110 protein-coding genes, 1 pseudogene and 2 riboswitches (1 of these 113 cut by a window edge) are annotated in these 111,952 nt (G+C 55.2%); of the genes and pseudogenes, 42 read left to right on the forward strand and 69 right to left on the reverse strand.

What is annotated here, in order from left to right:
• The 3 genes and pseudogenes from PCH01S_RS29395 to PCH01S_RS22455 all read right to left on the reverse strand — a co-directional run.
• A pseudogene (locus PCH01S_RS29395) lies at window positions 1–4,117 on the reverse strand (hypothetical protein); the annotation flags it as partial.
• A gap of 121 nt (window positions 4,118–4,238) precedes the next feature.
• Window positions 4,239–5,393: a glycosyltransferase family 4 protein gene (locus PCH01S_RS22450; protein WP_042233311.1), complete on the reverse strand. Its 1,155-nt coding sequence runs from the start codon at window positions 5,391–5,393 to the stop codon at window positions 4,239–4,241.
• A gap of 13 nt (window positions 5,394–5,406) precedes the next feature.
• The gene (locus tag PCH01S_RS22455; RefSeq protein WP_042233314.1) at window positions 5,407–5,742 is read right to left on the reverse strand and encodes a L,D-transpeptidase; all 336 of its coding nucleotides are present in this window, start codon (window positions 5,740–5,742) and stop codon (window positions 5,407–5,409) included.
• A gap of 289 nt (window positions 5,743–6,031) precedes the next feature.
• Here PCH01S_RS22455 and PCH01S_RS22460 point away from each other — a divergent pair, with 289 nt between their 5' ends.
• Window positions 6,032–6,412, forward strand: a complete 381-nt coding sequence (locus tag PCH01S_RS22460) for a VOC family protein (RefSeq protein ID WP_042233316.1) — start codon at window positions 6,032–6,034, stop codon at window positions 6,410–6,412.
• A 100-nt stretch (window positions 6,413–6,512) separates the two neighbouring features.
• On the opposite strand, the gene PCH01S_RS22465 is transcribed toward PCH01S_RS22460, so the two are convergent.
• The 5 genes from PCH01S_RS22465 to PCH01S_RS22485 form a co-directional block, all read right to left on the reverse strand.
• Window positions 6,513–7,421, reverse strand: a complete 909-nt coding sequence (locus PCH01S_RS22465) for a carbohydrate ABC transporter permease (RefSeq protein ID WP_042233319.1) — start codon at window positions 7,419–7,421, stop codon at window positions 6,513–6,515.
• 29 nt (window positions 7,422–7,450) lie between these two features.
• Entirely contained in the window at window positions 7,451–8,341 is an 891-nt protein-coding gene (locus PCH01S_RS22470) for a carbohydrate ABC transporter permease (RefSeq protein ID WP_042233321.1), read from the reverse strand.
• 90 nt (window positions 8,342–8,431) lie between these two features.
• Window positions 8,432–9,751, reverse strand: a complete 1,320-nt coding sequence (locus PCH01S_RS22475; RefSeq protein WP_042233323.1) for an ABC transporter substrate-binding protein — start codon at window positions 9,749–9,751, stop codon at window positions 8,432–8,434.
• Between the two features lie 93 nt (window positions 9,752–9,844).
• Window positions 9,845–10,672: an HAD-IIA family hydrolase gene (locus tag PCH01S_RS22480; RefSeq protein ID WP_042233326.1), complete on the reverse strand. Its 828-nt coding sequence runs from the start codon at window positions 10,670–10,672 to the stop codon at window positions 9,845–9,847.
• A gap of 311 nt (window positions 10,673–10,983) precedes the next feature.
• Window positions 10,984–11,586 carry a glycerol-3-phosphate responsive antiterminator gene (locus tag PCH01S_RS22485; RefSeq protein ID WP_042233328.1) on the reverse strand — a complete coding sequence of 201 codons (603 nt, stop codon included), beginning with the start codon at window positions 11,584–11,586 and terminating at the stop codon, window positions 10,984–10,986.
• 204 nt (window positions 11,587–11,790) lie between these two features.
• Window positions 11,791–11,980, forward strand: a riboswitch (Lysine riboswitch).
• A gap of 121 nt (window positions 11,981–12,101) precedes the next feature.
• Here PCH01S_RS22485 and PCH01S_RS22490 point away from each other — a divergent pair.
• Window positions 12,102–13,556, forward strand: a complete 1,455-nt coding sequence (locus tag PCH01S_RS22490; RefSeq protein WP_042233331.1) for an amino acid permease — start codon at window positions 12,102–12,104, stop codon at window positions 13,554–13,556.
• Between the two features lie 85 nt (window positions 13,557–13,641).
• Here the strand turns inward: PCH01S_RS22490 and PCH01S_RS22495 are convergent, their stop codons facing one another.
• From PCH01S_RS22495 to PCH01S_RS22505, 3 genes are all read right to left on the reverse strand, one after another.
• Complete coding sequence (locus PCH01S_RS22495) at window positions 13,642–15,177, reverse strand: solute symporter family protein (RefSeq protein WP_042233333.1); 1,536 nt, start codon at window positions 15,175–15,177, stop codon at window positions 13,642–13,644.
• Between the two features lie 31 nt (window positions 15,178–15,208).
• Window positions 15,209–15,520 (reverse strand): DUF485 domain-containing protein, encoded by a 312-nt coding sequence (locus PCH01S_RS22500; protein WP_042233335.1) that lies wholly within the window; start codon window positions 15,518–15,520, stop codon window positions 15,209–15,211.
• A gap of 116 nt (window positions 15,521–15,636) precedes the next feature.
• Window positions 15,637–15,939: a hypothetical protein gene (locus PCH01S_RS22505; RefSeq protein ID WP_042233337.1), complete on the reverse strand. Its 303-nt coding sequence runs from the start codon at window positions 15,937–15,939 to the stop codon at window positions 15,637–15,639.
• A 212-nt stretch (window positions 15,940–16,151) separates the two neighbouring features.
• Between PCH01S_RS22505 and asd the strand changes: the two genes are divergently transcribed.
• Both asd and PCH01S_RS22515 read left to right on the forward strand, forming a co-directional pair.
• A complete protein-coding gene (asd, locus tag PCH01S_RS22510) occupies window positions 16,152–16,943 on the forward strand; it encodes an archaetidylserine decarboxylase (RefSeq protein ID WP_042233339.1) in 792 nt (263 codons plus the stop codon).
• Between the two features lie 24 nt (window positions 16,944–16,967).
• On the forward strand, window positions 16,968–18,221 hold the full coding sequence (locus PCH01S_RS22515) for an MFS transporter (protein WP_042233341.1): 1,254 nt from the start codon (window positions 16,968–16,970) through the stop codon (window positions 18,219–18,221).
• A 130-nt stretch (window positions 18,222–18,351) separates the two neighbouring features.
• Here PCH01S_RS22515 and PCH01S_RS22520 read toward each other — a convergent pair whose 3' ends face one another.
• Entirely contained in the window at window positions 18,352–19,809 is a 1,458-nt protein-coding gene (locus tag PCH01S_RS22520) for a hypothetical protein (protein WP_042233343.1), read from the reverse strand.
• The gene (locus tag PCH01S_RS22525; RefSeq protein ID WP_042233345.1) at window positions 19,806–20,375 is read right to left on the reverse strand and encodes a sigma-70 family RNA polymerase sigma factor; all 570 of its coding nucleotides are present in this window, start codon (window positions 20,373–20,375) and stop codon (window positions 19,806–19,808) included. The genes PCH01S_RS22520 and PCH01S_RS22525 overlap by 4 nt, the downstream gene beginning before the upstream one ends.
• Before the next feature lie 237 nt (window positions 20,376–20,612).
• On the opposite strand from PCH01S_RS22525, the gene PCH01S_RS22530 reads away from it, so the two are divergent.
• On the forward strand, window positions 20,613–21,428 hold the full coding sequence (locus tag PCH01S_RS22530) for an alpha/beta fold hydrolase (RefSeq protein ID WP_042233347.1): 816 nt from the start codon (window positions 20,613–20,615) through the stop codon (window positions 21,426–21,428).
• 156 nt (window positions 21,429–21,584) lie between these two features.
• Window positions 21,585–22,256, forward strand: coding sequence for a hypothetical protein (locus tag PCH01S_RS22535; RefSeq protein WP_042233350.1), 672 nt, complete (start codon window positions 21,585–21,587; stop codon window positions 22,254–22,256).
• Window positions 22,257–22,282: 26 nt separating this feature from the next.
• Here the strand turns inward: PCH01S_RS22535 and PCH01S_RS22540 are convergent, their stop codons facing one another.
• Complete coding sequence (locus tag PCH01S_RS22540; protein WP_042233352.1) at window positions 22,283–23,548, reverse strand: enolase C-terminal domain-like protein; 1,266 nt, start codon at window positions 23,546–23,548, stop codon at window positions 22,283–22,285.
• 196 nt (window positions 23,549–23,744) lie between these two features.
• Between PCH01S_RS22540 and PCH01S_RS22545 the strand changes: the two genes are divergently transcribed.
• Window positions 23,745–24,002, forward strand: a complete 258-nt coding sequence (locus PCH01S_RS22545) for a hypothetical protein (protein ID WP_042233658.1) — start codon at window positions 23,745–23,747, stop codon at window positions 24,000–24,002.
• A 99-nt stretch (window positions 24,003–24,101) separates the two neighbouring features.
• Here the strand turns inward: PCH01S_RS22545 and PCH01S_RS22550 are convergent, their stop codons facing one another.
• The 4 genes from PCH01S_RS22550 to PCH01S_RS22565 all read right to left on the reverse strand — a co-directional run bounded on the left by PCH01S_RS22550 (window position 24,102) and on the right by PCH01S_RS22565 (window position 28,746).
• The gene (locus tag PCH01S_RS22550; protein ID WP_042233354.1) at window positions 24,102–24,503 is read right to left on the reverse strand and encodes a hypothetical protein; all 402 of its coding nucleotides are present in this window, start codon (window positions 24,501–24,503) and stop codon (window positions 24,102–24,104) included.
• Window positions 24,504–24,768: 265 nt separating this feature from the next.
• Window positions 24,769–25,248, reverse strand: a complete 480-nt coding sequence (locus tag PCH01S_RS22555) for a GAF domain-containing protein (RefSeq protein ID WP_042233356.1) — start codon at window positions 25,246–25,248, stop codon at window positions 24,769–24,771.
• A 42-nt stretch (window positions 25,249–25,290) separates the two neighbouring features.
• On the reverse strand, window positions 25,291–26,751 hold the full coding sequence (locus PCH01S_RS22560) for an NAD-dependent malic enzyme (protein ID WP_042233358.1): 1,461 nt from the start codon (window positions 26,749–26,751) through the stop codon (window positions 25,291–25,293).
• A gap of 108 nt (window positions 26,752–26,859) precedes the next feature.
• A complete protein-coding gene (locus PCH01S_RS22565; protein ID WP_042233361.1) occupies window positions 26,860–28,746 on the reverse strand; it encodes an aminotransferase-like domain-containing protein in 1,887 nt (628 codons plus the stop codon).
• A gap of 377 nt (window positions 28,747–29,123) precedes the next feature.
• On the opposite strand from PCH01S_RS22565, the gene PCH01S_RS22570 reads away from it, so the two are divergent.
• From PCH01S_RS22570 to PCH01S_RS22585, 3 genes are all read left to right on the forward strand, one after another.
• Window positions 29,124–31,385: a PrsW family glutamic-type intramembrane protease gene (locus PCH01S_RS22570; protein WP_042233364.1), complete on the forward strand. Its 2,262-nt coding sequence runs from the start codon at window positions 29,124–29,126 to the stop codon at window positions 31,383–31,385.
• Window positions 31,386–31,472: 87 nt separating this feature from the next.
• A complete protein-coding gene (locus PCH01S_RS22575; RefSeq protein WP_042233366.1) occupies window positions 31,473–31,799 on the forward strand; it encodes a hypothetical protein in 327 nt (108 codons plus the stop codon).
• A 282-nt stretch (window positions 31,800–32,081) separates the two neighbouring features.
• On the forward strand, window positions 32,082–33,389 hold the full coding sequence (locus tag PCH01S_RS22585; RefSeq protein WP_042233370.1) for an aminotransferase class I/II-fold pyridoxal phosphate-dependent enzyme: 1,308 nt from the start codon (window positions 32,082–32,084) through the stop codon (window positions 33,387–33,389).
• A gap of 171 nt (window positions 33,390–33,560) precedes the next feature.
• On the opposite strand, the gene PCH01S_RS30960 is transcribed toward PCH01S_RS22585, so the two are convergent.
• Window positions 33,561–33,743, reverse strand: coding sequence for a hypothetical protein (locus PCH01S_RS30960; RefSeq protein WP_129112536.1), 183 nt, complete (start codon window positions 33,741–33,743; stop codon window positions 33,561–33,563).
• A gap of 146 nt (window positions 33,744–33,889) precedes the next feature.
• Complete coding sequence (locus PCH01S_RS22595) at window positions 33,890–34,699, reverse strand: metallophosphoesterase (RefSeq protein WP_241688734.1); 810 nt, start codon at window positions 34,697–34,699, stop codon at window positions 33,890–33,892.
• Window positions 34,700–35,019: 320 nt separating this feature from the next.
• Between PCH01S_RS22595 and PCH01S_RS22600 the strand changes: the two genes are divergently transcribed.
• The 3 genes from PCH01S_RS22600 to PCH01S_RS22610 all read left to right on the forward strand — a co-directional run bounded on the left by PCH01S_RS22600 (window position 35,020) and on the right by PCH01S_RS22610 (window position 38,824).
• Window positions 35,020–35,538 (forward strand): DUF5317 domain-containing protein, encoded by a 519-nt coding sequence (locus PCH01S_RS22600; RefSeq protein ID WP_042233375.1) that lies wholly within the window; start codon window positions 35,020–35,022, stop codon window positions 35,536–35,538.
• Window positions 35,525–37,537, forward strand: coding sequence for a putative bifunctional diguanylate cyclase/phosphodiesterase (locus PCH01S_RS22605; protein WP_042233377.1), 2,013 nt, complete (start codon window positions 35,525–35,527; stop codon window positions 37,535–37,537). The genes PCH01S_RS22600 and PCH01S_RS22605 overlap by 14 nt, the downstream gene beginning before the upstream one ends.
• Before the next feature lie 273 nt (window positions 37,538–37,810).
• Entirely contained in the window at window positions 37,811–38,824 is a 1,014-nt protein-coding gene (locus tag PCH01S_RS22610) for an LLM class flavin-dependent oxidoreductase (protein ID WP_042233379.1), read from the forward strand.
• 291 nt (window positions 38,825–39,115) lie between these two features.
• Here the strand turns inward: PCH01S_RS22610 and PCH01S_RS22615 are convergent, their stop codons facing one another.
• The 5 genes from PCH01S_RS22615 to PCH01S_RS22635 form a co-directional block, all read right to left on the reverse strand.
• Window positions 39,116–40,321, reverse strand: coding sequence for an S-layer homology domain-containing protein (locus PCH01S_RS22615; protein WP_042233382.1), 1,206 nt, complete (start codon window positions 40,319–40,321; stop codon window positions 39,116–39,118).
• A gap of 170 nt (window positions 40,322–40,491) precedes the next feature.
• The gene (locus PCH01S_RS22620; RefSeq protein WP_042233384.1) at window positions 40,492–41,040 is read right to left on the reverse strand and encodes a hypothetical protein; all 549 of its coding nucleotides are present in this window, start codon (window positions 41,038–41,040) and stop codon (window positions 40,492–40,494) included.
• A 118-nt stretch (window positions 41,041–41,158) separates the two neighbouring features.
• Window positions 41,159–42,682 carry a DEAD/DEAH box helicase gene (locus PCH01S_RS22625; RefSeq protein WP_042233387.1) on the reverse strand — a complete coding sequence of 508 codons (1,524 nt, stop codon included), beginning with the start codon at window positions 42,680–42,682 and terminating at the stop codon, window positions 41,159–41,161.
• 152 nt (window positions 42,683–42,834) lie between these two features.
• Complete coding sequence (locus tag PCH01S_RS22630) at window positions 42,835–43,416, reverse strand: RNA polymerase sigma factor (RefSeq protein WP_009676277.1); 582 nt, start codon at window positions 43,414–43,416, stop codon at window positions 42,835–42,837.
• A 232-nt stretch (window positions 43,417–43,648) separates the two neighbouring features.
• Complete coding sequence (locus tag PCH01S_RS22635; protein WP_042233389.1) at window positions 43,649–44,557, reverse strand: alpha/beta hydrolase family protein; 909 nt, start codon at window positions 44,555–44,557, stop codon at window positions 43,649–43,651.
• Between the two features lie 139 nt (window positions 44,558–44,696).
• Between PCH01S_RS22635 and PCH01S_RS22640 the strand changes: the two genes are divergently transcribed.
• Both PCH01S_RS22640 and PCH01S_RS22645 read left to right on the forward strand, forming a co-directional pair.
• A complete protein-coding gene (locus PCH01S_RS22640) occupies window positions 44,697–44,954 on the forward strand; it encodes a DUF2573 family protein (RefSeq protein ID WP_042233391.1) in 258 nt (85 codons plus the stop codon).
• 57 nt (window positions 44,955–45,011) lie between these two features.
• Window positions 45,012–45,260 carry a YkuS family protein gene (locus PCH01S_RS22645; protein ID WP_042233393.1) on the forward strand — a complete coding sequence of 83 codons (249 nt, stop codon included), beginning with the start codon at window positions 45,012–45,014 and terminating at the stop codon, window positions 45,258–45,260.
• 107 nt (window positions 45,261–45,367) lie between these two features.
• Here PCH01S_RS22645 and PCH01S_RS22650 read toward each other — a convergent pair whose 3' ends face one another.
• Both PCH01S_RS22650 and PCH01S_RS22655 read right to left on the reverse strand, forming a co-directional pair.
• Window positions 45,368–46,141 (reverse strand): SDR family NAD(P)-dependent oxidoreductase, encoded by a 774-nt coding sequence (locus PCH01S_RS22650; RefSeq protein ID WP_042233394.1) that lies wholly within the window; start codon window positions 46,139–46,141, stop codon window positions 45,368–45,370.
• 183 nt (window positions 46,142–46,324) lie between these two features.
• Window positions 46,325–46,780: a chemotaxis protein CheX gene (locus tag PCH01S_RS22655; RefSeq protein ID WP_042233396.1), complete on the reverse strand. Its 456-nt coding sequence runs from the start codon at window positions 46,778–46,780 to the stop codon at window positions 46,325–46,327.
• A gap of 406 nt (window positions 46,781–47,186) precedes the next feature.
• On the opposite strand from PCH01S_RS22655, the gene PCH01S_RS22660 reads away from it, so the two are divergent.
• The 5 genes from PCH01S_RS22660 to PCH01S_RS22680 all read left to right on the forward strand — a co-directional run bounded on the left by PCH01S_RS22660 (window position 47,187) and on the right by PCH01S_RS22680 (window position 52,671).
• Window positions 47,187–47,966: a TIGR01457 family HAD-type hydrolase gene (locus tag PCH01S_RS22660; RefSeq protein WP_241688735.1), complete on the forward strand. Its 780-nt coding sequence runs from the start codon at window positions 47,187–47,189 to the stop codon at window positions 47,964–47,966.
• A gap of 247 nt (window positions 47,967–48,213) precedes the next feature.
• On the forward strand, window positions 48,214–49,116 hold the full coding sequence (locus PCH01S_RS22665) for a LysR family transcriptional regulator (RefSeq protein WP_042233400.1): 903 nt from the start codon (window positions 48,214–48,216) through the stop codon (window positions 49,114–49,116).
• Between the two features lie 11 nt (window positions 49,117–49,127).
• Window positions 49,128–49,934 carry a histidinol-phosphatase gene (locus PCH01S_RS22670; protein WP_042233402.1) on the forward strand — a complete coding sequence of 269 codons (807 nt, stop codon included), beginning with the start codon at window positions 49,128–49,130 and terminating at the stop codon, window positions 49,932–49,934.
• Between the two features lie 614 nt (window positions 49,935–50,548).
• Window positions 50,549–51,529: a cation diffusion facilitator family transporter gene (locus PCH01S_RS22675; protein WP_042233404.1), complete on the forward strand. Its 981-nt coding sequence runs from the start codon at window positions 50,549–50,551 to the stop codon at window positions 51,527–51,529.
• A 143-nt stretch (window positions 51,530–51,672) separates the two neighbouring features.
• Window positions 51,673–52,671: a zinc-dependent alcohol dehydrogenase family protein gene (locus PCH01S_RS22680; RefSeq protein WP_042233406.1), complete on the forward strand. Its 999-nt coding sequence runs from the start codon at window positions 51,673–51,675 to the stop codon at window positions 52,669–52,671.
• A gap of 222 nt (window positions 52,672–52,893) precedes the next feature.
• Here the strand turns inward: PCH01S_RS22680 and PCH01S_RS22685 are convergent, their stop codons facing one another.
• The 4 genes from PCH01S_RS22685 to PCH01S_RS22700 form a co-directional block, all read right to left on the reverse strand.
• Window positions 52,894–53,778 carry an EamA family transporter gene (locus PCH01S_RS22685; protein WP_042233409.1) on the reverse strand — a complete coding sequence of 295 codons (885 nt, stop codon included), beginning with the start codon at window positions 53,776–53,778 and terminating at the stop codon, window positions 52,894–52,896.
• Between the two features lie 153 nt (window positions 53,779–53,931).
• On the reverse strand, window positions 53,932–54,702 hold the full coding sequence (gene sdhB / locus PCH01S_RS22690; RefSeq protein ID WP_042233411.1) for a succinate dehydrogenase iron-sulfur subunit: 771 nt from the start codon (window positions 54,700–54,702) through the stop codon (window positions 53,932–53,934).
• A 2-nt stretch (window positions 54,703–54,704) separates the two neighbouring features.
• Window positions 54,705–56,477: a succinate dehydrogenase flavoprotein subunit gene (sdhA, locus tag PCH01S_RS22695; protein WP_042233413.1), complete on the reverse strand. Its 1,773-nt coding sequence runs from the start codon at window positions 56,475–56,477 to the stop codon at window positions 54,705–54,707.
• Window positions 56,470–57,147: a succinate dehydrogenase cytochrome b558 subunit gene (locus PCH01S_RS22700; RefSeq protein ID WP_042233415.1), complete on the reverse strand. Its 678-nt coding sequence runs from the start codon at window positions 57,145–57,147 to the stop codon at window positions 56,470–56,472. Before PCH01S_RS22700 ends, sdhA begins: the two co-directional genes overlap by 8 nt.
• Before the next feature lie 292 nt (window positions 57,148–57,439).
• Between PCH01S_RS22700 and PCH01S_RS22705 the strand changes: the two genes are divergently transcribed.
• On the forward strand, window positions 57,440–58,339 hold the full coding sequence (locus tag PCH01S_RS22705) for a LysR family transcriptional regulator (RefSeq protein WP_042233417.1): 900 nt from the start codon (window positions 57,440–57,442) through the stop codon (window positions 58,337–58,339).
• A gap of 54 nt (window positions 58,340–58,393) precedes the next feature.
• Here PCH01S_RS22705 and PCH01S_RS30650 read toward each other — a convergent pair whose 3' ends face one another.
• The 4 genes from PCH01S_RS30650 to PCH01S_RS22720 form a co-directional block, all read right to left on the reverse strand.
• A complete protein-coding gene (locus PCH01S_RS30650) occupies window positions 58,394–58,540 on the reverse strand; it encodes a hypothetical protein (RefSeq protein WP_156972861.1) in 147 nt (48 codons plus the stop codon).
• A gap of 67 nt (window positions 58,541–58,607) precedes the next feature.
• The gene (locus PCH01S_RS22710; protein WP_042233662.1) at window positions 58,608–59,885 is read right to left on the reverse strand and encodes a cation:proton antiporter; all 1,278 of its coding nucleotides are present in this window, start codon (window positions 59,883–59,885) and stop codon (window positions 58,608–58,610) included.
• A gap of 24 nt (window positions 59,886–59,909) precedes the next feature.
• The gene (locus PCH01S_RS22715) at window positions 59,910–60,572 is read right to left on the reverse strand and encodes a potassium channel family protein (RefSeq protein ID WP_009676247.1); all 663 of its coding nucleotides are present in this window, start codon (window positions 60,570–60,572) and stop codon (window positions 59,910–59,912) included.
• A 14-nt stretch (window positions 60,573–60,586) separates the two neighbouring features.
• Window positions 60,587–61,930 (reverse strand): TrkH family potassium uptake protein, encoded by a 1,344-nt coding sequence (locus PCH01S_RS22720; protein WP_042233420.1) that lies wholly within the window; start codon window positions 61,928–61,930, stop codon window positions 60,587–60,589.
• A 59-nt stretch (window positions 61,931–61,989) separates the two neighbouring features.
• A riboswitch (cyclic di-AMP (ydaO/yuaA leader) is annotated at window positions 61,990–62,139 on the reverse strand.
• Between the two features lie 179 nt (window positions 62,140–62,318).
• Here PCH01S_RS22720 and PCH01S_RS22725 point away from each other — a divergent pair.
• Entirely contained in the window at window positions 62,319–63,977 is a 1,659-nt protein-coding gene (locus tag PCH01S_RS22725; protein ID WP_042233422.1) for a CPBP family intramembrane glutamic endopeptidase, read from the forward strand.
• A gap of 247 nt (window positions 63,978–64,224) precedes the next feature.
• Here the strand turns inward: PCH01S_RS22725 and uvrC are convergent, their stop codons facing one another.
• Window positions 64,225–66,246 carry an excinuclease ABC subunit UvrC gene (uvrC, locus tag PCH01S_RS22735; RefSeq protein WP_174446844.1) on the reverse strand — a complete coding sequence of 674 codons (2,022 nt, stop codon included), beginning with the start codon at window positions 66,244–66,246 and terminating at the stop codon, window positions 64,225–64,227.
• A 163-nt stretch (window positions 66,247–66,409) separates the two neighbouring features.
• Entirely contained in the window at window positions 66,410–66,724 is a 315-nt protein-coding gene (trxA, locus tag PCH01S_RS22740) for a thioredoxin (RefSeq protein ID WP_009676258.1), read from the reverse strand.
• A 259-nt stretch (window positions 66,725–66,983) separates the two neighbouring features.
• Between trxA and PCH01S_RS29955 the strand changes: the two genes are divergently transcribed.
• Both PCH01S_RS29955 and PCH01S_RS22745 read left to right on the forward strand, forming a co-directional pair.
• On the forward strand, window positions 66,984–67,130 hold the full coding sequence (locus PCH01S_RS29955) for a YqzM family protein (RefSeq protein ID WP_009676287.1): 147 nt from the start codon (window positions 66,984–66,986) through the stop codon (window positions 67,128–67,130).
• A gap of 185 nt (window positions 67,131–67,315) precedes the next feature.
• Window positions 67,316–68,332: a globin-coupled sensor protein gene (locus PCH01S_RS22745; RefSeq protein ID WP_322786834.1), complete on the forward strand. Its 1,017-nt coding sequence runs from the start codon at window positions 67,316–67,318 to the stop codon at window positions 68,330–68,332.
• A gap of 129 nt (window positions 68,333–68,461) precedes the next feature.
• Here PCH01S_RS22745 and dnaI read toward each other — a convergent pair whose 3' ends face one another.
• The gene (gene dnaI, locus PCH01S_RS22750; protein WP_042233428.1) at window positions 68,462–69,412 is read right to left on the reverse strand and encodes a primosomal protein DnaI; all 951 of its coding nucleotides are present in this window, start codon (window positions 69,410–69,412) and stop codon (window positions 68,462–68,464) included.
• Between the two features lie 33 nt (window positions 69,413–69,445).
• Window positions 69,446–70,954 carry a replication initiation and membrane attachment family protein gene (locus PCH01S_RS22755; RefSeq protein WP_042233430.1) on the reverse strand — a complete coding sequence of 503 codons (1,509 nt, stop codon included), beginning with the start codon at window positions 70,952–70,954 and terminating at the stop codon, window positions 69,446–69,448.
• Window positions 70,955–71,217: 263 nt separating this feature from the next.
• On the opposite strand from PCH01S_RS22755, the gene PCH01S_RS22760 reads away from it, so the two are divergent.
• Window positions 71,218–71,445 (forward strand): PspC domain-containing protein, encoded by a 228-nt coding sequence (locus PCH01S_RS22760; RefSeq protein WP_372008416.1) that lies wholly within the window; start codon window positions 71,218–71,220, stop codon window positions 71,443–71,445.
• A 94-nt stretch (window positions 71,446–71,539) separates the two neighbouring features.
• On the opposite strand, the gene PCH01S_RS22765 is transcribed toward PCH01S_RS22760, so the two are convergent.
• Window positions 71,540–71,803: a YuiB family protein gene (locus tag PCH01S_RS22765; RefSeq protein ID WP_042233432.1), complete on the reverse strand. Its 264-nt coding sequence runs from the start codon at window positions 71,801–71,803 to the stop codon at window positions 71,540–71,542.
• Between the two features lie 193 nt (window positions 71,804–71,996).
• Here PCH01S_RS22765 and hemQ point away from each other — a divergent pair, with 193 nt between their 5' ends.
• Window positions 71,997–72,743, forward strand: a complete 747-nt coding sequence (hemQ, locus tag PCH01S_RS22770) for a hydrogen peroxide-dependent heme synthase (RefSeq protein ID WP_042233434.1) — start codon at window positions 71,997–71,999, stop codon at window positions 72,741–72,743.
• A 249-nt stretch (window positions 72,744–72,992) separates the two neighbouring features.
• Here the strand turns inward: hemQ and PCH01S_RS22775 are convergent, their stop codons facing one another.
• Entirely contained in the window at window positions 72,993–73,271 is a 279-nt protein-coding gene (locus PCH01S_RS22775) for a hypothetical protein (protein ID WP_042233436.1), read from the reverse strand.
• A 122-nt stretch (window positions 73,272–73,393) separates the two neighbouring features.
• Entirely contained in the window at window positions 73,394–74,587 is a 1,194-nt protein-coding gene (locus PCH01S_RS22780) for an NAD(P)/FAD-dependent oxidoreductase (protein WP_042233438.1), read from the reverse strand.
• A 398-nt stretch (window positions 74,588–74,985) separates the two neighbouring features.
• On the opposite strand from PCH01S_RS22780, the gene PCH01S_RS22785 reads away from it, so the two are divergent.
• Both PCH01S_RS22785 and PCH01S_RS22790 read left to right on the forward strand, forming a co-directional pair.
• On the forward strand, window positions 74,986–75,990 hold the full coding sequence (locus tag PCH01S_RS22785; protein ID WP_042233440.1) for an NAD(P)/FAD-dependent oxidoreductase: 1,005 nt from the start codon (window positions 74,986–74,988) through the stop codon (window positions 75,988–75,990).
• Between the two features lie 101 nt (window positions 75,991–76,091).
• On the forward strand, window positions 76,092–76,346 hold the full coding sequence (locus PCH01S_RS22790) for a hypothetical protein (protein WP_042233442.1): 255 nt from the start codon (window positions 76,092–76,094) through the stop codon (window positions 76,344–76,346).
• A 40-nt stretch (window positions 76,347–76,386) separates the two neighbouring features.
• On the opposite strand, the gene sda is transcribed toward PCH01S_RS22790, so the two are convergent.
• The gene (gene sda, locus PCH01S_RS22795; RefSeq protein WP_009676266.1) at window positions 76,387–76,542 is read right to left on the reverse strand and encodes a sporulation histidine kinase inhibitor Sda; all 156 of its coding nucleotides are present in this window, start codon (window positions 76,540–76,542) and stop codon (window positions 76,387–76,389) included.
• A gap of 441 nt (window positions 76,543–76,983) precedes the next feature.
• Here sda and PCH01S_RS22800 point away from each other — a divergent pair, with 441 nt between their 5' ends.
• Entirely contained in the window at window positions 76,984–77,145 is a 162-nt protein-coding gene (locus PCH01S_RS22800; protein WP_009676280.1) for a hypothetical protein, read from the forward strand.
• Window positions 77,146–77,238: 93 nt separating this feature from the next.
• Window positions 77,239–77,664 (forward strand): large-conductance mechanosensitive channel protein MscL, encoded by a 426-nt coding sequence (mscL, locus tag PCH01S_RS22805; RefSeq protein WP_129112578.1) that lies wholly within the window; start codon window positions 77,239–77,241, stop codon window positions 77,662–77,664.
• 181 nt (window positions 77,665–77,845) lie between these two features.
• Here the strand turns inward: mscL and erpA are convergent, their stop codons facing one another.
• Both erpA and PCH01S_RS22815 read right to left on the reverse strand, forming a co-directional pair.
• On the reverse strand, window positions 77,846–78,205 hold the full coding sequence (gene erpA, locus PCH01S_RS22810; RefSeq protein WP_170318715.1) for an iron-sulfur cluster insertion protein ErpA: 360 nt from the start codon (window positions 78,203–78,205) through the stop codon (window positions 77,846–77,848).
• 102 nt (window positions 78,206–78,307) lie between these two features.
• Window positions 78,308–78,511: an aspartyl-phosphate phosphatase Spo0E family protein gene (locus PCH01S_RS22815; RefSeq protein WP_016423556.1), complete on the reverse strand. Its 204-nt coding sequence runs from the start codon at window positions 78,509–78,511 to the stop codon at window positions 78,308–78,310.
• A gap of 374 nt (window positions 78,512–78,885) precedes the next feature.
• Here PCH01S_RS22815 and mqnE point away from each other — a divergent pair, with 374 nt between their 5' ends.
• Window positions 78,886–79,989 (forward strand): aminofutalosine synthase MqnE, encoded by a 1,104-nt coding sequence (gene mqnE, locus PCH01S_RS22820; protein WP_009673165.1) that lies wholly within the window; start codon window positions 78,886–78,888, stop codon window positions 79,987–79,989.
• 79 nt (window positions 79,990–80,068) lie between these two features.
• A complete protein-coding gene (locus PCH01S_RS22825; protein ID WP_009673186.1) occupies window positions 80,069–81,133 on the forward strand; it encodes an NAD(P)/FAD-dependent oxidoreductase in 1,065 nt (354 codons plus the stop codon).
• A gap of 55 nt (window positions 81,134–81,188) precedes the next feature.
• Here the strand turns inward: PCH01S_RS22825 and PCH01S_RS22830 are convergent, their stop codons facing one another.
• The gene (locus PCH01S_RS22830; RefSeq protein ID WP_042233448.1) at window positions 81,189–81,443 is read right to left on the reverse strand and encodes a YuzB family protein; all 255 of its coding nucleotides are present in this window, start codon (window positions 81,441–81,443) and stop codon (window positions 81,189–81,191) included.
• 95 nt (window positions 81,444–81,538) lie between these two features.
• Window positions 81,539–81,784 carry a hypothetical protein gene (locus PCH01S_RS22835; protein WP_241688736.1) on the reverse strand — a complete coding sequence of 82 codons (246 nt, stop codon included), beginning with the start codon at window positions 81,782–81,784 and terminating at the stop codon, window positions 81,539–81,541.
• A gap of 204 nt (window positions 81,785–81,988) precedes the next feature.
• Here PCH01S_RS22835 and PCH01S_RS22840 point away from each other — a divergent pair, with 204 nt between their 5' ends.
• Complete coding sequence (locus PCH01S_RS22840) at window positions 81,989–82,237, forward strand: NifU family protein (protein WP_009673094.1); 249 nt, start codon at window positions 81,989–81,991, stop codon at window positions 82,235–82,237.
• Window positions 82,238–82,292: 55 nt separating this feature from the next.
• Here the strand turns inward: PCH01S_RS22840 and PCH01S_RS22845 are convergent, their stop codons facing one another.
• The 4 genes from PCH01S_RS22845 to PCH01S_RS22860 all read right to left on the reverse strand — a co-directional run bounded on the left by PCH01S_RS22845 (window position 82,293) and on the right by PCH01S_RS22860 (window position 85,939).
• Complete coding sequence (locus PCH01S_RS22845) at window positions 82,293–83,081, reverse strand: SDR family oxidoreductase (RefSeq protein WP_042233450.1); 789 nt, start codon at window positions 83,079–83,081, stop codon at window positions 82,293–82,295.
• Complete coding sequence (locus PCH01S_RS22850) at window positions 82,990–83,811, reverse strand: Cthe_2314 family HEPN domain-containing protein (RefSeq protein ID WP_053228776.1); 822 nt, start codon at window positions 83,809–83,811, stop codon at window positions 82,990–82,992. The genes PCH01S_RS22845 and PCH01S_RS22850 overlap by 92 nt, the downstream gene beginning before the upstream one ends.
• A 454-nt stretch (window positions 83,812–84,265) precedes the next feature.
• Window positions 84,266–85,297 carry a COX15/CtaA family protein gene (locus PCH01S_RS22855; RefSeq protein WP_042233451.1) on the reverse strand — a complete coding sequence of 344 codons (1,032 nt, stop codon included), beginning with the start codon at window positions 85,295–85,297 and terminating at the stop codon, window positions 84,266–84,268.
• 297 nt (window positions 85,298–85,594) lie between these two features.
• Entirely contained in the window at window positions 85,595–85,939 is a 345-nt protein-coding gene (locus tag PCH01S_RS22860) for a thioredoxin family protein (RefSeq protein WP_174446842.1), read from the reverse strand.
• A 216-nt stretch (window positions 85,940–86,155) separates the two neighbouring features.
• On the opposite strand from PCH01S_RS22860, the gene PCH01S_RS22865 reads away from it, so the two are divergent.
• Both PCH01S_RS22865 and PCH01S_RS22870 read left to right on the forward strand, forming a co-directional pair.
• Window positions 86,156–86,998, forward strand: a complete 843-nt coding sequence (locus PCH01S_RS22865) for an SPFH domain-containing protein (protein WP_042233455.1) — start codon at window positions 86,156–86,158, stop codon at window positions 86,996–86,998.
• A gap of 8 nt (window positions 86,999–87,006) precedes the next feature.
• Window positions 87,007–87,201 (forward strand): type II toxin-antitoxin system antitoxin, encoded by a 195-nt coding sequence (locus tag PCH01S_RS22870; protein ID WP_042233457.1) that lies wholly within the window; start codon window positions 87,007–87,009, stop codon window positions 87,199–87,201.
• A gap of 113 nt (window positions 87,202–87,314) precedes the next feature.
• On the opposite strand, the gene PCH01S_RS22875 is transcribed toward PCH01S_RS22870, so the two are convergent.
• Both PCH01S_RS22875 and PCH01S_RS22880 read right to left on the reverse strand, forming a co-directional pair.
• On the reverse strand, window positions 87,315–87,797 hold the full coding sequence (locus PCH01S_RS22875; RefSeq protein ID WP_042233460.1) for a GNAT family N-acetyltransferase: 483 nt from the start codon (window positions 87,795–87,797) through the stop codon (window positions 87,315–87,317).
• Between the two features lie 144 nt (window positions 87,798–87,941).
• Window positions 87,942–89,516: a copper amine oxidase N-terminal domain-containing protein gene (locus tag PCH01S_RS22880; protein WP_042233462.1), complete on the reverse strand. Its 1,575-nt coding sequence runs from the start codon at window positions 89,514–89,516 to the stop codon at window positions 87,942–87,944.
• 221 nt (window positions 89,517–89,737) lie between these two features.
• Between PCH01S_RS22880 and PCH01S_RS22885 the strand changes: the two genes are divergently transcribed.
• Window positions 89,738–91,045 carry a DUF2515 family protein gene (locus tag PCH01S_RS22885; RefSeq protein ID WP_042233465.1) on the forward strand — a complete coding sequence of 436 codons (1,308 nt, stop codon included), beginning with the start codon at window positions 89,738–89,740 and terminating at the stop codon, window positions 91,043–91,045.
• 99 nt (window positions 91,046–91,144) lie between these two features.
• Here the strand turns inward: PCH01S_RS22885 and PCH01S_RS22890 are convergent, their stop codons facing one another.
• From PCH01S_RS22890 to PCH01S_RS30965, 9 genes are all read right to left on the reverse strand, one after another.
• Window positions 91,145–92,806, reverse strand: a complete 1,662-nt coding sequence (locus tag PCH01S_RS22890) for a putative polysaccharide biosynthesis protein (protein ID WP_042233467.1) — start codon at window positions 92,804–92,806, stop codon at window positions 91,145–91,147.
• A gap of 75 nt (window positions 92,807–92,881) precedes the next feature.
• On the reverse strand, window positions 92,882–93,604 hold the full coding sequence (locus tag PCH01S_RS22895; protein WP_042233469.1) for a ThuA domain-containing protein: 723 nt from the start codon (window positions 93,602–93,604) through the stop codon (window positions 92,882–92,884).
• Window positions 93,605–93,690: 86 nt separating this feature from the next.
• The gene (locus PCH01S_RS22900; RefSeq protein WP_042233471.1) at window positions 93,691–94,167 is read right to left on the reverse strand and encodes a DUF456 domain-containing protein; all 477 of its coding nucleotides are present in this window, start codon (window positions 94,165–94,167) and stop codon (window positions 93,691–93,693) included.
• Window positions 94,168–94,209: 42 nt separating this feature from the next.
• Window positions 94,210–94,962 carry a Cof-type HAD-IIB family hydrolase gene (locus PCH01S_RS22905; RefSeq protein WP_042233473.1) on the reverse strand — a complete coding sequence of 251 codons (753 nt, stop codon included), beginning with the start codon at window positions 94,960–94,962 and terminating at the stop codon, window positions 94,210–94,212.
• 98 nt (window positions 94,963–95,060) lie between these two features.
• Entirely contained in the window at window positions 95,061–96,935 is a 1,875-nt protein-coding gene (gene asnB, locus PCH01S_RS22910) for an asparagine synthase (glutamine-hydrolyzing) (RefSeq protein WP_042233475.1), read from the reverse strand.
• 647 nt (window positions 96,936–97,582) lie between these two features.
• Complete coding sequence (locus PCH01S_RS22915) at window positions 97,583–99,628, reverse strand: peptidoglycan D,D-transpeptidase FtsI family protein (protein WP_042233477.1); 2,046 nt, start codon at window positions 99,626–99,628, stop codon at window positions 97,583–97,585.
• 150 nt (window positions 99,629–99,778) lie between these two features.
• Window positions 99,779–100,924, reverse strand: a complete 1,146-nt coding sequence (locus PCH01S_RS22920) for a transglutaminase-like domain-containing protein (protein WP_042233481.1) — start codon at window positions 100,922–100,924, stop codon at window positions 99,779–99,781.
• 44 nt (window positions 100,925–100,968) lie between these two features.
• Window positions 100,969–101,391, reverse strand: coding sequence for a hypothetical protein (locus tag PCH01S_RS22925; RefSeq protein ID WP_042233484.1), 423 nt, complete (start codon window positions 101,389–101,391; stop codon window positions 100,969–100,971).
• 57 nt (window positions 101,392–101,448) lie between these two features.
• Window positions 101,449–101,604 (reverse strand): hypothetical protein, encoded by a 156-nt coding sequence (locus tag PCH01S_RS30965; protein ID WP_164977155.1) that lies wholly within the window; start codon window positions 101,602–101,604, stop codon window positions 101,449–101,451.
• A 141-nt stretch (window positions 101,605–101,745) separates the two neighbouring features.
• Between PCH01S_RS30965 and PCH01S_RS22930 the strand changes: the two genes are divergently transcribed.
• Both PCH01S_RS22930 and PCH01S_RS22935 read left to right on the forward strand, forming a co-directional pair.
• Window positions 101,746–103,026: an MFS transporter gene (locus tag PCH01S_RS22930; protein WP_042233485.1), complete on the forward strand. Its 1,281-nt coding sequence runs from the start codon at window positions 101,746–101,748 to the stop codon at window positions 103,024–103,026.
• Between the two features lie 229 nt (window positions 103,027–103,255).
• Window positions 103,256–103,603, forward strand: coding sequence for a toprim domain-containing protein (locus tag PCH01S_RS22935; RefSeq protein WP_042233487.1), 348 nt, complete (start codon window positions 103,256–103,258; stop codon window positions 103,601–103,603).
• A 9-nt stretch (window positions 103,604–103,612) separates the two neighbouring features.
• Here the strand turns inward: PCH01S_RS22935 and PCH01S_RS22940 are convergent, their stop codons facing one another.
• Window positions 103,613–104,245 carry an SCO family protein gene (locus PCH01S_RS22940; protein WP_042233489.1) on the reverse strand — a complete coding sequence of 211 codons (633 nt, stop codon included), beginning with the start codon at window positions 104,243–104,245 and terminating at the stop codon, window positions 103,613–103,615.
• 84 nt (window positions 104,246–104,329) lie between these two features.
• A complete protein-coding gene (gene cyoE, locus PCH01S_RS22945) occupies window positions 104,330–105,319 on the reverse strand; it encodes a heme o synthase (protein ID WP_042233491.1) in 990 nt (329 codons plus the stop codon).
• A gap of 306 nt (window positions 105,320–105,625) precedes the next feature.
• Between cyoE and PCH01S_RS22950 the strand changes: the two genes are divergently transcribed.
• Together PCH01S_RS22950 and gerQ are read left to right on the forward strand one after the other, a co-directional pair.
• Entirely contained in the window at window positions 105,626–106,321 is a 696-nt protein-coding gene (locus PCH01S_RS22950) for a response regulator transcription factor (RefSeq protein ID WP_042233494.1), read from the forward strand.
• Window positions 106,322–106,483: 162 nt separating this feature from the next.
• Entirely contained in the window at window positions 106,484–106,981 is a 498-nt protein-coding gene (gene gerQ, locus PCH01S_RS22955) for a spore coat protein GerQ (RefSeq protein ID WP_042233497.1), read from the forward strand.
• Window positions 106,982–107,115: 134 nt separating this feature from the next.
• Here the strand turns inward: gerQ and PCH01S_RS22960 are convergent, their stop codons facing one another.
• Window positions 107,116–107,409 carry a hypothetical protein gene (locus tag PCH01S_RS22960; RefSeq protein WP_042233499.1) on the reverse strand — a complete coding sequence of 98 codons (294 nt, stop codon included), beginning with the start codon at window positions 107,407–107,409 and terminating at the stop codon, window positions 107,116–107,118.
• 88 nt (window positions 107,410–107,497) lie between these two features.
• On the opposite strand from PCH01S_RS22960, the gene PCH01S_RS22965 reads away from it, so the two are divergent.
• Window positions 107,498–108,481: a metal-dependent hydrolase gene (locus PCH01S_RS22965; RefSeq protein WP_042233501.1), complete on the forward strand. Its 984-nt coding sequence runs from the start codon at window positions 107,498–107,500 to the stop codon at window positions 108,479–108,481.
• 163 nt (window positions 108,482–108,644) lie between these two features.
• On the opposite strand, the gene PCH01S_RS22970 is transcribed toward PCH01S_RS22965, so the two are convergent.
• Window positions 108,645–108,869: an alpha/beta-type small acid-soluble spore protein gene (locus tag PCH01S_RS22970; RefSeq protein WP_042233503.1), complete on the reverse strand. Its 225-nt coding sequence runs from the start codon at window positions 108,867–108,869 to the stop codon at window positions 108,645–108,647.
• 128 nt (window positions 108,870–108,997) lie between these two features.
• Here PCH01S_RS22970 and PCH01S_RS22975 point away from each other — a divergent pair, with 128 nt between their 5' ends.
• Window positions 108,998–109,189 carry a DUF5325 family protein gene (locus PCH01S_RS22975; protein ID WP_009673090.1) on the forward strand — a complete coding sequence of 64 codons (192 nt, stop codon included), beginning with the start codon at window positions 108,998–109,000 and terminating at the stop codon, window positions 109,187–109,189.
• A 65-nt stretch (window positions 109,190–109,254) separates the two neighbouring features.
• Here the strand turns inward: PCH01S_RS22975 and trpS are convergent, their stop codons facing one another.
• The 3 genes from trpS to PCH01S_RS22990 all read right to left on the reverse strand — a co-directional run.
• Complete coding sequence (trpS, locus tag PCH01S_RS22980; protein ID WP_042233505.1) at window positions 109,255–110,238, reverse strand: tryptophan--tRNA ligase; 984 nt, start codon at window positions 110,236–110,238, stop codon at window positions 109,255–109,257.
• A 431-nt stretch (window positions 110,239–110,669) separates the two neighbouring features.
• Window positions 110,670–111,242 carry a nitroreductase family protein gene (locus PCH01S_RS22985; RefSeq protein WP_042233509.1) on the reverse strand — a complete coding sequence of 191 codons (573 nt, stop codon included), beginning with the start codon at window positions 111,240–111,242 and terminating at the stop codon, window positions 110,670–110,672.
• A gap of 152 nt (window positions 111,243–111,394) precedes the next feature.
• Window positions 111,395–111,952, reverse strand: partial view of a cobyrinate a,c-diamide synthase gene (locus PCH01S_RS22990; RefSeq protein WP_042233512.1) — the 3' portion only. 1,023 nt of this gene lie beyond the right edge of the window; the window shows 558 of its 1,581 coding nt (coding positions 1,024–1,581); its start codon lies beyond the right edge, outside the window; the stop codon is at window positions 111,395–111,397.

A 111,952-nucleotide genomic window follows, 5' to 3' on the forward strand; every position in this document is an offset into this window, starting at 1 on the left:
ATCCTTCGGCCAGCGCCTCACTCGTTACCGACCCGATCGCCAGCGCTTCGCTCGTCACCGCTCCGCTCGTCAGCGCCTCGCTCGTCACCGCGCCTGCCGCCAGCGCTTCACTGGTCACCGACCCATTCGCCAGCGCTTCGCTTGTCACCGATCCGCTGGCCAGCGTCTCGCTCGTCACGGCGCCTGCCGCCAGTGCTTCGCTTGTCACCGATCCGTTCGCCAGTGCCTCACTTGTCACGGCTCCACTCGCCAGTACTCCACTCGTCACGGCACCTGCCGCCAGTGCTTCGCTCGTCACGGCTCCATCCGCTAACGCTTCGCTCGTCACCGCCCCGTTTGCCAGCGCTCCGCTCGTCACCGCGCCTGCCGCCAGTGTTTCGCTCGTCACCGCTCCGACCGCTAGCGCTTCATTCGTCACCGACCCGTTCGCCAGCGCTTCGCTCGTCACCGACCCTGCCGACAGCGCTTCGCTCGTTACGGCTCCATCCGACAGCGCTTCGCTCGTTACCGCTCCGTACGCCAGCGCTTCGCTCGTCACTGCGCCTGCCGCCAGTGCCTCGCTCGTTACGGCTCCATCCGCCAGCGCTTCGCTCGTCACCACGCGTGCCGCCAGTGCCTCGCTCGTCACCGCTCCATCCGCCAGCGCCTCGCTCGTTACGGCTCCATCCGCCAGCGCCTCGCTCGTCACCGATCCGCTCGCCAGAGCTTCGCTCGTCACCGCTCCGCTCGCCAGCGCTTTACTCGTCACCGATCCGCTCGCCAGTCCTTTACTCGTCACCGATCCGTACGCCAGCGCTTTACTCGTCACCGCTCCATACGCGAGCGCTTCACTCGTCACGGCTCCACTCGCCAATGCTTCGCTCGTCACCGCTCCGTCCGCCAGCGCTTCGCTGGTCACCGATCCGTCCGCCAGCGCTTTGCTTGTCACCGCGCCTGCCGCCAGCGTTTCACTCGTCACCGATCCGTACGCCAGCGCTTCATTTGTCACCGATCCGTCCGCCAGCGCTTCGCTCGTTACCGCTCCGTTCGCCAGCTCCTCACTCGTCACCGCGCGCGCCGCCAGCGCTTCGCTGGTCACCGATCCGTACGCCAGCGCTTTACTCGTCACCGCTCCGTACGCCAGCGCTTCGCTTGTCACAGCGCCTGCCGCCAGCGCTTCGCTTGTCACCGCACCTTCCGCCAGCGCTTTACTCGTCACCGCTCCGTACGCCAGCGCTTCGCTTGTCACCGCTCCGTACGCCAAGGCTTCGCTTGTCACCGCACCTTCTGCCAGCGCCTCACTCGTCACAGCGCCTGCCGCCAGCGCTTCACTGGTCACCGCGCCTTCCGCCAGCGCTTCGCTCGTTACCGCTCCGTACGCCAGCTCATCGCTTGTCACCGCACCCGCCGCCAGCGCTTCGCTGGTCACTGCGCCTTCCGCCAGCGCTTCGCTCGTTACCGCTCCGTACGCCAGCTCATCGCTCGTCACCGCGCCCGCCGCCAGCGCTTCGCTGGTCACCGCTCCGTACGCCAGCGCTTCACTCGTTACAGCTCCTTCCCCTAGCGCTCCACTCGTTACGGCGCCATATGCCAGCGCTCTACTCGTCACGGCGCCGCTTGCCAGCGCTACGCTCGTTACGGCGTCTTCCGCTATCGCTTCGCTCGTCACTGACCCATTCGCCAGCGCATCCCTCGTCACGGCGCCGCTCGCCAAAACACCCCTCGTCACGGCGCCTTCCGCCAGCGCCTCTCTCGTTATCGCGCCTGCCGTCAACGCTTCCCTCGTCACCGAACCTGCCGCTATCGCTTCGCTCGTCACCGAGCCTGGCGCCAGCGCTTCGCTCGTCACCGCTCCGTACGCCAGCGCTTTACTCGTCACCGAGTCTGACGCTAACTTTTCGCTCGTCACCGAACCTGCCGCCAGCGTTTCTCTCGTTACCGCCCCGTTCGCCAGCGCTTCACTCGTCACGGCTCCGCTCGCCAGCGCCTTGCTCGTCACGGCTCCGCTCGCCAATGCTTCGCTCGTCACGGCGCCTTCCGCCAGCGTTTCCTTGGTCACAGCCCCCTCCGACAATGCATCGCCGGTCACGGCTCCGCTCGCCAGCGTCTCGCTCGTCACCACGCCTTTCGCCAAATGCTGCTGTTTAACAGAACCCGCCGCCAAATGACGTCCTTCCACAGCGTTTGAGCCGAGATGAATACCGCTAACCGCTCCTTCCTTCAAGTGGCTTCCGTTAACGCTCTGCTCGGATATTTTAGCCGCCGTAATCGCGTTGTTCGCAATATGAACGGACTGTACGCTGAACGGCTGCATATGCTCGCTTTCTACGGCTCCGCGGGCCAGCTTTTTGCTCGTTACGCTGCTGTCGTTCAGTTTGGCTGTACTGACCGCATAATCCGTCAGTTTATCCGTCGAAACCGATTCCGTCGCAAGTTTGGATGTGGTGACGGACTGATTCGCCAAGTTAGAAGTCAAAACTGCATTTTCGTCGATATGACGGCTTTCGACAGCTCTCCGGCCGATTTTCAGTGATTTTATAGCTCCGTTCTCAATCAGCTCCTCTGTAATTTGAGCCGAGCCGATATGGGTAGAACGGATTTCTCCCTCCGCGATATGAACCGAGAGAACGGAACCGTCCGCCAAATGTTCGGGACGAACCGATTTTCTCGCAAGCTCTCGGAAGCCTACCGCTTCATCCGCCAGTTGGGCGGAATCGACGGCGCCGGGGGTCAGAGTTTCCCGTGTCACGGAACCCGGTTTCAAATGCTCGCTCCCGATCACTCCGGCTCCGATATGTTGGTCCCCCACCGAACCTTTCGCCAAGTGGACGGCATTCACCGCGCCGGAGGAAAGTTTGTCGCCCGATATCGTTCCCGGCATCAAATGGGAAGCCGAAATGCTGCCCGGCGCTATTTTTTCCCCGGTTACCGCTTCATGCCTGAGTTTCTCGGTAGTGATCGCATCTTCGGCAAGCTTCGCCGAATTAATGACATAGTTGCCCAGATGACGGGACTGGACGGCACCGCTTTTGATTTTATCCGAAGTCACGGCCTGATCTTCAAGCAGTTCAGGGGTTATGCTGGCTTCGGCCAAATGATGGGACTGGATCGAATAAGGAGCTAACTTGGCCGCATCAATCGTCCCGTCGGCAAGCTTCTCGACCGTGATGCTTTTATCCGCAATCTTATCACTGGTGATCGAGCGGATCTGGATATGATCGCCGTTCACGATGCCATAAGCCAGATGCTCGCGGAGCACGGCACCGGTAGCGAGTTTCTCGCTGGTTACACTGCCGTCGGCCAGTTTCGAGCGCTCAACCGAAAAGTCCTGAAGGGAGCGTGTGCCGATACTGTTCGGTTTCATTTTCGACTCGTCGATGGCGCGGCTGGCTATTTTCTCCCCCGTAACGGCGGCTTCCACGATATCATCGGTATATACGACGCCCTCGCTGCCGCGTTCTTCTTTGCGCTCCGACAAAAGCAGCAGCGGCGAACCATTTCTGCCGGTTTTGACGGTGTCCGGCTGGGCTTGACGGTTTGAATTACCGTAATCCTCCGGAACTTCCTGAGCTTTTTGTTTTTCTGAAACATTTGGTATTTCCGATGTTTTCGGTACTTCCGGAGCCTTTGGAGCTCTCGGAGCTCTCGGAGCTTCCGGGACTGCCGGAACTTCTATAGCTTTCGGAACATCGGAAGCCACGACTACCTCATCGTCGTCCTCTTCACTTATCGAGCGTTCTTCGACCGTATCGTACACTAACAATGATTCTTCGAAATCCTCCGGCATTTCTTCGCCGGCATAGAGATCTTCGTCCCGCTGAGACTCGGCGGCAACCGACTTGATCTCGCTTTTTTCTCGAGCGGGGGATGCGGACGCCTTCGCAAAGCCTTTTACATTCGATTCCGTCTGTTTTCCTCCGCCGGCAGCCCCTTCGGCTTTCGCCCTAAGGAGGCCCTGAGGCTTCGGCCGCTCGGCTTTACGGACCGCTTCGGCTTCCGCTTTGGATACGGCGGCATCGGCACGCTCTTTCTTCTTCTTCGGCTCCTCATCCAGCCAACGCAACTCATTCATGCTCGCATTGTATTTACTGGGGGCCGGACGCTGTGGGCCGGACGCCGGGTTTTTCTTTTTTTTCATTCCCATCTCCCTTTCCGGTTCTTCTCCCTCCTGTATTCTATGCAGCGTTCCGCTCCGGTGTTTATGCCTATTTATGAAAAAAAGGGCGCGGATACGCTCCGGCCCCGATCACATATTTTTTTCAGGGCAGCAGATCGTAAAAAGTCCGCTGTCTCTGCGCCATCTTCTCCCACGTGTACAGCTCCGCCACCCGCTCCAGGGAGCGCTGGCCCATCTGCCGCCTCAGCTCGTCGTCGGCCAGAAGCCGGGAGATGGCCTGCGCCAGCTCCGCTTCCACCGATTGAAGGGGCACCAGCAGCCCCGTTGCTTCGTGGAGAACAATCTCGGGAATCCCCCCGACACGTGTGGCGACGACCGGAACTCCCGAGGACATGGCCTCCACGTTGACGAGGCCGAACGCTTCGATCCGCAGCGAAGGAACGGCGACGACATCGGCGAGACGGAACCAGGCCGGGATCGAATCGTGCGACACGTAAGGAATGAAGCGGATGTGGCCCGGATACCGGGCCGCCAGCCTTTTCAGCTTCCTGACGTATGCGGTCTGTTTCGTGCTGCCGTAGCCCGCCCCGCCGATGACGAGCAGCACCGCATCCGGGTGAGCGGCAAACACGGCGGGCATCGCGTGCAGAAGCTGCTCGACGCCCTTCATCGGCCTAAGCCGTCCGGCGAAGACAATCACTTTGCGTCCCGACAGCCCCAGGGACGCCAGCATTTCCTGCCGGGCTTCCTCGTGAAACATCCGGGGAGCGAAAATGGACGGGTCCGCTCCCAGCGGATTCACCACAACCTTATTTGCGACAGAAGGCGCGCGCCGGATAACCTCCTGGCGCAAATAATCGCTGTTGACGAAAATAAGGTCGGCGCAGCGGAGGCATTCGGCGACCTCTTTGCGCCCGATGTGAGGCTTCGAGATGAACGTGATCGAATGCAGCCCGAGGCAAATGGTCGCCCGGTTCATCCGCTTCCGTAAATAACGGACGAACCGGGGACGATTCTCCACCTGAATAAGATCGGGGTTCATCGGTTTCAGCTCCCGGTAAACGGCCTCGATATACGGAAGGCCGCTCTTGTAGCTCGGCCGCACATAAGTGACCCCTCCGATCTGTTCTCTTGCCGGTCTGCGTCTCGTTCTTCTGCCCAATACGGTGACTTGCGCCGCCGCCTCACTGAGCCGATCCGCCAGCCGCTCCACCACATGCTCGACCGAACTGCTGGTACCGGAAGGAACGGCGAACGATCCCGGCGACACAATAGCGATGGATGAGATGTTCATCATTCACCTTCCTCTCTTATGGGTGAATCCTCACGACAGTACCTATCGGAACGACGCGGGACAGCGCCAGCACATCCTTGTTTTGCATTCTTATGCAGCCGTGGGACGAACGCTTGCCTATGGAAGAAGGATCGTTGGTTCCATGGATGCCGTAATGCTTCTTCGATAATCCCATCCAGAGAACCCCGAAGGGTCCGCCGGGATTCGGCTCCTTGTTGACGATGGTGAACGTCCCTGCCGGAGTACTCGTTCCCACCTTCCCTACACCGACCGGATAAGTATTCACTGTTTTACCGTCATCAGATAACGTCAGGACAAACGTCGAGGTATTGATATCTATGGAATATGCCATCTTATGACCTCCTTAGGTACTGCATCCGGATCTTCTAACCTCTGAAAAACGCTCCTTCTATATAATATGACGGGCGGACTCGCCTTGGTTGGGTAAAATGTCAATAGAAAAACAACCACTGTCGGGTCTTGCCTGAAATCCGAGGCCGGATGCCCGGCGGCGCTTCCTTTTTAAGACCGCATTAAATGCGATAAAAATAAGTTCTATTTATTTTGTACAGGAAGCGGCGCCTTCCCTTATGCTAAGCTGACGTTAACGAATCCATTTTAATAGGAAAGGAAGATAAACAATGACGAAGGGATTCACTTCCTGTCTGCAAATTTTTCCGGTCCCCCGTCCGGGCGAAACGGCGGTTTTTTACGAGCGCCTGGGCTTCAGGGCCGTCTATTATCTCGAAGCCTCAGAGCCTCACGTCTGCCTCTACAAAGACGCCGTCGAAATCGTGCTGACGAAGTCCAAGCTGGACGAGGTCGTGCCGAACCGGGTCGTTCACGGCTACGGATACGACGCGTACTTGATCACGGACTCCCAGGAGGAAATCGAAGCCGAGCTCGTCCGGTTGGGCGTCAAAATCGTCCGCCCCCTGTCCGTAACGGACTACGACAACCGCGAGCTGGTCTTCGAAGATATCGACGGACGCTGGATCGCGGTGGGCAAAAAACAAAATTAAAAAACAGGACCGCCCATTAATAGGCGGTCCTGTTTTATTCGCGAGGCATTCCGGCGGTACGGTCGTGTTCACCACAATCCGGCGCTGTACGCATGTTATCTTATTTGATGCCCGACTGCATAAAGCTGTTCATAAACTGGCGCTGGAACAGCAGGAAGCCCGCCAGAAGCGGCGCAATCACGATCAGCGTCGCCGCGCTCACCTCGGCCCACTGGGCTCCGGTCTCGAACGATTGGGCGAAAATAGCCAGCCCGACCGTCAAAGGACGATTTTCTACCGAGTTCGTTACGATAAGCGGCCAGAGGAAGTTGTTCCAGTGATAGCTGACCGATACGAGGGCAAAGGCCACGTAAGACGGCCGGGCAAGGGGCACATAGATGCGCCACAGAATCTGCCACTTCGTGCAGCCCTCCATCACGGCGGCTTCATCCAGCTCGGGAGGAATCGTCTTGAACATCTGCCTCAGCAGAAAAATACCGAAAGCCGAAGCGAAATACGGAAGCATGATCCCGAGCTTCGTGTCGAGCAGGCTCAGCTCCTTGAGCACGTTATAGTTCGGGAAAACGAGCACGTCGGCCGGAATCATGATCTGCACGAGAAACAGCATGAAGACAAACTCTTTGCCCTTGAAATTCAGCCGGGCGAACGCGAAGGCCGCCATCGTAACGGTGAGCAGCTGAACGACCAGAATGCCCCCGGTAATGAGCAGCGTGTTGCCGTAGTACAGCCCGAACGGAGCGGCCGACCAGACATGCTGGAAATGCTCCAGCGTAAAATCCCACGACAGTGTGGGATTGATCACGGAATCTTTGGGCCGGAATGCGGTCCACAGCATCCAGACCAGTGGTACGATCCAGACGAGCGCGACGAGAAACATCAGCGCATTCAGCCAGAAATCGAGGGTCAGCGGTCCGCGTGCGAGCAGCCTGCGTCTGGCGGATGCGGGTCTCTCCGTCCCGCCCCGGCGCGAAGCTTCGGGTGCCGCTGTCCCGGCGGTTGTGGAAGTCATGAGTTCCACCCTCCTTTTTTAGCGCAAAATTAACGGTAGTGAATGTTCTTGTCCAGTCCGAAATACTGGAGCGCCGCAAGCGCCATCAGCAGAACGATCATCACCATGGTTAAAGCCGAGGCCAGCCCCTGATCCCAGAAGCTGAAAGCCGTATCGTAAATATAGAAAAGAAGAAGGTTGCTCGCGTTGTCGGGTCCGCCCTTCGTCATGATGAACAGGTGATCGACCAGCTTGAACGAATTCGTCAAAGCCACGATCATGACAAACAGCGTCGTCGGCATAAGCAGCGGAAACGTAATTTTACGAAAAACGGTCCAGCGTCCGACCCCGTCCATTTCGGCGGATTCGTACAAGTCCTTCGGAATATTCTGCAGGCCGGCGAGATAAAAAATCATCAGATATCCCGCTTCTTTCCAGACGATCATCGCAATCATCGCCCACATGACCGTGTCCTGGCTTCCCAGAATGTTGGCCGCCTGGGATTGCCCCAGCCAGCCCATCCCTCTGCTGAGCAGCCCGTACTGCGGCGTATAAATGAACAGCCACACGTTGGCGATGGCGATCATCGGAATCATGTTCGGGTAAAAGAAAGCCGTACGGACGAAACCTTTCGCCCGGAGCGCTTTATTGGCGAACGCCGCCATGACCAGCGCGAGCGCAATGGCCGTCGGCACCGTACCCAGCGCAAACCAGACGTTGTTGCGGAGTACTTTCCAGAAGACGGCATCCTCCGCCATGTTCTTGTAATTGTCGAGACCCGTGAAAATCGGCTGAGGCGTAGCCAGATCAGCCTGATAGAAGCTTAAGATCAGTGTCTTGAGCATCGGATAAAACGTAAAAAGAATAAGAAACACCAGCGACGGCAGCAGAAGCAGCCATGCAAACCCGTTTTCTTTCCAAACCGCGACTTTCCCGGTCATTGTCTTCCCTCCCTGCGGTTTCCGGCCGGTTGAATAAAGAATCGGCAGAGCCAAGGAGACCCTGCCGACCGCATTTCCGATCCGGCCCGCTTACTTGTTGAACGGCGCCAGCGCCTTGTCCGCTTCTTCCTGAGCTTTTTTCAGCGCAGCCGCCGGTTCCGCCGTACCGGTAAGCACCGCCTGAAGCTGATCGCTCAGCGCCTTGGACACTTTGCCGTTATTGTGCGTGGACAGCTCGGCTGCCGCATGCTGGAGCTGATCGCGGGCGACAAGCGCCGGCGGGAACTCCGCTACGTACTTTTTCATCACGTCGGTTTCATAAGCGGACTTGCGCACGCCCACGTAGCCGGTCTCGATGCTCCATTTAGCCGCACGCTCGGGCTCCGTCATAAACTTGACGAATTTCCAGGCCGCTTCCTGCTTTTTCTTGTCGATGTCTTTGAAAATGTAGAAGTTGCCGCCGCCCGTCGGGCTGCCGTACGATTTCTTCTGCGGCAGGAACGTCACGCCGAAATCGAACTTCGCGTTTTTCTTCACATTCGTCAGGTTGCCTGTCGTGTGGTACATCATCGCGGTTTTACCGGCGATAAAGTCGGACGGCACCGTTGCCCACTCCGTTACGCCTTCCGGCATAATTTTGTCCTTGCGGGCCATGTCGGACCAGAATTGAAGCCCTTCGGCGTTTTCTTTTGTATCGAAAAAGACTTTCTTGCCGTCTTCGCTCATCAGGTTCTTGCCGTTTTGCAGGGAGAACGTCTGCATCATCCAGTAAGCGAAACCGGATACCGGAATTTCAAGCCCCCAGCGGCCTTCTTTTTTCAGCTTCTTGCCGTATTCGGCCATCTCTTCCCATGTTGTCGGCGGCTTGTTGGGATCAAGACCCGCTTCTTTGAACATGTCCTTGTTGTAGTAAAGGACGATCGTGCTGCGCTGGAACGGAATGCTGTACATTTTGCCGCCCGTCTGAGAGTTGGCCAGGAAAGCCGGGTAGAAATCCGACAGCCAGTTCTTGTCTTCTTTGGCGATAAATTCGTCCAGCGGAATGATCGCATTCATATCCAGCAGGCTGTAAAGCTCCGTCGACAGGTTAACCGCCACGTCCGGAGGCGTTTTGCCTTGAACACCCGCCTGGGTCTTCACGGTCGTGTCCGCATAGCTTCCGGTGTACACCGGCTTTACGGTGATGTCCGGATTTTCTTTCGTAAAATCGGCCGCCATCGCTTCGATTGTTGCCGTCAGAGGACCGCCAACGGCGATCGGGTAATAGAACGTCAGCTCGGTTTTCTCTTTCGCTTTTTCCGTTCCCGCCCCCGGGGTGCTTGCGCTCGTTTCCGTTTGAGGCTTGGCGCAGCCCGCCATCAAACTTGCCGTAAGCAATGTCAACACACTCATTTTCGCGATTGTCCGCATTGGATAGTCTCCCCCAAATAAAATGATTTCGGTTTTTGCAGTTCGCCGTGCTTGTCCCCAATGTAACACTCCATTTCCACCGCTGCGTTAACGTTATGTAATGGGGATGTTAAATATTTCTTCGTCGGAAAGTTTCGTGAACGCCTCCAGTGTCGGTACGATCCAGTCCGGCATGACCGTTCCCGCTCTCACCTCCTCCAAAGTCGCCGCGCCCGTCAGCACGAGCGCGGTGCGCATGCCGCTGGCAAGACCCAGCCGGATGTCCGTCTCCAGACGGTCGCCGACCATGACGCACCGGTCTGCGGTCTTGCCGGACCTGCGGAGAGCAACCTGCGCGTAGTGCAGCGACGGCTTGCCCGCGACGACCGATGCGCGGACGCCCGAGGCCGCTTCAATCGCGGCCGTCATGGCCCCGGTGTCGGGCAGCTCGTCGCCTTCCACCGGACAGAACGTGTCCGGGTTGCAGGCGATGAGCTCCGCCCCGGACCGCAGCGCCCTGGACGCGGCATGAAGCTTCGCATAGTCGAAGCGCCGGTCCATGCCGACGACCACGTGCGTCGCCTCCAGCGGCGTCCGCACGACGCGGATACGCTGCGCGTCCAGCTCCGCGATCAGCGCTTCCTCGCCGACGGCGAGCACCCGGGCCTGCGGGGCTTGTTCCGCCAGGTAGGCGGCGGCAGCGGCAGCGGCCGTCACGACCTGTTCGTCGCGGACGGCAAGGCCCAGCCCCCGCAGGCGGCGGCCGCAGTCCGCGGCCGTCTGCGTCGTCGTGTTGGTCAGGAAGCCGACCGTCTTGCCGGCTTCCTCCAGCGAGCGGATTAGCTCCGCCGCTCCGGGAAGAAGGCGTCCTCCGAGGAAGATCGTCCCGTCGAGATCAAAAAAATAAGCTTCTGCTTCGTTCCATTCTGTCAGGCCCCGCAAACGTTTTTCCTCCTTGAACACCTCACCGACCGGGAAGAAGACAACCCAAAAAACCCTTCATCCAATACGCGCCCGGAACAGGAAACAACCGCACAACCGGAGCCCGTTAGTTAACGGAACTTCCGCCGTGCCATGCCCTGCGGCGAATATTGCATAAAGGGTTTTCTCCTCATCTCAACCCTTGCCGATTCAATTGGTTCTCTCTATGCTTCTACTTTATCCGCGAAGTGTTAGCGCTGTATGAACGCGATTTTAAAGATTTGTAAAGATAGCAATTGCCGCCCGCAAGGCTTGCAGGACCTTCTGCGGATTTACCGGACAACCGCCTCATCCGCACGCGGCCGCTTCGCTTCCTTCACCCACAGAGCCCGGCTGCCCATGGAAACCGCCGCAGCCCCCGCCTGTAAAGCCGTTTCAATCTCTTCATGGTGGTGGATCAACCCTCCCGCTATGACCGGCACGCTCAGCCTTTCGCTGACTTCCGTAATAACGCGCGGAATCAGCCCCGGCATAATCTCCACGGCATCCGGCCCGCTCTGCTGGACGTTGGCGATCCCGTTCTCCAGAGCCGCCGAATCGATGAGGAACAAGCGCTGAACGGCTGCCAGGCCGTTCTTTTTCGCGTGCTTGATCAGATGCGTTTTCGTGGAAATAATACCGGTCGGCCTGACCTTCTCGGCCAAATATTTAATAATGATGGGATCGCTTCCGAGCCCGGCTATAAAATCAACGTGCAAAAACACCTTTTTGCCGCTGTCGATCACCTGCTTCACATAATCCTGAACGGTGAACAAATCACCGACCAGCAAAAAAACAACCGGCAGGTCGCTTGCGCACGCCAGTTTCAAATCCTCTGAATGCCGGACGGCCGCGATGATGCGTCTCGGTCCCAGATTGCCGATTCCCTTATTCATAGTCACCCTTCTTTCTTCAGTCCCCTTTATCGTATCCCCGCCCTGTTTCGCCAGTATTAACGGCATGTTTTTCCCTTGTAAAATCAATTGGAAATTTATTTGTATCCGTTTCCAGTTTCTCCTATTGCCACTGTTCCTCTTTTTATCTATACTGAACGATGTACCATTTTACAAAAACTTAATAGCAAGTTCCTCATCCATTTTCGATGAGGTAGAGGTTGCGGGTGCTAGGAGTATTCCGGGGGAGACGAGAGAGACGTCAGCGAAGCCGGGAGAAAGGAGCAGCCGCCGAAATTCGGGCCGTTTCTCTTGCGCCCGGATTGGGTCCGTTCCCGAACAGGGGCGGAACTGTCACTGCTGCCCTTCCAAGCAACAGTGTTGCGCTATCTTCATGGAAAGGCGAGATAGAAGCAGCAGCCGCGAAAACTCCTTTTCGGGGCTCTTTGTGTTTTTCTCTTATTAACCGGCGGTTAGCGAAGCGGCAAGAAACAAATTTATTCACAGAGGTGTTCCTTATGAAACAACCGAACTCCGGTTCCGAAACTACGGAACTTAAGCGCGGCCTTAAAGCCAGACATTTGACCATGATCTCGCTTGGCGGTTCCATCGGAACCGGACTCTTCCTCGCCAGCGGCGGAGCGATTCATTCCGCAGGTCCCGGCGGCGCTTTAATCGCTTACGCGGCCATCGGCATCATGGTTTACTTTCTCATGACCAGCCTCGGGGAACTGTCGGCCTATATGCCGGTATCCGGCTCCTTCTCCACTTACGCTTCCCGGTTCGTCGATCCGGCGCTGGGATTCGCACTCGGCTGGAACTACTGGTTCAACTGGGCCATTACGATTGCCGCCGAACTTTCCGCGGCCACGCTCATTATGAAATTCTGGCTGCCCGACAGTCCCTCCATTCTATGGAGCCTGCTGTTCCTGGTGCTGATGTTCTCCCTGAACTACTTGTCCGTCCGCGGATACGGGGAGTCCGAATACTGGTTTGCCCTGATCAAAATCGTGACCGTCATCGTATTCATCATCGTCGGGATTCTAATGATTTTCGGCATTATCGGCGGCGAGTCCGTCGGGTTCAGCAACTTTACGCTGGGTGACGCCCCCGTCAGCGGCGGATTTATGGCCGTGCTCGGCGTATTCATGGCCGCGGGCTTCTCTTTCCAGGGGACAGAGCTTGTCGGCGTGGCAGCCGGTGAAAGCGAGAACCCGCGCGAGAACGTGCCCAAAGCGATCCGTACCATTTTCTGGCGCATCCTGTTGTTCTATATTCTCGCCATCTTCATCATCGGCTTGCTCATTCCTTACACGAGCGACAACCTGATCAGCGGCGACGTCGAAAATATCGCGATCAGCCCGTTCACCCTCGTGTTCGAGAAAGCCGGTCTGGCGTTCGCCGCCTCCGTCATGAACGCCGTCATCCTGACGTCCGTTCTGTCCGCAGGCAACTCCGGCATGTACGCGTCCACGCGCATGATCTGGACGCTTGCCCGCGAAGGCAAAGCGCCGCGCTTCCTCGGGAGGCTCGACAAGCGCGGCGTGCCGGTGGTCGCTCTGATCGCGACGGCAGCCGTGGGTATGTTCGCTTTCCTCGCCTCCATGTTCGGCGACGGGGTCGTGTACATCTGGCTGCTCAACGCCTCCGGCATGTGCGGGTTCATCGCCTGGCTCGGCATCGCCGTCAGCCACTACCGCTTCCGGCGCGCCTATAAGGCGCAAGGCCGTGACCTGCGCGATCTGCCGTACCTGGCGAAATGGTTCCCGTTCGGCCCCATCTTCGCCCTGACCGTCTGTATCGTCGTGATCCTCGGCCAGAACTACTCCGCCATCACGGAAAGCGGCGTCGACTGGGCCGGTCTGATCGCTTCCTATATCGGGATTCCGCTGTTCCTGATCGTCTGGATCGCTTACAAAGTGAAGAAGAAAACGAAAGTCCTCCGCCTCGAAGAATGCCGTTTCGACGATTAAGCGCGGCGATGCGCATAGATAAAGAACCTCCCCGTCCGTACAGGACCGGGAGGTTCTTTGTTGTGTCAGGTGTTCCGTCGCCCGCTTACATGTTGATGTTGCCGACGTTGGCTTTAACGACAATCTCGTCGAATTTGGCGTCGGACGATTTTTTCTTCGATAGGACCGTACCGAGGATTGCACCCAGGAATCCGAGGGGAATGGAGATGATACCCGGGTTCGTCAGCGGGAACAGCGGCGTACCCACGAAGATGGCTTTGCCCGCTTCCGGACTCCATACGCTCGGGCTCAGGGCCACAAGCACGAGGGAAGAGATCAGGCCGACAAGCATGCCCGTTACCGCGCCCGCCGTGTTAAAACGCCGCCAGAAGACAGTGAACAGAATGACCGGCAGATTGGAACTGGCCGCGATAGCGAAGGCGACGGACACGAGGAACGCGACGTTCAGCTTGGATGCGGCCAGCGACAAGATGATCGACAGGATGGAGACGCCGACGGACGCCCAGCGGGCTACCTTCATCTGCTCGGACTCCGTAGCTTTTCCCTTGCGCACGATATGGCTGTAGAAGTCATGCGCGAACGCGGAAGCCGCTGAGAGGACGAGACCGGTGACCACGGCCAGAATCGTCGCGAACGCGACGGCCGCGATAAAGGCGAAGAAGAAGTCGCCGCCGAGCGCTTTGGCCAGGAGAGGCGCCGCCATGTTGCCGCCCTTGTCTTCCGCGACGATATTGTCGTATCCGACGAACGCGGCCGCGCCGAAGCCCAGGAACAGCGTCAGCACGTAGAAGATGCCGATGATCCAGGTCGCGTACACGACGGAGCTGCGCGCGGTCGGCGCGTCCTTCACCGTGAAGAAGCGGATCAGAATGTGCGGCAGCCCGGCCGTTCCCAGCACGAGCGCCAAGTTAAGCGAGAGCGTGTCGAGCGGGATTTTATACTTGTTGCCGGGGTCCAAGAACTTTTCTTTGAGCGGAGTGGCCGCTTTGAGCTGATCGAACATTTCCGTCACGCTGAAATTGAATTTCGAGAACACGACAAGCGAAAGAATAAACGTGCCGCCCATCAGCAGCACCGCTTTGACGATCTGCACCCACGATGTGGCCGTCATCCCGCCGAATACGACGTAAACGGTCATCAGCAGGCCCACAATCAGCACGGACGTCGTGAAATCGAGTCCCAACAGCAGCTTGATGAGCGCCCCCGCGCCCACGAGCTGTGCGATCATATAGAAGGTAGAGATCGTAATCGTATTCAAGGCCGCCACACCGCGGATTCTCTTTTCGTTGAAACGTGCCGCAATCATATCCGCCACCGTATATTTCCCGAGATTGCGGAGGGGCTCCGCTACGAGGTAGAGAACGACCAGATACGCGACCAGAAACCCGATGCTGTAAAAGAACCCGTCAAAACCGGCCAGCGCGATTGTGCCCGCGATTCCGAGGAAGGAAGCGGCGGACATATAATCCCCGGCGATAGCCAGCCCGTTCTGCCAGCCCGTCAGACCCCCGCCCGCTGTATAGAACTCATCGGTGGAGTTGGTCTTTTTGGCCGCAAAATAGGTAATCAGAAGCGTGATCGCCACGATGCCCAGAAATAACCAGAATGCCGTCAAATTCACTTGACTTCCCTCCCGTGTATGAGAAATGAGATCAGCCTTTCATTTGCTGCCGGATTTGCTGCACCAGTACATCGAATTTAGCGGCCCGGCGCGAGTAAAGAATGCACAGCACCCAGGTCATGATAAACTGCGCGAAGGCGAATACCCACGCCCAGGAAACGGAACCGAATGCCGGGGTGTTAAGCACGGTGGTGTAAGAGGTGAGAATTGGGAGCGTAAAATAAAAGGCAAAGAAAAACAGGGAAAGCGGTAAAATGAATTGTCTTTTGTGTTTCAACAAAGCTTGGAACTGGCTGGACTGCGCAATCTCCGTGTAATTGAGCTCCTTGACTCGCTTTTTCATTAGCTTCCTCCTCCTAATTTGTTTCCTTTATGTCGGTAAGCGCTTTCATTAAACCTAACCTCATTATATATAAAATCTACATTTTGTACCAGTTATTTTCGGATCAAAATTTCAGCTCATCGCTTCTTTATTCTCCCGGAAAAAATTCCTTCTACTATAAGGCGCTGCAGGGCGTACAGACCGAGCCACCCTCCGCTGACCAGAAAAACCGGGTTCAGGAACACCTTATGCACGTTTGTCATAAAAACCGTGTTGTTTACGAGAATCTCCCCCACGGTTATCCCCGCAATACCGGAAAAAAGCACAAGTGCCGCGTAAGCCGCGGCATCTAGAACAAATTTGGCCCCGGACACTTTATTTTGAAGCCAAACGAGCAGCCACGGAACGACAACCACCGTTCCCCACACTAAACCGGACATAGGTCTTCCTCCTTTTTTAACCAGCTTGCGCAGCCTTGATCCAAATCATACCTGTCTGCCCGAGGATAATGGCACGGTCCCGGCGAAAAGCCGCGTTTTCAGCTGTTGAGCGCCCGAAAACGCCGGGTCGCGGCAATTGTCAAAACGTTCATTCTATGGCAAGATAAAACGAAGACTATAGTCAACGTACAGATAGGAGCATTGAACTACGCATGAAACCATTGTTTCGACTTATGACGGAACTCTCATCCCGCAAATGGATTTCCCGGATGACCGGTTCGTTTTCCAAATCTCCGCTCAGCCGCTCCCTTATTCCGTGGTTCGCCAAGTCTTACGGCATCCCGGTAGAAGATGCGGAGAAGGCAATCGGGGAATACGCCACACTCAACGAGTTCTTCACCCGCCGCCTGAAGCCCGGACTCCGTCCGGTCGATACGGACCCGGCCGCGCTTGTCAGCCCGGTGGACGCCGTTATTACCGGCTACGGTCCCGTAGAGGCGGGCCGCATGCTCAGCGTCAAGGGGCAGGATTACACCGTTGAGGAACTGCTCAACCGCTCCCCGCGTACGATCAATTACGAGAAGGGCTTTTTTATGGTGCTTTATTTAAGCCCGACGGACTATCACCGTATCCACTCTCCGGTTACCGGCGAGATATTGGAGAAAGAACATGTTCCGGGCAAGGTTTATCCCGTGAACGAATTCGGCCTGCGCCACATGACACGCGTGCTCAGCCGCAACGAGCGTCTCATCACCGTGATGGAGCATGAAGCCGGGGAGATTGCCGTCGTCAAAGTCGGCGCGCTCAACGTCAGCTCCATTCAGTATGTGGCAGGCCTTCCGTCTCACCTGCAGGCGGGCGACGACCTCGCTTATTTCGAATTCGGATCGACCGTTGTGCTCGTCACTGAGAACGGCATCCTGACACCGCGCTCCGATCTCCAAGTGGGCAGCAAAGTCCGCATGGGCGAACGGATCGGTACGCTTAAGCAATCTACACACTAGCTTCACGAAAGGAGTGCGTGCCCTATGGCGTCGCAGGCGACAGTCAATGCCGGCACCGCACGACCCTCGGCAGGAATCCCTACGTCGAAACCGACGGTTTATAAGGTTCTCCTTGCCATCAGTCTCGTGCATCTGTTTAATGATTCGATTCAATCGGTTATCCCGGCTATCTATCCGATTTTAAAAGACAGCATGACGCTTTCGTACGCCCAGATCGGATGGATCTCGTTCTATTTCAATCTGACTGCTTCCATCATGCAGCCGGTCATCGGCATGTATACCGACCGGAAGCCTAAGCCCTACATGCTGCCGCTCGGCATGGCCTCCACCTTCCTCGGCATGCTCCTGCTCGCGTTCGCGCCTTCGTACGCGTTCGTGCTGCTGGCCGTATCGCTGGTGGGCCTGGGATCGGCGGCTTTCCATCCGCAGGGCTCCAAGGTCGCCCACCTGGCCGCAGGCTCCCGCAAGGGACTGGCCCAGTCGATCTTCCAGGTCGGCGGCAACGCGGGTCAATCGCTGGCTCCGCTGCTGACGAAATGGATCTTCATTCCGCTGGGCCAGTTCGGCTCGATCTGGTTCACCCTCGTGGCGGGCGCCGCCATGCTCGTGCAAACTTTTATCGCCCGCTGGTACAAGGGTGTGATCGAAGCCGGGGCCGTGACGGCGAAGAAGACCGTGCAGCGCGCGATGGATCCCGCCAAGCGCAATAAGATCGCCGGCGCGATCGTCGTGCTGGTGTTCCTGGTCTTTATCCGCTCGTGGTACGCGGCGGCCATGACGAGCTATTACGCCTTCTATTTGCGCGATGTCGTCGGCACGACCATCGACCAGGCGCAAATCTATATTTTCCTGTTCCTGGCCGCAGGCGCGCTCGGAACGTTCTTCGGCGGGCCTCTCGCCGACCGGTTCGGACAGAGAACCGTCATCTTCGTCTCTATGTGCGGCGCGGCTCCGCTGGCCGCTCTCATCCCCTACGTCAATCTGGGATGGGCAACCGTGCTGCTCGTGCTGACCGGATTCATCGTGTTCTCCAGCTTCTCCGTCACCGTCGTGTATGCGCAGACGCTGATTCCGGGGAAAGTCGGCATGGTATCCGGCCTAATTACGGGCTTCGCGTTCGGCATGGGCGGAATAGGAGCGCTCGTTCTAGGCAACCTGATCGACGCGCACGGGATCAGCCTCATCATGAAGCTGTCCAGCCTTCTGCCGATTCTCGGCATCTTGACGCTCTTTCTTCCGTCAGACCGCAAGCTGCGCGAGTGGTCTTCAGAAGTATAAGCATAAGACAAACCGGTATTCCCCTCTGGGAATACCGGTTTTTTTAGGTCGTGTCCGCAACTGCTTTATAAGCGGTCATTTCTCAACCAACGTTTCATACTCCTTCACCAGGCTGCAGTGACGGCCTCGACTAAGGTTGATCCACCGAAAATTCCCACGGGCCTTTTACCCGCGTATGAAGGGATGACACCTTCAACTCGTACTCCTTCTGACCGGGCTGAACCGACAGAAGCATCCATTCCAGCTTGTCGGTTTGCTCATTACGGTGCCAGACCGCGCCGCCATTTAACAGACTTGGGGGAAATTCGTACAAGGTCTCGGCCGCCTGCTCGTCGCCATGAAGTTCGAACCAGATGCGGATACTGTCTTCCCCGGCTTCGCCTTCTCCGTCAATTTTCGCTCCCTTGAGAATTCTCTCCACCCGGCCCACACTGACCGGAAAACCGAACAGATCGAACGTCCGGTTAACTTCCACACTGCCCTTCTCGGGAACAAGGAGACGGATTACAGCCGGCTGGTCATAGCTTCTCGTCAGATCAAGCGCGGGGATGACCAGCTTGGCTCCCCCCACTGCCTCCTTGCCTCGCTCCCAGTAAATTTCACTCGAATTAGGGAACGTCTCGTCCTGCGTGTAGGGAATTTCTTCACCCGTGCCGGGGTTAAAGAGCTTAGCGGACGGAACCTCCTTATAAAAAGAATTAAACCCGTACGAATTGATTTTCACTTCACCCGGCAGTTGAGGAAGAATCGTCAGTTTCATCTTCCCTTCATCCGCCGCTGCGCTCACCGCGGTCAACCGGATCCCGCTATGCTCAGCCGTAGGACCGAGATCCGCTACTTGCTCCACTTCCCGGGGAGCGACAAGCTTCAAGGGGAGTTCCTGCCCCTCCGCAATCAGGGTCGTATTGCCGGCAACCTCGATCCGGCCTTCGTAGCTGTAAAACCCGGTCCATCCTCCTTCCGCCCCCGTCAGCGTAGCCCGGCGGAAAACGTACTTCTCTCCCAGGCCGTTCCGCAGGGTCACCTCCGAGGCCCGGGGCAAACCGGTACCGACCAGCGTAACTGTCGAGTTTTTCTCCCCGATGGACAATCCTCTGATTTCAAGCTGCCCTTTTCCGATTTTGTGAGTAGTCGGCAGAGGCTGCACGTACTCCACCCGCTGCTCCGTTTTCTCCGAATCGGCCACTCCGGCAAAACCGGGCAGGTATTGAAGCACACGCCGCATTTGGGCGGCCACTTCCGGCTGAGCGCCCGCAAGCACCCCGCCGGTAAGCAGCAAAGCCGCTAACGCGGCCAGGAGAGCATATCTGCGCAGGAGCTTCGGTCGGTTTGTCCCCGTTCGCCCGACCCGAGGAGCAGTTGGCGCAAGCTCTCCGCCGGTTGAAGGGCAAATCGCGGTCTTTATCTTTGCGCCGGGGGATATCCCCGCTATTTTCTCAAAAGTCCGCTGCTTAATTGCTGCCAGCCTGTCGGGGTCTTTCTCCAATGGGAATTCCGCCGTATCCAAGTCAGGGATGTGATTTTCCGCCAAGTCGGCCGTTATTTCATCCAGAAGCCCGAACCATTCCTGCTCTTCGCGTTTTTTCATGAGATCCCCTCCGTCCGAACTGTTTCCATCTGCTCTTTGAGCTTTTTCCTGGCCCGGTACAACCGATTTTCAACCGCCTTGGCCGTCAACCCCACAGCAGCCGCAATCTCCTCCACGGACTCGTAATAGTAATATCGCCGGTAAAAAATAATCCGGTCTTTGTCTTCCAACCTGTCGATCAAAGCTAAAAATTCCTCCTGCGTTTCCCGGTCAAGAACGATCTGTTCGGTATCCGTTTCGGCCATGAGTTCCGTCTCCACGAGCATTTTACCCGACCGGGTTTCCGGTCTCAACCGCCGGCGGTAATCCAGCGCTTTGTATTTAGCGAGAATAAGCAGCCACGTTTTATAACTCCCCCGCCTCGGCTCATATTCTGCGGTCCTGTTCCAGGCCGCGGCAAAAACATCGCTGACACATTCCTCGATATCCTCGCGCGATACCGCCCCTTGAAGGATACGATGCACCAGACCGTATATATTCGAAGCGTATAAATCCATAAGCGATTCCAGTGCGGCAGGATTCTGTTCGGACATCCCGCGTACCAGCCACTCCTCCGATTTTTCCATATAGTGCCCCCCGTATGTCCCATCCCTAAATCCGTTTTATTCTGTCAATATGTACTACGTCCGTTCTCTTCATAATCACTCAGGCTGGAAGAAATATCGTCCAAACCGTCAAACATACACTAGAAAAAGCGGATATTTTTCAACACCGGCCGGTGTTTGGTTCATAAGAATTGCGCTCTCTTACATGCCATCCCCGGTCACCGCCCTTGTTTATTTTTCATCCAAAGGAGGCGCAGCATGGGCATCTACATCCCCGTAGAGCAGGGAGTTAACCTTTATGTCGAGGATTTGAATCCCGGGGGCGGCGGCAAAACGATTCTGTTCATTCACGGCTGGCCGCTTAACCACACGATGTTCGAGTACCAGTTCGATCAGCTTCCCAAAGCCGGATACCGCTGTATCGGCGTCGATTTGAGAGGATTCGGCAAATCCGACCGCCCTTGGGGAGGCTATTCCTACGACCGGATGGCGGACGATATCCGCCGTGTGATCGAGACGCTTAGGCTCGAAGGCATTATACTCGCCGGATTTTCCATGGGAGGAGCCATTGCGATCCGGTATATGGCCAGACACGGCGGGTTTGGCGTTTCCAAGCTGGCTCTGTTCGCTCCGGCAGCTCCCCTATTTACCAAACGTCCGGACTTCCCGTACGGCAATTCAATCGAAGAACTGAACCATCTCATAGAAGGAACCTATACCGACCGCCCTAAAATGCTCGAAGATCTCGGCGGCCGTTTTTTTGCCCGGTATGTGTCGGCCCCTCTTCAAAACTGGTTTCACGGGATCGCCCTGTCATCCTCCGGGCATGCGACCGCCATGGGAGCGGCTCTTTTGAGAGACGAGGATCTGCGTCCCGATCTGCCCAAAATCTCGGTGCCCACAGTGATTTTCCAGGGGGCACAGGACATGATCTGTCCCTATCCGCTAGCCCAGGCGACACAAGCGGGCATCAAGCACTCCGAACTCGTGCCGTTCGCATACAGCGGTCATGGCTTGTTTTACTGTGAAATGGGCAAATTCAACCGGGAGCTGATGCGGTTCGTCGGTTCCTAGTTATTCGGTTCGTTACTCGGTTCGTTATTCGGCTCAGCCCAATCCCTGCGCAGGGTGAGAAGACATTTTTATACCCGCTCGGCCCCGTGTTCCCATTGCCAAATATTGTTAACCTTGCTATACTTCATAGAAAACTTCGGACGGGGTGTCTATCGGATGAAAAGAAAACTTGGCTGCTATCATGCCCACTACTCCAATATCGAACATATCGAGAAAGCCCTCGGCTCTTATGACATCGAGCTGGTGCATTTCGTCGATCCCGGTTTGGACCGGATTAAGAACGACAGCGATTTTACGGAGGAACTGGCCCTGAACAAAATAAAATCCACACTCGACTGGTTAGCCAGTTGTCATGTGGATGCCATTTTAATTACCTGTACGTATTTTACGGCTCATCTGCCTGAACATTTCTCCTGCCCGGTGCCGATTATTAAAATCGACGATCCTTTGTTTCACAAAATTTTGCAGCTTAACCGGCCTTCGGTTCTCGTTTTCACCAATCCTTCGACTGTCGAAGGCACGATGGAACAGCTCCACAAGTTTGCGGCCGCAGCCGGCCAGGAGATTCAGGTAGAGCCGGTCCTTCTTGAAAACACGTTCCAGCTCGTCATGCAGGGCAAGAAGAACGATTATATCGAAGCGGTTTCCAGAGGGCTGTTCCATGCCATCGAAGACCATCCCCGCAAAACGGTGTTCGCGGCCCAGCTTTCTATGGTACCCGCCGCCGAGCGGGTCGGCAGGGAAAGCGACGCTTTCCTCGGCAACCACCTCGACGCCCTCCCGGGCTATCTGAAAGATATTCTCAGCCTTGAAGCCGTAGGACGCTGAGGCGGGTGCACAGTTCGCGGCAATACCTACCGGTTCTCGTAATAAGAACTCGGCCGGAATACGCCGCCGCTTTCCGCGTAGAAAGCCTCGTCCAGCTCGAATAACCCGCCGCGCGTGCGGGTCCAGCCCGCTCCCGCGGCCGGATGATAGCTGACGAGCCGGTCCCAACCGCGGTAGTTTTGCCCGCCGTTGGATTCGATCAGGCCGTAAGCCATCCCGGGCAGAGGACGAAGGTGAGCCGCCAGCACGCGGGTCCACTCCACCAGCAGCGGATTGGCCGTAAGGTCGGCGCAGAAGCACGGCACTCCCCGCTCGGCGGCCAGAGCGGCCACTTTCAGGCTCAGGCTCATCGACTTCGCCGCCGGTTTAAGGGCGAGAGCGCCGTAGCCGAGATCCATGTAGTAGCGGGCATCGCTTTCGGACTGGATGCTCTCATCCCCGGCAATGCGGGCCGGCACATCCTCGACGGAGATTTCGCGTCCGTCCAGGAACGGTTCTTCCACCAGAATAACAGAAGGAAGCGATCCGCTGCGGTCCGCATCTTCCAGCAGCCGCAGGAGGTCGTCTTTTGCCGCGTAACGGCCGTTCAGGTCGAGATAATAAGACACCTCTGCCGGGGCGGGGCGGGTCTGCAAATAAGCTTGGGTCAGCTCATGAATATGCCGCAGGCGCTTGCTGTCCCAATCGATCATATCGCTGCCGCCGGACCCCAGCTTGATTTTGAGCACGGTACAGCCCTGCTCCAGCAAGCCGGTGATTTCCTCGTCGTCCGTACCGTACGCGATAGCGGGAACGGCTGCAACCGCCTCCGTCTTCTGCTCGCCCAGGCTATGGTATTCGGCCGGCAGCAGATCCGAGAAGCGGTAAATCTCCCGCTCCCGCGCGTAGAGGACCCAGGCCGCGAAATCGACCGCCGCCAGCGCGTTCAGAACGTAAGTCGGCCGGACATTCGGATGCCCCTGACGGGCGAACCAGGACTGCGAAGGCCGCGCATACAATTGTTCGAACAGTTCCATCGGATGCGCGAAGGAGGCTCCCTCCAGAGACTTTACGGTCTCCTCCGCAAATTTGTACATCAGCTCGTTAGCTCCCTGCTCACCGAGAGAAGCCATCAGATTCGCGTCCGACCACAATGGACTCTGAACTCCCACTCCCGTGCCTTTGTGACCGCTTTCACTAGTTAGCGTAACAATCGGCTGCCACAGCTCCGTTAATTGTCCTCCTTTAAATCCGAAAGGATGAAGCAGCGGTTCCCGATCGGCTCGCAGGTTGCTTTCCGTAATTGTCAGCATGCGTTTTCTCGCCCTCTTTCTCCCCGTTTGCCGGGGCTTTCTTTGTCGGGCAGCTTAAATTCATACCCGCATAAGCGCATTTCATTGTACCCATATCTTAGGAGTCACGGCATAGCCTGTCAATGAATCGGCCATTTATCGCAACTTTATAGACACGAAAGCAGTAGAATGAAAGGAAGAGGAAGGGGTGAACAACATGCGGACAAGACCGATTTATTTGTTCTATGGGGGGGTGTCCCTGCTAATGATGGTCATATACACCGTCCAATTTATCAGCGGTATGCCGGAAGTTTACTTGCTGCAGACCGGTCCTCTGGGAAACGTGGAGCGCTTCGAGAACTTGTTTTCGAAAGGCTTGCCCTGCGCCGTTTTGGCTCTGGTCATGACGTTTTTTTATCTGATTCTATATTTGGCCGACAGGCCGAAAAAAGAGCCGGATCATGAGCCCGGATAGGGCCCGATTCGGCTTGTCTCTCCTATTTCGGAATGGGAACTTCTCGGAACGCGGACCCTGCTTCCAGTGGTGTTTATCGCTTGCGGGAAGTCCGCCCGGTTAGCCGGACAGGACCTCCAAAGTCAGCAGCTGACCGGTTCTTTTCGTCACGGTAGCCTTCACCTGATTCCCCGCCTCCAGAAGCTCTCCGCTTTCCCCCGGCTGTATTTCCCTGGTCGGCAGCCTGTAGCGCTTTACCTTGCCCTCCCGCGTCTTTAGCGACAACCTGCCGTTGTTATAGTCCGTTACCCGGCCTTCAAATTCAACGTGACGGGATTCGATCAGATCGAACAGGACATATCCGGCGGTAAAAAGCGCGAGAAGCAGGCCGAGAACCGTCAGCGGCTTAAGCAAGTCGGACAGGTCCCAGTTTTGTATCATCAGCGTGGCAAACATAAAAGCGCTGAATGCCGACCCGGCCAGCAGAGGCAGCAGCGGATTTCGTATTTCAATCGTCTTCACAAGCTCTCCTCCTCGGTAATGAGCGCTTCTTTTTACAAGCAAAGTCTATCCTCTATATGTCGTTCTCCCGCTAGAAGCGTCAATGTGCTCTCTTCTTCTACTCTAACGAATTTCCTTTGGAAAATAAATACAAAAATACAAAATGTTTTGCAAGGCTGCTAAAAAAGCCCCCGCACCGGCTGGTACGAGGGCTTCTAAAAGCTAAGAACTCTTCATTACATGAAACAAACTCACGTTGTGCATAAGGTGGGTACCCAATCGGGAGTTACAGCCGGGCTGCCAGCTCCGTCACGAAACGCTCCAGCATAACGCGGTCGGTTTCGTCAAAACGGGCCAGGTTCGGACTGTCGATATCCAGGACGCCCAGCAGCTCGCCGTCTTTAACAAGCGGTACGACGATTTCCGAGCGGGAGGCCGAGTCGCAGGCAATATGCCCGGGAAACCGCTCCACATCCTCAACAACCAGCGTCTCGCGCTTCTGCGCGGCGGTACCGCATACTCCGCGTCCGAGCGGGATGCGCACGCAAGCCGGAAGCCCCTGGAAAGGTCCGAGCACCAACTGTTCTCCTTCCAGCAAGTAAAAACCGACCCAATTTATATCCCGGAGAAACTGGCCGAGCAGAGCCGAAGCGTTCGCCAGATTGGCAATCCGGCTTGGCTCCCCTTCAATCAGCGCCTTCAACTGGGCAATGACGAGGGTGTACTGCTCTTCACGGGTTCCTCCGTAAGTTTCCGTATGAAACATGTTATCGCCTGCTTTCCTAGTTAAACTGTAACCAGGAATTTATTATAACATACCCGCGCCGTCTGCGGACTGAGCGGCTTCGTCACTGCGGATATCCGCACTTTTCCGTCTGGCTACGCCGGTTTCGTAAGCGGCCGCAATCACGGCCTCGCGGACCTTCTTCACAACCTGCTTGTTGAATACGCTCGGTATAATGTAAAGCTCGTTGAGCTCTTCTTCCGACACGACGGACGCGATAGCTTTGGCGGCTGCCAGCTTCATCTGCTCGTTGACCCGCGTAGCGCGGCAGTCCAGAAGTCCGCGGAACAAACCCGGAAAGCACAGGACGTTGTTGATCTGGTTCGGATAGTCGGAACGGCCCGTCGCCATCACACGCACGTAAGGCTCCGCTTCTTCCGGCGAGATTTCCGGTGTCGGATTCGCCATGGCGAATACGATCGGATCAACCGCCATTTTCTTGACGTCCTCCACTTTAAGCACGCCCGGTCCGGACAGACCGACAAAAATATCGGCTCCCTCGATCACGTCGGAGAGACGTCCTTTTTCCTCATTCGGATTCGTATTCTCCGCATACCACTGCCACGATTCGTACGGATACGATTCGCCGCGGACCAGAGCGCCCTGACGGTCGACCCCAATTACGTTCTTAACGCCTGCCGCGAGCAGAATCTTGGTGCATGCGATACCGGCAGCTCCGATGCCGCAGACGATAACCTTGCAGTCTTCAAGCTTCTTGCCCGCAACCTTGACCGCGTTCAGCATGCCGGCAAGCAGAACGACCGCCGTGCCGTGCTGGTCATCGTGGAAAACGGGAATATCCAGCTCTTCGATAAGCCGGTTCTCGATTTCAAAACAGCGCGGGGACGAAATATCTTCCAAGTTGATTCCGCCGAAAGCCGGGGAAATCGCTTTTACGATCGATATGATTTCTTCAGGGTCCTGTGTATTGAGGCAGATCGGGAAAGCATCTACGCCGGCAAACTGCTTGAACAGCATAGCTTTACCTTCCATAACCGGCATGGCCGCTTCCGGACCGATATCGCCCAGTCCCAGAACTGCCGTACCATCCGATACAACGGCAACGGTGTTACGTTTAATCGTCAATGAGAACGCTTTCGAAGGATCTTCATGAATGGCCATACAAACGTTTGCCACCCCGGGTGTGTACACACGGGACAAATCATCACGGTTCTTGATCGGTATTTTCGCCGTCGTTTCGATTTTACCGCCCAAGTGAAGCAGGAACGTCTGGTCAGACACGTTAATGACTTTTACGCCATCCAGCTCGTTCAGAGCCTTCACGATGGCATCCGTCTGATTCTGGTCGCTGACTTTAACGGTGATGTCCCGGACGGTAACGGTTTTCGTTGAACGGTTGACGTCAATTGCCACGACATCGCCGCCGGCGTCGCCGATTGTAGTCGCGATCTGCCCGAAATTCGTGCGTTCTTTCATCATCTCAAGCCGCAAAATAATACTTGTACCTCCGGTAAATCCGGCCATATCCAATCACTCCTACGGTATTTCTATTACGGAAAAGCCTCGGCGAGTCAAACCGGGCTCGTCCTTCATTCACATCATAGCACAAACCTTTTGGAGATTCCCGTATGCTTATAAAAAAGTTTCCGTCAGGACTTCCGTCATCACGGCGCTGCCCCGGCCGATCTCCTCCCGGGACAGATGTCCGAAGCCGAAACATGCCGCGGGCCTTTCTCCGCAGCGAACATGCGGCCCGGCGGCCCGCCAGAAGACACCCCGCTCGGCGCATTCGGCGGCAAATCGCCTATACGCTTCCGCGCCGCCTTTCCACCAGCCGAAAATGTGGAGTCCCGCTTCGCTCGGCATCCATTCAAAAGCGGGATCCAGCGCCGTCAGCCCCGAACGCAGCAAGGCGGCTTTTTCCCCGTACACCCGCTGCATCCTGCGCAGATGACGCTCGTAGGCACCGCTGTTCATAAAGGCCGCCAGGGCCCGCTGCTCCATCATCCCCGTCGTCAGAGGCTCGTAGTGCTGCTTGGCGCGCCGGAAAGGCTCGACGAGAGACGGCGGCAGTACCGCATAGCCGAGGCGCAGGCCCGCGTACATCGTTCGCGAGAACGTGCCGACGAACAAGACGCGGCCTTCGCGGTCCAGCGCCTTAAGCGGCTCCAGGGGCCGGCCCGCGTAGCGGAACTCGGTATCGTAATCATCCTCGATGATGACGGCGCCGCGTTCCTTCGCCCAGCGGAGCAGCTCCTGCCTCCGCTTCAGCGGAAGAACCGCCCCGGTCGGAAACTGCCGTCCGGGGGTGACGAACAGCAGCCGCGCATTCCATGGCTGCGGGATGATGCCCTGCCCGTCGACGGGCGCATCGACGGGTACGCCGCCTGCGGCGGCCGCAGCGCGCACGGCGCCGCTGTAACCGGGCGACTCGACGACTACCTCGTCGCCCGGGTTTACCAGCAGCTGCATCGTCAGCGCGATCGCCTGCATCGACCCGTTCACGATTGCGACGCAATCGGGGTCCGCGTCGATGCTTCGCGAGCGCCGCAGATGCAGCGCGATAGCCGAGCGCAGCGAATAGTCGCCTTGAGGGTCGCGCAGCGGACTCTCAAGGAAGGCGGCGCTGCGCACCTGCTCGTGCAGGCAGCGGTTCCAGGCCTGCCGCGGGAAGGCCGCGCTGTCGGTGCCGGACAGCTCGAAGACGACGGAACCCGGGCCCGCGGGTGTATGCAGGTCCGCGCTCCAGGAGCCCGCACTGCGGCTGCGCGTTTCGTCCGCCCGCGCGCGCGTGCTTGCAAGGGCCGCGGTTTGCCCCGCACTACCTGCATCCGACGTTTTCACCGCGCTCCCTTCAGCAAGTCCTTCGCCCATCGCTTCGGCATAACCCACGGTACCTGCTTCCGTCTGCTTCACGCCACCTGTCTGCTCTTGCCCCACAGTCCCTGCATCCGTGACTTTCACACCGCTGGCCTTTGCCACTCCTGTACCTCTCGCCTCGGCATAACCCGCAGTACCTGTCTCGACCTGCTTCACGCCACCTGTCTGCTCTCGCCCTGCAGCGCCTGCATCCGCGGCTTTCGCGCCGCCCGGCCTCCGCTCTGCTCCGAGGAGCTCCTGCTCGCGGCTATCCTCCTTATTTCCTGCCGAGACGCCGCTCCCTTCTTCCCGTCTGCCTGCGCCGCCTCCCGATTCCATCAAAAGGCGTCCCCACGCCGACATAAGGAGCGGTTCGTCCGAAGAGGAGCCGCTTCCCGCCGCCTGATCGCTCCGATAGGCAACGAACGTTCCTTTTCCCGGTTTGCCTTCTACGTATCCTTCGGACATCAGCATCTCGTACACTTGCGTAACGAGTCCCCGGGAGACTCCGTATATCTCCGCGAGCTCCCGGCTGGAAGGGAGTTTGGAGCCCGATTCCAGTCTTCCTTCTACTATACTTTCCCGCAGCGCTCGGTAGAGGGCGGTATTTTTATGGGGAAACAGTTGTGCATAGTGATTAAAAGGGATTAAAATCTTCACATAAACCTCCGCCGAATTCCGGTGAAAATAAAAAGCCGTCAGATCGTTTCTATCTTCTTACCATCTCACAGAGACGTGTTCAAAATCAACGGCGTTTTAGCCGGCTCCGGCCCCGTTTACCTGAGTCCCATTTCAGGCGGTCTCTACGAACTTTGTATGAAGGGGACGCAAGCTTAAGGAATTTCCCGATCCCCTAAAAAGAAGCTCTATAAGCCGTTACGCCTATTTCGTTTAGGCACATTTGAAGCCGCAGCCTTGTTTGAGAGGACTGTTCCGGCAGCAGAGCGGAGCACGGGTTCTTTGCCCGTCCACCCGCAGCTCCGGTAACAGGAACGGACGCTTGGTGTCCGCCATCGGCGCACAGAAAGGAAAATGATATGATTTTGCCTGGTTTGCGTTTAACCATCCGGACCGCTCGCGACCGGTTTCGTACCCAATGGAAAAAAAGAGCCTCGCAGGCTCCGCGTTTATTCGCCTTCTATTCGATTTTATCTTGGCTCGGCCTGGCCCTCTTATGCCTGTCCCTGCCATTTATGAAAGACAGCCGCACTTTGCTGGTACAGGCTTTAGCCTCTTTTTACGTACTCTGGCAATTGTGGATCGTCTGCCGTTCCAAAACCGTCGGCTGGTCCGCGTACGCCGCTTTTTTTATCATCGGCACCTGGATCGTAGCTCCGCTCAATACGCTGTTTATTCAGTTGGTCTTCCTGCCGTTCGATCCGGCGGTTTACGCCGTCTGGAATGCGTCGCTCGTCTCCCCGCTGACGGAGGAACTGATGAAGCTGGCTCCCCTGCTCCTGTTCTTGCGGGGCTCGCGCAAAGCGACCTCGCTTAGTCTGGCCGACTTCGCCCTGATCGGCGGCGCTACCGGAGCCGGGCTTCAGTTCCTGGAGGAGTACTGGATGCGGCTGCATGCCAGTCTGGAGCCGGCCGGTTCCGTGGCGGTTTCGCCGGATAGCGCGATGAGCTGGAACCTGTTTCATTTCCTGCCGTCCCTTGAGCAGGGTCTCGCCTCGCCCTGGGCCGGGCACACGGCGGCAACCGCCCTCTGCGCCCTCGGCCTCGGAATCGCCATCCGCCTGCGCCGGGTCATCGGGAAAGCCGCTTACGCGCTGCCCGTCTTTCTGCTTGTCTGGGTCGCCGCGGATCACGCGGTGCATAACGGGACACAGGCGACCTGGCTGAACGGGTTTCACATGACGCTGGGCGGCGGCGCTTATACCAAGGCGTTGTTTATCGTTCTGCTGATCGGTGCGGTCGCATACGACTACGCCGACCTGAACCGCATGCGGAAGGGACTGACATTGTTCCGCTCCGAAAACTTGATCGAACCGTTTCGCGAGCTCTACCGTTCTTTGAGCATGCTGCAGGAAGGCGCCAAACGCTACGTCAGCCTTCTCCGTTTCTACAGAATCCGGCGCCGCCTGGCCTTCACCCTGTTGTACGGCAAAAAAGACGCCAAGCGCAGCCTCGGAAATCTCCAGGATGAAATGAAGACGCTGAACAAGGCGGCTGTCCCTGTCCTGCTTGCGGCGGGGTTCCTTCTGCTGAGCGCGGCTGCCTGGACCGGCGGACTTGCAGCCGCCGCAGGATCAAGCCCTGCCGTCAGCGCCTGCGTCTCCTGCCTGTACGCCCCCACCTCGGCCTGGTGGAGCGGGCAGAGTGCCGCCGCGAAAGGGGTGCTCCTGCTCGGCACCGCCTTTCTCTTCACTTCCTTCTTCCCGCTGTGGGGCGCGGTAAGCGATACGCTGGCGGGCGACTTCAAAGCCCGCCGTAAACACGCCGGGCGGCTTCAGCCCGGAGAGATTTTGCCGCTGCTCGGCGCGTTCACTCCGCGTATGGCGGCGGCCGCCGGCCTGCAGCGGCTCCTCGACCGCCTGGCGGGTCTCGGGGCCGGGAAGAAGCCTTCCGCGCCAAGCGCCGAATCGGCTTCCTCCGGCGCGCAGGAACAGCCTTCTGCGGCCCAGTCCGCAGAAGCTCCGTCTGCCGCAGAAAGCGCGGCGGACGCCGGCAGCGGCGCTGACGACACGGCCGATGCGCCCGGTGCAGCCGGTGCGGCGCGTTCCGGAACCGTTCCGGAACGCAGACACCGTTTCACAACGGCGCGCACGCGGCAGACCGTCCACCAAGGGAAGCAGGCTTATTTGCCTGCAGGAACCCTCTATGGAGGCGGGTGGACGATCATGGGGCTGCATAACTGGAACGGCTTTTTGGACGCCGTCCGCCGGGACCGCTGCACCGTTGTGAGAACCGAGGAACTGCCGGAGAACGGAATCCGCAGAGCCGTCATCAGACGCCAAGGAACGGACCCTCTTACCGGGGAAACGTTCACTTCCCTGACGTACGGCAAAACGTTTTATCCCAAACATTACAACGATTCGGAGATCGATCGTTTAGGGGAAGATGCACTGAACAAGGCGATTCTTCATAATCGGCTGCAATCGCAGAATGACCATCGCGGCCGCCTTCAAGCATACACATTTAGAGAAGAAGTGGTCGGACCCGACGGAAAAATCATCGGAGTTCAAGGAAGAGTACTCCCCGATGCCGAAGGCAATCTGACGGAAATTATCGACCATTTTCCTTACAATCACCGCCAGACGGTGTCGTTCCGCCGGCTTTCTGCGGATCAGGACTAAATTTTCCGCATTGTCGTAAGTAAATGGGGGCATATCCCACCGCTAAGAAAGAAGGCGATATACGGAACGTCCGGAAAGGAGGACAACATGGAAGCCAACCTAGATCTGCTGCGGCATCTGGCCCAGATTCACCGCCCCGTCGATAGCGATGCCAATGATATCTGGCATTATATGATTTTGAATATGGAAGAAGATGCCCTGGATCCCCCGGCCCTTCAAGCGGTCGCCTCCGCCCTGGAGAGCGAAACGAATCAGGGAATCGGGTTCCGGGAAATCCAGTTCGAGCGCGTGCTCGAGCACCCCGAGCTTGTCGAAATGGAATACTATGAGACGAATCTGGTCTGTCCGCGGGAATCACTGGCCGCTCATATCCGCAAAATCCTTTTGCTGTACGACGCGGGGATGGAAGCTTAACGTACCGGATTTGACAGCGCTTCTCGCCGTGTCTCCTTACTCTCTGGCTGCAAATTCACTTATTTTTCTGCCGGGTTTCTTATTCCCTCCGGCAATACACTCGGCGTTTCTCTCGCGCTTTCCGCACGTTTTTCCGGAGCTTTATCACCGGTCCTTGCGGGTTCAAACGGCTTCCGGATACCGGGAGCCGTTTTTTTTAGGTAACGCAGTGACGCATTCCGGTAAGAAGTGCTATAATAATGGCTAAAATGAATTTCCATAACCCCGGAAGGATGGAGCGGAATGAACCCCCTTGCTAAGCAGTTGAATGAAACCATCGAAAAAGAAAACGCCTATGTGTATGAGATGTTATCGTCGTTGGGCAAGCAAATCTATTTCCCGAAAGTCGGCATTTTGAGCCAATCGGCCGAGGCGAAAACCAAAGCCGGTAAATATAATGCCACGATCGGTACTGCCATCGAGAAGGGTCAGCCTATGCACCTGAAGGTCATTCAGGATACGCTGTCCGCCTATGATCCGAAAGATCTTTACGAATACGCGCCTCCTGCGGGCAAACCCGGTCTGCGCACCGCCTGGCGTAAAAAAATGCTGGACGAGAATCCGTCCTTAAGCAACAAAACGTTCGGCAATCCGATCGTGACCAACGCCCTTACACACGGCCTGAGCATTGCGGCCGACCTGTTCGTAGAAGCGGGGGACCGCGTCATTATTCCGGATAAAAACTGGGAAAACTACGAGCTTACCTTCGGTATCCGCCGGGGCGCCGAAATCGTTACGTATCCCCTTTACAACGAAGACAACACCTTTAATTCCGCGGGACTCCGCGAGCAGCTCCTTGCCCAGAAAGACAAAGGCAAAGCGTTCGTCGTTCTGAACTTCCCGAACAATCCGACGGGGTATACACCGGGAGCGGAAGAAGGACGCCAGATCGTTGCCGTAATCCGCGAAGCCGCGGAAGCGGGCATCAATGTCGTGGCCGTTACCGACGATGCGTACTTCGCCCTGTTCTTCGAGAATTCCCTGCAGGAATCTCTTTTCGGCCAGCTTGCCGATCTTCACGACCGCGTACTGGCGGTTAAAGTGGACGGCGCTACGAAAGAAGAGTATGTGTGGGGCTTCCGCGTAGGTTTTATCACTTACGCCGGCAAGAATGAAGCGCTGCTCAGCGCCCTGGAACAGAAAACGCTCGGGATTATCCGGGCCACGATCTCCTCGTGCTCGCATCCTTCGCAGACGTTTGTCCTGCACGCCTTGAACTCTCCGGAATTCAACGCTCAGAAGCAGGAGAAGTTCGAAATCATGAAGGGCCGCGCGAACAAAGTGAAAGCTCTGCTCGACAGCGGCAAGTACGGAGATTCCTGGGATTACTACCCGTTCAACTCCGGCTACTTCATGTGCCTGAAGCTGAAAACCGTCGATGCGGAAGCGCTCCGCCAGCGCCTGCTGGAAGTTTACGGCGTCGGGACGATCGCCCTCAGCGAAACGGATCTTCGCGTCGCTTTCTCTTGCATCGACGAAGAAAACATCGAGGAGCTTTTCGACCTGATCTACCAGGGAGTACGCGACCTTGAGACGGTTTCCGCGAAATAAGCGCAATTTCCCTTGCTCCATATTTAAAAGCCCGGCTGCTATAGCCGGGCTTTTTTTATCTTTTTAGTAGAAGTCATAGAGGCGATTCCGTGAAGAGCCATAGGCGTGTCGCAGGTCGTGAAAGTCATCGGAGCCGCGGGAGTTCACAGCAATGTACACGGGGCGGCGGAGTCACTTGAACGGAATCCACAAGGTTCCATTCCACTGCACCGGCGTTCCCGCGGCCGTTCCGGCCGCGATTTTACCGGCGGGCACACGTACCGTCCTGCCCTCGATTTCCAGCACTGCCGACGGACCGTCCAGCTCCCGCACAAGACCGGAACGCCGGATTTTGCAGCTGCTTTTCTCCTGCATGAGTTGTACCTCCGTTGTGTGTCTATTGTCCTGCACGGCTCCGGCCCCTGTCCAGCCGAGGAGTGCTGCCTGCGCTGCTTCCGGTGCCGGGTATTTGCCGGCTGCATGGCGGGTTCGCATCCGGCAGCCGGACATTCCTCCCGCCGTCACAGCTCATGGACGGTAACTTCGCTGCGGATCATGAACCGGGCGTTAGGACCCGCCTGGCCAATCCCTTTGGAAATGTAATACGGTCCGTATGAGGTTTCATGAAGGCCCTTCGTAATGCCCCTCGCTGCGAGTTCCCCCTTCCGGATAAAACGGAACAGAAACGGAATATGAAACTGCATGCCGTGAAAATGCCCCGCCATCAAGTAAGTAAACGGGCGCTTTAAACGAAGGACGAGGTTCGGATCATGGGTCAGCACCACGACCGGCTTGTGCGCCGCGGTATGCCGGAACGCTTTTCCGATCCGGCTGTGCCCGGTGCCGAAGTCATCCACGCCGACGAACTGGAAGGCGCCGAGATCAACCGACCGGTTGTTGAGCAGAACAACGCCCGCTTCGTCCAGAATCGCGGTCAGCTTCCTCATCCCGGCCGGATCCAGGCGGTGATCGTGATTGCCGAGAACGGCAAACGCCGGAATTCCACGGGAAGCGACCGTCTTCAGCATCTTTTCAACTTTCGGCAAATACTTGCTTCTGCGGGTAAAGTCTCCGGTGAGCGCGATATAATCCGGCTTCTCCTCGTCGATCAGCCGAGCAAGCCTGCCGGGACGGACCCTCAGCTTCTCGACGTGAACATCGCTGATCTGCAAAATCTTAATGCCAAGCCCGGCCGGTACCCTCACGCGCTCCACTTTGAGCCACATGGTGGGAACGATCAAGAAGAGATACGCGCAGGCTGCCGCTGGCAAAAGCCACACAAGTACGGTCATCATTCTCATCCTGTTCCAGATAAAGGTTCCTTCCACCATAAGCCACGCATCCGGCGTTCGTCAAGAGACCGGATATCCCGGATCGCGCCGTTAAAAAACCGACACAAAATGTGTCTATTTTTGTCGAAATGGGATACCTTGTACAAATAGAGCCCGGAAGCTATAATGAGATTACATAATGGCAATTAGTACCTATTATTTTCAAAGGATTGGAGGTAAACGCGATGAAACGCTGGGCTTTTGCTATCCTCACGGTTGCAGCATTGGTTTACTCATCCGGACTGGCCTTTCCTTGGGGTCCGTGAGCCACTTAGAGGAACTGGGCTGAGCCTGGTTCTTTTTTTTATTCGGAGGTTAATATGATCTACTTCATCGTTCTGGCTGTCGTCATTACCCTTCTTTCGGGACGGAACCCGCTCTCCATGATAGAGAAAGTGAACTTCAGGCTGCCCTATCTCCTGCTCGGAAGCTTTGCCGCCCAAATCGTGATTTTCATCCTAGCGGCCCGGACTAACCGGACATACCCTTATTGGACGGAAGCGGCCATTTTGGCTGTGCTTCTGTTTTTGTGGCTGAACCGGAAAGTTTCCGGCATCTCCCTTATTTTCCTGGGCGCTATCTGGAACTGGACGGCTCTTGTCATACACGGAGGACTGATGCCCGTCTCGGATACGGCGCTGGCATGGGCGGGACTCGGGTCCCTGCCCGAAAACGAACCCCGCCATCAGCTTATGGAGGCATCCGCTTTCTGGTGGATGGGCGACTGGATTCCGCTTGTACGAAGAGTAATCAGCATCGGCGATGTGGGGATTGGAGCCGGACTCGTCCGGTTTATGCTCGGAAATTCGGTGAAGAGGAGGAAGAATGAAGGACCATAACCCGTTTACTTCCCTACTGTCGGCTTTCGGAATCCTCACCCTGATCACCGCATCGGCTTTTATCGCGCAGAACGATTACGATCTGAAAATATTGCTGCCTATCGCCGTGATGGTCATCGTTTTTGAAATGATGCCCCTTAAAATGCCTAACGGCACTTACTTCAGCGGGGTCACGATCGGTTTTATCCTTTCGCTTTTTGAAATGGGATTTTTTGCAAGCACTTTCTTTCTAGTCCTGAACACGCTGACGTTTTTTACGCTGCACTCCAAGCCTTTTTATAAAATCAGATGGTTCCGCTTCTTCACCACACTCGGCATGTACGGCGTCAGTATGCTGGCTGCCTGGGGTATGGGCGTTCTGACCGCCGAGGCCCCTCTTTTCGTCAAAATCGTATGCGTATTCCTCGCGTTCGAGGGCGTGAATCTTCTGCTGAGGACGGGCATCATGCGTTCGGTCACGGGCGCGCCCTTCTCGGCGGACAAAATCATTTACGAAGCGCGCAGCATTCAAATCGGGATTCTCATCGCCTCGGTCGTGCTTTATAAGATGCTGAAGCAGCCCAGCTACGAGCTTTTTATTTCGGAAATCGTGTTTACGATCATCGCGGTCAAGATCATCCATTACTTCGTTTCGGGATATTTGAAGCAGATCGATATCATTGAGGAAAGCAACAAGCGCTACAAAAAGATGGCTTATTATGACTCGGTCACCGGTCTGCCCAACCGGGCTCATTTTAACGAACGCTTGACTCAGGACATTGCCGTAGCACAGGAAACGAAAGGGAAAGTCGGACTGCTTTTTCTCGATCTCGACCAGTTCAAAAATATTAACGACACCATGGGACACGTCAGCGGGGACGCCCTGCTCGTTCAAGTGGCCGGACGGCTGCAAAGCTGTCTGGGGCAAGACCATACGGTATCCAGGCTGGGGGGCGATGAATTTACGATCATCGTTCGGGACATTGCGGGGGCGCAGGATTGCGTTCTGGTCGCCGAAACGGTCCTTTCCGCCCTGAAAACGGGATTTTTCCTCCAGGGGAAAGACATCTATATTACGCCGAGCATCGGCATCAGCCTGTACCCGGACAACGGATACGACTCGGAAACGATCGTGAAAAACGCGGACACCGCCATGTACAGGGCCAAGGAGCTCGGCGGCAACTTGTACTCCATGTTCACCTCGGACCTGGAAGAAACGATCGAAAAGAAACTGATTTTGCAGAGAAATCTACATAAAGCGCTGGAACGCGGCGAATTCCATCTCGTCTATCAGCCTCAGCTGCAGCTGGATACGGGCCAAATCCAAGGCATCGAGGCTCTCGTCCGCTGGAACAACCCGGAGCTCGGTCTCGTATCTCCCGAAGATTTTATCCCGCTGGCGGAAGAAAGCCGGCAAATTCTTTCGATCGGCGAATGGGTGCTGAGGACAGCCTGCGGGCAAAACAAAGCGTGGCAGAACGAAGGCTTCCCGCCCGTCAGAATGGCGGTCAACTTATCTTCCATCCAGTTTGAACACGACGAGCTGATCCCCGCGATCCGGCGCATATTGGACGAAACCGGACTGGAAGCCCGGTGGCTGGAGCTGGAAATCACGGAGAGTCTTCTGCTCCGCAATAAAATCAAAACGATGCGTACGCTCAGGCAGCTCAAGGAGCTTGGCGTTCACATCGCCATGGACGATTTTGGCGTCGGCTATTCTTCTCTTAGTTATTTGAACTACTATCCGTTCGACCGGCTTAAAATCGACAAATCCTTCATCCATCATATGAACGACCGCACAGGAGATGAATGGATCGTCCGCACGGTCATCCAACTGGCCCACGGCCTTCATATGACGGTCGTTGCGGAGGGCGTCGAGACGGAAGAGCAGCTCACTTATTTGAAAAAACAGAGCTGTGACTGCATTCAGGGCTACCTGATCAGCAAGCCTCTGGCACCCTCCCTGCTGCAGGAAAAGCTTTGGGGCGGCAGCGGAACGCCGGAAACCCGGCCTGATTAATACGAAAGACCCGCAGACAACTGCGGGTCTTTTCGGCGTTCGGGCGAGGGACGTCTTGGAACAGCAGAGGGCTGCCGGCAATCCATGAGACCGCCCCCGGCGGACCGTGTGACTGGACAGCATAGCGGTTCAACCTGGCGGCATCGTCTTGTGGAACGGCAGAGGGTATCCGGAACGGAGGAAGCCCGAACTTTGACCTTGGATCGTAAATTTGTTACAGTTAAGATTACAGTTAAATCATTTTTGTTACAGTTATCCACAAGAGGTGAGCTTATGTTGAAATTGGGGATTCTGGATCAATCGCAAATAGCCGAAGGCCGTACGGCCTCCGACGCTCTTAAAGAAACGACCCGGCTCGCGCAGGAAGCGGACCGTCTCGGCTTCACCCGCTACTGGGTGTCCGAGCATCACGCCTCGAAATCGCTGGCCCATTCGAGCCCCGAGGTGCTCCTGGCCCATCTCGCGGCGGTAACCTCCCGCATCCGCGTGGGCTCCGGCGGCATTATGCTGCCGCATTACAGCGCCTACAAGGTCGCGGAAAACTTCCGCCTGCTGGAGGCGCTCCACCCGGGGCGGATCGACCTCGGGCTCGGCCGCGCGCCGGGCGGCATGCCGCTGGCGACCCGCGCCCTGCAAGCGGACAAATACGTCAGCATCGACCGCTATCCGGATCAGGTCGCCGATATCGCCGGCTACCTTCACGAAACGATGCCTCCGGAGCATCCCTTCGCCGCGCTGCAGGCTTCGCCTTCCATACCGACGGCGCCGGAGGTATGGCTGCTCGGCTCCAGCGGCGAAAGCGCCCGCATCGCCGCCAAACAGGGCGCCGCATTCGGCTTCGCCCAGTTCTTCGGAAGCCCCGGCGGCGAGGAAGCCATGCGCCACTACAAGAAACACTTCCAGCCTTCCGTGCTGAACGACAAGCCTCGTACGCTGGCAGCCGTTCTCGCCGTCTGCGCGGATACGGAAGAAGAAGCGAACAAACTCGCTTCGAGCACGGACTTGTACTTCCTGCGCCTGGAACGCGGCCTGGAGCTCGGGTTCTTCCCATCCGTGGATACGGCGCTGAATTATCCGTACACGGAGTATGACCTGGCCCGCATCAAAGAACGCCGGGAACGGCGTATTGTCGGCAATCCCGAGCAGGTCAAACGCCGGCTTCATGCGGTTGCGGAAGCTTACAGCGCAGACGAACTGCTGATCGTTTCGCCCATCCACAATTTCGGCGCTCGCCTCCATTCTTACCGCCTGATCGCGGGCGCCTTCGGCATGAAGGGCGAGGAGTAAAGCGAGACCGCACGTAGCTCCCAGCGCACGATGCTCGGCGCCGCATTACGGTCAGCCCGGCTTCTCTCCGCCATAGCGGGCACGCTGCTGGCCAAACCGACTGGGCCCGATCCGGCTTCGTTCCGATCCGGCTTCATCCATGGCCCCATCCGGCCCGCACCTTCCGAAAGGCGTTTCCCGCGGCAAAATCGGCTGATGGCACAAACGATTTTCACACCGCAACCGCACCTTCATAGAAAAGCCCGGAGCTTGGGGATTTCCCCAGACTCCGGGCTTTTTTTGCCGCGATTCTTACTTGATGACAATAGTCTCAACGACTTTATCTTTGCCTTTCAGCTCAACCGGAGTCGGCTTAACCAGACGGCTCACGTCGCCTTGAATCACAACGTCGGAAGCTACCTTGTACGTTGCCTTGTCCGCACTTCCGTACACCTGGTTCGTCACGGTAACCGTAGCGATACGCCCATCTTTGTTCAGCGTCATGGAGTCGAACAAGCCGCTCACCTGCAGCGTACGGTCTTCAACCGCTTTTTTCGTTACTTCGATAAAAACAACGGTGTTGTTGTACGAGCGCAGTCTGACGACATCCCCGTTTTGAAGCTGGGACGCGCTTACTTTGGCGCCGTTGCGGTAAACGAATACTTCCGGGTGCAGCGCATACGTCTTGAGGGTGCCGTTCAGGTCGAGCACCAGCGTATTTCCGCTCACGGTTCCCGTCACTTTACCGACGGCCGTGGTTTGGTCCTGTCCCGGCATCTGGCTGTCCGTGCGGTCCAGCAGCGCGGCGAGCTGAGCGCGGGTTACCGGCATATTCGGACGGAACGAGTTGTCTTCGAATCCGTCGATCAGGCCTTTCTCGATGGCGACGGCCACATAACCGACGGAACCGGCCGGAATCTGCTTCGCGTCCTTGAACGAAAGCTGCGTGTTGATTTTCGCTTTAGCCTCGGCATCCAGCTTCATCGCTTTCACGAGAAGGATAGTCGCCCATAGGCGGTCGGCAGGCTTGGACGGCTGAACCATGTCCTCGTTTTCGCCGAACAGGTCGTTCTCAAGCGCCACGGCCACGTAACCTACCGCCCAGTCGGGAATTTTGTTCGCATCCTTGAAGTTCAGCTTCGTCTGCTTCTCTTCGCTTGATTCCGCTTTATCGCGCAGGCCCATCAGGCGGACGGCAGCCGTAATGGCTTCAATACGGGTAACCGTATTCCGCGGTTTGAACGAACCGTCTTCATAGCCTTCAAAAACACGCTTCGAAGAAAGGCTTGCAATATTTTTCAGCGCCCACTCCACGTCCGAACCCTTCAGATCGTCGAACGTAATCCGGAAATCGAAAGAGCCGTGTACGCTTCCGTTTTTGCCCTCTTTCCAGTCTTTATCCTTATCATAGTCCTTATCCTTGCCGTTTCCGTTAGCGAACGCGGCAGTGCCTCCGCCCATTGCCATAGCGAGTACGAGCGTAGATAGAACGGTTTTTTTCATGTTAAGTTTTTTCATCGGAAAACTCTCCTTTATGCGTGTAGGAATCAGCCTCGGCCCGGGCTGGATGAACCGGCAACTCTTCGCGAAGTATGACGGTTTACACTATAGCAATTCTTGGAGTCTCGGCTTTTTAGGGGGGTCCGTTCCAAGAGCAACCGGTAAAATGATGAAAAAAAAGTCCCACTCTACCGGAGAGTGAGACCAATCACGACGAAATCGGGATCAAAGCGGACTTCTTTGATATGCACGATGGAAGGCAAATACGAATCCAGCGAAATCGAAACCGGCGCGAGGGATACCAATCCCGGCGGCACTTCGAAGCTCCGTATATGCGTGCCCGTATGCGTTACGGTCAGCTCTTTGCCTGTCCAGGCCAGTTTAAACGTCATCTGCGCCCCGACAGGGACGGTATTTTTCCAAACCAGATTCACATCCGCGGTCAGATTCTCGCCGTTTCGTTTAAAGTCGGCTCCGGTTATCGTTACATCGGGAGATACCCGTGCATGTTTGGCGATCGCCTTTTTGCCGAGCTGATTGAGTTCTTCATCGGACAAGCGGACCTCGGGCTTCTTGCTTCGGATAAGATCCACCAGTTGGCTTTCCAGCGAAAGTTCCGTATAAGCCAGATCAAGCTGCTGCTGAGGTTTGATATACGTTAAGAGTCCCCAGGTCGCCAGCCCCGCCGCAACGGCCAGAACGAGCAGGACCACGATAATACGCCGGATGATTTTCATGTTTATTCCCTCCTTGCCGTAATGACGCGTACCTTCTATTTACCCAGCGGACTCCAAATGAAAAAGCCGGTTCAACCCGAACCGGCTTGGAGTCTTATACGCAATGCTGCAGCTCCGGTTATTTCCCGTCTCCGTCTCTTTTGGCTTTCAGCCATTTCGGCGCGCCTTTGTTCTTGCGGTCCTGGGCCGTCTCCTGCTTGCGGGCGGCCTTGCGCGAAACCGGCTGCTGCGCGGAATCTCCGCGTGCCGCGCCGGAGCGGCCCTCGCCCGCACCGCTGCGGGAGGCTGCGCTCGCGCTGCCGCGTCCCGTTCGGGCCGGTGCACCGCTGCGGCCGCTATCCCCACGGCGATCCGTGGAGAGGCGCTCCCCGCCCGCGCCGGAGGCTCCGCCGCGGCGAGCTCCCGCTTCGCCGCCGGATGCGCTCCGTGCCGTGCCCGAAACGCGGGCTGCGTCGCCCGCGTCATCCCGGCGCGGCGCGCCGCGGAAGCCGCTGCGCGGGCCTTGGCCGGCGTCGACCACCCGGCCCTCGTACATCTCCTTCTCGTCGATGGAGATGCGCAAAGACTTGCGGAACTTGTCGATGATGAACCGCTCCTTCGGAGCGACGATCGAGATCACGGTTCCGCTGCGCCCCATCCTTCCGGTACGCCCTGCACGGTGCAGGTAGTACTCGGCGTTAAGCGGCATGTCGAGATTGATGACATGCGTCACTTCCTCGATGTCGAGCCCGCGGGCCGCGACATCGGTAGCCAGCAGCAGCTGGAACTTGCCTTCGCGGAACGACTGCATGACGTTCGCCCGCTGCTGCTTGCCCGCCTCGCCGTAGAGGGCCTCCACGGACAATCCGAGGTGCTGCAGCTTCGATACGACTTCGGACACGTCGGCCGTCGCATTGACGAACACCATCGCCTTTGGAGGCTCGTACAGACGGATGATCCGGCGGAGCGTGTCGATTTTATTGCGGGCTTCGCAGTTAAAAGCGAGATGCTCCAGCGTGGACGCCGTACGCTGATCCGGGTTGATCCGGATCTCGGCCGGATCATTCATCAAGCTTTCCGCCGCTTGTCCGATCTCCGCGGGAATGGTCGCCGAGAAGAACAGCGACTGCGACGAGCGCTGAAGAGCTTTAAAGATCGAATAGACTTCCTTCATGGAGCCCAGCTCTAATACGTGATCGACTTCGTCCACGACCAGCATGGACACATGATGCACATTCAGCTTGCGGGCCTTAATCAGCTCGTTAATGCGGCCGGGAGTCCCTATAATCAGGTGCGGAGAGCCTTTTTTGAGTTTCTCTACCTGCCGGGCCAGAGCGGCTCCTCCGATCAGAGCTTGGCACTTAATGGGACCGTCGCCGATCAGATCTTCCGCCACTCGCAAAATCTGCATGCCTAGCTCGCGCGTCGGCACGATGATCGCTGCCTGTACACGCTTCGCGTTCACATCGATCCGCTGCAGAGCCGGAAGCAGAAAAGCCAGCGTTTTGCCCGTTCCCGTTTGCGACTGCACAATAGCGTCCCGTCCCGTGAGGATGAGCGGGATTGCCTCGGCCTGAACGGCCGTCGGTCTGCCTATCCCCCGTTCCTTCAACTTTTCCGCCCAGACGGGGGCGATTTGCAGCTGTTCAAAATTGTCGTACATGAAGAACCTCTTTTCTGTATACCGTTGTTGTTTGTCTACATTATACGCGAGGAAGCTCCCGGGAACAAACCGGGGCACACAAAAAAGGATGAGCTGCGGAGCCTGACCGCACTGCCCACCCTGAGCGGCCCTATCCGGCCTGCATGGGGCGCTTATCTGAGAAAATCCCATTCTTCCAGCAGCATTTGCCGGATCGCTTCGCGCGCACGGTACAGACGCTGCCGGATAACGCCTTCCGTCACGTTCATCTCTTCCGCCATTTCCTTGTAAGACATGTTATGAACCACTTTCATGGCGAGAATCTGCCGGTAAGCGGGGCTGAGCTGGTTCACGTAATGGTTGATCGCTTCCTGCATGATCTTCAGCTCAACTTCCTTCTCCAGCGGGGTGCTGCCGGCCTCGTAAGCCGGGGCCGTTTCCCTCAGCGTCAGCGTTATCTCCGAATCCAGCTCGTTGCGGTTGCGCTTATGCTTCTGCAAATAGTTGAGCGTCACGTTGCGTGTCAGCTTCTTGAGCCAGCCTTCATATTTCTCCGTCTCCTTCAGTTGAGGAGCCTTGTCGATCGCGCGGAGAAACGATTCCTGAATGATATCCTCGACTAAATTGTGATCCTGGAGGATGAAATAAATGGTCGGATATACCATCACATGAAATTCTTTATATATTTTTTCCTGAAGGCTTTTGTCCAGGTGGAAATAATTCGATGTAAACAAATGAATCATGTACTTCGACATGAGACATCCCCCTTATGTAAACCATTCCTAAAACTCATATTAGGCTATACCGAAGGAGTTAACAATATTAAACAGCAAAAAAAATCATTATATTTAAAGAAAAAGCTTACATTTCTATCCAAACGTGCTTCTAAGTCTCATTTTGGATAAAATCAGGCGGGATAACGCCATACTACTCACTAAAAAAGGAGATTTTTTTCTATTTAAAATAAGGAAAATCAAGCTATTCTCCTTATTTTTTACTTTTATCCCCTTCTATTTCAATTCTTTTTTGCTCTATCCAGCGGAAAACCTCGTCCAGCGCCACTTCGTCCATTTCCTTCGGAAAACGGTGTTCCAGCCCTTCGTATATGAGCATGGTGTGGTCTTTGCCCGCATGTTCAAGCGCGGCGGCCAGCTTGTGAGCGTGGGAAATGTTGACCTGCGGATCGGCGGTTCCGTGTACGATCAGCACGGGAGACTCGATAAGGTCGGCCCATCTGGCCGGCGACCTGCGGATATACTCATCCGCCTGCTTGAGGGGATGACCGACGACCCGTTTGAGCATGCGCCGCAAGTCGACCCGCTCCTCGTACGTGTCGTGAAGGTCGCTGACGCCGCCCCATACAACGACGGGGCCTACCTCCTCGCAGTCTCTCGCGGCCAGCAGCGCCATAAGCGCGCCGCGGGAGAAGCCGATCATCGAGACCGGTACGGAGGCGACTTCGGGCAGATCCCTCAGCATCAGCAGCCCGTGATACACATCGTACCGGTCCTCTCCGGCAAAGTCCTCGCGCCCTTCTCCCCCCTCGTTGCCGCGGTAGAAGGGCGCAAAAACGACATACCCCCGTCGTGCCATCGAAACGATCCGGCGGATCCGCACCATGCCGACGCGCCGGATGCCTCCCCGGCAGTAGACGACAGCCGGCAGCGGTTCCGCATGATCCGGCACGGCGAGATAGCCTTTGACGCGAAGTCCCTGGGCCGCGTACGTTACGACGTACAGCGAGACGTTTCTCGCGTGCCGGGACAGCAGCTCCCTCTCCAGGAGCCGGCCGTCTTTAAGGCTTTCCGCTTCGTTACCGGCCGCGCGTACGGCAGGCGACAAGGTGACCGGCGAGAGGGTGCTGATTTTTTTCCCCGATTGAATGGATTCCGACATGCTTGTTCAGCCTCCTTGTATGTATATGTCCTGAATGAAGTTACGGACCGACCCGGACCCTTCGTGAAGGAAACTTTACAGTCCCCATGGCTTCCGATAGACTGGAAGTATCTTATTTTCATACGGAAGGAATGATCTTATGAGTCAAGATTTCGAAAACGAGTTTAACGCCCTCGTATCCAAAGCGGCCGAGCTGTTGACCGGGGACGGTTCCTCCGAAATGAGCGAGAAAATAAAAATCTGGGCCGTCTATCAACACTTGCATAAAGCGATGCCCGCCCTCACGAATCACTGGAACGGCTCGCACCCCGACGCCAAAGCGCAAGTCCGGGCCATTTTCGAAGAAATCCGCGATCTCAACGAGCGGCAGAAGGCAAGCCGGGGCAAACCTGAATAAGAAGTCGTCTACGCAGCCACAATAAGCCTGAGATCCCTTATAAAGGAGCGAAGGCATATGTCTAAAATCGCAGTCGAAGACAGCTTATCCAGTGTGAAGCAGGCCCTGCAGAGCAGCGGCTACGAAGTTACCTCGTTGAATCAGGCGGACGGAGCGTCCTGCGTGGTCATTTCCGGTCTGGACCAGAACGTGATGGGCTTCGCGGATGCCACTACCCCCGCTTCCGTCATCAACGCTCACGGCTTAACGGACGAAGAAATCGTCCAGGAAGTCGGCAGAACGACCGGGCAAAACCAGAGCTTCTGATCAGCGTCAACAGTTCCCGGTTTTCTCGCCGCACGTTTTTCCGCATGTTCCGCATGGAACCGATTAAAAAAGCGATTCTCCTGCAGGAGAGCCGCTTTTTTTCTGGGTTATTTCTTGTTCAGCATGCGCTGTGCGGTCTTATCCAGCAGACGTGGAAACAGCGAATACAACTTCGTGCCGATTCCCGCTATAAAAGGCAGATCAATCTCCGCCTTCTCTTTCTCGACCGCGCGAATGATCGCTTCGGCCACCCGCTCCGGCTTCAGCATGAACCAACTGATGTTCTTGACGTAATTCCCCGTAGGGTCCGCCCGTTCGAAGAACGGGGTGTCGATCGGGCCCGGATTAACGGCGCTGAGCCGGACACCGGTTCCCGCCAGCTCCTGGCGGAGCGAGTTTGTCAGGCCGAGCACGGCGTGCTTCGTCGCGGAATATCCGGAGGACTTGGCCGATCCGATTTTGCCGGCCATCGAAGCGATATTGACGATGTGGCCCGAGCCCGATTTGACCATGGCCGGAAGAACCGCTTTCGTGCAGCGGACGATGCCCATGTAATTCACGTCCATCATCTCTTCGAACTGCTCCAGCGGAGCGTCCAGAAACCGTTCGAATACTCCGAACCCCGCGTTATTGACGAGAACGTCAATCCGCCCGTACTCGGCGAAAACTTCGGCGAAAACCCGGTTCACTTCGGCCGTATCCTGCACATCGAGCCGGTACACGCCGCATCCGCCGATCTCTGCCGCCAGCCGCTCCAGCTTGTCCCTCGAGCGTGCCATCAGAACGGGCACCGCTCCACGCTGCGCCAACGCCCGCGCGGTCTGCGCGCCTATTCCGCTGGAGGCTCCGGTGACGACGACTACTTTGCCTGCTATATTCATGGATGTGCTTTTCCCCTTCCGATAACGCTTGTAGGCTTAGTATACCTTACGCGGCTTTTCTTCACCAGACGGAGGCGGGCGTTTTTCCAGAGCTCCCTTTACACCCAATTATCGCTTAAACTCAAAAAAGACCGCTTCTATAGAAGCAGTCTTATCGCGGTTCTCCGGCTCGGTCCGGTTTAGCTAAGCGAGAAGAACCTGAATATCCAATTCTCCGATTCCGTCCATAAGCAAAGGAACCGTCAGCGCTTTCAGTGCATCCACCTCATGGATATCTCCCGTAACGACCTTGGGAGGTGTAATGTCAACCTTGATTCCCTGATTGTACAAAATCGTGCTGGCATTGCCGCTGATCATGTTTCCGAGTTCGGAAATCGCACTGTGTCCCATTTCGTCCAGCTCGGTCAAAATAAATCCGCCCATCATAGCGGAAACCATCCGCAGCGCCGTCGATTCTTCAAAACCGAAGCGTATGTTTCCCTGCATTTGACCGGTCATACCGATTTGTATCCATACATAACGTTCGATAAAGTAAATATCCTTAACAGATAATTTACCGGTAGTCGGACGCACGTTCGCGACTTGTTCGATGACAATCCGCGCGGATTCCAGAAAAGGATTGATGTACTCCGCTTTCATGTGCTCTTTAACCCCTTTACCAACATATAGGAACAAAATTATTTCACAAGGCGTTAAAACCGTTTCTCCGGTTTAGGCACTCATGTCGGATTTTTTTCGAACCAAACTTACACATTTTTCTACATTATATAGTAAAATTCGCTGTCCGTATACTTCTTTTGTCCTATTTTGTCCATGTCGGTTTTGAGTCTTTTTTATCATTGGACCTATAAAGCGGGGCCGAACAGGAAAAGAATCGCGCGGCGGTCCTATTTCCCCTTTCTGAGATTTTCCGGCACCGCGGGGATTGGAGCCAGTCAGTCTTTTACCGGATTAGACGCCGCCGGGCCTCTTTGCACGTCATAAATGACCGCGCTTGTGAGGAAGCATTCCGTTTGGTACGATGAAAGGTGAGGTGAACAATAGCATGCACGGATTTTTGATTGATTTGGATGGCACCCTGTACAAAGGAAACGAAGCCATACCGGGCGCGAAGGAGTTTGTGGATCTGCTCAATAAGAACAGCCTCCCTTACCTCCTTGTGACCAATAATTCGTCCCGCTCCCCGGAACATGTAGCCGGCCATTTAAACGGGATGGGCATAGAAGTCGGGCCCGACCGGGTGTACACGACGGCAATGGCTTCCGCTCAGTATTTGCTCGAACACGGAAGCGGCAATCGCGTCTACTGCATCGGCGAAGAAGGACTGCAGAGCGCTCTGCTGGAAGCCGGGTTCGAACTCACCGACAAGGAGCCGGATTATGTCGTTCAGGGTATCGACCGGCAGTTGAGCTACGACAAGCTGGCGTCGGCGGTCAAGCACCTGCTGGGCGGCGCCCGGTACATCCTGACGAACCCGGATCACCTGCTCCCGTCCGACAGCGGCCTGATTCCCGGAGCCGGCTCCATCGGCGCCCTCATCCGGACCGCTTCCGGCGCCAACCCGGTCGTCATCGGCAAGCCGTCGCCGGTCATTATGAACTATGCCCTGGCCCGGCTGGAGCTGCAGGCGAAAGACACGTGGGTGATCGGCGACAATACCGCAACGGACATCGGCGGCGGGATAGCGGCCGGCTGCCGGACGGCTCTCGTGCTGACAGGTCTTGCCACGGAGGCGAATGTCCGGGAGCACATTTCGAAGTCCGGGAACGAGCCGGATCTGATTTGCCGCGACCTGCCTCATTTTTGGAACAGTCTTATGAAATAGCCCGGCCCGAAAGCCCGAGCATCGGACAACTCCCTTTACTACAGAGAAATGGGAACCTCGCCTTAACAAAGAGGCCCGTTTCTCCCTTCTTTTTGTAACCGGAATTAAAAGGATTCCGCAAAACCGATTGTCATTTATTTACACCCGATCATTTGAACTCTCCTCGGCCTTCCTTTATAATAAAAAGAAAATTAAGTTATCTCGTTATATGTTTCGATAAATTTTACTTATAATCGGAGGGCTGCCCATGAATCTCAATCAATTGGAGACGCTCATCACGATTTCCAAGACGATGAGTTTCCGTAAGGCAGGCGAACTTCTTAACCTGACGCAGCCGGCCGTGTCTGCGCAGATTAGAAGCTTGGAAGAGGAGTTCGGGACGATTCTGATCGACCGCAACCAGCCTGTGACGCTGACGGACAGCGGCAAGCTGTTCCTGGAGCACGCCGAAAGAATCCTCCGCACTGTCGAGGATTTGAAACAACGGCTGGCCGATCTGAGCCAGACTCCCCAAGGCCATATCCATATCGGGACGACCACGTCCATTGCCATGCAAATTTTACCGCGAGTGCTGTTTTATTTTCAGGATCAGTTCCCTTTAATCAAAACCACCATTCATTCCATGACCTCTTCGCAAATTATGGCCAGTGTCGACAACGGCAGTGTAGATATCGGAATTTCGTATCTCTACGAAAAGTATCCGTCTCTGGAGGCTTCCGTCCTGTATTACGACACGTTCGAGCTCATCGTATCCACCAGTCACCCGTTAAGCCGGTACTCTCACATTTCCATCGAGAAGCTGCGCAATCTGCCCTTTATCATGCTATCCCCGGAAACGGCGGGGCGCCGATTCGTCGATCAGGTGTTCAAAACGTACGATATCAACCCCCAAATCGTGATGGAGCTGTCGAGCAGCGAGGAAGTAAAACGGATGGTCGAGCTGAATCTCGGCGCCGCTATCATCTCGAAATTGTCTGTCGTCAACGATCTCGACCACGGTACGCTGAAAATGGTGAAAGTAGACGAGTTAGATATCACTCATCCCGTCGGCGTTGTATACAAATCCGGCCGCTACCTCAACTCCGCGATGCACCAGTTCCTGCAGGATTTGAAAGGAATGCCGGAAACCCAATTTCTCGGTTCCGAATAGGAGGGCTACTTATGAAATTCGATCTTCATACGCACAATGAAAGATGCGGGCATGCAACGGGGACCATCCGTCACTACGTAGACGCGGCGGTGGATGCGGGCTTGTCCGTGATCGGCATCTCCGATCATTCCCCTTATTTTTACAGCGAGCAGGACCAGTTGTTTCCCGGAATCGCCATGGCCAAAAGCGCCTTCGCCGCCTATGTGGAAGAAGTGCTCGGCCTGAAGAAAGAATATGCAGACAAAATCGAAGTGCTGCTCGGCGTCGAATCCGACTTTTTCCCGGAGCATCTGGACCTGTACCGTTCCATGTATGAGAAATACCCGTTCGACTATATTATAGGTTCGGTCCACCTGTCCGGCGGCGTCAGCATTTTTAACAAGAACCGGTGGAAAGGGCTTGACGACGCTGAGCATATCGTCCATAAAGAGACCTACTACGATCTGATCCAGCAATCGGCAAGAGCCGGATTGTTTCAGATACTGGGTCATATCGATGCGATGAAAGGATTCTATCCCGCTTTCTCGGACATTCCGACACCCAAAGTGGACGAAACCTTGAAAGTCATCGCGGATGAGGATGTGGCGATCGAAATCAACACTTCCGGCAAAACCAAAACCGTAGGCGGGTGGTATCCGTCCGATCTTATTCTGGAACGCGCCCTCCATTACGGAGTTAAAGTCACTTTCGGCTCAGACGCTCATGTTCCCCAGCGTGTCGGCGACGACTTCGAACTCGTAAGCAAACGACTGAAAGAAATCGGGTTTAAAGAATGGTGTTTCTTCCGCAATAAAGAACGGGTTCTCGTTACCCTGTAATACCGTCGCATTTCATAAAAAGACATAAGAAAACCGGCCGTCAATCGGCCGGTTTTGTTTAATTCCGGGAGCTGTGATTCCGGATGATCCGTAGGAAGTCGACCCATAAAGCCGAAAGTTCCCTGCACGCGTCATCGGGTCGGACTGCTTGAAATAGCTTCGCCGTCCCAACGGAGATCATACGGGAAAAATACGTCTGCAAGATCAGGTACAGTTCCAAACAGGATGCATCGTGCTCATACTGCGGTTTCCGGATACATTGCGGCGTAAGCGGCAAGTCTCCAGACAAAAAAAGCAGGCTTACCAACGGGGTAAGCCTGAAACGTTGTATATTAAAAAGGGGGTCTTGGTTATTATAATACCTCCCTTACATTATAGGAACGTAACAGAAATATTTCATTTATGTAACAAAATTGAAAGCGTTCTCTAAAATTCCGACGGCAACTTCCCCGGTTTCGTCAGCATTCGCCTATAAAAAATCCGCTTTTGCTTTTTCATAGATCAGCCGTTGCAGGATTCCGGGACGTGACGTATAATTCCAACAGAACAACCTAGTGAAACGTCTACTATCGTCCGTTCGTCCATATAAAAAAGCCGGAAAGCAGGTATAAGCCATGACCGATTTTCACCATCTTGACCATGTGAAAGAACAATCCACGTCCAAGCGTACGCTGTGGATTACCCTTCTCCTCACCTTATTTTTCACCATTGTTGAAGTTGTCGGGGGGATTATGTCGAACTCCCTCGCCCTGCTCTCGGATTCCGCGCATATGATCTCAGACGTCATTGCGCTCGGACTCAGCATGACCGCCATTTACCTCGCCTCCCGGAAACCTAACAGCCGCTATACATTCGGCTTTCTGCGGTTCGAAATCATTGCCTCTTTCCTTAACGGGCTTGCCTTGGCCGTGATCGCCATCGGAATCCTTATCGAGGGAATCAAGCGGTTTTACGAGCCGCAGAACATTGATTTCAAACTTATGCTCATCATCTCCTCCATCGGGTTCGTGGTCAATCTGGTGCTTACGCTGGTCCTGCACCGCAGTATGGAAGAAGAGGAGAATCTCAATGTCCAGAGTGCCTTGTGGCATTTTATCGGAGACCTGCTCAGTTCCGTAGGGGTCATTATTTCGGCGATTATCATTTATTTTACGGGAATGCTGTGGTTCGATCCTTTGATCAGTATCGTAATCAGCTGCATTATTTTCATCGGAGGCAGCCGGATCATTAAGGAATCTTACCTCATTCTGATGGAATCCGTTCCCGCCAAGTTCAATCTGGAGGAAATCCGCCGCGATATCGGCAATGTCGAAGGGGTCGAAGATGTGCATGAAATGCACCTCTGGGCGATCTCGACGGATCATTACTCTCTGACCGCACACGTTTTTATCGACGACAAAATCCAGCCGTTCTGTATCATCCTCGCCATTAACGAAACACTGAAGGAAAAATACGGCATTACGCATTCCACCATTCAGATGGAGCATGCGGGTATTCATCCTCACGGCGAATACGGCCGGGAATTTCTCAAACACCGGGAAGAGAAGCATCAGGAAGATTCTCTGATTCCCGTCCAGAAACAAGCCATGACGTGAGTCGAATTGGCGCGCAAACACCGGAATCCCCTGCAAGGGTTCCGGTGTTTTTCGCTTTAGCCGGGCTTGTACCATTCTCGTGCCGGGTGTTTTATAATGGAACTAATGTACCCATACCAGTCAACCTATCGGAGGTGCTCCCCATGAAAGCAGTTCTTCTCGAAACATTCGGCGCACCGGAATCGTTCTCCATCGGAGAAATTCCGACCCCCGCCGTCCGGCCCGGACACGTGCTTATCCGTGTCGCCGCCAGCAGCGTGAATCCGATCGACGCACGGATCCGCCAAGGCCTGATGCCGAATCTCGCTCCGCCTGCTCCCGCGGTCCTGCACGGCGATGTAGCGGGCACCGTCGAAGCCGTGGGCGAAGGCGTGACGAAGTTCCGGCCCGGCGACGAAGTGTACGGCCTTGCCGGCGGCTTCAAGGGCTTCGGCGGCGCACTCGCCGAATACATGCTGGCCGATGCGGAGCTCATCGCCCGCAAGCCCGCCTCGCTCTCGATGAGCGAGGCGGCTGCCCTGCCCGTCGTGGCGCTCACCGCCTGGCAGGGCCTGTTCGACCGGGCGCGGCTTCAGCCTGGCCAGCAGGTTCTCGTGCATGCCGCCGCTGGCGGCGTCGGCCACATCGCGATCCAGCTCGCGAAATGGGGCGGCGCCGACGTCTTCGCGACGGCATCCTCTGGCGCGAAGCTGGACATCGCTTCGCGGCTGGGCGCAGACGGCGTCATCGACTACCGGACGGAACCGGTAGAAGATTACGTCCGCAGATGCTCCGATGGCGGCCAAGGCTTCGGCGTCGTGTTCGACACGGTCGGGAAAGACAACCTCGACCGTTCCTTCGCCGCCGCGCGCACAGGCGGCCATGTCGTCGCCATCGCCGCCCGCTCCACGCATGATCTCAGCCCGCTTCATGCGAAGGGGTTGACGCTGCACGTGGTGTTCACCGTGCTGCCGCTTCTGACCGGCGTCGGCCGCAAGCACCAGGGCGAGACGCTGGAGCGTCTGGCGCGACTGGCAGACGAAGGCCATCTGCGCCCGCTGCTGGACGAGACGCGGTATACGTTCCGGGACGCGGCGGGGGCTCACCGCCGCCTGGAGTCGGGCAGCGCGATCGGCAAGGTCGTGCTGACGAACGACCTGTAAGGACGTGCCCGCGGTTGCAGGCCGAGGCTGCGGGCAGCAGACGCCAGATGCAGCGAATGAGCTGTTGCGGCGATGCGGCGAAAATAATTTTCCATCCCCGCGAGCCGCAACCTTCCTTTCATAAAGATAAAGTTCCTCCTTGCACAGAAAAGAGCCGAAACGCTTATGCGTTCCGGCTCTTTATCTGTTTTTATTAGCGAGAGCCGAGCGGCTGCAGCCCGATCAAATCGGCTTAAGCTCTCCGGCTTTTCCTCTCCGCAGGTGAGGATATGCGATTCCGAAAAGGATGAGCAGGACACCCGCCCACTGCACCAAAGATACGCTTTCCTGGAGTACGGATGCCGAAAGCACGACAGCTACAGGCAGCTCGGCCGCCCCGAGAATGGACCCCAGACCCGTACCCAGCTTCGGCATGCCGTAGTTAAAGCATACGGTCGGAATCACGATCCCGAATACTCCGACGAGCAGCGCATATTTCCAGAGTCCCTCTACAAGCGCGCCGTTCCATATAAAACTCGGCGTATGATAAACGAATACGAGAAGAAGACCTCCCATATTCATCATCAAGGTCCGGTTGATAGCCGGAACTTCCGTGCTCACCTTGCCGCTGAAATAAATAAAACCGGTGTACGTCACGGCGGACAGCAGGCCAAGCACCACTCCGATTACAGGTAAATCGATGGAGCCGAGATCGGCCACGCCGGATGCCAGCCCCGTTCCGATCAGGAGCAGCACGAGGGAGACCGCCTTCGCTCGGCTCGGTCTTTTACGTTCCAGCACTGCTTCCAGAATGACGCCGATCCAGGTGAACTGGAACAGCAGCACGATGGCGATGGAGGCCGGAACCGTCTGCAGGGAATTGTAATATAAAATGCCGGTCGAACCGGTTGTCAGGCCTACCATAAGCAGAGGCACCCATTGCCCCGGCTTCATTTTATGGCGGGAGAGCGTCAGAACGAGTACGAGCGAGATCAGCGTGCCGAATAAGTTTTGGGCGCCTACCACCTCACCCGGCTCGAAACCCGCCTCATACGCGAATTTAACGAACGTAGAGAGCATCCCGTAACTGCATGCTCCCAGGAATACCAGAATAATGGCTTTCCACATGATGTTGGTCCCCTTCTCTCTTTCTGAACTTAACGCGTGGAACGCTTTATTTCATTAGCATGCCGCAGGTTTTCTTTTCATAACAAAAGCACTTCCGCGCGGAAGTGCTGCGCGGAAGTGCCGTATATTTCATAATATGCCAGGTCGGTGTGCTTACATGCCCAACCATTTTTTGAACAGACGTTTCGTGGTGTCCTTGTTCATTTCCGCGATGGAAGTCGTGAGCGGAATGCCTTTCGGACAGGAACGCACGCAGTTCTGCGAGTTACCGCAGCCCTCGATGCCTCCGTCTTCCATCAGCGTATCGAGACGCTCGTCCTTGTTCATTTCACCTGTAGGGTGAGAGTTGAACAGGCGGACTTGGGAAACCGCGGCAGGACCGATGAAGCTTGTCTTCTCGTTTACGTTCGGGCAAACTTCCAGACATACGCCGCACGTCATGCACTTGGAAAGCTCGTAAGCCCATTGACGCTTCGATTCCGCCATACGCGGTCCGGGACCCAGATCGTACGTACCGTCGATCGGAATCCACGCTTTCACTTTCTTGAGGGCGTTGAACATCCGGGTGCGGTCGATAACCAGGTCTCTTACGACCGGGAACGTACGCATCGGTTCTACGCGGATCGGCTGTTCCAGCTTGTCGATCAAGGCAGCGCAGGCTTGACGCGCTTTGCCGTTGATGATCATGGAGCAGGCGCCGCATACTTCCTCAAGACAGTTGGACTCCCAGCAAACCGGAGTCGTTTCGCCGCCGTCCGCTGTTTTCGGATTGCGCTGGACTTCCATCAAAGCGCTGATCACGTTCATATTCGGACGGTAGGGGATTTCAAACTCCTCTTTGTAAGGAGCCGATTCCGGGCTGTCTTGACGGGTGACGATAAACTTGACCGTTTTGCTTGGTACTGCAGTTTGCGCTTCGGCCATGATCAATGCCCTCCCTCTTTCTCTTTCTTCTTCTTGTCCGTAGTGTAATCGCGTTTACGCGGTGCGATAAGCGATACGTCTACGTCCTCGTATTCGATAACCGGGCCTTCAGGAGTCCACTTGGCTTTGGTGGTCTTCAGGAAGTTATCGTCATCGCGTTCCGGGAACTCCGGCTTGTAGTGAGCGCCGCGGCTCTCGTTACGCAGAAGAGCGCCCAGCGTCATCGCTTCGGAAAGTTCGAGCATGTTCCAGAGTTGTCTCGTGAAGGCGACACCCTGGTTGTTCCAGCGGGCCGTATCCGTCATGTTGATATTCTGGAAACGTTCTTTATATTCTTTAATCTTGACGATCGTTTCTTCAAGATTCTTGTTGTAACGCACGACAGTCATGCTCGAAGTCATCAGCTCGCCGAGCTCTTTATGGATGACGTAAGCATTTTCCTTGCCGTCCATTTTAAGCAGGCTTTCATAACGATCGGTGTGCTTCTGCTTCTCGCGGTCGAACATAGCGGTGGACATATCTTCCACGTGCTTGTCGAGACCTTGGATATATTCGATTGCTTTAGGACCCGCCACCATACCGCCGAAAATAGCGGATACGAGGGAGTTCGCTCCGAGACGGTTCGCTCCGTGAACGGAGTAATCGCACTCGCCTGCTGCGAAGAGGCCCGGAATGTTCGTCATTTGGTTGTAATCGACCCAGATGCCGCCCATCGAATAGTGGACCGCAGGGAAAATCTTCATCGGAAGCTTCCGCGGGTCGTCGCCTGTGAATTTCTCGTAAATTTCGATGATACCGCCCAGCTTAACGTCCAGTTCTTTCGGATCTTTGTGAGACAGATCCAGGTAAACCATGTTCTCACCGTTGATGCCGAGCTTCAGGTCGTTACAAACGTGGAAAATTTCACGGGTCGCGATATCACGCGGCACCAGGTTTCCGTAAGCCGGATATTTCTCTTCGAGGAAGTACCAAGGCTTGCCGTCTTTATACGTCCATACGCGTCCGCCTTCACCACGCGCGGATTCGGACATCAAGCGAAGCTTGTCGTCGCCCGGAATCGCGGTCGGGTGAATCTGGATGAACTCGCCGTTCGCGTAGTAAACGCCCTGCTGGTACACGGCGCTTGCCGCCGTACCAGTGTTAATAACGGAGTTCGTTGTTTTACCGAAAATGATCCCGGGACCGCCGGTCGCCATGATGACGGCATCGGATGAGAAAGTCTGCACTTCCATGTTGCGCAGATCCTGAGCGGCAATACCGCGGCAAACGCCGTCGTCGTCGATAACCGCGCCGAGGAATTCCCAGTGCTCGAACTTCGTTACGAGTCCCGCTGTTTCGAAGCGGCGGACCTGCTCGTCGAGCGCATACAGCAGCTGCTGGCCTGTCGTAGCGCCGGCAAATGCCGTACGGTGGTATTTCGTGCCGCCGAAACGGCGGAAATCCAGAAGACCTTCCGGTGTCCGGTTGAACATAACGCCCATCCGGTCCATCAAGTGAATGATGCCGGGAGCCGCGTCGCACATCGCCTTAACCGGCGGTTGGTTGGCGAGGAAGTCGCCGCCGTATACCGTATCGTCAAAGTGCTCCCAAGTGGAGTCGCCTTCACCTTTCGTATTAACCGCACCGTTGATGCCGCCTTGGGCGCACACGGAGTGGGAACGTTTTACAGGAACCAGGGAGAAAAGCTGTACGGGCACACCCGCTTCCGCTGCCTTAATGGTTGCCATCAGGCCGGCCAGACCGCCGCCGACGACAATTACTTTTGAATTAGCCATTGCTGGTCACCCCTCCGATCATTCCGCTAACGACAGGAAGCTCCTGAAATTGCGGGTCTTTAAATGCTACGAGAGATGCGATGAACATTACGGACATGACAAGGAACAAGCCGATCCAGATATAGGAAGATACGCGTTGGGCGCGTGGGCCCACCGTGATGCCCCAGCTGACAAGGAACGACCACATGCCGTTTGTAAAATGGAAAGACGCGGCGATAACGCCGATTACGTATATGGTCAGCAAAAGAGGCTGAGATACGATGTCATGCATCGTCTGTCCTAAGCGTTCATGCTCTACGTTGCCGATTGCCACTTGAAAACGCGTTTCAAAGAAATGCCATGCTACGAACAGGAAGGTAAGAACCCCCGTGATCCGCTGCCATAAAAACATCTGATTGCGGAAATAGCCGTAACGGCTTACGTTGTTGCGGGCCGTAAACGCTACGTACAGGCCGTAAACGGCATGGTACAGGAGCGGAATCCAGATCCCGACGATCTCGAGCACAAGCACGAGCGGCAGGCTGTTCAGCCAGTTGATTTGATCCACAAACGCTTCGGGTCCCTTAGTTGCTTCAAAGTTGGTAAGCAAATGCTCGATCAAGAAGAAACCAACCGGAATAACGCCAAGCAAGGAATGCAGCTTGCGGTTAAAATACGAGTTCTTGCCCATTAGTGATGCTTCCCCCCTCAAATTTTCGCCTCGACATGATACGTCTCGACAATTCCAGACAAAACCAAATTCCATTGTACTCCCCTGTCCGGGGACCGTCAACCGCCAAAAAAGGCACACTCATCGCTTTTTCCTGCCTCGGATTAGCGACAATGGGCCGAATTTTTTGTGAACAACTGGTGACATATACATCGTACCTCTTTATCGCTTATAATGGAATTGCTGTTTTTTTATATTCATTATAATATTTTTGCATAATAAGAAGAATTTAAACCCCGGGGAGGCACGAATTATGGAACATCTCGACGTTTTTGCTGTCGTTGTCGAACAGGCCAGCTTGAATAAAGCGTCGCAGGTGCTAAATTTGTCGCAGCCTGCCTTATCGCGCAAGATCATGAAGCTGGAGGAGCAGCTCGGCGTCCAGCTCTTTTCCCGCAAGGGGAAGCGCCTTGATTTAACCCGGGCCGGCGAAATCGCATACGAGTATGCGCTGGAGCAGAGACAGGGCGAACGCCGCTTCCTGCAGACCTTGTACGAATATAAGACCGCCGGGCGCCATATGAGCCTCACCATCGGAGCCAGTCTGACCACCCTGCAGACCACGCTTCCCGAGCTTGTGACGATGTACCTGGCGGAATATCCGTCTACGGACATGAAAGCTCTGACCGGCAAAACTCACGAGATCGTCATGATGGTCAAGGAGAAGAAAGTTGACATCGGCCTCGTCGCCTCCTCCATCGACCAGCCAGGACTCGCCTGCGAGCCTCTTTTCGACGATCATCTCTGTCTGGTGCTGCCGCAGGGTCATCCTTACCTGGAACGCGAGGAGCTGTCCATCGCCGATCTGAACGGCCTCTCGATGATCCTCTTCTCTAAAGGCACCTGGTACCGGGTGCTTACCGACGAGCTGTTTCACCGCTTTTTCATTTTTCCGGACGTCAAAATGGAGATCGACTCGTTCGAGGCGATCATGCGTCTCGTCGTTACGTGCCAGGCGGCTACGCTGCTGCCGAGATCGTACCTGCACGACCATTCGTCCGATCATGACGGGCTCTGCGTCCGCGAACTGCCCGAACTTATGAATACGCCGCGGACCACCTCGCTCATTTTCGTGAAGGAAACTCACCAGAACGAGGCGGTCGCGCATTTTATCCGCAAGGCCAAGGCGCATTTCGCAGGCTTAAGCCAGTAAGCCGAGCCCGGGCAGAGGCCGCTGCCGCGCGAGCGCTTGGACCGCGTTATGCGGCTATGCCCGCATGACGGCTATGACGGCCCGAACGGCCAACCCGTCATACCCCGTCTGATACTCCACAGAGCCGCCAGTAGTGCCTCCGCTGCCGGGTTGCACGGAACCTCCCGGCCCTGCAAGGCCTGGCGAGGCTCTTTTTTTCATCAAAAAACCGCCTATGCTTGCATAGGCGGTTTCCATTTTTTATCGTCCAAAAAAAAGTTTCTTCCAATTAATGAGATCCCGGCTTCGCGGACGGTACGCCATGCGCACCTCCGCCGCCGCTGTCCTCTTCAAGGCCCAGCTTACGCGCCACAAAGGCCGTGGTGCTCGCCTGGAACAGGATGGTGATCAGCACCGCCATAAACGTAACGGAAGCGATCAGATCCGCATGAGCGATGCCCAGCCCCGCCACCATGCCGGAAAGCGCGGCCGGAATCACGCCTGTTTCCCTCACCCAGAACATGAAGACAATCTCTCTCCAAGTCCATTTCGCTTTGCGGTCCGGCAGCGTGCAGAGAAGCACCACCAGCGGACGGGCGATGAACATGAACACGAAAATGATGCCGAGACTCGGCCACAAATACTTGAGCAGCAGCGGAAAATTGACCTGGCTGCCGAGCAGGATAAAAATCAGCATCCGCATCAGAACGGTCACATTTTCCGAGAAATGCGTCATTTCCTGCTTTTTATCCTCCATATGCAGCTTAAAGACGTCGGAATTGCCCCAGATCAGCCCGGCCGTGAACGTCGCCATAAAACCGCTGACCCCCAGATGTTCACCCGCCAGATAAGAGCCGAGAGCCGCCGCCAGCATCAGAATCGTCGCGTAATCGCGCAGAAAGCCGATTTTCACGTGTGCGGTCAGGAAGGCTCCCGCATACCCGATAATGGCGCCGACCGCCAGCCCGCCCAGCGCGGTTTTCACGAACTGCCATGCCCCTGAAGCGGCGGATACGTGCTCCGTTCCCAGAAGAATAGCAATCAGCGAGAAGGTAAGAATGGAGCCCGTGGCGTCATTGAATGCCGATTCGCTCTCCACCGTCTCGCGTACCTTGGTCCGGATTCTCACCTGCTTGAACACGGGAATGAGCGTAGCCGGATCGGTGGAAGAAATGATAGCCCCGAGCAGGAGCGCATGCAGCCAGGGCAAACCGAGAAACCAGTGGGAAGCGGCGGCGACCGCCCCGCACGTAAGGATGACGCCCGGTATGCTCAGCAGCGTGACGGAGATCCAGACATGCTTCAGCCCGCTCAGCCGGATATTGCGCCCTCCGTCGAACAGAATGAGCGTGGAGCCTACGACCAGGATGAACTGGTTGGTCAGCGAACTGCTCGGTTCGGCGATCCAGTGAAACGCTTGTCCGAAAATCATCCCCGCGATTAGAAAAAGCGCCACATCGGGCAGGCGCAGCCATCCCGCCAGTTTGCCGAACAGCATGCCCAGAACCACAACCAGGATAAATAAATACAGCTCATAGTCAATGAGCTGTGTCAAAGCATTCTCCATGCGCATACGCCCCTTTCCCGCTTCTTAGCGGATCGCGCGGCTCTCAAACGTATCGATCTGCTCTTTCGTGCCGATAACGACCATCACGTCTTTCTCGTGCAGGACATCTTCGGCGGTAGGCGCGATAATCACGTCGTCCGTTTTGTTGATAGCGACGATACTGCAGCCGTACTTGGCCCTCGGATCGAGTTCCTTTAGAGTAAGGCCGGAAATACGCCGGGAAACGACGAGTTCCGCGATCGTGTAGTTTTTGGACAATTCGATGTAATCGAGAAGGTTCGGCGACACGAGCTGGTGAGCCACGCGCACGCCCATATCCCGCTCGGGAAAAATAATCCGGTCCACGCCGATTTTCTCAAGCACCTTGGCATGCTGATCGGTCAACGCCTTCGCGACGACCGTTTTAACGCCAAGCTCCTTAAGCAAAATCGCCGCCATGATACTCGCCTGGATATTGTCTCCGATAGCCACGACGGCGCAGTCGAAATTACGGACGCCGAGCGAGCGGAGAACCTCTTCGTCCGTCGCGTCCGCAACCACGGTATGGGTGAGCTTGTCGCTCATCTCGTCCACTTTCTCTTCGTCTCTGTCGATGCCCAGCACCTCGTGCCCGAGTTGGGTCAATTCTTGGGACAAGCTGGAACCGAAGCGTCCGAGTCCGATAACTGCATATTGAATGAAAGCCATTGTTTTGTTTCTCCTTAACCTATCGTGATTTTTCCTTCGGGATAACGGTACAGTTCTTTCTCGGCTTTAGGCTGCAGCGCATACGCAAGTGTCAAAGGCCCTAGACGTCCCGCGAACATAGTCAGGGCGATCATAACCTTGCCGAACACGGTAAGCTTCGTGGTCAGCCCCAGGGTGAGTCCTACGGTCCCGAATGCCGAGGTCACTTCATACAAAATCATAAGAAATTCGTGATCTTCCGTCGTAGACAGAAGCATGGTAACGAAAATAACAAGAAAGAGTGCAAACATCGTCAAAGTGATCGCCTTCAGGATGCGTTCCTTGCCGAGACGGTTGCGGAAGAAGACGATATCTTCTTTTCCCCGCACCATCGCGACGATGGCCCCTACAAGCATCGTAAACGTAGTCGTCTTGATCCCGCCCCCGGTTGATCCGGGAGAAGCCCCGATAAACATCAGAATGATCATGAAAAATTGGGACGCTTGGCGGAGAGAAGCGAGATCAAGCGTGTTCGCCCCCGCCGTACGCGGTGTGACCGATTGAAAAAACGAAGCGAGAATCTTGCCGCCGAAGTCCAGCGAACCCAGCGTTTTCGAATTGGAATATTCGAAGACAAAAATAACAAGCGCCCCGGTCACGATCAGAATGCTTGTGGCGCTCAGCACCACCTTGGAGTGAAGGGTCAGTCTCTTCGTTTTCCGGTAATCCATCACATCGGACATCACGATAAAACCGATTCCGCCCAGAACGATAAGCGCCATCGTCACTGCATTGGTAATAAAATCGCCGGCGTAAGCGGTCAGCGAGGTGAAGGGACCCGTAATCGGACCGAACAAGTCGAACCCGGCATTGTTGAAAAAGGAAACGGCATGCCAGATGCCGTAGTACAGCCCCTTCGGAAATCCGAGATCCACCGACCAGCGGGCGGTAAACAGGACGGCCGCGATTCCCTCAATCGTCAGCGAGTAGATCAGTACTTTCCGGAAAAGACGGACGATCCCTTCCATGCTGCCCTGGTTCAAGGCTTCCTGAAGCAGCAGCCTTTCGCGGAGCGATATCTTCTTGCGCAGGATGAAAGCAAAAAGCGTCGCCATACTCATGAATCCTAGGCCGCCGATTTGAATCAGCGAAATGATGACCATTTGTCCGAACGTCGTAAAATGCGTTCCGGTGTCTACCACGACCAGACCTGTTACACAGGTAGCCGAGGTGGCCGTGAAGAGAGCGTCGATGAACGGAAGCGGGAGCCCGTCCGTTGACGAGACCGGCAGCATCAATAGACCTGAGCCGATGAGAATAATGAGGGCAAATCCGAGCACGAGGATCTGCGGTGGCGTAAATCTCGACTTTTTTAACACATAATTTCCTCCTATATGAAGCACAAAAAAGACACTGGAGTCCCACTGCCCTTTCGGTTATGGTTCCTGCTGGTCGCCTACGAGGTTAGCTGACGGATTCGGATGTACAGGCCACCCTATTTACCCTGCCCGATTCAGGCACAAGCGGTAAAATTCACCCCAAAGTATGGTTCCCCCGTTTTCCAACGGAAATTCGGCGTATGAAGTTGTGTGAAGAAATGAATCATCCGCATTATATATCTGTTATTAAACAAGCACAAAGCCCTTTTAACCGGATTTTACGGGGGGAAACCTGGACAATCTTCCTGCAGCTAACTGGGAGTCACGAATTGGCATCCTTACGCAAACTGTGATACGGTTAAAAAAACGATCGGAGAAGGAGCTGACCATGAAAAAATACGGTCCGGATAAACCGCTGCTGCTGCTCGCCCTGACCGGATTCCTTCTATATGCAGCCGTGGTTTTCATCTATAACGCCGGGGCCGCTCCCGCCGGTTCCGGTCCTTACGAAACGGCAGCCTCCATTACAAAAGAACAAGCCGCGGAGGCAGCGGTCGCTTGGCTGCGGCAAAGGCAGGGCGCCGATGCCGAAAACGGTTCCGGCGCCGTTACGGTCGGAGGGTCTCCCGGCACATTCGTCAGCTATCAATCGGAGAAGGAACTCAGCGGTTATCTGACCAAAGACAAGCTTCAAACGTTGTATGACAAGAGCTACGCCAGCCGGGTGCCCGTCGATTACTATCGGGTAGAAGTCGCCGAGGCTTCCCCTTCGGTCCGTAAGTGGATCATCGATATCCATATGACCACGAAAGCCGTAATCGGCTGGTCCCGCATCGGCGGCGAAGCCCTGGCGGCCGTGTCCGCGTCGGATGCGGAGAAGGCCGCCAGGGAAGCGATAGCACGGCACGGCTACGAAGAGGCGGAATTCAAGCGGATCAGCCCTCCGGCCGCCATGTCCGGCATGCTGCTGTTCGAGCGGGAGAAAGAGCCTGTCGGGGACGCAAAGCTGACGATCGGCGTGAAGCTGGACGGAACCTCCGTTTCCTCGTTCACCCAATCGTTCCGGCTCCCCGCCGCTTTCACGTCCTGGCTGAAGCATCAGGAGGATACCGCCTCCATGTGGACCCGCATCAGCTTGTGGGGCAACGGCCTGATGGCCCTGATCGCCCTCGGCTATACCGTCCTTAAATGGAGGACGGTCGATTTTTCCCGGGGCGTCCTGCTAACGGCGGTATATGCCGTGATCTACGTCATGAACAACATCAACATGTATCCGGCCTATAAAGCCGGCAGTACGCCGACGAGCAGCGGCCAGGAAGCGATTCTTTCGATCATGCTGATCAACTTCGTTACGCTGCTGATGGCTGCAGCCGTCTACTTCTCTTTCACGGCGGGCGAAGCCTTGTGGAGACGCGAAGGAAAGTCGGTCATGCCCCGCTGGCGCGACGCCGACTTCGGCGCCCGCATAACCCGCAGCATGGTGCAGGGCTATCTGCTCTGCCTGTTCCTGCTCGGCCTCCAGCAGGTGCTGTTCCTTGTGGCGGAGAAAGGCTTCGGTGTCTGGTCGGTGAACGATCCGATGTCGTCTCCCCGCAACATGCTGCAGCCCGCTTTGCTTCCGCTGATGGCTTGGGCGGCGGGCATCTCCGAGGAGGCCACCTTCCGGCTGCTCGGCATCGCCCTGTTCAGCAGGCTGCTCCGGTTCAAATGGCTGGCCGTCCTCCTGCCCAGCCTCATCTGGGCGGCGGGTCACACCGCCTATCCGATCTACCCGGTGTACACCAGGCTGATCGAGGTAACGGTGCTCGGCCTCGTCTTCGGCTACGCCTTCCTGCGGTACGGGTTCCTGACCGCCCTGTTCGCCCATACGGCTATGGACAGCATCCTCATGGGCCTGTCCCTTCTCACGGGCGAAGGGCTGGCAGCCAGCACGCCTGCGCTCGGCCTGCTCTATATGGCGTTGCCGGCCGCCGTCGCCCTTGCGGTATCCTGGCTTCACAAGCTGAGATTTGTGAGCGGAAGCAGGCAGAACCGGCGGCCCGTCTAGAGAGTCGGCGGCTTTGTCTGCAAGCGGGGGCAATGGCCCCCCTGCCGGCAGCAAGCCGCCCGGACTCTTGGATACGGCAGCCCGCACACGGCGGACACGGTCATGCGGAACATCGCCGCGAAGACCCTGATGGAGCCCCGCGGCGCAAACGGCATAACCGGTTGGCTGCGGCAAGTCCCGTAAACCGGCGGAAGTGCAATCACCGCCGACTTGCGCCGCATTAAACGCACAAAAAAGAGGAACCGTCTCAAATGGACGGTTCCTCTTGTTCTTGTTCTCCCCGCAGAGCGGTCAATATTTGTGCGGCGAGCTTCTCGCCGATTCCCAGAGGCCGGAAATCTTCAACCGCGGCCTCTTTGATTTTTTTAACGGACCCGAAATGCTTCAGCAGCAGCTTCCGGCGTTTCTCCCCGATACCGGGAATCGCATCGAGCTGCGAAACGACCATCGACTTCGCCCGCCTCTCCCGGTGGAACGTAATCGCGAAGCGGTGGACTTCGTCCTGGATCCGCTGCAGCAGGTAAAATTCCTGGCTGTCGCGCGGAATGGGAACGACTTCGGCGGGGTCGCCGGCCAGCAGCATCGCGGTTTTGTGCTTCGCGTCCTTGGACAGGCCGCACACCGGGACGAACAGCCCCAGCTCATTCTCCAGCACGTCGATAGCGACCGACATCTGCCCTTTGCCGCCGTCCACGATGATCAGATCGGGCAGCGCCAGGTTCTCTTTCAGCACCCGCTCGTAACGGCGGCGGATGACTTCCCGCATGGACTCGTAGTCGTCCGGTCCCTTCACGGTCTTGATCTTGTACTTGCGGTACTCCTTCCGGTCCGGCTTCCCGTCCGTAAAGACGACCATCGCGGCCACCGGGTCGGAGCCCTGAATGTTCGAGTTGTCGAAAGCCTCGATCCGCGTGACCGGCCCCGTACCGAGCCAACTGCCCAGGTTCTCCACAGCCAGCACCGTGCGCTGCGCATCCCGCTCGATGAGGCGGAACTTCTCCTCCAGGCCGACGCGCGCGTTGTCCTTGGCCATGTCGACCATCTGCTTTTTGAGCCCGCGCTGCGGAAAATGCACTTTCACCTTCAGCCAGCTCTCCAGCGCTTCCTTCACGTCTTTCTGCTCCGCGGTCGTCGGCATGCTGCGCGAATCGGAACCGGCGTGCTCCTCGGCTTCCGCCGCGAGCGGCGACGGCAAGGCCGCCTCTTCCGGGGCTTCCCGCAGGCTCTCCGGCGATCCGCCGTCTTCTCCGGCTTGCGGGACAGCCGCGCCCGCCGCTGCCTCCATACCGGCGCTCAGGCTTCCTGCCGGCAGCTCCTGCTGGCTGCGGCCGGGCAGGAAGATTTCCTTCGGCAGCGCCGGGTTCTCGCTGTATACCTGCATCACGTAAGTGATAAAGTCCTCGTACTCGTCTCCATAGTACGGGAACATGGTCACATGCCGTTCGATCAGCTTGCCCTGGCGCATGTACAGAATCTGCACGCACATCCAGCCTTTATCTGCGACGTAGCCGAAAATATCGCGGTCCACCACATCCGTGGTCGTAATCTTCTGCTTCTCCATCACCGCGTCGATGTTCACGATCAGATCGCGGAGCTCCTTCGCCCGCTCGAAGTTCAAATCCTCTGCAGCGGCGTGCATCTTCGAGGTCAGTTCCTGCTTGACCTGTTCATGACCGCCGTTCAGGAAGCGCACAATCCCCTGCACCATCTCGTCATTCTGCTGCTGCGTGATGTCATGCTCGCACGGAGCCAGGCACTGGCCCAAATGATAATACAGGCAGACGCGGTCCGGGATCGTTTTGCACTTCCGCAGCGGATAAAGCCGGTCAAGCAGCTTTTTCGTCTCCTGCGCGGCAAAAGCGTTCGGATAAGGCCCGAAATACTTCCCTTTGTCTTTGACGATCTTGCGCGTCACTTCCAGGCGCGGATGCTCTTCATGGGTAATTTTGATATAAGGAAACGACTTGTCGTCTTTAAGCAGCACATTATAGCGCGGATAATGCTGTTTAATCAGATTGCATTCCAGGATAAGCGCCTCGATGTTGCTTGAGGTCACGATATATTCGAAATCACGGATTTCCGACACAAGCCGCTGTGTCTTCCCGTCATGACTTCCGGTAAAATAAGAACGCACGCGGTTTTTGAGCACTTTGGCTTTCCCCACGTAAATAATCGTGCCTTCCGCGTTCTTCATAAGGTAACAGCCCGGCTTATCCGGCAGCAAGGCCAGCTTGTTGCGAATATGGTCCTCGCTCTCCTCGCGGGTCATTCTGTGGAGAGGTTCTCCCCCCCGTTCTTCCGTCACTGCCTCTCCCTCCTTAGGCTTGCTATATTAAAAATGGTTCTCTCTTTATCGGATAAATGACAAAAAAAGCTCCTTTTCAGCATAGCAGAAAAAGAGCTTTTTCTCATCGTTTGTTTGCGCGAGGCAATTATTGGTGACGGGAAAGAACGTTCTTGAGCGCGTCCTTCGATTGGAAACCGACGACTTTGTCGACCGGTTGACCGTTTTTGAATACGATCAGGGTCGGGATGCTCATAACGCCGAAGCGGGAAGCGGATTCCGGATTGTCATCCACGTTCACTTTCGCGATTTTCAAGCTTTCTTCCTCTTTGGCCAATTCTTCCAGAACCGGTGCGATCATCTTGCAAGGTCCGCACCATGGTGCCCAGAAATCAACGAGAACCGTGCCTTCTCCTTCTACTTCGCCTTTAAAGGACTGGTCTGTTACGTTTACGATCGCCATGATTTCTTCCTCCTCATTTATCTAAAAGTTCATCGAAATCCTCAGCGGATCCGGATATTGTCAACATGTAAAGTATACCACAATGTGTCGGTTTTTCAACCGAACAGAGCAAGCCCTAAAATCTGGAGTTCTTCGGGTTGTGCCAACTTTGTCATGCTTTGAATCTCCGGGCATCTTTACAAGTTTCGCGAAAAATGGGTATACTGGCAATAAGCCTACGTCTGCTTATTTTCGGGCAGACAAGTGAGGAGGAACAGGCATGAGCGATCCTAAACATCCGGAACTTCATTTGAATGAAGAGCCCCGCAACGATCTTATGGATGTTGCCCTCGGTTTTGGCGGATTCTTCGCCGTTTTGATGATCATTTTCATCATTGGGGTCATTATTAAACTGGTGATCGGATAATCCGGACCGCCTGAAAGAAACCTGCTGCATATGCGGACAGGTTTTTTTCTTGTTTTCCGCCGTTTATCGGGAGAAAAATACCTTTTGGCAGCAATCAAGCAGGACTTTGGTCTCAAAACGCAGAATTCTGGTAAAGGGCCATTTTTGCCCTTTGCTAAATAACAGATGAAACTAGAGAAAATGGGGTGCCCTTTTTGATTCAATTGTCTGATGACCGGATGAAGCAGGTCCGTTTTACCGGTATAACCGAGAATGACCTGCAGCTGCTAAAAGCAAATGAACCCGCTTTCAAAGAAGTTGTGGAAGAGGTGGTGGAGCAGCTCTACGAGCAAATCGCCGCCGAACCCGAACTCAGAGACCTGATCTCGCGGCACAGCACGCTGGAGCGCTTGAAGCAGACGCAGGCGGATTACTTCCTGTCCATGGCTTCGGGCGTACTGAACGAACAGTATATCCAGAACCGGCTGATCGTAGGCAGAGTGCATTCCCGGATCGGTCTGACAACGGAATGGTACCTCGGAACCTACATGCTGTATCTCGATCTGTCCCTCCGTCATTTCAAGCGTGTCCTTCCGGACGGAGCTTGGCTTGAAGTGGTCCATTCCCTGACAAAAATGTTCAATCTTGACTCGCAGCTCGTTCTGGAAGCGTACGAGCATGACGAGAAAGCTAAAATACAACAGTTGGCCGATGATCAGGCCATCATGCTCTCCGGTATTTCCAAAGCCGTTCAGGATCTCGCCTCCATGATGGTCGAGCTGAGCAGCAGCAGTCAGATCGTGGCCGAGACGGCCGTACAAACCGCGGAATCCCAGGACAAGTCGCATCAATATTTAAAAGACCTGGAGGAAGAAGTCGGCCACATCCACGCGATGGGCGCTCTCATGAAGGAAGTGTCGGAGCAAACTCACCTTCTCGGCCTCAATGCGGCCATCGAAGCGGCCCGCGCCGGCGATGCCGGACGCGGCTTCGAAGTCGTCGCCAACGAAGTGCGCAAGCTCGCCTCCCGTTCCCGGGAATCGCTGGAGCTGATCGAGGACAAGCTAACCGCGATCCGCACGATTCTCGGCACCGTACACGGCGAGTCCGAGCAGACGTCCATCTACGCGCGCACGCAGGCCGCAAGCTCCCAGGAGCTCAGCTCGTTCGTCCAGATGGTCGAGCAGGTCGCGCACGATCTGGAGCGCCTCAAAAAGAAATAAGCCGGGCAACCTCGCTGCCGGCTTCACCTTCCCAGCTCCGCGGCATACCGCGGAGCTGGAACGACCAAGAGCCGCCTGCGGATTGCATTCCGCGGCGGCTCTTGGCGTATACGAACAAACGGGCGGCCGCTAGGCCCCCCGTTTGTTATATCCGTCCACGGTCACGACTTCGACATAAGGCCGTACCCGGTCCATAATCCGCTGGCCTTTGTACTCCTCGTCACCGTCTTTGTTCGTAAAGCTGAAATGCTTCTCCAGGGCGTCCAGATCGTAATTGGACGTAAAGAATGTCGGCTTTCGGTTCATCCGGTAGTTGAGAATCGCTCCCAGGACATGGTCGCGCAGCCACGGATTGAGATTCTCCGCTCCGATATCGTCGAAGACCAGAAGGTCCGTCTCCTTCAGCAGTTCGATCGTCTCCTTCAGCTTTTGCGGCTCTCCGAACATCCCCTTGAGATCCTCCGCAAAATCCGGCATATATACGATGGCTCCCGTAAAGCCCTTTTTCGCCAGCTGATAGAGCATGTAGCACATCAGGAACGTTTTGCCCGTACCGAAGGAGCCCTGCAAGTAAAGCCCTTTCTTCTGCAGCCCTTCTTCCGTTGTCCTCATCACGTAGTCGTTCAGGAAATCAACAGCCTTGGCGCGCTCCATATCCGCCCGCAAAATATCCGCGTACGTATGCTCCCGGCTGAGCGCCTGCTCGTCGATGTGAAACGTGCGGATCCGGCTGCGGATCGCATCTTGGGACTGCTTCGCTATAAATTTGCGGCAGGCCGTTTTTTCTTCGTGAATATAAGTCCGGCCGCCGTTGTCTTCGATGTTCAGCATCGTATAATGCCCCTGCATATCGTTCGGGCACCGCTCCAACCCAGGGCAGTTCAGGCAGTTCTTATGCTCTCTCGCATACTGGTATAGACGGTTCATGTTGATTTTGAGCGTATGATCGTCCAGCTGCGGATACTGTCCGCGAAGCTTCAGGATCAGCGGATCCTCCAGCACCTGTTTGGCCTGTTCCTCCGCCCTCTGCATCCAACTGCTCTTGGGCATTTGTTTCAGCATATCGGACAGGGATTCCATCGGGGTTCCTCCTCCCGCCATTGTCTAGAACTCTCAGGAATTAAACATTTCATCGAGCTTCTTCGCCTTGCGCAGCATCGCTTCCAGCTCTTCTTCCGTCACGCGGGACGTCTGCCCCTTGTTCTGGACGATCGGGATCTGCGGCTTCATCTGCTTGCCGGCCGTGCGTGCTTTCCCCTTGCCGGCGTAACCGCCGGATGCTTTGGCCGCCGCCGCTTTGGCCGCCGCCTGCTGCCGGAACTGCAGCCGCTGGCGCACATATTCGACGGCCTGCTCGAACGATGCGATCTGCTTGCCGAGCATGTCCGACGCGACCGCTTCGATGGACGACTTGGCCCACGAGCGTTTGTCGATATGGATATAATGGATCAGGACATTAATAACTTCTTCTTTAAGCTTATAATTGAGATCGATTTTCTCGAAAATATCCAGAACGCCGTTCGGAACCGGACCTTGGGTAAAAAAGCTTTGCAGCACCAGGGTGTAAGGTTCGTTCTTAAGCAGCGAATTGTACTGGTGCTCGTTGTGCGATCCCTGCAGGAAAGCCGGAACCTCCAGGTAGTACTGCATTTCCACCGACCGGGCTCCTTCTTCGGAATCGGCCGTATTGCCTCCGGAGTCACCCGACTCAGCGCGGTGAAGGAAACGCTCGCGCTCTTCCTCTCTCTTCTTTCCCTGGCGGAAATACAGATTCGCCTTGTACTGCAGGGAATCGATCTGAAGCTCGCCGTCCTCGTCGAACATTCCATCCTCATCCAGCAGACGAACCGTTTCCTGCAGAGTCAGGCTGTATTTCCTCGCTACCATGTTAATGGAGATCATCGTTTCGGGCTTGTACTTCAAATTCTCGACATAGATGCGGTTAAATGACTCCCGGGGATACCGGGTGATAAGATCCGCGTAGGCGTAGCCTTTGGTCGTCACGTCAAGCGCCTGCGCGGCTTGTTTGCCGGCCGACGCTTCGTACAGAGCCTGCTCCAGCTCGTAGTCGATCACTTGGGTGTTCAGGCGGAACAGTTCGTAGAAAGGCACCGACAAATTCTCGCTGTCCGCTCCCGTCAGCTCCGCGGGCTCCGGCATCGTAAGCTCGTCGCGCAGCGACAGCAGCAGAAACTTGCCGATTTTGTCCCGGAGGAGCAAGGTCAGGTGCTGATTGCGGAAAAATTCGTTCGGTGAAAGCGGGCAGAACAGCGTGTACTCGTAGATGTAATCATCCTCGTCCTGCATGTAAATGCGAGACGTCTGAAGCAGCCCGACGGCCTCCAGTTTCGAGGACTGCTCGATGAACAGCTTGCGGCTGCGCTCGCCCGGGTCCAATTCCAGCGATAAAAAAAGCTTGCGCTGCTGCTCCAGCCCTGCATAGCCCGTTTTATCCGACGGGACCTGCTGGTAGAGCGTATGGTACAAGCTGACGGCATAGCCCCCGATCATCGGCTGATAGATCGAAGACAACATTTTATAATCAAGACTGCTTAACGCGAAATCCCGGTACACGCAGAACCGGTGATTCTCTGTAAAATGCAGCAAATTGGTCAATCGCATAGCATCAAACTCCATCCGTACCTTAAAAGGTCTGAACATCATTTTACCACAAATCTCGACAAGGAAGGGAATGAAAAATGTTACCTGGCCTTAATGACGAGGGGCCGCCCCGACTAAAGTCTAACTCCAAAACCGCCTTAGGGCCGTTTTGGCTCTCCTTCCGATCCGGTAAGATAAAGACATGAAATACGAAAAACGGCGCAAGACAAACGAGCCGGACCGGTTCCGGACCCCACAATCGACCATTCCAAAGGAGAGAATTAATGATGAATAAACTTTTCCGTTCCAGAACAGACCGTAAACTTACAGGACTTTGCGGAGGACTTGCCCAATACCTGAATGTGGACGCTACCATCGTCCGCCTGATCGCCGTAATCGGAGCCGTGTTCAGCTTCGGTACCTTCACCCTGATTTACATCATCGCTTCCCTGTTCGTTCCCAAAGAGCCTTATGGAGGCTACGGCTATCACGATTCTTACCACTCGTACTAATCGGCTGCGGAAGCCCGCAAAAGGATATCCCGTATAAGTAAGAAAGCCCGGAGCTGCTGCTCCGGGCTTTTTCTGGCTGTCTATACGGCACGTTTTAGAACATTTTGAATCCTTTGATTCTCAGCGTGCGGATGGTTGTCCCGCTCACGACGGCTCCGATGAGCCCGCCGATGACCGGCGCGATGTCCACCACCGTAATCGATGTCATTTTGTCGCTGTAATAGAAGCTCAGTCCGATGATCAGCGCCACAAACGCATAGACCGGAAACCAGGTCGTTTTCATCAGCATATTTAGAATAAACCCGAGTCCAAAAAACAGCACGAACATCAGGACGATGACGATGACCAACTGAATCAAAATCGGTCCACTCCTTTTACGCAGTCTTCTCTCTATTGTAAAGCAATTTCCACGGTCAGGTAAAGTGTCCACATCATGAACATTGAGCCCTCGACACCGTTTGTTCATTTGCCTTTTGAAAGCGGAGCCGATACAATGAGAAAGATTGGTAAGACCCGAATTTCTCTAGATTAAAGGAGGGTTTCCGTTTCTTATGAGTGAAGCCATCGAAACATTAGAAGGTTGGTACGCCCTGCACGATTTCCGCCGCATGGACTGGAATGCTTGGAAAGAAGCGTCTCCGGAAGAGCGCAAGCGCGCGGAGGACGAGCTTCGTTCGTTTATCGGCGAGTGGGCAACAATTGAAGATAATAAAGAAGGAAGCACGGCGCTGTACAGCATCGTAGGCCAGAAGGCCGATATTCTGTTCATGCAGCTTCGCGAAACGCTCGAAGAGCTGAACGATCTGGAGACCGCCTTCAACAAATCGGCGTTCGCCAAATACACAATCCCGGTCTACTCCTATGTATCGGTCGTCGAACTGAGCAGCTACATGGCCAAGCCGGGTTCCGATCCGATGGAAAATCCGGAAGTGGTCGCGCGCTTGAAGCCGACGCTGCCTAAAGCGAAGCACATCTGCTTCTATCCGATGAACAAACGCCGCGAAGGCGGCGACAACTGGTACATGCTCGACCTCGACTCGCGCAAAGCCATGATGCGCAGCCACGGCATGATCGGCCGCAGCTACGCCGGCAAAGTCAAACAGATCATCACCGGCTCCGTCGGTTTCGATCTGTGGGAATGGGGCGTCACGCTGTTCGCCGACGACGCGCTGCAGTTCAAGAAGCTCGTGTACGAGATGCGCTTCGATGAAGTGAGCGCACGCTTCGGCGAGTTCGGCGACTTCTATGTCGGCAACCTGCTCGACAATGACCGCCTCGGCCGTCTGCTGGACGTATAAGCCGCCCCGCGGCAAGCAAAAAAGCCTGAATGTTTCCCTTAAGGGAACATTCAGGCTTTTTTGTGCCCGGCCCGGCGGTGGGGCGTGACGCCTCCGCCAAGGCGGCGCCCCTCGTCCGACAGTTTGCCGCCGCCACCGTCGCTCCTTCCAAGGAGAAAAGCCGCACCTCCGTGCGGTTTTCGTGCGGTTTCGTTCGATTTTCGTGCGGCTCTCGAGGTTTGTGCGGTTCTCGTGCGGCTTTGATCATACCTAGTCCTCGTCGTCTTCCTCCGCGATCCGCCTCATTTCGGCTTCCATCTCAGCCTTGCGGCGCAGATAGTCCTCCGTGTCGCGGTCACGCTGGCGGCTCTTCTCCTTGAGCCGTTCTATCGCCGGAAAGATAAGAATGTCGATCTCCTTCTGGACGACGGCCACGTGACCGTATTCCTTCTGATTCTCCAGATAGTGGCCGACTTCGATCAGCGCATTGTAGCGGTCCAGCTCGCTGCGGGTCAAAAGCCCGCGTACCTGTACACTGCAGTGTCTCATTTCGTATGTACACCTCCCCTGGCTGCCTTATCCGTTTCAGCAAAAAAGCCGCCCCGGCGCGCCCTTCTGCGGACGGTTGCCGGTAGCGGCTTCGTTCTGGATCATCCTGTCCGGAAAACCGGTTAGCGCAGCTTTCCTTTGCGGACTACGAGCGGAAGACCGCCAATCGTATACAGGTAGCGCATATCGATGACTTTCTTCATTAGAGCCGCCGTACCGCCCTTCATTTTCTTCGTTCCGACAATGCCGATGGCTTCGCCTTTGCCCAGGGAAGCTACCGTGCCGCGGTTGACGAACGCGAATTCCTTCAATGCGTTCCCGCGGATGGAAGCCACGAGGTTGAACGCGCAGTTCTCCCCCTGCTGGGTCGCGATTTGAGCCGTCGGCGGGTAAGGCCTGCCTTCGGGATTCATCACCAAGGAGCAGTCGCCCGTTACGAAAATATTGTCGTAACCCGGCGCGCGCAGGAATTCATCGACCTTAATGCGGCCGCGCATCGTTTCGAAGCCCGCATCCTCCAGGAGATGATTGCCGCGGATTCCTCCCGTCCAGATGACGGTTCCCGCTTTGATGAATTCATCCCCTGCGATGAGGACGCCTTCCGGCGTGCATTCCTTGATCGCCGTGGCGATTTTGAACGTGACGCCTTTATCGGTGAGCAGGCGCATCGCGTACTCCACCAGCTCCGGATCGAAGCCGGGCAAAGCCGTCGGAGCCGCTTCGATATTATAAATATGGACAAGCGCCGGGTCCACGTCGAACTCTTTGCACAGTTCGGGGATACGGTCCGCCAGTTCTCCGACGAATTCAATGCCGGAGAAGCCCGCGCCGCCTACGACGAAAGTGAGCAGCTCCTTGCGGTCCGGTTCCTGCTTGAATCTGGCGAACTGATATTCGATATGTTCGCGGATATGACGTACGCTGTTAATGCTGCGGATCGTCATCGCATATTCTTTTAAACCCGGGATTCCGAACGTTTCCGGCTCGCCGCCGAGACCGATAACCAGATAATCGTAGGACAGGGTACCGTCTTCGAGGATGACTTTCTTCTCCCCCGGGCGGATTTGAACTACGGTCGATTTAACGAAGTCCACTTTGAATTCATCGATCAGAGAGGAAATATTGACGCGTGCATTATCAGGTTTATCCGTTCCGGCTGCGGGCATATGCAGATGGGTCGTAATATAATGATAATCATGCTTGTTCACCAGCGTTACGTCCGCTTCGTTATAATTTAACAGTTTCTGAAGACGTAAAGATGTTACAACACCACCGTAGCCAGCGCCCAATATGACTATCCTTGGGACTCTACTCATTGGTTCTCTCTCACTTCCATACTTTTTTAAGGGCTTGCATTGTGAAAATTAACACATATCACCTAACGGATATGTCCGTGAAAATGTTTCTCTCTCTATCCTTAGAGCCAGGCAAATTCGCCATTTTTCACGGAAATGCAGCACCAATCTCATGCAATCATATAATGTGCCCTGTTAAATAGCAAGGGTCAATTTCCTCAAAAACGAAGGTTTTCCAACCAGTAATTTCCACCCGTTAAAAGGGAAGTAAGTCCCAAATTAGCGCCTTTGGAAGAGCCTTTCGGAAGGATTGTCAACCGGTTTACTCGGCTTTATACATCTATTTGGTTTATTTCCTCAATCCCGAGGTTTATAATGGAGCAGAAAGCAATGTGCAGAACAGTGGAGGTGTCCGAGTAGTGAGTGAAACCGAAATTCAGCACGACCAAGTGAAAGATCTGATCATCATCGGGGCCGGACCGGCCGGTATGTTTGCCGCGTTTTACGGGGGAATGCGCCAGGCTTCCGTTACATTAATCGAAAGTATGCCTCAATTGGGCGGGCAGCTTGCCGCTTTGTATCCGGAGAAGCATATATACGATGTAGCGGGATTTCCGAAAGTGACCGCGCAGGAGCTTGTGAACAGCCTGGCCGTCCAGATGAATCACTTTCCGATTCACGTTTGTCTGGAAGAGAAAGTTCTGCAGGTGGTCAAGAAAGAGGAGCGCTTGTTCGAGGTTATCACCGATAAGGAATCCCATTTGGGCAAAGCGGTTATCATTACCGGGGGCGTCGGCGCCTTCGAACCGCGCCGGCTGGAATTGCCGGAGGCCTCCCGGTACGAGAAAACGAATCTGCACTATTTCGTCAGTGATCTGAACTCGTTCGCCGGCCAGAAGGTTCTTATCAGCGGAGGAGGAGATTCCGCCGTCGACTGGTCGCTCATGCTGGAGCCGATCGCCGAGCAGGTTACGCTCATTCACCGCCGGGATAAATTCCGCGCCCATGAGCACAGCGTGGAGAAACTGATGAATTCCCGCGTCAACGTCGTCACGCCGACCGAAATCACCAATTTGGAGGGCGACGACGCCATCCGCAAAGTTACCCTGAAGCACGTCAAGACGGGCGAAGAAACGGTGCTCGACGTGGATGCCGTTATCGTTAATTTCGGTTTCGTTTCTTCATTGGGTCCGATCTCGGAGTGGGGACTTCAGATCGAGAACGGCTCCATCGTCGTCGATTCGCGGATGGAGACGAACGTGCCCGGCATTTTCGCGGCAGGAGACATCACCACGTACCCCGGCAAGCTGAAGCTCATCGCCGTGGGCTTCGGAGAAGCGCCTACCGCCGTCAACAACGCGAAAGTTTATCTGGACCCGTCCGCCAAACTTTCACCGGGACACAGCAGCAACATGAAGTTCTGATACAGGAGCCGCAGGCCGACTCTTACAAATGAAAATAAAGCACGAAGGGCATTCTAACTTTGACGCCGCGAACCCGCGAGCCGATTGAGGAGGAATGCCTTTTGTCTACTTTCTGCACCGTTTGCAACGGAATGGACATGCTTAGCGCCGTCTGTCCGCACTGCGGAAGCGGCAGCGCGTCCGACTGCGGACGGGTTAACGATTATTTCGGCCCCTATTCTCCTTACCGCCCGATCGAGGAGATCTCCATGACCAACGGATACCCGGATGTCACGCGGAGCGAATGTCTGCATATGCTTTATTGCGAGGCATGCGGCGCAAGCTCCGTGCTGGCCGTTCCCGAGAGCTGCACTTGATCTTCAATCTTCTATATTGACCGACGGACAAAAAAAGAAGCTACGCAAGCGCAGCTTCATCGCTATGATAAGCTTCCAGCACAATATGTCTCCGGTTAATTTCGCCTAGTAGTAAATCGACAAATTCCGATTCCAGTTCAAGGTCAAGGGCTTTGAAATACGATTCAACGAGGGTCTCGTCGCTAATCTGTCTCATACCAACCACCTTTCCTGCTTAACTTGTCATTATATTACCATGTGCCAAAAATTAGAACAATCGTTCTGTTATCCACAATCCCATGTGCATATCTTGTGGGTAATTTGTGAATAGACTCTAATATTGGCGAGTTTTGTAGGTGGATGATGTGGACAAAGTTATACACAACTTTTTGTACTTTACTGTGATAAAAACAAATAATCGGAACTTGTCCCTCCATCAACAGAATTCATGAAGCTTCATTTGCGGATTTATTCAAATCTCCGCACTGATTTCCCATATAACGGGAATAATGCGACTCTTTTCGCATATATTGAACATAGTTGTCGTCCCTACTCCCTTTTGGAACCTGTAAATTTCACAGGATGGACGATCTCATTTAACGTAGATTTAATACTGGCCGTTTATACTGGGTTCAGTAAGCGAAAGGAGAAGTGAGTCATGATCGTCTACGACATCGTAGTCAACGGAGAAGTGAAAGAGACCATCCGGCCGCAGAAGCTCCGTTTGAAGGAACTGTATGCGTACATGCTGGAACAGTCCAAGCAGATGAAGATGAAGTACGGGGAGAACACACGTGTTCTCAAACGCATTCTCTATTAATTGTGTATTGATTCCCTGCCGCCTCCTTTGATAGACTAGGAGGGTAAAAGGGAGGCTGTATAGAACTTGGAAAATCAACCTAAAAAAATTCAAATCATCGGCGAATTCAAAAAGTTTATTATGCGCGGCAACGTTGTGGACCTTGCGGTCGGCGTTATCATAGGGGCCGCTTTCAATAAAATCGTGACCTCGCTCGTCAACGATATCCTTATGCCCCCGATCGGTCTGCTGCTCGGCAAGATGGACTTCAAGAATTTAAAGCTTCCTCTGTCAGGCGGCGTCACGATCAATTACGGAGCCTTTATCAATAACATCATCGATTTTCTCATCGTTTCGGCCGTCATTTTCCTGATGATCCGCCAGATGAACAAGCTGCGCAGAAAAGAAGAACCTCAAGAGGAAGTCAAGTCCGAGCCGACGAAGGAGTGCCCTTACTGCATTTCGGAAATCGCCGCGAAGGCAACCCGCTGTCCTCGCTGCACCTCGGTGCTTGAACCGGAAGCTCTGCCCCAATCATAGGGCCGGTTCACTCTGTGTTCATTTCACATCTTAACCTATTGAATTCCACAAAAGAAACCTGCTAGATGGGCAGCCTTCGGGCGCATCTAGCAGGTTTTTATTTTTCCGGCCTCTCATGGTCCCTGAAACAAAAAAAGAACCGCAGGGACGTAAACCGCCCTGGGGTTCTCTCTTAACCGGCTTAGTCGTCGCACTTCTCCGCTTTGCCCTCTTCGCCTTTTACCTTGAAGGAAGCGCCGCAGCCGCAAGATGCTACCGCATTGGGATTGTCGATCGTGAAACCTCCGCCCATGCCCGCATCCTTGTAGTCAATCTCGACGCCATACAAGTATTTCGCACTTTCCGGGTCCACGACCACTTTCAAGCCGCTGAAATCCAGAACCTTATCTTCTTCCTTCTGGTCGTTGTCGAAGCCCATACCGTACGAAAAACCGCTGCATCCGCCTTCTTTGACACCGACGCGCAGAAAAAGATCCGGCGTCTCCTCGGCCGCGAGCATTTCCTTGATTTTGTCCGTCGCCTCTTCACTGATCTTGATCAGACTCATATAAATAAACCTCCTTGTACGGAGCGGCCTTAACTCCAGCGCCTGACTCCTGAAAGCAGTCTTTTAGTAATCCACTTATCTTCCTATAGTATACTCCTATTCAAGCTTCGTCTCAAGGGGTGACTCTCCCCGCTCCAGCTGGTAGTACCGCAATATAAGTTTGTCGAGTCTTCTGCTGTCGTGCTGTACACTCGGGTGCAGGAATCCGTATTTCATCCCGTTCTCTACCATTTGGGACCGCAGTTGCTCGATTCTGACGTCAAGCTTCTGTCTGCATTCCCACTCCTCCGATTGCTGCATATGTACCGACCATCCTATCCAAAAAAAGATCACCATTTTAGTGTACATCAAACCCCGAAGGATAATAAAGACCTTTTTACCAGTTTTTGTCCGGGTCTGCGAATATATTTACCGGCAAACTGTTACTAAGGCGTCGGTTCAAGCCGCTCTGGAAGAGCTGCAAGCTTTATCCTTATTGCCCCTTTGGGATGACAGGTTTATAATAGGAGGGATGAAACCGGACTTTTATCGCTTTTTTTAGTATGGAATCCTGCAGCCGACGTTATACGGTTGACGGGATATGCTTCTTTGTAGAGGTTCACTTGAATTTTTGAACGTACGGTGAAAAATTTACACAGGATGGATTCAAAAGATCCGACGGGGAGGGTATACTAGTGAATGTCATTATAGACAGTCCTGACCGCCGCATGGCGGAAATTGCAGAAAAGGTCGAGAACGGAGAACGTCTTTCGCGGGAGGACGGCCTGTTTTTGTACCAATCGGACGATTTGTTGACCATTGGTCAATTAGCCAATAAGGTCAACCTGCGCAAGAACGGCAAAAACGTGTATTTCGTACAAAACATGAGTTTGTATTTTACAAACGTATGCGAAGAACACTGCGCGTTTTGCCATTTCCGCAGAGATGAAGGCGAAGCGGGCTCCTACACGCTGACGCCATCTGAGATGCTGACGTATATCTCCGAAAATTTCCACCCGGATATTCGCGAGTTCCACATCAGCCAGGGTCACAATCCTCATGTGCCGTTCCAATATTACGTGGACGCCCTGCGCACCCTGAAACAGCATTATCCGCAAGTATCGATCAAAGCCCATACGGCGGCTGAAATCGACTTCTTCGCGCGGATCAGCGGGCTCAGCTACAAAGAGGTGCTCCGCACCCTGATGGATGTAGGTCTCGATACGCTGCCCGGCGGCGGAGCCGAAATTTTGACCGAACGCTACCGCAAGAAGATGAGAGTCGAGAAAGCCGACACGAACCAGTGGCTGGATGTCCATCGTTCGGCTCACGAGCTCGGCATGAAGACTCATGCGACGATGCTTTACGGCTCGATCGAGACGCTTGAAGAGCGTATCGAGCACATGGCCCTGCTGCGCGACCTGCAGGATGAAACCGACGGATTCCTCGTGTTCATCCCGAATTCGATCCAGCCGGCCAGCGCGAGCGCGGGTATCCGCCGCCGCGTGCCTGCCGTCGACGAGCTCAAAACGATTGCGATCAGCCGTTTGATGCTCGACAATTTCCCGCATATTAAAGCCTATTTTATCAACATGGGCATCAAAGTGACTCAGCTTGCGTTCCAATTCGGCGCATCTGACGCTCACGGAACCATTGTGAAGGAACGCATTTCCCACGCCGCGGGCGCTCAATCGCCGGACGGAGTCACGAAAGAAGATCTGGTCTGGCTGATTAAAGGAGCTGGACGAGTTCCGGTTGAACGGGATACCTTCTACAATGTGGTTCAAACCTATAACTAATTGGGGTAAGAACCTTTAGAAGCCTTTGACAGAAGATGATGCAACGAACAAAAGCCATGGCAGAAGGGATTCATGTAACATGAACAAGTTTGTTATTCTGGGAGGCGGTTATGGCGGCATTACCATAGCCACGGAGCTTCTGGAAAAAGAAATACCCGACAACTGGACGGTCACGATGGTCGACCGTTCGCCTTTTCAAGGGCTGAAGACGGAATACTACGCGCTGGCTGCCGGTACGGCCGCCGAGACGGAACTTCGCGTTGCCTATCCGAACGATCCCAGATTATCGCTTAAATACGGAGAGGTTACGGAAGTAAACCTGGAAACGAAACAAGTGATCTTTGCCGACAAAGAACCGCTCGATTACGATTACCTCGTGATCGGCCTCGGCTGTGTGGACAATTTCCACGGCATTCCGGGCGCGCAGGAATTTTCCAACGGCATTCAGACCTTCTCGCAAACCCGCATCACGTATCAGCGTGTCAATGACGTCGTTCCTTACGGTCAGGTTACCATCGTCGGCGGCGGCCTGAGCGGGGTGGAAATGGCGGCAGAGCTTCGCGAAAGCCGGCAGGATATCAATATCCGCATCCTGGACCGCGGCGCAAGCATTCTGTCCTCCTTCCCTACCAAGGCGAAAGAATTCGTACGCGACTGGATGCTCGACCACGACATCGAAATGCGTTCCCACGTCTCTCTGAAAAGACTGGAAGGCGGCGATCTCTATAACGAAGAAGAGATCATCCGCACGGACGCCACGATCTGGACGGCCGGCATCAAGCCGAGTCCGATCGTCGAACAGCTCGCGGTGGACAAAGATCCTTCCGGACGCGTTCTGCTGAACGAGTACCATCAGATCCCGTCCCACCCGAACGTGTTCGTCGTCGGCGATTGCGCCAGCCTGCCGTTCTCTCCGAGCGCCCAGGCGGCCGAATCGCAGGGCAAACAGATCGTCGAGGTTATGCAGGCTCTCTGGAAGAACGAAACGCCTAAGCTAGGCCAGATCAAGCTCAAAGGAGTTCTCGGCTCTCTCGGCAAGAAGACTGGCTTCGGCCTGATGGGCAAGAAAACCGTTATGACAGGCATGGTTCCGCGTGTCCTGAAAAACGGAGTCCTGTGGATGTCCAAACACCACTGGGGCTAGAAAAGCAAAAAAAAGCTCGGTTTGCAGCTATTGCGCAGACCGGGCTTTTTGCTATTCAGTCGCCGAACATGTCGTAGATCTCTTCGACTTCCTTTATTTTTTTGGAAATTTCGTCAAACAGCTTGTCGGCTGTCTCGGCCGCTACGATTTCACCGTTAACCATGGCGAAAGGAAAAAGGTAACATTCCCCGCAGTTTCCCAGACATCCGTATTCGATGACATCGTAATCCGGATTGTCCTCCAGCTTCTTCATGACGGCGTCCGTACCGTGATGCATATTGCTCGCGCAAAACTCAATGATAGGTCTCATGTTTGATCTCCACCTGTTTCACAAACTATCTGTATTGTAACACATCCGGGGAGATTTGAGCATAGTGCATAGGATCGCGGATAGACGGCACGCCGTTATCTGCCCCTGGTGTACTCCGGTCTGACGTATAGGCTCCGCATAATGTCGGTGATCGAGTCTTGAACGTCGAACGCATCGGCCACCACACCGCTTCCGCTGCAGCGCGCGCAGGCCGTTTTCCCGCTTCCCCCGCAGGACGTGCAGATTCCCCGGTCTCCCAGGCTTCCTTCACCGGAACAGCTTTGACATTCCGTTTCCCCATCTCCATAACAGTGGAAGCAATCGTTATTCTCGTTCATCATGACTCAGTCCTCTCCGTTTCAAATGTTATAACACAGTTCTCATTTTATATGATTTGTATTATATAACATACACCAAGGAATAAGAAGTGTTTTTTTGAAAAAAAATAAATGGCCGGCCCGAACGTCCGGCCGCCCCTTTCTATGCGGGGGATATTTTTTTTTCCCGAAATGTACTATAATAAAATAAGAAAGGAGTCGATTGAAATGACTGAAAATACCCAAAGTGCAACCATGTATGATGAAGTACTTGAGGTTCTAGATAAGCTTCGCCCGTTCCTGCAGCGTGATGGCGGTGACGTGGAACTGGTGGACGTGGAAGACGGTATCGTAAAACTGAAGCTGATGGGTGCATGCGGAAGCTGCCCGAGCTCCACGATTACGCTGAAAGCCGGTATCGAGCGTGCGCTTGTCGAAGAAGTAGAAGGCGTTGTCGAGGTTGTTCAAGTATTCTAATAAAAAAAACCGGCCCTAAGGGCCGGTTTTTTTTATGGGCGCGAAGCGGCGCTGCTTACTTGCCCCGCTTCAGCATCGGCAGCGTCTGGATCGGATCGAGGCCGCCGTTCACTTCCATGATGTTCCCCGTCAGGAAATCCGACTTCGGGTCGCACAGGAAAGACAGCACCCGGGCGACATCCTCGCCCGTGCCGGGTCTGCCCCGCGGCGTTTCGTCGTCGGTGCAGTTCTCCACTTCCTCGATCCGCTTCTCCTTGTTGGCTCCGCGGATATCGCCCGGACAGATCATGTTCACGGTGATCCCGTGGGCCGCTTCTTCTTCGGCCAGTGTCTTCGTGAACGAAACCAGCCCCACCTTGGCGGCCGCATAGACGGCCCTGTGGGGCCAAGCACGCGCTTCGGCGGCATGGCCGAAGCCGAAGTGGATGATGCGGCCCCAGCGCTTGCGCCGCATGTGGGGCAGCAGCGCGTGATCCAGTTGGATCACGCCGAGCAGATTGCCGCGGATGAGATAATCAATCTCATCGCGCGTATAATCCGCGAACAGCCTCCGTTCGCGGATGAAAGGGCCGGCGTTGTTGACGAGCACATCGACGCCGCCCATCGTTTCCCCCACCGTCTCCGCGATGCGCTCGATATCCTCGCCGCGGGAGACGTCGCCTTGAATCGCGGCGGCGCGGACGCCCGTATTCTGGATGTGCCTGACTAAGTCGTGCGCTTCCTCTTCACTATGTACATAATTGATAACGATATCATACCCTTGGTTGGCCAGCGTTAACGCCGCCATTTTGCCGAGCCCTTTCGCGCTGCCCGTGATGAGAGCCGTTCTGCGTACCTCCGCCATGATTCTCCTCCCCGTTTTCCCCTATGCTGCCCCTGGATATATACCGGAACACGAGATCCATCGTGATGCAAACCATCTCGTATCCGCGGTTCATCTGCGCCAGATTATCCGCGATATTCTCCACTTGGATACGGTCGCCCAAATAGGATTGGGACAGCATCAGATCATCCAGCATCTCTACATTCACGTAGTGAATTTCCATATTCCGCTGGTTGCGAAGAACCTGAAGCGGCTGTTTGGCTTCTGTTTTCAGTTCGTACAGTTTTTGCTGCAGGGCGGGATGAATCCCGCTCTCTCTCATTTTACGCAATACGGTAAAAAAGGAAAAGTGCGTTTTGAGGGTCTCCGTCTTGAGGTCGAATAAATCGTTTAAAAAATACCCCAGCTTATCCAGCACCGAAAAAAGACGGATAAGTGCGTTTTTATAAAAATAAACATACCGTCTGTAATCGTCCAGCTCCTCGGGCTGCATTTCATCGAGATAAGATTTCTTGACACGCTCGGCAAAACGACCGGCACAGTATTTGCTTTCCTCCAGTTCATCCAATGCATCGAGAAACCCTTGCGACCATACATAGAGTCTATGCAGCTTTTTGGGGCTGTAGGACGGGGAAGAATGTCGGCTTTGCTGAAGGACGTTCAAATAACGCTTGATTGAAGTGAAAGCTTGTTCCAATCGCTCGTCGGAGCGCTCGCTGCGTTTCGTCTCGTTGAAAATCGTTCTTAGCATGGCTTTCACTCATTTCCTTATTTTTTTCAGTATGAGCTCCGTCTCTGCGATCCATACATCCCAGGTCCGGCCGGGCGGGAGCTTCCCATGAAGAGGCTGATCCTTCTGGAGCGTCTCTTTTCGATTACCCTAAATGAGCCTTTTTCGAAAAAGGAAATCGTCAGCGTTGGGCCCGGACGTCTCGGCTGAACGAGTGATCCGCCCGATCCAGCCCTCTTGGAAAAGCGGGGCAAGGCCGCTATCCGTTCCCGTTAGCCGCTGCGCGGGGCATCATGGGGCATCTAGACTCCGCCCGGCATTCCGTCAAGTGACTATTCGCGGCAAAAAGAAAAACGGCTGCCCTTCACATTCGTGAAAAGCAGCGCGTTTTCCTTCCTCTAATCGAATGCGGCGTGGAATCACCCGCAAGTCCTCGGGTCTAAGGGACTCCGGAGACAGCCAGGGCCGCAAAAAGTCATTCCGTCACGGCTTCCTTTCGGTTAACGGGAGCCTTCGCCGGCTGCGGACTTTCCTGTTTGTTACGCGGATGCTCGGCACCCAGCGGTACGCGGGCATTCAGCATCACGACGCACAGGTAGCTGATCCACCCGAACAAGGCGCAGATCAGAACCGCGTGGATCATGCCGGTGAACAAGAATGCGGTATCGTGTCCCAAGGACCAGGTAACGGTAGCTCCGCTGAAAATTTGAGCGATCAGGAAGCCCAGCACCCAGCCCGCGCCTTTGTACACATTTTCAAGATGGCTGTATTTCTTGCGTGCAATTAGGAACAAAGCGAGTCCGAAGATGAACATAATCACCGCCGCGATGCGGTGGAAAAATACGATTCCGGTGGCGCCCGTCAGTTCCGGAACGACCTGTCCGTTACAAAGCGGCCAGCCGATGCAGCCTCCCGAAGACTCCGTATGCCGGACAAAGGCGCCCACATAAACGACGATGTAGCAGTAGACGCCGACAAACCAGACGAAAGCGCGGAAACCGCGGCCGATCGGAGCGGCATTCTTCGGCAGGGCCGATTTGCGGCCGTCCGTCGTGCGGGCGACGGAAACCGTGTAATCTCCCCATTTCGTGAACGTCAGCCAGAGCAGCAGCGTCATGGCGAAAGCAAGCAGCGAAAGGCCGAAATGAAGCGCCATAACCGCGGAAGACTGGGAAAAGACAACGGCCAGAGCGCCCATAATCGCCTGCAGCACGGTGAAGAAGCCTGCACCCGCTACGAAATATTTCGCGTCCTTACGGCTGCCCGTTTTGAAAACAAGAATGAATGTGGCGAGCAGCAGCAGACTCACAAGGCCCGTCACCGCCCGGTGACTGTATTCGATAACTGACGAGATCGTATAGGCCGGGACGAACTTGCCGTTGCAGAGCGGCCATTCGTTACCGCAGCCCAAACCCGAATCGGTTTTGGTTACGAGCGCGCCCATAATCACGATCAGGAACATGCCGATCATGGTCAGAAAGGACAAACGCTTCGTTAATTTATACATACCATGCACCTACTTCTCTATAATCAATAAGGCTGTTTTTACAAGAGATTTGGCCGCCAGACAGCAGCAATGCCGCTTGTATTCATTATAGCTACTATTCGGGGCCAATTCCATTCGCAAATGTTACAAAGCCTTGAAAGAAGCGGCTGGCACGCGGCCCATCATTAGGGAGTCCCTAATGATCGCAAATTATGCAGAAAGACGCGGCTGGCAGCGATATACAAAAAAATAGCCGCCCCCGAAGGAACGGCTGTTTTTCGTTTACTTAAAAGAGAACGCGTCTTCCGGGTGCCTGTATTACTTGGCCAGCGCGTTGCCCACTTCGATCGCACGGTCCAGGAACTGCTCAATCTCTTCACGCGTTTTGCGCAGCTTGCTGACAAAACGGATCAGCTCCTGCCCGCGGCTGAAAGCGATAAAGCTTGGAATGCCCAGAATGTTCAATTCCTCGCAGAGATCGGGTACCTCGTCCCGGTCCAGCTCGATGAACGAGATGCGTCCGGCATACGTTTTCTCCAGATCCGGCATAAAAGGCTCGATATAGTGGCAGTCTTTACACCAGGTTGTTTTAAAAACGGCAACGGTAACTTCGGATTTCTCTACCGCCGCACGGAAATCTTGTTCGTTGTGGACTTTTTCCATGGGGATCACCTCGAATAGAATCGTCCGGCCTTCATTCCCGACCGGCTTCATCGGAATCTGATAAACTTGTTTATCTTATAGCATGCTCCTTCGGGCCTGTCAATAACAGCAAAAATACGGTACATTCGACCGTTTACAGACATTGTAAAAAGTGATATCATATAAATATCAAAACGATATTTTGAATTTCTGAGTTTCCAAAAGGAGATGAACACGATGACCGAACGTCATGTATGGAAAATCAACGGATTTGTCGGCCTGCTTGCTATGGTCGTATTTATCGGAGCAGGTATTTACTCCCTGACCGCGGAGCTGATTATCCCCGCCGTACTGCTGTTTGTGCTGGCAGGCGTAGTGCTCAGCTCGTTTACCGTCGTACAGCCGAACCAGGGGATGGTCGTCAATTTCTTCGGCCGCTACAGCGGCACAGTCCGCGACAGCGGCTTCTGGGTAACGATCCCCTTCAGCGAGCGCAAAAAAATGTCGCTGCGTGTCCGCAACTTCAACAGCGCGCGGCTGAAGGTCAACGATGTGGACGGCAATCCCATTGAAATTGCGGCCGTCGTCGTTTTTCGCGTAGTCGATACGGCCAAAGCCAAGTTCGAAGTCGATAATTACCAGGCCTTCGTGGAAATTCAAAGCGAGACCGCCCTCCGTCATGTCGCCTCCAAATACCCGTACGACTCCTATGACGGAGAAGCCTACTCTCTGCGCGCCAACAGCGAAGAGGTTGCCAAGGAACTCACCCTCGAGCTGCAAAGCCGCCTCAGCGTAGCCGGCGTTGAAGTATTGGAGTCCAGGCTGACTCATCTGGCCTACTCCACCGAGATCGCAAGCGCCATGCTCCAGCGCCAGCAGGCCTCCGCCATCATATCCGCACGCGAGAAAATTGTGGAAGGCGCGGTCAGCATGGTGCAGATGGCAATCGCCCGCCTTCAGGCGGAAGGCGTCGTCGAGCTGGATGAAGAGCGCAAAGCCGCGATGATCAACAACCTGCTCGTAGCGGTTGTCTCCGACAGGTCCGCCCAGCCTGTCATCAACTCCAGCTCCATTTACTAAGCGGATGCATGGCTGTTAAGAAGAACTTTCCGCTGCGGCTCGATCCGAAGCTCCATCAAGCTTTGGAGCGCTGGGCAGCCGACGAGTTCCGCAGCGTCAACGGGCACATCGAATTCCTGCTCCGGGAGGCGCTGGTGCGTGCAGGCAGAATGCCGGGTCACGCACCGCCGCCTCCGGACGGGGAATCGGAGAATGAGAACTGAAGCGGGAAGCGACACAAGCCTCCCGTCCCGCAACAAGAGAGCCGATACTCCCCTTGAGGATATCGGCTCTTCATTTTAAAGCCGTGCGTTAGCTGCACGGCTGCTTTTTTCTCTCAAACGTCTCGGCTTAATTCCTTCTTCATCTTAAAGTTAACCAGCTTAATCCCTCTGCGCTCCACGCTTTGCTCCCGAACCAACCGGAACCCGTGATGACTGAAAAACGGTTTCGCCGTGATACTCGCGTCCGTTTCCAGTTCGGCAAGCCCCCGGTTTTTTGCCTCGTATTCAAGAACGTTCATTAAAGCCGAAGCTATTCCCTGTCCTTGAAAATCCTTATCCACGTACAGTCTGTCCACGTATCCGTTTACGGTCATATCCGAAAAACCTACAATTTTGCCATCGGTTAGAGCGACATACGTGATATTGCGGCTCATCGAATCCTTCCAGGATTCCAATCTGGATTCCTCTTCCTCTTTGGATGCCCATGCATGAAGCTGTTCTTGGGTATAATCTTTTTTATTTACGGAATGAACGGTTTCATAAAATAACGAGACGATGGGGCCAATATCCGATACCTGAAACTTTCTGATTTCCATGTTATCTCCTCTTTGCCATCTTTGTAGGATTATCGCCGTCTGCATCCGGCTTTAAACAATTGCGGGCAAAAAAGAGCGGGCTGTATACAGCCCGCTCGCTCCATGCTCATGCTATTCCACTTCCGCCTTCAATTTCTGCAGGTTTTATTGACGTGTAATGATGACAGCATCCTGCTCGCTATCCCACTTCACTTCCCCGCCCAGCGCTTCGGCCAGGAATCTCAAAGGAACGTTCGTGTAATCCCCGTGAAGCTCGACAGCCTGCTCCAGCTTAACCGGCTTACCGTCGACCAACGCTTCGGCACTGCCCAGCGTAAACACGATCGTATGACCGCCGAGATCATCCGTTACCGTAATTTGCTTCGTTTCCCCGTCCCATTTCACTTCCGCGTCAAGCATATTCGCTACATACGTCACCGGCACCATGGAAACGTCGCCTTTGCGGTAGCCCCCAAAGCCGAACAAACTCATGTCTTCATCGTCCAGCGACAGCGTAAAGGAACGCTTCGTAATCTGGAGGTCCTCTTTAAGCAGCTTGTAAATCGAGGAATTCTTATCCACCGATTTCAGGAAGCTTCCGAGAGAAGGAGCCGAGTCCGGATCAGCCGCATCGAAGGTGAGACGGTCTCCGTCCGCTTTTACGGGGTTGATCGTAATCGGCTGATTAATATTCCATCTTTCTCCGGTCGTACTCAGCTTAATCCCTTTCAACCCCGTTTCAGCTTCAGGCAGCGGAATGGTAATTCCCGCGCTGCTCTTGCGGATCTGCTGGGAGCTGTCCACATACAAGTCCACATTCACGGACGAGCGGTCGCTCAGGATGTCGCGGATCGGCTCATTGCCGGGACCGTTCACCAGCTTGTCGGTCGTTTCGTCATAGCTTGCCAGTACATCCTTCAGTCCGGTTTGTACGGCGGTATACATCGTTTCGACCGCTAATGTTTTGTTGGACAGATAAGCATCCAGCAGCTTGTTCTCCTCGCCCGACTGTTCGGCCGCTTCTTTGGCAATCGGTCCGAATACGTCGAATACGGTGCCAAGGAATTCCTTCAAGCCTTTCTCATCTGCGGCGATGTTCTGCAGGAAGGTTTTGACCAGACCGAGCGCTTCGCTGCCTTTAATTTCGGCATGAAGCTTCTGCAGGGAAACCGTCTCGTTGTTTACTTTCTCCGAAACGGACGTAACCCCGATCGTCTTCGGATTCGGCGCATGGCCGATGAAGAACGACGCAAGCGTCGGAAGTTTGTCTTCGAGCACCTTCTGAAGCTCCTGGATGCTCTGCTGTCCCGGTACAAGCAAACCTCCGTTAAGCGGACCTGTCTGCGCGTTGCGAATGTAAATCGGCTTGCTTACGCCTTCGATGCGGATAATAATATCTTCGTTCTGAAGGGACAGCTCGAAAGGGATGCTTCCCTTGCCGTATGTAAATTCGCCTTTCATCGAAGCGTTCCGGGGATCCTGGATCTTCTCCTCCGTAAACTTGATCGTCACTTCTTTAAACAGGCCTACCAGCTTCTGCGCCTCGGGCGGCAGCCCGGCCAGATCTCCAGTCAGAAGTTCAAACTTGAGTGTCTCCTGCGACTCCGCCGATTTGACGGCGTACTGGTTGACCAGCGCCTTGTTCACATCAAGACCTCCTACGGATTCGCAACCCGTAAGGACGATCATGAGCGCGCCCGTACCCCCGCACACAACCTTCTTCCAGTTATTCACTTTCATTTCTCCGGCTCCTTTCCATCTCCCAAGTATTGCTAACTCTTTTATATACGCGCAAGTAAGCAAAAAGACTCACATTCCCGATAAATTTTCATGGAAAGCCGGACCTCTGCCCATTTGTTTGCATATCGTGCAGGAAGATGAAAAATCGGAAAAAACGGGCATCCTATTCATGAACGTTACGGCTGCTTCACAAAGTATTCCGGGGAAAAGAGGCTGCAACAATGAACGGCAACGGGGTCAAAGGGAACAATCCGCTCAAAGCGATCGGGCACTGGCTGGCGGGGGTACCGCATACGATTACCGAGCTTGCATCGGGCAAACTGGCTTCTTTGCAATCCGCGTTTCACTTGGGCCAGAATGCCCAGAAACTTGTACCGGGCAAAGACAGTGTCAAAAGATTGCGCAGGACATGGAAGGACCTCGGGGTACTGCCGGCAAGCCCGCCGGCTCCGGAGCTTTCCCTGTCCGCGCAGGAGCGGCAGCTCGTGGAGCGCATCCGCCTCGATACGCAGCGGAAAAACCGGAACAACGTAACCCGCACCCGGGCTTACTGGAACTTGTATGAGCGGCATCCCGAGCTTCATTGGGCCCTTCTCGCCCATATGGTCTCCCGCAACGGCGGCTGGAACATGACGGACCTGGAAGGGGAGTTCCTTCCCGCCCTGCTGAAACGTCCGGGACGCGAAGCTCTTTTCGCTTTTCTGGAGAGAGCGAATGCGCTCATCTTCGGGGACGCTTATCCCCAGCTTCTGCTCTACGAGGAGTCGAAGCGGTCCGGCGAGCCTCTGTTTCATCTGCTCCCGGCCTTCGGAGTGTCCGTTTTTATGAGGCCCGTCTGGGAGGAATTCTGGGCGGTTCACGATCCGGCGCTGCTCACGGTCTCTCTAATCGTAAATGAACAGCATTTTATAGAAAGCCGTGTGGTCAAACAGCCGTATTTCATGGAACATGTTCTGGAAACGGCGGAATTTCAAGCCCAGGCGCTCCTCCAGCTGAATCAGGTCTTCTTTCCTTACGCCCTGCACAAAGATCCTATACACAGGTCCGCAGACCGCCTGAATTTGGCCGGTGAAATATTAGAAGACTTCACGGATATCAAAGAACGGATCGGATTCGGAAAAACGCTGTACGCCATCTTGTTCGGCATTCCGGCAGTTCACCAGGGCGTGGTGCTTTTCGCTTCGGCACAGCCGCACACCGGCTCAAGAGCGGACTACTGGCCGCATTTGTTCTCCCGCATCCGCAAGGACGCCCCCGGAGTCAGCGCAGCGGGCCCGAAGCTGGAAGGCTGCGAACTGAAGGCCGGAGCCGCAGGCATCTACAGTCCGGAGCTCGAACGCACGTGGAGGGACGTCCCGCTGACGGCTCCCGAGTCCGGGGACTGGTTTCCCGCGTATGCCGGGAGCGTGGCGGGCTACTTCGGGGATATCGATGTCCCCACGTTGTTCGAGATGAGCGCCGAATGCTGCTTCGGCCTCCATAAAATTCAACTGGCCGCCCTCGCGTCCACTCAGTTGAAAAGGGACTAAAAAAACGCCCGGCGTCCATTCTGCTTAGGCAGAGGCACATCGGGCGTTTTTATGGGTGGGTCCGGCGGCGTCGGTCCTTGCGGCCGCCACGCGGAAGCTTTATCCCCGGCGGCCGAGCACGCGGCCCGCCTTGGCATAAAGCTTCTGCAGCGGAGCCGGGAAGGTCTTGATGTCATCCTTCGTGACCACTTTCGTGACAAACAGAAGGATGACATAGAGCGCGCAAGCCAAGCCGCCGATCAGGACGGCGTTGACGGTTGCGTTCACGACTCTCCACGGGAACAAGTGGAGATGCTCGAAGAGCAGCCGCTCCGCGAACACGCCGATCACGACGACGACGGCCGCCGTGACGATAAGGCGGGTCCAGCGGCGCCGAGCCATGATGCGGAAGCTAACCACGTTACGCATCACGGCCAGGTTAAAGGCGGACATGACGATAAAGCAGAGCATCGTCGACGCCAGAATGCCGTAAATGCCGAGCCACGGCGATAGAATAAGGTTGCCGAGCAGCTTTACGGCTATGCCGAAGACAACACTGGACACGAGCGCGCGCATCTTGCCCATGCCCATCAGAACGGCACCCGACGTCTGCATGATGATCTGGAACATCGCTCCCGCGGTCATCATGGCGATCATCGGAGGGCCGTACTCGTAGCCTGTCGGAGTGCCGCCGTAGTCGAACATGCCCGAAAGCGGACGGGCGGCCGTACAGATCGCCAGAACCATGGGCAGGCCGGACAGGATGGCGAGCTGCATGACGCGGGAGGACTGGTTGCGGACCAGCTCCAGGTCCCTTCGCGAGTAAGCTCCCGAGATAATGGGAACGACCGACTGGCTGAGCGCGATCGCCAGCACAATCGGCAGCCCCGCAAGCGATTGGGCCTGCCCGCCGAGGATACCGACGATATCCTTGGCTTTGGCTTCGCCGATCTGATCCCGCAGAAGCGGGATGATGGTGGAAGAGTCAATGTTGTAAATCAGCGTAACCGTAATCGAAAAAATAACGATCGGAATGGACAATCTGAGCAATTGGCCGTAAATTTGCCCGTAACGGAGTTTTCCTCCCGATTGGCGGCTTTGACCGGTTTCCGTATACACGGGTTCGGAAACCGGCAGCGTCCTCCTGTCTTCTTTACGCAGCTTAAGCGCGTAATACAGCATGACGGCCAAGGCCGCGATTCCGCCGGTTACACCGCCGAAGGACGCCCCCGCCACGGCCCAGTCAAGCGAGACGCCCAGCAGCAGATAAGCCAGCCCTACCGCCGTAATCAGACGGACGATCTGCTCGATCACCTGCGAGATGCCGTTGGGCATCATTCTCTGGCGGCCCTGGAAATAACCGCGCATGATGGCGATCAGCGGGAAAACCAGCAGGGCCGGAGCGATGGCCAGCGTAGCCAGGGTGGCGTGAGGATCGCCGGACGATTCCGCATAATGCGGAGCCAGAAGGAACAGGATCGCGCACATGACAACGCCGGCCAAGGCCGCGAATATCAACGCGGCTTTGTAGATCCGGTTCGCTTCGTCCATCCGCCCGAGCGCGGTCCGCTCGGAAATCATTTTGCTCAGGGCACTCGGAATGCCCGCCGTTGCGATAACCAGCAGATTGCTGTAGAGATTAAAAGCGATCGCATAACTCGCCATTCCCTCGTTCCCCAGCATATAAACGAGCGGAAACCGCTGAAATACACCGAGAAAGCGGGCAATCAAAGCCGCGACCGTCAAGATCAGAGTCCCTTTGACTAGCGAATCCTTAGACAATGTCGTTCCTTCTCCCCATACATAATAAGACCGGAAAAGGAAATCCTTTTCCGGACGTGATCGGCTGACGCCGTTTTACTTCGCCTGAAGCTTCTCCAAAGGCTGCGCGTTCCCGTAAACCGGCTTGGCCGTACGTACCGGGGCCGCCCATTTCACACCGTTTGCAATGACTTTCAGAACGTTCTCGTTGTAATAGGTCGGATACGTTTCATGACCGGGACGGAAATAGAAAATCCGGCCCTGCCCGCGGTGATAGGTGCAGCCGCTGCGGAATACCTCTCCGCCTTCGAACCAGCTGACGAAGACCAGCTCGTCCGGCGCGGGAATATCAAAATGCTCCCCGTACATTTCTTCCTGCTCCAGTTCGAAGTACTGTCCGATGCCTTCGGCGATCGGATGGGAAGGATCCACGACCCACAGGCGTTCTTTCTCGCCGGCTTCGCGCCATTTCAAATCGCAGGAAGTGCCCATCAGCTTTTTGAAAATTTTCGAGAAATGACCGGAGTGCAGCACGACAAGCCCCATGCCGTCCAATACGCGCTGGTGTACGCGGTTCACGATTTCATCGGCGACTTCGCCGTGGGCTTTGTGTCCCCACCAGATCAGAACGTCGGTGTCATCCAGAACCTCCTGCGTAAGCCCGTGCTCGGGCTGTTCCTGCGTAGCGGTGCGGATTTGGAAAGAGTCTCCCGCAATCCCGGCCGCAATCGCTCCGTGAATGCCTTCCGGGTATACTTCGGCTACTTTGGCATTCGTTTTCTCATGCACGTTTTCATTCCACACGGTTACTTTAATCATGTCGGTCTTCCTTTCCAATGGGGAAAATAAGGCGTATTCCCGCGCTTCCGCAGTCCGCCTTTTTTTGACGGGTATCCCTGAACGAGTTAAATCCAGATGATGAACAGAATGATCATCAGCAGTTGAAGAACGACTTTAACGACAACGCTGGAGAAGAAACCGAGAACCGATCCTACCCCGACCTGAGCGGAGTGCTTAAGGTTCGAGCCATGAATCAATTCGCCCAGCACAGCGCCTATAAAAGGCCCCAGGATAAGCCCGAAAGCCGGAATGACGAACGGACCGAGGAGCAGACCGATCGTGCTTCCCCATACGGACGCTTTGGAACCTCCGAATTTCTTGACGCCGAACGCACTTACGAGATAGTCGGCGATAGTGATGGCGATAACGATCGCCGATTGGATCAGCCAGAACCAGAAGCCGAAGGGTTCAAAGCTGAAGAATAACCCGTAGACGAAAAAGGCCCCGAAGATAGCGAGCGCGCCCGGAAGAATAGGAAAAATCGCACCCAGCATCCCGACGGCAAACAGCAAAATAATGAGGATCCATCCCAAAATAGCCATGTCTTCTCATCCTTTCTTCCCGAAAAACGTCCGCGGGTATTGTTAGCGGGCGGATAACGGGTCCAGCACGTATTCCTGAATGATTTTGGCGACCCCGTCCTCGTCATTGGTAACCGTAACAAGGTCGGCGATACGCTTCACGCCGTCCTGGGCGTTGCCCATCGCTACGCCGAGACCCGCCGCGCGGATCATCGCGATATCGTTCTCGCTGTCGCCCATGGCGATGACCTGCGACATCTCGATCCCGAGAAGCTTGCAGACTTCCTCGATGCCGCTCGCTTTGCTGATTCCTTTGGGGTTCAGCTCGAGATTGTCCGGGTGGGAGTTCGTGATCTCAAGCTCTCCCCAGCGGGCCAGCTCACCGCGGATAATCTCCAGACTTTCTTTGTTTTCCGTGTAAAAGCCGAATTTGAGCCACTCGGGTTTGGTGATATCTTCCGCCCATTTATCCCGGTTGTACATGCCCTCGACCGAATAAGCCCAATACCAGGTATCGTGCTCAATCGCCAGGTCGTACATCCGCCGGACCAAATCCAAATCAAGCAGCGTACGTTTCAGAAGGTCGTGCGGAGCTTTCCAGACTTCGCTTCCGTTGACGGAAACAATCGGCGTTTGCAGCTTGAGCTCTTCGGCGTAAGGAAGAGCGCTTTGTACACCGCGTCCGGTCGAGAAAATAACGGTGACTCCCGCCTCCAGGGCCGCGTAAATCGCTTCCCGGTTCGCCGGGGAAACCTGCTTTTCTTCGTTAAGCAGCGTGCCGTCCATATCCAGTGCTACCAGCTTATATTGACTCAAAATGTTTCCTCCTCCAAGCTTTCCTTCAGGAAAGCCGCTTCGTAAGTATTGCCCCAGACTCCCGGGAGGGGAATCTGGAGCTAAACGAAACTTTTATGTCAGAACGCGGCTACGGCTTTCTTCGTGGTTTCTTGCATGTAGGTCGCGTGCCAGAGAGCGAACATGTAAATGGTCCACAGACGGCGTGCATAATCGCCCTGTCCGTTCTGATGGAGCTTGGCCATTCTTTCGATCGCGTCGATTTTTACATAGTCTTCGATGCCGCTCGCTTTAATCTGCTCCACCATGGTGGACCCCGTCGGCCCTTTGAGCCAGTCGCGCAGCGGAACCGGGAACCCGAGCTTCGGACGGTTCAGGATGAAATCCGGCACGATGCCTTCCATTGCCTTGCGGAAAATATGCTTCGTGGTTCCTTCGGCGATCCGGTACTTCGTCGGGATGCGGCGGGCAACCTCGAACAGTTCTTTGTCGAGCAGAGGAACGCGCAGCTCCAAGGAATGGGCCATCGTCATTTTGTCCGCTTTCATCAAAATGTCGCCCGGCATCCACAGATTCATGTCGATGTACTGCATCCGCGTTACGGGATCCTGATGTTTGGTTTTGTCGTAATATTGGGCGGCTATCTGGAACGGATTCTGATACCGCTTGAACATCTCGCTGTCCACGCGCAGCACTTCCGCCTTCATATCCTCGGTGAAAATCTTCGCGTTGCCGAGGAAGCGCTCCTCCAGCGGAGTCGTTCCGCGAAGCAGGTAGTTGCGGCCCTTCATGCCGGCGGGCAGCATTTTCACCAGCCGGTGCAGCATGCGGCGCACGGAAAGCGGCAGGCTTTCCAGCGGGGCCAGCGACAGAGGCTCCCGGTAGATCCGGTAGCCGCCGAACAGCTCGTCCGCGCCTTCGCCCGACAGCGTCACGGTAACGTGCTCGCGGGCTAGTTGGGCCACGTGGTAGAGCGCGATGGCCGAAGGGTCGGCGACCGGCTCGTCCTGATGCCAGACGGCTTTCGGCAGGGTGTTGAAGAAATCTTCGCGCGTGATGATTTTGGAGTAGTGTTCCGTCCCGAGCGCTTTGGCCGTTTCGGCCGCGATCAGGGTCTCGTTGTTCGGACCTTCGAAACCGACGGAGAACGTCCGGATCGGCTCGATCTGGCGCATATGAGCCGCAATCGCGGTCGAGTCGATTCCGCTGGACAGGAAGCAGCCGCGCTCCACGTCGCTGACCATGTGATGGACGACGGAATCTTTGAGCGTTTCGCGGATTTGCTCCACATATTCCCCGAATGGGCGGTCCACCGGCTCGAACATCGGATCCCAGTAGCGGTGAATCGACATTTCGCCGTCGAAGGACGCTTTTATGTAGTGCGCCGGCGGCAGCTTCTGAATCCCCTCGAACATCGTGTTCGGTTCAGGGACGTACTGGAACGTCAAGTAGTTCATCAGGCTCTCGGTCCGGATGGACGGACTTACGCTTCCCGATGCGACAAGGCTTTTGATTTCGGAACCGAACAGCAGCTGCCGGTCGTTGTATTGATAATAAAAAGGTTTGATGCCGAAATGATCACGGGCGGCGAAGAGCTGCTTCTTGCGGCGGTCCCAGATGGCAAAGCCGAACATGCCGCGAAGATGCTTCACGCATTCTTCACCGAATTCTTCATACAAATGGACGATGACTTCGGTATCGCTGTTCGTCCGGAACACATGGCCGCGGTCCTGCAGCATGCTCCGCAAAGATTTATAATTGTAAATTTCCCCGTTAAAAATGATCCAAACGGATTCGTCTTCGTTGCAAAGCGGCTGATGACCCTCCGCAATATCGATAATCGACAGTCGGCGGAACCCGAGCCCGATCCGATTCTCCGTCCAGAAGCCCGAGTCGTTCGGGCCGCGGTGATGAATCACGTCCGTCATCTGCTGAAGCATGGATACGGATGGCTCTCTATCTTCAAAATACATAACACCGGTGATACCACACACGAGTGATTCACACCTCCACTAAAGCTACAACTAGTCTTGTTGTTATTCGATAAACTAGTATAGCACACCCGGTCGCCTTTCTGAAAATGAAAACTCGCGGCCCCCTCTAACCGCGGCTTTTTGAGCGTGCCAAAGACGCTTCACATCCCTTGGGATAGAAGCGTCTCCGCCTTTTTCCGGGGACTGCGGGCAGCCCTCGTTTACAAAAAGGCAATAACCCACATAAGGCGTTTAACAGATGCAGCCAGCCTCCGTTTTTTCATGTCCACCGCCCCTTTTCCTTTATACATAATTGTTGGCATCAGGCAACTTTTAAGGTAAAAAAACCGGGTTCCCTGCTCTCAGTCTATGTCTCTTCCGGTTAGAAGTGACAAACATGAGCAGGCGCCCGGTTTGGATGAATGATCTGGGCGGAAGGCCATTCGGCGGGTCTCGCTTATCCCCGGCCGAACCCATGCGGGCGGCAGCCGATAGAGACAGCCCACGGCGCTTTCCGTGTCCGCGATGGAGTCCGCCGCCTTCCGCGCCTTCCTCCGGCCGCTAGCGGGGCCGTATGCCCGGAGGATGGTTGCCGTAACGCACAGCACGTCGGGCGTCTACCGTCAGACTGGCAGCCCCTCTGAGGAGGCTGCACGCGGTGTCCCGGTCTAGTGCTTCGCTGCGCCGTCCGTCTTGCCGTTAGCCGGTCCGCGCGGTGTGCCGTTCAGACCGATATATTCGTCGTACGCGTCGAACATTTCCCTTGCGATCGGAGCGGCGCCGTAGGAGCCGTAGCCCCCTTCCGGGACGACGACCGCAACGGCAAGCTTTGGCTTATCGGCCGGAGCGAACGCGATAAATACGGCGTTGTCCACTTCCTTGGAGCCGATCTGCTGCGTGGACGTACCCGTTTTGGCGGCTACCGTGTAGTTGACGCCGTCGAAGCCCTGCTTGCTGACTTCCTTCATGCCTTTGAAAATCGTGTCCCAATACTGGGGTTTGAACGAAGTTTCCTCGCTGAGCACCACGGGATCGAACTTCTTGATGGTTTCGCCTTCGTACGTCGTGATGCGGTCCACGAACAGCGGCTTCATCCGTTTGCCCCGGCTGGCGAGCATGGCGGTATGCTGGGCGAGCTGCAGCGTGGTCGACTTCTCGTTCTGCCCCCAGGAAGCGTAAACGAGCGCGGACTGCTTGCTGTCGAGCTTCGCGTTGGCGAGCGACTCGTTGGATCCCGCATACTCGTTCGGAAGGCCGCTTTCCGTAGACACGACGAGACCGAACCGCTTCAAGTAATCGTCCCACACCTTGAGCCCGTCTTCCCGGTCGAAATACAGCCGTTCCCCGATCATTGCGGACATAAACGTGTTGGAGGAGTGCTTGATCGCATCGGCGGCATTGATCGGGCCGAACGATTTGCGGCCGGAGTTCCAGATCGTGCTTTGCGATCCCTTTTTACCGAACGAATAAGAGCCTCTGTCGTTATAATAATCGTTCACGCTGAAAAAGCCTTCCTTAAGACCGGCAAGCACGGTCAGCGGTTTAATCGTCGAACCCATGTACACGATGGAATTGGCGTGCTTTTTCAGCTCGTTCTCCGGATAATCCGGATAGGCCGTCGTAATCGTCCCGTTGTTGACGAACGGCTGGATTTTTTTGTACTCCGTCGCCTTAATCCCGCCGGTCCATAAGTTAGGATCGTAATCCGGCATGCTCGCCATGGCGACGACACGCCCCGTATCGACTTCCATGGCGACGGCGTAACCCGAACGGGCATTGGGTGAATAGCCGTAGGAGCTCGATTTCGGCTGGCGCAGGTACGCCAGATGATCCATAATTTTCTGTTCCGTGCGGTTCTGGATGTCCTTGTGAATCGTCAAGTACAGGTTGTTGCCTTTTTCCGGCTTCGTGATGGACACGGGCCCGATAATTTTCTGCGAGGAGTTCACGGGATATTTCTTATAGCCGTTCTTGCCGCGCAGCTCTTCCTGATACATCAGCTCAAGCCCGTCATAGCCGACGTCTTCCGTATCGAGATATTCGGCCGTGTTTTCTTTGTTTTTATAAAAGCTGAGCCCGTATTTGGATTCCCTCGCGGTCGAAAATTGCCGCATGTATCCGGTCAGTTGAACCGCGATTTTATCCTGGTCGTAGGTCCGGATGCTCTCTTCCATCACTTCGATCCATTTGAATTCATCCCGGTGCTCCATCAGATAGGAGACCTCTTCCTTCGTCAGATCGGCTTTGATCCTTCTCGGAATCGAGTAATAGCTCGGCGCCTTCGTCTGCTGCTGGTTGATATCGTAGCCTACGTCCATCAGCTCCACGATTTCCTCGGGCGTCAAAGGTTTGGTGTTCTTGGACCCGTACTGCTGGAAAACGTCCGCAAGTTTGCGGGCGAGACCGATTACCTCTTCCTTATTGTTCTGCCCCGATTCAATCCGGAAAAAGACGGACTGGACCGGAATCGTATAGGCAATGGGGTAGCTGTTGGAATCATAAATATTGCCCCGGATCGGCGGGATGGGAGTTTCCCGGTTGGTGGCCGAGTTCTCCTCTTCCGCGAGCCTGTCTCCTTCGACAAACTGGAGGATGGCCAGACGGACGATCAGAACGGAAAACAAAATAAACGTCGTGAAAAAGAACAAATTAATGCGAACAGAGAAACGCGTGCGTTTAGAGGAATCCGGTTTTTCTAAATCTTCGTTGTGCATCTTGCTTCCTTCCTTGTATCCTTTTCTATACCTTGCTCTATCTACCAGTTTACCATAGACATGCACCGCTAGAAAAATGTAAGAGAATGGGAGAATCAATCCCTTTACATTCTCGCAAAAGAAAACCGCCCCCCGTAAGGGAGCGGTCCTTTAAGCTTCACGGATATGCGTCTGATTGAAGTTGGACGGGTTAAACCAGTTGCCTCCGCTGGAAAACCAGGTGGAATCGAGCGGAATCCATTGCTTGGAATCCGCCAGGTAGACTTCGTTCCAGGCATGCGGACCGTATCCGCCGCGGCCGTCGTACCCCAGGCCCGTCACCACTTTTACGTCGAGACCGACGGAACGGGCCATAACGGCGTAGAGACGGGAATAGTCGATGCATACTCCTTTGCGCGTCGCAAACGTATCCTCCGGCGTCTGTTCCTTCCAGATACGCTGCTGCTCGTAGAGCTCGACTTTATTCCAGTCGTATTCGACTCGGCTGCCGACCCATTTATAGAGCAGCTCCGCTTTCTCCTCGTCCGTCTTGCCGGCCTTCGTGACTTCTTGGGCGGCCGCGGAAATATTGTTCGGGATGTTCGCGTCCAGAACCTCGTATTTGCGCTGCAGAATCTGGCTGAATTCCTGCTCCACGGCCCTGGTGAAGACCGGCACCTGTTTTTGCAGAAAATCGCCCGTAAACGGCTGGATGACTTCCTGCGCGCCTTTCTGGTACAGGGACGAAGCCTGGATATACCCTGCGGGCTTCGCCTGCGGGAACAGCGTCACAAAAACAAACAGCACGGCTACGACGAGCAGGGCCCGCCAAACGCCCGTTACGGACCCGATAAGTCCGCCTGTCGCCGCGCTGATGACGGAAGGGCTGGCCTCCCGGTCCCAGCGGCTTTGCGCCCATCTGAGCAAAACGGGATCGACGAACCAGTAAAGAGCCTGGCGGATGATCAGATAAGCCAGCAGGAACAGGACGCCGAAGCGGAACAGTTCAAAGTCGCGGATAGCCGTAACCGCCGTGTAATACGTCTGTTTCCAGACGGGCATTTCCTGGGCCGGTATTTGAATGGCCAGGCTGCTCAGCCAGTTGCGGACAGGGGCCGAAACCAGGGTCGCCGTCTGCCAGGCCAGATAGATGGCCACTATCGTGATCAGAATTCCGAAGACCATATGCAGCAAATGCTTGGCAGAACCGGAGGCTCCGCGTATGATGCCTTGAATGGCTGAAACGATCACGATGAGGATAAGTGCAACCGAGATGAAATTGATCGTCGTGTCCCCGGAAAACAACGAGGTAAACATAGGCAGGCGGGCCTCCTTTTGCACAGATATAACTTCGCTTTGTATTATTGGCCGGCGTTCTTCTTCGCCTGCTCGACGAATGCGCGGACCGCTTCTTCTGCATTAACCTTAAAAGTCTGGTTCATAAACGTGACGGACACTTCGGACGATCCGGGTGTCCCTACAATTTTAACATTTTTGGTCGCGGCTGTATAAGTACCGTCCGGGTTGGCTGTGTAGGTGGCATCCTTCGCTTCGTTCTGCACGGCTTTAACCGCTTGGCTGCTGAGTTCGGTTAACGCGGCGTTTCCGATACTTTGCAGCGTTTCCTTATAGTTGGCTCCGTAAACCACCAGCGCCCCCACAATGGCGATAACCAGCAGCCACTTGACCACGGTTTTGACGAGACTGACGACGACGAGCAGAACGATGACAGCCACGAGAATCAGCAGCCAGCGCTCCTGAAAAAACGCTATCCAGGCATCCATTTCCTTGTATATCCCCCTTTGTAAAATAAATTGCCGGCTCCGCCCGGCGGAAAGGCTTTATTCCTCTTCCCGTTTCCTGCGGAGCTCCTTCAATTCCTGCCGAATCTGTTCATCGCGGTCGGTTTCCTGCCGTACGCTGCGCCTCGTTTTCAAAAACCGGATAACGGCCAAAGCGCCGAGCGCAGCCAGTAGAGCGACAATGAAACGGTCCATACGGCCACCTTCTTCCTTTCCTATTACGTGCCTGAACGCTAACGGTAGCATAAGTACGGGACAAGGGGCGTACATCTAGAAAAGACGAACGGAACCGAGAAGTTGTTTCGCCAGCAAAAATAACGAGGCGGTGTGCTACGTATGAAAACGGCAATATGGCTCTATTTCTTCATGTTTGTCGCATTCTTCGACTTACATGCCCAATACCCCATTCTGACACCTTTCGCCCTGTCCCTGGGCGCGGCGCCTTCTTTTATCGGTCTGATCATGGGCATGTATTCCCTCACCCATCTCCCCGGCAATCTTCTTGCCGGATACGGAGTCGATAAATACGGAAGCAAGCTCTTCATCGTGTTCAGCCTGATTGTAGCAGGTATCGTACTTATCTTTCAATCGCAGGTTAAAGACCCCTGGCAGCTTCTGATGATCCGTTCCATCAGCGGTTTCGTTCTCGCCTTCCTGTCTCCCGCCTGCTTGTCGATGCTGGCCAAAATCGCCAAAGACAGCGTGCACCAGAGCAAGCTCATGGCCGGTAACGGGCTGATCCACACGCTCGCTTCCGTCGTCTCGCCCGCCGCCGGCGCCTATCTGGTCGCCCAATTCGGCTTCACGGCCTCCTTCACCCTTCTCGGCTGGCTGCTTATCGTGACGGGGCTGCTCTCCATTCCGTGGCTGAAAGAAACGCGCCCGGAAGCCGCGGCTCCCCCGCTTCACACGGGGGCCGGTTCCGCGGGGAAGAGCGTATCCGTCGCCATGTCCCGCAAGCCGGGAGGCGGCGGCACGAAATCCGCCGCTCCGTCACCCGATTCGCAGGGCACCGGACGGAAGGCCGCACAGCTTCATGCGCCGGTAGCGGACAACTACGGAGGTCTTGCCGGAGGCGCGGACAAAATTCCGTGGATGTTTTACTTCGTTCCGCTGGCGATTTCCTGTTCGCAGGGAATTTTGTTCTTCGAGCTTCCCTTGATGAAAACAGCCCAGACTTCGCTGCTTACTTCCGGCCTTTTCTTCTCTCTGATCAGTCTCGGCGCTCTCGTTACGCTCAGCATGCTGTTCCTGAACCGGATACCGCCCGCCCGCCGGACCGTTTCCGGCGCCCTTGCCCTCGCGGTGCTTTTCTTCGGCCTCGCGGTGGACTGGCCGCTTCCTTTGACGGTCACCCTGTTTATGATCGGGATGGCCAAAGGCCTTATTTTTCCGTCGCTCGCAACCCTGCTCGCCGGAATAACGAGCAGCAACCGTTACGGCAGAGTGTTCTCGCTCCTCTCCATCGCGTACTCCATCGGCGCTTTTATCGGTCCGATGGTGGCGGGCAAGCTCCGCGACTCCATCTCGCCCTACTTCATTGCCTTCGTCATCCTCATGGCCGCACTGACTCTGCTTCCGTTCCGGATTCTGCGGCACAAACCCGCGGCTGCCTGATTCAGTTTGCGCACCTTCATCTAATATTTAGCGCCCGCAAAAGGCGTGAAAGACGGCTTGAGCGTTCAAGCCGTCTTTTTGCCGTTTCGACATTTCCCAGGAAATGCACCTCGTTCTTTGCCGATTGCTCTATTTGTGAGCCGGAATTTTGTCCATTATAATAAATATCGACACTTATCTGCACCTTGAACAGACCAACGGAACAAGCTTGAACGGAGGAACCGGGAATATGTCTATCGCCATTATTGTAGAGGGAAAAAACGACCGCAGCAGGCTTAGGCGTCTGCTCAGCAGTGAAGTGAATATATACTGTACATACGGAACTCCCGGCACCGAAGCTTTGGAACAGCTGAAGAAAAAAGTCGGGACGAGTGAAGTCTATGTGTTTACCGATAATGATTCCTCCGGCAAAAAAATCCGGGGCCGCCTCCGGGACCTGTTCCCGGACGGCGAGCAAATCTATACGAGACGCGGGTACGCTGGCGTGGAAGGCACACCGGAAGAGTACTTAATCCAGCAACTGGAAAAGGCAGGGCTCGAAGAATACATTGTGTATCCCCCGGCTCCTGCCTTATAAGTTCCGCTCCTATTCCTTGCTTAACGACTTGATGTCTTTCACGATGGTTTTGTAATCGAGATCGGGTCTGCCCGGATTGTAGTACGTACGGATCTGGCCTTTTTTGTCCACCAGCAGGATGACGTTGGTATGGGTGAAATTCCCCGTGTTGTCCTTCGTGACACCCACAAGATACTTCTTGGCCAGCTGTGCCATTGCCTGTTCGTCCGTACCCGTCAGAAATTTCCATCCCGTGAAATCGGCGCGGTTGCGGATCGCATACTCCTTAAGGGCGGCAGGCGTATCTCTGGCCGGATCGAACGAGATCGATACGATGTCCGCTTTGTCCGCAAATACCTTCTGGGCCTTCATCTCATCTTGGACTTTGGATAAAAAATTGGTCGTTATCGGACATACGTCCGGACAGCTTGCGAAAAAGAAATACACCAGTTTAACCTTGTTGTCGAAATCGGAAGAAGAAACCTTCTTGCCTTCCGTATCCGTCAGTTCAAAAGGCGCTGCGGTGCCGACCGGCTTATCCTTCAAATAAGCGCTGGCCTGCTCCTGACCGTATAATTTGTAGGCAAACGATGCGATGATCGCAAGCAGAACGACGGTAATACCTACCTTAAACCAGTTTTTTGCCCAAAATCCACCCGCCATAAATACAATTCTCCCCTCTAAATAAACATCCCATGTTGCCATGGGATGTCTTGTTCATCTGGATTCAAGTTTGGGTAATCTACCTTATAAATTCATAATGGTCGAATCGACCACCATGATCAAAAACAGCAGCGTCAGGTAGTTCACGGAATAGATGAACATGCCTTTGGCCCATTTGTCGTCGTCCTTCGTCTTAAATCCTTTGTAACCCATAAAGGCCCAGATCAGCCCCATGATCGTTGCCGCGAAAAAATACAGCGGTCCAACGTGAGCGTCTCCGCTGTAGAAGAAGAGAAGCTGGGAAACCGGCACCAGCAGGACGATGTAACGCATCATGCTTACTTTGGTGACGTAGTTGCCCTTCACGACTGGCAGCAGCGGATAACCGGCTGCACGGTATTCTTCCTTCCTGCGGATTCCAAGCGCCCAGAAGTGCGGCGGCTGCCACAGGAACATGATGAGGAACAGGATCAGCCCGGTCATATCGAGCTTGCCTGATACGGCGCAGTAACCGATCACCGGCGGAACCGCTCCGGAGAAGCTTCCCGCGAACGTGCTCCATACAGAAGTGCGTTTGAAGATGGCCGTGTAAACCCACACATACAGGAAAAGACCGGTCAAACCGAGAAGAGAACTTAGCGGGTTCACCGCGACAAACAACAGGGCGATACCTGCGATGCCGAGAATAATCCCGTAGCCGAGCACCACGGACGGCTTGATTTTGCCGCTTACGGTAGCCCGCTTCTTCGTCCGTTCCATTTTGGCGTCCATATCGCGGTCCAGGTAGTTGTTAAGCACCGTTCCCGAAGCCATGACAAGCGCCGTGCCGACCAGGGTGAAAATCATCAGGAAAAACCAGTCTATCGTAAAGTTTCCCGCCGATGCGATCCAAAATCCGCCGAAAGCGGTAATCAGATTCGAAAATATAATCCCCGGCTTGGTAAGGGCGAAATAATCTTTCCAGGTAGCCGGCTCCGAAGGAACATCAGTCTGCACCGCCGATTCGACTTCCGCTTGATGATCCGCGTGAAGCGCCGTATCGGGAGCAGCCTTGTATCCTAATTGTTTATCCAAGGATCTCAACCTCCATAGAAATTCATCAAAACCATAACGAGTCATCTTGTCTTTCGTACTCACTCATCATATCAAGCAGGGCACCGTTTGACAATGAAATGGCATGAGTTGTCATCATATTGTCGAATTCGGACAGACGGTCCCGCCACGTTCCCGACGAATTCTTTCCTAGACGTCACAAAACGGATTTAGTATAGTTAAATTAATGGTTTTAGGAAAATTAAAGAAAGCAGTTAGAAAAGATTTAGATTCCTAAACATTTTCCTAACATTTTTCATCAACCTCATGCAAGGAGGGTCCCCCTTAATGTCGAGCATTCTGATCATTGAGGACGATAACAGCATTGGGGATATGATGTCGATTTACCTGATGGAAGACGGCTACACGGTAAAACGCGCTTCGGACGGTCAATCGGGGCTCCGCCTTTTCAAAGAATTCGAGCCCGACCTGATCGTCCTGGATATCATGCTCCCCGATTCCGACGGGATGAAGCTGTGCGCGGATATCCGCAGTCTGTCTTCCTTGCCTATCCTCATGGTTTCTGCGAAGAACGATGTGTCCGACCGCGTAAAAGCCCTGCTGATCGGCGCTGACGATTATTTATGTAAGCCTTTCAGCATGCGAGAACTTTCCGCCAGGATTCAGGCTCTTCTCAGACGGTCTCAAATCGTAAAGGCCAAATCCGCCCCCGTAACACGGGAGGCTCCGCCGTCCATTCATGTGGATACCGATAAGCGCTGTTTATATGTCAACCACACACCTGTGGAAACAACTTTCTCCGAGTTTGAACTTATTAAACTGCTTTGGCTGCATGAAGGAAAAGTGTTCAGCCGCGAGGAGCTGCTTAACCGGATCAGGGGCATCGATTCTTTTGTAACGGAACGGGCCATTGACGTACATATCGCGAATTTGCGCAAGAAGATCGAAGTCGATCCCAAAGATCCCAAATATATCAAAACCGTGTGGGGAGTCGGATATAAATTCGTCCTCGCCGCGGAATAACCCTAATGAATACCTTGTCGACGGCTTTAGTGCCGGCGCAAGGTTTTTTTTGTGTCACGAGACAAGCGCCTAGACCATATGCTAAGTAAGGAAAAGCGCCCATCCGGCAAAAGCCGGCGCAATAGCGAACCTAGTGGGCATTACAAGGAGGGTGTAACTCCCATGACGATCAGTTCAAATCCAGGCAGCAAAACGTACGGTACGACCGCCCCAGGCTACACGACTTACCCGTCTTTCCCCGGCACCGCGCAGGGCGGCTATCCTTCGTCCCCGGGCTCTCAGTTCCCCGGAATGCCGTTTCCGGGCTCGCAATTACCCGGCTATCCGTCCTATCCGGGCCAATATCCTCCTCCGGGAGCGGGATCGGGCGGCACCGGCGTCCCGGGCGGAGTGAGCCAGCTTCCTCTGGAAGAATCGTTCATCGAGAACATTCTGCGGCTCAATCTGGGCAAAGTCGGCACCTTCTACATGACGTACGAGAACAACAAAGAATGGAACGCGAAAATTTTCCGCGGTGTTATCGAAGCGGCAGGGCGCGATCACATCATCATCAGCGATCCCAAAACGGGCGTGCGCTATCTTCTGTTGATGGTCAATCTGGATTACGTGACGTTTGACGAGCCGCTGAACTATTTTAACAAGCCGGTTCAGCCCCGGTAACGGATTCAAGATGAAGCCCCGGCAGACAGCCGGGGCTTTCCTATTGCCCGGCAGCTTTATTTTGCTTAAGCCGCAGGCCTTTTCAGGTTCTAACCCGTCTTTAAAGGTTAATGAAACGTAGCCGGAATGCCCTTCTACTCATCCGGACCGATGGACCGGAAATGCCAGATGTGCAGCTTTTCCCGGCCGCCTTTGATCCACGGGTGCATACGCCCCCATATAGGATCTCCGCTGCCGAGACGGACTTCCCGCATACGCGTATATTCGTCAGGGGAAACGGGAGTCCATATCTCGACGAACAAGTTAGGCTGGTCTGTCCCCTCCAATAAGGAGAGTTTTTCGTTATCCCGGAGTCTTTCCCGCATAAAGGACAGGTAAACCTCGCGCGATTCGGGCAGTATGGCGTATTCAACAAAAACTTTACTCATTTTTCCCCTCCGCTTGATTTAAATTCACACCGAACATGGTAAACTATAATATACCGTCAAAGACAATTCCAGCTTAGGAGGAGAGCCAGTGGATACGGGAACCCATTTAGTCATCGGCTTCGGCCTCGCCGGCTTATCCATGGTGGATCCGGTAGTAGCCTCCAACCCTTCGGTCATGACCGCTGTTTTCATCGGGACCGTATTGGGCTCGCAGGCTCCGGATTTCGATACCCTGCTCAGGTTCAAAAACAATGCCGTTTATATCCGCAATCACCGCGGCATTTCGCACTCGCTGCCGTTCGTCGCTCTTTGGACTCTGCTTATCACGGGTATTCTCGCCCTTATTTTCCGGGGTGTGCCCGTCCTGCATTTAGGAATGTGGGTTTTGATCGCCGTGGCGTTTCATGTCTTTACCGATTTGTTCAACACGTACGGAACGCAGGCCTTCCGGCCTTTTAACCAGAAATGGATATCGTGGAACATTATCCACATTTTCGATCCGTTTATTTTTACCGCTCACCTTGTCGCGATATTTATGTGGGCCGTTCACGCCGCGGAACCCACGTTGATTTTCCCTGTGCTGTACGGGCTGATCGCTCTCTATTACGTATGGCGGACACTCGCCCACTATCTGGTGGAAAAGAAGCTGCCGGTCCAAGATCCCGTACACAAAGCCGGGGATAAATATATGGCCATTCCCACCTATAGTTTAACGGCGTGGAATGTGGTCAAGCAGGGCGAGGACGGCCTATACACCCTTGGAGACTTGCGAAAAGGGAATCTCCGGTGGATCGATCAGGTCAAATGCGACATCCATCCGGCGGCGGAAGCGTCCAAAAGCCACAAGGACATCCAGGCTTTCCTTTATTTCTCGGGCCATGCGTGCGCTCAGGTCATTGAAAAGCCCTGGGGTTATGAAGTAAGATGGAGCGATGTAAGGTACCGGCACCGCAAGCAGTATCCATTCGTTGCCGTGCTGCTCATGGACCACAGCTACAAGCCGCTCGATTCCTATATCGGCTGGCTCAGCGACGACCGTCTTCAGAAGCGGCTCCGTGTGGATAGCTACTAGAACGGGGCGCAGCATAAACTTAGGTACAACGAAACGAAACGGTTAATCCGCGCCAATACCGGCGCGGTTTTGCCGTGTCCGCATCGGCGGGATCACAAGGCAAAGCCCGAGGGACAAGTCCCTCGGGCTCATATAAAGACTGCGTATTACAGTTTCCGCAAGATTAGCGGCCTTGACCTGCCAGCTGCTGCTCGGCGATTTGCACCAGACGACGAGTGATGTGTCCACCGATCGCGCCAGTGTCACGAGTAGCCATGTAACCGTAGTAACCATCTTGAGGAATTTGAATGCCGAGTTCTTGAGCTACTTCGTATTTCAATTGTTCCAGAGCTTGGTTAGCTTGAGGTACTACCAGTACGTTGCTGCTGCGAGATTGTCCAGTTCCCATTGGGATCAGACTCCTTTCGGTCAGTTAAGATTCTTGATGTATTTGCAAGCTTGCAAAGATAGTATGTGACGGCTGAAGAATTCTATACGCATCTCAAACAAAAAAACTTTGAAAGCAGGGGATTTTCAATGAGTCGCGGACTCGCACTACTTTTTGCCGTGATCGGCACTCTACTTCTGGCAGGCATCAGCTTCGCCATCGCCCTGAGGGAGCCGCTGCTGGTCGTGCTGTTTATCGTCTTGTCCATCGGTTTTATGGGATTCGGATTCGCTACAAAAGCAAAAATGCGCCGCAAGCGGGAAGCCTCGGGAAAACAATAACCCGAAGCGCCGCTGCGGCGCTTTTTTTACGCATGCTTGTTTATGATTGTTCCGAAGCGGATGCTTTACAGAAGAACAAAGCCCATCCGTTCTTTAACCTGCTTGATCGTTTCTCCCGCAAGCTCCGACGCTTCGGCCGCCCCCTTGCGGAGCACATCGTAAAGCTCTCCGGACTCGCGGATCTCGCGGTAACGCTGTTGAATCGGCTCCAGTGCCGCCACGACGACTTCGGCGAGATCTTTCTTGAAGGCGCCGTAGCCTTGGCCTTCATATCTCGCTTCCACCTCGGCTACCGTCATATCGGCGCATTGGGAATAAATGCCCATGAGGTTGCTGACTTCCGGCTTGTTCTTAGGATCGAACTTCACTTCGCGGCCCGAGTCCGTCACGGCGCGGCTGAGCTTTTTGCGGATAACCGAAGGCTCGTCCAGCATGGCGATGAAGCTGCCGGGGTTCGGATTGCTCTTGCTCATTTTTTTGGATGCATCGTCCAGCGACATGATGCGCGCCCCCACTTCCGGAATAAACGGCTCCGGAATCGTGAACGTATCCCCGTAGCGGTGGTTAAAACGGGCCGCCAGGTCGCGCGTAAGCTCCAGGTGCTGCTTCTGATCCTCGCCTACCGGGACGAGGTCCGCGTTGTACAGCAGGATGTCCGCCGCCATCAGCGAAGGGTATGTGAACAGTCCGGCGCCGACGGATTCCTTACCGGCCGATTTGTCTTTGAACTGGGTCATCCGTTCCAGCTCGCCGATATATGTCAGCGTCGTCAGGAGCCATCCCAGCTCGGCATGCTCCTTGACCGTGGACTGCAGGAAGACGCTGGCTTTCGCAGGGTCGATTCCGCAGGCCATATAAAGCGCCGCTACCGATTCCGTCTGTTCTTTCAGTGCGGCCGGTTCCTGAGGAACCGTGACGGCATGAAGATCCACGATCATGAAATAGCATTGATGCTCGTTCTGAAGTTTAACAAAGTTGCGAAGGGCCCCAATATAGTTGCCGAGCGTTAATTGACCGCTTGGCTGAATGCCCGAAAGTACTCGTTTCATGACAAAACCTCCTGTGTGAATCTGAATTGGATTGGAAAAAATAAACGCAAAAAAGGCCTCTCGTCGAAGGGACGAGAGACCGCGGTGCCACCCTTATTCGTTTGCCTGCTGCAAGTACCGGACCCTAAATCCGCGCACCGCAAAAAGAACAAACCTTCATCTCCGATAACGGGGAGAAGCCGTTTCCGTATACTGGGAAGGCCCCATGCGGCTAAAAAAAGCAGCAGGTTCCGTGAACCGTCATCGCCGGTCCGCTTTCCGTTCCACTTTAAGCTCGGGGATCCATTCGGCCTGCATGTTCCGCCGGTTCACACCACCCACCGGCTCTCTGTTCGGAACGAATACCGCTTACTTGTTCCCGTCTTCGCGTTGATTGCATCGATTTTTATTTATTATACCCCGTTTACTCTTAATGTCAACGACAGTGGAAACTACAGCCAGGTCGTTTTCTCTTCATAAGGGGTTCTTGACGTAGGTTTCGCGGGCTCTGCTGGGTGACCGATAAAAAGAGTCCCGACAACCTTCCGGTTCTCGGGGGAACCGATAAACTCGTGCATGCGCCCGTCATGGACCAGCCCCACTCCCCGGGTCCGCCAAACAAGCCCCAGACCCATCTCTTCGGCCGTAAGCCACATGCCGTATATCGCGCAGGCGGCCGCATATTCGTTGTCGCGGCTGGAAGGGTCGTCGCCGGGAATGACGTCCGCAGTCACGACGATAACGAGCGGCACGCCTTTGACGGCCTTCATCGTCTCTTCCACGAGATGCGGCTTGGTCGGAAATCTTTCCGTCAGAAAAGCTTCGGCAGCAGCCTCATAGCGTACCTTGGCTTCTCCTTGGATAACGTAAAAATGCCAGGGTTCCCTCAGCCTGTCATTGGGGGCTGTAACCGCCGCTTGCAAAAGCGTGCGGATATCCTGCTCCTCGACCGGCTGCTCCGTGTACCCGCGCACGGCACGCCTTTTATTCAGCAGGCCCAGAATTGATGCTGCGGCTGTAGTCATGTATGGTGCACCTCCGAAAAAGTTTAGGTTACAGATAACTTCCAATGTCCGTAGTTCCTTTGAATCGTTTGGTATAGCGTAAAAACAGTAAGCTGAGACCGTCTCTTTTCGCACAGGGCAAAAAAAGTCATCCGGGAATCTGGGCCGGGTTGTTAAACAAGGCCCTCCCGCATCTTCCGGAAAAGAAGACATTTCTCGATCCATCTGCGCGGCATGTCGGGATTGGAAGCGAAATGAAGATGGGTGTAACCCGATACGAGGCTGCCTTTAAGCGCCCCCTCTTCCTTCGATCCGCGCATTCCCTTCGTTTTGTACGCGGGCGGGAGCGTCGCAGATGCCGCAGGCTCGAATACGGAATAATGGAATTCGTGCCCTCTCGCCGTATCGCCCGGACCGAGCAGGAAATTCCCTTCCGTACCCGTCGCTTCCCTGTAGCCTAATGCCGCAAGCTTAGTCTGCATAGTCACCTTGCCCGGAACGAGGCCGAGCATCGGATACTGTCTGCCGGAGGTGTCCACGATCGCGTCGGTCAGGAACATATACCCGCCGCACTCCGCCAAGGTCGGCAGACCCGACACGATGCCCTCGGCAATGGACTGCTTCATCTCCTGAAGCCCCGCCAGGCGCTCGGCAAACTCCTCCGGGAAGCCTCCTCCCAGGTAGAGCCCGTCAACACCGGCGGGAAGCTTCTCTCCGGCAAGCGGGGAGAA

The organism is Paenibacillus chitinolyticus NBRC 15660 (assembly GCF_000739915.1).
GTDB classification, from domain to species: domain Bacteria; phylum Bacillota; class Bacilli; order Paenibacillales; family NBRC-103111; genus Paenibacillus_F; species Paenibacillus_F chitinolyticus.

Excerpts from the sequence above, each read along its gene's own strand:
- PCH01S_RS22975 (WP_009673090.1), top strand. The coding sequence starts at position 108,998 with ATGAGTCGCGGACTCGCACTACTTTTTGCCGTGATCGGCACTCTACTT.
- PCH01S_RS30965 (WP_164977155.1), bottom strand. The coding sequence starts at position 101,604 with ATGGACCGTTTCATTGTCGCTCTACTGGCTGCGCTCGGCGCTTTGGCC.
- PCH01S_RS22455 (WP_042233314.1), bottom strand. The coding sequence starts at position 5,742 with ATGGCATATTCCATAGATATCAATACCTCGACGTTTGTCCTGACGTTA.
- PCH01S_RS22835 (WP_241688736.1), bottom strand. The coding sequence starts at position 81,784 with ATGATGAACGAGAATAACGATTGCTTCCACTGTTATGGAGATGGGGAA.
- PCH01S_RS22575 (WP_042233366.1), top strand. The coding sequence starts at position 31,473 with ATGGAAGCCAACCTAGATCTGCTGCGGCATCTGGCCCAGATTCACCGC.
- PCH01S_RS22865 (WP_042233455.1), top strand. The coding sequence starts at position 86,156 with ATGACCGAACGTCATGTATGGAAAATCAACGGATTTGTCGGCCTGCTT.
- PCH01S_RS22780 (WP_042233438.1), bottom strand. The coding sequence starts at position 74,587 with ATGAGTAGAGTCCCAAGGATAGTCATATTGGGCGCTGGCTACGGTGGT.
- PCH01S_RS22520 (WP_042233343.1), bottom strand. The coding sequence starts at position 19,809 with ATGAAAAAACGCGAAGAGCAGGAATGGTTCGGGCTTCTGGATGAAATA.
- PCH01S_RS22475 (WP_042233323.1), bottom strand. The coding sequence starts at position 9,751 with ATGCGGACAATCGCGAAAATGAGTGTGTTGACATTGCTTACGGCAAGT.
- PCH01S_RS22840 (WP_009673094.1), top strand. The coding sequence starts at position 81,989 with ATGACTGAAAATACCCAAAGTGCAACCATGTATGATGAAGTACTTGAG.
- PCH01S_RS22560 (WP_042233358.1), bottom strand. The coding sequence starts at position 26,751 with ATGGCCGGATTTACCGGAGGTACAAGTATTATTTTGCGGCTTGAGATG.
- PCH01S_RS22665 (WP_042233400.1), top strand. The coding sequence starts at position 48,214 with ATGAATCTCAATCAATTGGAGACGCTCATCACGATTTCCAAGACGATG.
- PCH01S_RS22960 (WP_042233499.1), bottom strand. The coding sequence starts at position 107,409 with ATGAGTAAAGTTTTTGTTGAATACGCCATACTGCCCGAATCGCGCGAG.
- PCH01S_RS22985 (WP_042233509.1), bottom strand. The coding sequence starts at position 111,242 with ATGACTACAGCCGCAGCATCAATTCTGGGCCTGCTGAATAAAAGGCGT.
- PCH01S_RS30650 (WP_156972861.1), bottom strand. The coding sequence starts at position 58,540 with ATGAAAAAAAGAGCCTCGCCAGGCCTTGCAGGGCCGGGAGGTTCCGTG.
- PCH01S_RS22635 (WP_042233389.1), bottom strand. The coding sequence starts at position 44,557 with ATGTCGGAATCCATTCAATCGGGGAAAAAAATCAGCACCCTCTCGCCG.
- PCH01S_RS22915 (WP_042233477.1), bottom strand. The coding sequence starts at position 99,628 with ATGCACAACGAAGATTTAGAAAAACCGGATTCCTCTAAACGCACGCGT.
- PCH01S_RS22570 (WP_042233364.1), top strand. The coding sequence starts at position 29,124 with ATGATTTTGCCTGGTTTGCGTTTAACCATCCGGACCGCTCGCGACCGG.
- PCH01S_RS22645 (WP_042233393.1), top strand. The coding sequence starts at position 45,012 with ATGTCTAAAATCGCAGTCGAAGACAGCTTATCCAGTGTGAAGCAGGCC.
- PCH01S_RS22710 (WP_042233662.1), bottom strand. The coding sequence starts at position 59,885 with ATGGAGAATGCTTTGACACAGCTCATTGACTATGAGCTGTATTTATTT.
- gerQ (WP_042233497.1), top strand. The coding sequence starts at position 106,484 with ATGACGATCAGTTCAAATCCAGGCAGCAAAACGTACGGTACGACCGCC.
- PCH01S_RS22485 (WP_042233328.1), bottom strand. The coding sequence starts at position 11,586 with ATGAATAAGGGAATCGGCAATCTGGGACCGAGACGCATCATCGCGGCC.
- PCH01S_RS22775 (WP_042233436.1), bottom strand. The coding sequence starts at position 73,271 with ATGAGACACTGCAGTGTACAGGTACGCGGGCTTTTGACCCGCAGCGAG.
- sda (WP_009676266.1), bottom strand. The coding sequence starts at position 76,542 with ATGAGACAGATTAGCGACGAGACCCTCGTTGAATCGTATTTCAAAGCC.
- PCH01S_RS22470 (WP_042233321.1), bottom strand. The coding sequence starts at position 8,341 with ATGACCGGGAAAGTCGCGGTTTGGAAAGAAAACGGGTTTGCATGGCTG.
- PCH01S_RS22930 (WP_042233485.1), top strand. The coding sequence starts at position 101,746 with ATGAAAACGGCAATATGGCTCTATTTCTTCATGTTTGTCGCATTCTTC.
- sdhA (WP_042233413.1), bottom strand. The coding sequence starts at position 56,477 with ATGGCTAATTCAAAAGTAATTGTCGTCGGCGGCGGTCTGGCCGGCCTG.
- PCH01S_RS22705 (WP_042233417.1), top strand. The coding sequence starts at position 57,440 with ATGGAACATCTCGACGTTTTTGCTGTCGTTGTCGAACAGGCCAGCTTG.
- PCH01S_RS22450 (WP_042233311.1), bottom strand. The coding sequence starts at position 5,393 with ATGATGAACATCTCATCCATCGCTATTGTGTCGCCGGGATCGTTCGCC.
- PCH01S_RS22620 (WP_042233384.1), bottom strand. The coding sequence starts at position 41,040 with ATGAAAATCATCCGGCGTATTATCGTGGTCCTGCTCGTTCTGGCCGTT.
- PCH01S_RS22605 (WP_042233377.1), top strand. The coding sequence starts at position 35,525 with ATGAAGGACCATAACCCGTTTACTTCCCTACTGTCGGCTTTCGGAATC.
- PCH01S_RS22880 (WP_042233462.1), bottom strand. The coding sequence starts at position 89,516 with ATGAAAGTGAATAACTGGAAGAAGGTTGTGTGCGGGGGTACGGGCGCG.
- PCH01S_RS22500 (WP_042233335.1), bottom strand. The coding sequence starts at position 15,520 with ATGAAAAAGCGAGTCAAGGAGCTCAATTACACGGAGATTGCGCAGTCC.
- PCH01S_RS22540 (WP_042233352.1), bottom strand. The coding sequence starts at position 23,548 with ATGCTGACAATTACGGAAAGCAACCTGCGAGCCGATCGGGAACCGCTG.
- PCH01S_RS22855 (WP_042233451.1), bottom strand. The coding sequence starts at position 85,297 with ATGTATAAATTAACGAAGCGTTTGTCCTTTCTGACCATGATCGGCATG.
- PCH01S_RS22815 (WP_016423556.1), bottom strand. The coding sequence starts at position 78,511 with ATGCAGCAATCGGAGGAGTGGGAATGCAGACAGAAGCTTGACGTCAGA.
- PCH01S_RS22595 (WP_241688734.1), bottom strand. The coding sequence starts at position 34,699 with ATGGTGGAAGGAACCTTTATCTGGAACAGGATGAGAATGATGACCGTA.
- PCH01S_RS22920 (WP_042233481.1), bottom strand. The coding sequence starts at position 100,924 with ATGTTTACCTCGTTGTTTTCCGGGGACACGACGATCAATTTCATCTCG.
- PCH01S_RS22525 (WP_042233345.1), bottom strand. The coding sequence starts at position 20,375 with ATGGAAAAATCGGAGGAGTGGCTGGTACGCGGGATGTCCGAACAGAAT.
- PCH01S_RS22545 (WP_042233658.1), top strand. The coding sequence starts at position 23,745 with ATGCGGACAAGACCGATTTATTTGTTCTATGGGGGGGTGTCCCTGCTA.
- dnaI (WP_042233428.1), bottom strand. The coding sequence starts at position 69,412 with ATGGAATCCCTGTCCGATATGCTGAAACAAATGCCCAAGAGCAGTTGG.
- PCH01S_RS22970 (WP_042233503.1), bottom strand. The coding sequence starts at position 108,869 with ATGGGAACTGGACAATCTCGCAGCAGCAACGTACTGGTAGTACCTCAA.
- PCH01S_RS30960 (WP_129112536.1), bottom strand. The coding sequence starts at position 33,743 with ATGCAGGAGAAAAGCAGCTGCAAAATCCGGCGTTCCGGTCTTGTGCGG.
- sdhB (WP_042233411.1), bottom strand. The coding sequence starts at position 54,702 with ATGGCCGAAGCGCAAACTGCAGTACCAAGCAAAACGGTCAAGTTTATC.
- PCH01S_RS22515 (WP_042233341.1), top strand. The coding sequence starts at position 16,968 with ATGGCGTCGCAGGCGACAGTCAATGCCGGCACCGCACGACCCTCGGCA.
- trxA (WP_009676258.1), bottom strand. The coding sequence starts at position 66,724 with ATGGCGATCGTAAACGTAACAGACCAGTCCTTTAAAGGCGAAGTAGAA.
- PCH01S_RS22830 (WP_042233448.1), bottom strand. The coding sequence starts at position 81,443 with ATGAGACCTATCATTGAGTTTTGCGCGAGCAATATGCATCACGGTACG.
- PCH01S_RS22680 (WP_042233406.1), top strand. The coding sequence starts at position 51,673 with ATGAAAGCAGTTCTTCTCGAAACATTCGGCGCACCGGAATCGTTCTCC.
- PCH01S_RS22860 (WP_174446842.1), bottom strand. The coding sequence starts at position 85,939 with ATGGAAAAAGTCCACAACGAACAAGATTTCCGTGCGGCGGTAGAGAAA.
- PCH01S_RS22925 (WP_042233484.1), bottom strand. The coding sequence starts at position 101,391 with ATGGATGCCTGGATAGCGTTTTTTCAGGAGCGCTGGCTGCTGATTCTC.
- PCH01S_RS22655 (WP_042233396.1), bottom strand. The coding sequence starts at position 46,780 with ATGAAAGCGGAGTACATCAATCCTTTTCTGGAATCCGCGCGGATTGTC.
- PCH01S_RS22610 (WP_042233379.1), top strand. The coding sequence starts at position 37,811 with ATGTTGAAATTGGGGATTCTGGATCAATCGCAAATAGCCGAAGGCCGT.
- PCH01S_RS22465 (WP_042233319.1), bottom strand. The coding sequence starts at position 7,421 with ATGACTTCCACAACCGCCGGGACAGCGGCACCCGAAGCTTCGCGCCGG.
- PCH01S_RS22615 (WP_042233382.1), bottom strand. The coding sequence starts at position 40,321 with ATGAAAAAACTTAACATGAAAAAAACCGTTCTATCTACGCTCGTACTC.
- PCH01S_RS22490 (WP_042233331.1), top strand. The coding sequence starts at position 12,102 with ATGAAACAACCGAACTCCGGTTCCGAAACTACGGAACTTAAGCGCGGC.
- PCH01S_RS22950 (WP_042233494.1), top strand. The coding sequence starts at position 105,626 with ATGTCGAGCATTCTGATCATTGAGGACGATAACAGCATTGGGGATATG.
- PCH01S_RS22900 (WP_042233471.1), bottom strand. The coding sequence starts at position 94,167 with ATGGCTATTTTGGGATGGATCCTCATTATTTTGCTGTTTGCCGTCGGG.
- PCH01S_RS22800 (WP_009676280.1), top strand. The coding sequence starts at position 76,984 with ATGATCGTCTACGACATCGTAGTCAACGGAGAAGTGAAAGAGACCATC.
- PCH01S_RS22760 (WP_372008416.1), top strand. The coding sequence starts at position 71,218 with ATGATGAATAAACTTTTCCGTTCCAGAACAGACCGTAAACTTACAGGA.
- PCH01S_RS22555 (WP_042233356.1), bottom strand. The coding sequence starts at position 25,248 with ATGTTTCATACGGAAACTTACGGAGGAACCCGTGAAGAGCAGTACACC.
- PCH01S_RS22845 (WP_042233450.1), bottom strand. The coding sequence starts at position 83,081 with ATGGCGGAGGTACGCAGAACGGCTCTCATCACGGGCAGCGCGAAAGGG.
- PCH01S_RS22640 (WP_042233391.1), top strand. The coding sequence starts at position 44,697 with ATGAGTCAAGATTTCGAAAACGAGTTTAACGCCCTCGTATCCAAAGCG.
- PCH01S_RS22650 (WP_042233394.1), bottom strand. The coding sequence starts at position 46,141 with ATGAATATAGCAGGCAAAGTAGTCGTCGTCACCGGAGCCTCCAGCGGA.
- PCH01S_RS22505 (WP_042233337.1), bottom strand. The coding sequence starts at position 15,939 with ATGTCCGGTTTAGTGTGGGGAACGGTGGTTGTCGTTCCGTGGCTGCTC.
- PCH01S_RS22850 (WP_053228776.1), bottom strand. The coding sequence starts at position 83,811 with ATGCTAAGAACGATTTTCAACGAGACGAAACGCAGCGAGCGCTCCGAC.
- PCH01S_RS22535 (WP_042233350.1), top strand. The coding sequence starts at position 21,585 with ATGAAAAGAAAACTTGGCTGCTATCATGCCCACTACTCCAATATCGAA.
- PCH01S_RS22940 (WP_042233489.1), bottom strand. The coding sequence starts at position 104,245 with ATGGCGGGTGGATTTTGGGCAAAAAACTGGTTTAAGGTAGGTATTACC.
- PCH01S_RS22585 (WP_042233370.1), top strand. The coding sequence starts at position 32,082 with ATGAACCCCCTTGCTAAGCAGTTGAATGAAACCATCGAAAAAGAAAAC.
- PCH01S_RS22885 (WP_042233465.1), top strand. The coding sequence starts at position 89,738 with ATGAACGGCAACGGGGTCAAAGGGAACAATCCGCTCAAAGCGATCGGG.
- PCH01S_RS22700 (WP_042233415.1), bottom strand. The coding sequence starts at position 57,147 with ATGGGCAAGAACTCGTATTTTAACCGCAAGCTGCATTCCTTGCTTGGC.
- asd (WP_042233339.1), top strand. The coding sequence starts at position 16,152 with ATGAAACCATTGTTTCGACTTATGACGGAACTCTCATCCCGCAAATGG.
- PCH01S_RS22870 (WP_042233457.1), top strand. The coding sequence starts at position 87,007 with ATGGCTGTTAAGAAGAACTTTCCGCTGCGGCTCGATCCGAAGCTCCAT.
- trpS (WP_042233505.1), bottom strand. The coding sequence starts at position 110,238 with ATGAAACGAGTACTTTCGGGCATTCAGCCAAGCGGTCAATTAACGCTC.
- PCH01S_RS22685 (WP_042233409.1), bottom strand. The coding sequence starts at position 53,778 with ATGTGGAAAGCCATTATTCTGGTATTCCTGGGAGCATGCAGTTACGGG.
- PCH01S_RS22625 (WP_042233387.1), bottom strand. The coding sequence starts at position 42,682 with ATGTACGACAATTTTGAACAGCTGCAAATCGCCCCCGTCTGGGCGGAA.
- hemQ (WP_042233434.1), top strand. The coding sequence starts at position 71,997 with ATGAGTGAAGCCATCGAAACATTAGAAGGTTGGTACGCCCTGCACGAT.
- PCH01S_RS22530 (WP_042233347.1), top strand. The coding sequence starts at position 20,613 with ATGGGCATCTACATCCCCGTAGAGCAGGGAGTTAACCTTTATGTCGAG.
- PCH01S_RS22670 (WP_042233402.1), top strand. The coding sequence starts at position 49,128 with ATGAAATTCGATCTTCATACGCACAATGAAAGATGCGGGCATGCAACG.
- PCH01S_RS22825 (WP_009673186.1), top strand. The coding sequence starts at position 80,069 with ATGAACAAGTTTGTTATTCTGGGAGGCGGTTATGGCGGCATTACCATA.
- PCH01S_RS22600 (WP_042233375.1), top strand. The coding sequence starts at position 35,020 with ATGATCTACTTCATCGTTCTGGCTGTCGTCATTACCCTTCTTTCGGGA.
- PCH01S_RS29955 (WP_009676287.1), top strand. The coding sequence starts at position 66,984 with ATGAGCGATCCTAAACATCCGGAACTTCATTTGAATGAAGAGCCCCGC.
- PCH01S_RS22660 (WP_241688735.1), top strand. The coding sequence starts at position 47,187 with ATGCACGGATTTTTGATTGATTTGGATGGCACCCTGTACAAAGGAAAC.
- PCH01S_RS22725 (WP_042233422.1), top strand. The coding sequence starts at position 62,319 with ATGAAAAAATACGGTCCGGATAAACCGCTGCTGCTGCTCGCCCTGACC.
- PCH01S_RS22935 (WP_042233487.1), top strand. The coding sequence starts at position 103,256 with ATGTCTATCGCCATTATTGTAGAGGGAAAAAACGACCGCAGCAGGCTT.
- PCH01S_RS22630 (WP_009676277.1), bottom strand. The coding sequence starts at position 43,416 with ATGTCGAAGTACATGATTCATTTGTTTACATCGAATTATTTCCACCTG.
- PCH01S_RS22875 (WP_042233460.1), bottom strand. The coding sequence starts at position 87,797 with ATGGAAATCAGAAAGTTTCAGGTATCGGATATTGGCCCCATCGTCTCG.
- PCH01S_RS22755 (WP_042233430.1), bottom strand. The coding sequence starts at position 70,954 with ATGCGATTGACCAATTTGCTGCATTTTACAGAGAATCACCGGTTCTGC.
- PCH01S_RS22895 (WP_042233469.1), bottom strand. The coding sequence starts at position 93,604 with ATGATTAAAGTAACCGTGTGGAATGAAAACGTGCATGAGAAAACGAAT.
- PCH01S_RS22460 (WP_042233316.1), top strand. The coding sequence starts at position 6,032 with ATGACGAAGGGATTCACTTCCTGTCTGCAAATTTTTCCGGTCCCCCGT.
- PCH01S_RS22675 (WP_042233404.1), top strand. The coding sequence starts at position 50,549 with ATGACCGATTTTCACCATCTTGACCATGTGAAAGAACAATCCACGTCC.
- uvrC (WP_174446844.1), bottom strand. The coding sequence starts at position 66,246 with ATGACCCGCGAGGAGAGCGAGGACCATATTCGCAACAAGCTGGCCTTG.
- PCH01S_RS22715 (WP_009676247.1), bottom strand. The coding sequence starts at position 60,572 with ATGGCTTTCATTCAATATGCAGTTATCGGACTCGGACGCTTCGGTTCC.